Here is a 112214-nt window from a genome sequence, read left to right on the forward strand (position 1 = left end):
GGTTCTGAAGCCAGATGTTGTTCAACTTGGAAGGCCAAGGCTTCCTGAGGCTTAGGTACTTGAACGCGCTACGCTTTTTCACCAGCGCCCGTCTTTCCAGCCACTCTCCGAAGGCGGGGAGGGGGCACATGGTGCACCAGATCCGGGAGAGGAGGGGAACCATGAGGACGATGAGGGCGAACCACCAGAGGATCCAGACGAAGACGATGGAGATGTTCCTGTTCCCCACGGGGGAACCGAAGAATCCTGAAAGGATGATAACCCAGAAAACGAAAAGGTTAACCATCATGGCAGCGTACTGGAAGGCTCTGTGCTTCAGCAGCCTGTTGATGATGCCTATTTGGAGAAGGTCAAACTTGCCTCTGTGGAGGATGAGGCTGGAGAAGAAATCTCTAACATGCCACCGAGTTGCCGCCAATCTCAGTCGCCCCTACGCCAAACGTAGGCCGTCGCAGCTAGAACAACCCCCACCAAGCCGAAGGCCGCTCCTAGGAAGGCGATGTTCACTCCGCTGCGCAACACTATGAACTCACCTACCATGAAAGGGTGGAGGGCCCCGCAAGTTTCGCTGCACCTGATCTTGAACTTTCCAGGGGTATCAGCCACAACAGTCACAGTCTGAGTCTCCCCCGGAATTATCCGCACATCCACATCGTAGCCGTCGATGTAGAAACCGTGAGTCACATCCACGGTTTCAAGCACAAAGACCACCGTGTCGCCCTGGTTTACCACCACCCTACCGGGCTCGTAGGCAAACTGGCGGGCGGTGATGTGAACGGTTACTACTTCCCCTCCTGAAGCCGAAGGCGCGTAGAATAAGGCGGCGAAAACGATGAGTAGAGTGAACCATGCTCCGGCGAGAAGCTGGCGTTTCAACAAGGGAACCTCCCGACATAGACTGACTGCAGGTCTTTTTACGGTGGGAGATTTATAACAATTGTGATATAAATAATTTACGATGTATATAGACAGATTTACACCCAATTCATAACAGCAACATCCAACAATCCTTTCGAAAAAAAGCCAAGAATTATATAGCAAAACCATAACAATAGTGATGTTGATCAACCCCAGCCGGTTAAAACGGTGGGAAAAACATGATTCCCGTCTGCGAACTTTCCATGAGATACGTCATCCCTACCATAAGGGCAGCTCTCACGGGAAGACTGAGGGAGAAATACCGTCTGAAGCAGGAGGACATATCTAGGCTACTGCGAATAAGACAATCGGCGGTAAGCCAGTATCTCACTGGAAAAAGAGGCGTTCGGCTGAGGATCCAACGCGACCGGGAGGTCCAAGTCCTCCTAGACAGCATAGCCGGGAGGCTGAAGAGGAGAAATCTCAGTAGCTCTGAGCTGATGAGAGAGCTCTGCCGAGCTTGCACGCTCATCCGTTCGAAAAAAATGGTATGCGGGCTACATAAAAGCCTAGATGAAGATGTCCCACCTGACTGCGCTCTTTGCCTAAGCGGCAAGAGCCTTTGCAACGTGAAAATCTAAAAGGGCGCCATTTTCTCGGGGAAAGGGAGAGAAGATTACTCTGGTTGTTGATAAGCCATCAGGGCTGAGGGTTTGGGATTCTTCGAAAGTGCGGGGGGAGGGATTTGAACCCTCGAACCCCTTCGGGACAGGATCCTGAATCCTGCGCCTTTGACCATGCTTGGCGACCCCCGCGACTGTTTTAGGCGGATCAAAAATGTCTTTGAAGGTATTTAGTCCTATTCCCAGAGGTCTTCGGGGACTCCGGTTTTTTCGTTCCAGACCTTCCTTTCCTTCTCCTCCTTTTCTGCCTCCACCATCAGAAATTTTTTCTCCCCTTTGAGGGGGATGATGAAGTATTCTCGGAGGGTTCCATGTTCGTCCATCAGGCTGAGCTTCTTTTTCCGGTCGGCTGGCTTCAAGGTTTTCGGATCTAAGTATTTGCAGAGGATGTATCTTCCCTTGGAGTCTAGGCTTCGGACCTCCAGCTTCCCCGTTCGGCTTCGGGTTAGAACCGAGGGGGGAAACTCTGACCCAGGTTCCTCAGGCAAAAAAGCCACCTTCTGTCTCTCTAGAAGAGAGGACAGGGGATAAGACTAATAATCTTTCGGGCTGTGGGTGAGTGTTTTTCGGGGAGACCGGAAAAGCCTCTTCACCTTATTTAGGGTTGCTTTCCCCGTTTTCTCCGGGTTTTCAGGGTTCCACAGCTCCACGATCACCTGCCCGCTGTAGCCTATTGCCTTCAAGGCTTGGATGATGGGCTGGAAGTTTATGCTACCCTGCCCCGGAGGCTTGTGGCTGTCCCGAAGGCCGTCGTTGTCGTGGAGGTGAACATGGGCCACCAGTCCTTTCAGGTAGGCTTCAATCTGCTGGGAGATGGTTTCCTCAGGTCTGTCGTCCCCTAGGCTTCGCTGAAAGAGGTAGGCGTGGCCTATGTCCAAGGTTATCTTCATCTCTTCCACCTCCTCCACCAGATGGGCTGCGTTGGGTAGGCTGTGGAAAAAGAAGTAGCGTACGTGAAGGTTCTCCAAGCATAGGGTTACACCTCTATCTCCAGTGTAGCGGCAGCATTTCTTCAGGTCTTCCACAAACCGGGCCTCAGCCCTTTTCATGCTGGCCTCCATCTCCGGGACGGGGAAGTATCCGGGGTGCACCGTCAACACCGAGGAGCCGAGGCCTTCGCATATAGATGCGCATTTCTTCACCAGTTTCAGGGTCAGCCTTCTCAGCTCTTCGTGGCTGCTCCCCATGTTAAGCCCGTAAAAACTGGAATGAACAGAAAGGGCCGGGAAAGAGCTGAGTGTCCTCTTCAGCTGGGGAAGACTGATCTTCCGCAGGCTTTCGGGGTTGAAATGGGGAGTGTCCAGCACAAGCTCCATACACTCAGGCTTGACCTCTGCCAAAAGGCGGAGGGATTCCTCCAGTCTTTCTCTGAGAAACATGTTGGAAGGCAGCCCTATTCGAACGGGCGAAGGCCACGGCTTCCCGCAGCGCCTCTGAGCAGGGATTGACACCGCTAATTCCACACCATGAAGGTTAGTTCTTTTTTCTCCCCCAGAGGATAGGGGTCATCCCAGCTTGACCAGACGAAGGCTTGGACAGTGTAGGTTCCCGGCTTCTCAGGGGTCCATGAGGCTGTGAAGACGCCGGTTTCTCCCGGGGGCAGAAACCCTGCAACCGAGTTGAGGTGCACAACTCTTCCCCGAGCATCTTTAACCTGAACGATGTAGGTTAACGGCAGACCTCCTGGGGCTAGATTCTTCAATTCTAGGGAGAGGACCACCTCGCCGCCCGTCTTTCCGTAGGCTGCCGGAATGCCTTGGGCGGTGGAGGACGTGAAACCTAACGTCTCCGCATGCGGGATTCCCGCTGCTCTGTAAATTTCCTTAAGCTCCCCGAAGCTGGGAGCGTTGACTATGGTAACCGCTGAACCCTCCCGGAAAATTTTAACATAGTCTCCTCCCTCCACCCGCCATAAACCCTCGGACAGTTCTGAGGCTTCCATCAAGCTCAGCATCGTCCGGTAGCCTGCCTGGAACTCTACGGCGTCCTCCTCCGTGTCCCAGAGGAGTTTCCAAACATAGCCGTAGCGGTCGCCTTTCTTGTAGACCGCCATCCAGTCTCCACCCCAACCTTCAGAGTATTTTGAAGAATAGGTTACGCTGCCTCCTTTCTCACCCAGCCTCACCAATCCAACGTTCCAGAACATGACGAAGATAACCGCTTCCCCCAGCTCGTCTTCCCCCAGCAGAACCCACTCCCCATAACCCTCACCCAAGCCGCCTACTGGAAGAGGCTCCTCCCCGGCTGAGAACTTTTCCGGATGGATCACCTGCTCAGTGGAGGAGGGAGGCCTCTCATAGGCCCGGTTAACCGCCTCCCAACCTCCCTCCTCTAGGAGGGCTGCGACGAAGTTTATTCCTTCCCAGTAGGGGAAGATTTGGATGAGGATGAAACCCCAAGGCACCCCCGCGCTTCCTCCTCCACTGGACCCGCCAACGTAGAGGCGGCACTCGCCGTAGAGGCCTTCCTCGCATCTTCTTCCATACTCTGCTTCCACGTATTCCGCATCACCCTCGATGAGGGCGCTGAGGGCTAGGTTGTCGTCGGTGAGGTTGAATTGAAGCTCAAAAATCTCAGGGAAATACTGGTCGACCAGGCCGTGGGTTAGTTCGTGGGCTAACAGCGCCTCCCCAACCTCTGCCCCTGAGTCCACGATGACTATTTCGTCTTTTTCCACATCGTAGAAGCCTAGGACGGCTGAAGTGTAGAAGGAATGGTAGATTTCCCCCGCGTCCGCTGTCTCGTCCAAGATGTAGAGGGCCACCAACTCTTGGTGAGCCAGCTCTAGGTCTTCTCCGGCTGAAAAGTTGCCCAAATACTCTTCAGCCAACTGCGCCCGGTCGATGGTCTTCAAGGGGAGCGCCTGTTTAAACTCAAGTTCTCTGATGTCCTCAACCCGGCTCATAACCTTCTCCACCAACTCCTCCAGCTCAGGCTTTGAAGCCTCTGAGGCAGGGCTGCTTTTCCCAGCAGTAGTCTCAGGGGTGGATGCGGACAGATAGCCGTGAGGCGGGGAAAAAGGAAGCCCTGGGGAGACGAGGAGAAAGGAGATGAATAAAAGGGGGAGGAAAGAAAACCTTCTAACGGTGTCTCCACCGGCCATTTTAAACTTACTCTTTCCTAGGGCCAGCTGGGCTTTCAGGGGCCACTTCGTCGAAGGTAAGCAGCCTCACATGGCTGGGCTTCTTAACCAACTCCGAAATTCGGTCCCCTATGAGGCAGGTTACTCCCTTCTCAGCAGCCACGTCGACCAGTCGCTGGGTTATGATGCCGTCGAAGACCACCGTGGTCACGCCGTCGGTTTGAGGAAGCCTCTCCGCCAGTTCGCTGACGGGCATCTGAGCTACGACCTCCAAGTTTCCGTTGAAAAGACTTGCCTCCAGCGTGCCTTTGAGGTTGTTGATGGCCTCGATGAGCTTCGGGGAAACGGAAACCCGAGCGTGCTTCAATCTAACCTCTGAAGCCGGAACCTTCTCCTTCAAGGCGGCCAAGATATCTCTGCAGGTAAGCTCTTCCACCTCCTTTCCCGGGGGGGCTCTGGCCACGTATTTGACGTGGATGGTTTCCAAAAGCTCGCGGAGGATGAGGTCTCCAGCCCTATCCCCGTCGAGGAAGAGGGTGATTTCCTTTTCGCGGCCGAGCTTGAGGATGGTTTCCGAAACTCTTGCACCCTGAATGGCTACAACGTTCTTTATTCCGCATCTCAGGAGATTGTGGACGTCGGCTCTTCCCTCCACGAGGATGATGGACGGAGACTTGTCGATGTCAGGCCCCGCGGGCAGCTGCTCAGGCCCGTAGGTTGTGATCTCCGAAGGCTTCATGGCTTCGCCTATTTCCTTCATCAGTTCCTCGGTTTCAGGCATGGCTTCAAAGGCCCATTTTTTCAGCAGGTCTTTGGCCCTTTTTATGATCCGCTTCCTTTTGAGCTCCCTGACGTCCTCGATTTTCTCAATCCAAACTTTAGCTTCCCGGGGGCCGATCCTGTCCACGCTTTCAATCACAGCTGCCAAGAGGGAGGTGGAGGCCATGCTGAGGCTGGAGCTCACGGTGATCACGCCGTGGGTTTTGTTGTGCTCGGTCTTCATCTCCACTTCAATCCTTCCAATTCGATTGTTTTTCTGAAGCTCCCGAAGGTCCAGCTCAGGGCCGAAAAGCCCCTCTGTTTGGCCGAATAGAGCTCCTATGACGTCAGGTTTCTCCACAAGGCCGTTGACTTCAAACCTCGCGGTGATGACGTATTTTGCTGTGGGTGCGGCTGACTGACTGGTCATAAACATTCATCTCCTATCCCTATTAGGCTGGTTTTCCACCCGCATCGCGTAGACCAAGGAAAAAGTCTATTTCAGCATTTTTAAGGTCGAGTCGGTTGTCTTCATCGATTTTTCCACATCCGCCGACTTCAAAGCCGCTCTGATGGCGTCGATGTTCTCCGGTATTACGTCGGCCTCTTGGTGGACGGCTTGAAGATAGTGAACTTCGCCGTCGACCACCATTACAGACTCTCTCCAAACGCAGATTTCATAGATGTCCTGCCTAGGCCGGCCTAGGTCTCTGGCGAAATCGAAGAGGTGGGCGGTGGATATGAGACCCTCGTCCTTGCCTACGAGGAGAACGCGGGGAGCCCTTTGAAAGGCTTCGATCACGTCTTCACTTTTGACCGGCTGACGGAGGTCTGCGGAAACAGAGTGAACATGCATGTAGGTGTTGGGCACTTTCAAGGCGACTGTGGTGATGGGCAAGGTGGGCAGAACCGTGTTCACGTCAGGGCCGTGGTGGGAAGGCAGGGTTGTGGGGTCGGGGACGATGGCGTCTATGGGCCCCCTTTTTATGTCCTCAGGGTCAGCGGCTCTCCGTATGAGGGTTGCCCTGGCTTTCTTAACTCCGAAAACACTGTCCAGAGTATGGAGGGTTCTGCAGAGTCCTGTGGTGTTGCAGGATACAACCCTGATGGTGTCAGCTCCGTAGGCTTTGTCGTAGTTGCATTGAGCTACAAAGGAGACAGCGGCCACCCGGGCTTTCTCCCCTCCTTCAAAGACAGCCTTCACCCTCGCCTTCTCGTAGGCAGGCTTGTTTTTCTCGCCAACTCCTCCAGGTGTCGCGTCTACGATGATGTCCACTGTCTTCAGAAGGTCCTCCACCGTGCCTTCCACCTTGAGGCCGGCTTTTTCAAACTCGCCCACCCCCGCCTCACCCGAGGCATAGAGCGGGTAGCCTTTCTTCAAGGCCAGCTGGGCTTTGTAGTCGGGTTTGGTTTTGGCAACGCCGACGAGTTTCATATCCGGCTGGAGGGCTACGGCGTCGGCTACCCTCCGCCCTATGGTTCCGAATCCGTTAACTCCAACTTTTATAACCATGAAACATTCAACCTCCTAAATTCTTACTATATATTTACAGTCGCCCTTTTAATGTTTTCAACGTAGGCAGCCAGACCTTCTACGTCCTTGACATCCCCTGAAAGGAGGCCTTTCAGCTTCAGCCAAAAGGTGAGGTTGGGGGCTTTACCGTGATGTTCAAGGTAGTGGGTCATTTTCCCAGCCAGCTGAGTGCCTCTCCTGTCGAAGTCGGTGAGGATGATGAGCTCCCTTTCCATCTTCAAAAGTTCATGGAACACGTCGTAGAGGGGGATCCTCCGGGTTTTCACGGAGAAGATCTCCCCCTTCACCCCCAAACTTCGGAGGGCATGGACGTCCTTGGAGCCCTCAACCACGATGACGGCTCCCTCCCGGCTTTTATCCACTATTTTCTCCACTAAGACGGCTAATTTTTCGGCTTTTTCCTGAAGGGAGCTGCTTAAAGGCCTTTTTCCACTGTTTTTCCTGTCCAAGAGAACCAACCTAGGCGGACGGGTGGGAGGATAGTCCCTCCCCTTGCTGTTATCTGAAGGCTTTCTCCAACTCCACCATTCTTTGAAGGAGGTCCTCCTTTCCTTTAAAATGTCTTCTGACAGGCTCTAGGATTTTGATGAGGGCTTCTGCAACCCCGTTCTTGAGGTCAAGGGGGTGAATCTTTCCCGCGGCGTAGAGGGCCTCCAGCTGAGGGTAGCCTTCCACGTCCACGGGGCCTCCGAATTTTTCCTTCCTTTCTAGGCGAAGAACCTTCTGCTTGGCAAAGACCACATACCGGGCTATTTCCATGACAGGGTTACCGGCAGCCTGCTTGGGGGGGCAGTAGGCTTCCATGAGCTTGGCCCTTATGTCCTCCGGGGAGTCGTGGATGTAGATGCAGCTTCTGGGGATGCTTTTCGACATCTTGGAGCTGATCTGGAGGTTTAACGCCTCATCCTCATCGTACACGCCGCCCATTCTGCTGGAGGGCCCGGCTAAGCTGGGAAGCAGATGGGTGTGAAGGCACACAGGCTTTTTCAAGTGCAGCTTCTCAGCCACATCCCTCGCCAGCATGTGGGCTTTCCGCTGGTCCAGTCCAGCGCAGGCGCAGTCCACACCTAGCTCGAAGATGTCAGCCACCTGCATGGAAGGATAGATCAAAGAAGCCGCGTCCACGTCCGCAGGGTTCAACGCTCTGCCCATGATGGGAAGACAGCGGATCACCCTAGAAAGAGTGGCTTTCTTGGCTACGCGGAGAACGTTCTCCCAGTAGCGTTCCCTAGCCACCAGCTCTGAAGCCCAGAGGAACCTAACCCGGCTGGGAGTTAGCCCCAAGGCTGCGAATCCTTCTTTCAAGTAGGCGCCGCAGAGGCGGATGTTCTCCATGACCCCTCCGAGTTTGTTGTTGATCCAAGCATGCCAGTCGGCTAGGAAGATGGTGAAGTCGAAGCCGGCCTCCACCATGTCCGCTATCTTCGCCCCGCAGAGGAAGCCTGTGCCCAAATGCATTAATCCGGGCGGGGCTGTCGCAGCCGCCGCTGTCCGGAAGGCTCGAACCCCCAGTAGGCTTTGGGATGCTTTTCAGCCTCCAGCAACTGGCGGAGTTCGCTGCGGGTGACGATTTCCTCGAGGTCCTTTTCCACAAGCATCAGCTTTTCTTCAATATCCACGGATCTCTCTCCCGGGTTCCTCTCATCTCCATACTTCATGAAGAAGCCTAAAAATTAAGTTTATGGAGCCGCCGATAGGGATAGGCTTTAGATGAGGAAAACATTTCCGGTGGAAGTGCCGCGAACGAGAATGATTGGAGAGCGATTGTGGGTAAGGTTAATAGGATCATGAGAAGATTTATGATGAAACACACTGGAGTTGAGAGCTATTGAAAGCTCAAGTCGCAATAGTAGGAGCCGGCATGACCCAGTTCGGTAAATTGAAGGGAGAGATGAGGGAAATCCACGCGGAAGCGGTTAGGCTTACCTTAGAGGATACAAGCATATCAGCCAAGGACATAGACGCCATGTACGTGGGAACATGGACCCCTGACTTGTTTCTAAACCAGCTTTTCCCCGCACCGATGCTGGCGGACTCCTTAGGGCTGAACAACATACCGGTGAGCCGAGTGGAGGATGCATGCGCAACCGGCAGCGTAGCTTTCCGGCAGGCTGCGATGGCAGTGATGTCCGGTCTCCACCGCCTAGTGCTGGTAACCGGGGTTGAAGTCATGACCCAGCGTCCCACCCGGGAATGCGTCAAAACAATAGCCTACGCCTCCGACCGCCTCTGGGAGCAGCCTTTCGGGATAACTTTCCCCAGCAGCTACGCCCTCCTAGCTTCTAGGCATATGCACAAGTACGGCACAACCCCCGAGCAGCTGGCCGCTGTGTCGGTTAAAAACCATCGATACTCTGCGAAGAATCCCAAAGCCCAGTATGGAGAGGTTACCTTAGAGCAGGTTCTCAGCTCCAAGATGGTAAGCTGGCCCCTCCGCCTTCTGGACTGCTGCCCCATCTCCGACGGCGCCGCCGCCTTGGTGATAGCTAGGGCTGAGGAAGCGAAAAAGTATACAGACACGCCGGTGTATGTGCTGGGGAGCGGCCAGGCGAGGGCTTCGCTTTCCCTCCATGACAGGCCCAGCCTTACGTCGATACCCAGCACCAAGCAGGCTGCCGAAACAGCCTACCGCATGGCCGGAGTGGAAGCCGGGGATGTGGATGTGGCGGAAGTTCACGACTGCTTCACCATAGCGGAAATTCTGGCTGTGGAAGATTTGGGGTTCTTCAAGAAGGGCGAAGGGGGAAAGGCTGTGGAAGAAGGCTCAACGGAGATAGGGGGGAAGATACCTGTCAACGTGAGCGGAGGCCTCCTGGGCAAGGGCCACCCCATCGGCGCCACGGGGGTCGCTCAGATGGTGGAAATATTCGAACAGTTGAGGGGGGAAAGCGGAAGCAGACAGGTCCCCGGCGCGGAGATAGGGCTGACCCACAACGTGGGAGGAACAGGGGGGGTGGTGACGGTTCACATCTTCAGCGTCAAGGGAGGCTAGAACCATGGGGGCGGTATCAGAGTTTTGGGATAAGTTGAAAGGGGAGAAAAAACTTTTCGCTTTGAAATGCAGATGCGGGGCCGTGGTGTTCCCTCCTCAGCCCTCCTGCCCCACCTGTAACGGGTGGGAGATGGAATGGGTTGAGCTCAGCGGTAGGGGCGAAATATATGCCTACACGGTTTCAAACATCGCCCCTCCCTCGTTCACAGGCAAGCTTCCCTTCTGCGTGTCCATCATCAAGCTGGAGGAAGGCCCTATGGTGATGTCCATCGTTGAAACGGACCGGCCTGAGATTGGGATGAAAGTCCAGATGGTTCTAGAAGAAAAGAGAAACCTTGACATACCCGACGAAAACTGGAGGGAAAGACCTCTCTACAAATTTAAGCCCATACCCGCAGGCGATTCAGCCTAACCCTCGAATACCCTCTCTCCCCAAGGTTGGATTTCGCTGAAAAATTTAAGCTCCATGCCATTGAAGAATTTAAATAGCCTTTTTTCTTTAATAACTTGTATGGGAGGAAATTTAAAGGAAGAACTGAGAAAAGAGGCTTTTAACCAAGAGTTCAGCTTCTTCGGTGTGCCGAAATTAGAGGAACTGGAGAAAGTGCCCTTCCCCCCTCACAGGGGGCTTTCGAAACCCTCCGAGGTTATGCCTGAAGTAAAGTCCGTCGCGGTACTCGGCTTCCATGCTTGGGATATAGCCATGAACACGGTGGTAGCTTCAGCCATACCACCGGATAAAATTCCCTTCGACATCGTGGAGGGAGCCGTATATTACAACATGTACTACGAGATAGTGGAGGCCAGAGCGTGGAGGGTGTGCAAGTTTCTCTGGGACAGGGGATACAAGGCGATTCCCAGCCAGGGAATCCACCTCAAGGCCGCAGCCGCCCTGGCGGGTTTGGGCTTCATCGGTAAAATGACGCTGGTGCTAACCCCCCAATACGGGCCGCGGCAGCGCTGGGTGGGCATCCTCACGGACGCTGAGCTGGAGCCGGACGAGCCTTGGAGGTTCGTCCCCGGGGGAGAAGGCGACCTGTGCAAGGACTGCGAAATCTGCATAAAAACATGCCCGGTGCAGGCTATAATACCGGGGTATTCTCAGGGAGTCGAGCCGGGAAAGAAGGTGGACATGAACAGGTGCATCATCCCCCAAGAGCTGTTCGACAAACCTTCTCCCGAGGCCAAGGCTTACTTCAAGATACTGAGCCCTCGAGGCCTCTTCGAGTGCACCATATGCCACGACTCCTGCCCTGTGGGGAGGGAGAACAGCATGAAAAAGGCCGCTGAATGGAGGCCGACGCCCTTCACCGAAACCTAAGGAAGTCCCAGCGTTTTCAGAAATGAAACCTACCTGAACTTCCGCGGAAAAGCGAGCATCTTCAGAAGGATGGTGGACCGGCCGGGATTTGAACCCGGGACCTCCGCCTTGCGAAGGCGTCGTTCATGCCAGGCTGAACTACCGGCCCCTTTACGAGTCTTGTAGAAGAGAACTCTAAATTAAGCTTTCATGAAACCCCGAAAAACAGTATGCAAAAGTAGGAGGATAGCACACTAGGCATATTGAAGCGGTGCATCCTCTTCCTCAAAAAACCGCACTATATGCCACATTTGCTACAGCTTTTCAAGCTGCCCCAGCTGAGATTTTAAGCCGCCCCTTCCCCGGTGCAGCGTCAACGCTCTTTTAAGGCATGTTTCGCTGTGAAAACCGGGGGCTTTTGCCCCTTTTTGCCTTTTGCAGAGGTTTCCTGAAAATAGAGGGGAAGTTAGGGTTTTTGGATGTAGCCTATGATGTAGCCTATTCCACCCAGCAGGACGCCTAGCCCGCCTAGGATGATGAAGTATCCTATGGGTTCAACGTATCCGCCGATGAGTTGATGAACCTCCCCGGGGCTTAATCCCCCGCCGCCTACCGCCGTGGGCAGCAAAGCCGTTCCACCTATGTAGCCTGCCACCATGAGCAGCCATGTAGCTCCCGCGGCTCCCACGTTCATGAGGATGAAGTGCAACCAAGCTAGAACGTTCCTGAAACCTGAATAGGTCCTCCGCAGGTGAACTTCGAGATGCTGGTAGAAAAGGGCGGTTACAGCCACAGCGATGACTCCGACTATGATATAGGAAATGTAGCCGACGAAAAACCATGTTCCCGCGCTGCCTGAAGCTATCACCCTCGAGGGGCTGGGAGTCAGAAAAGGCAACACGATCAACATGGTAATGACAAAGGCGATGCCGCCTTGAATTATCGCCGCCCAAATAAACCTGTTCGCCCATTTGCTGGTTAATATCGTTTCCACCATAGTTTTCACCGTTTATCTATAAGGGAAAAGTTATATATAAATTTATCATTAATATTATATTAATTATATTGAAATCTAAAAATAAATATTATTTATACCAATCCAAGCTTCCAACCACAAACTTGATCAAACCCTGAAGAGAAGCCTTCGCCTCCTCACTCATCGCCGTTGCGCGAATCAACCTGACAGCCTCTCGAGCATAACTTCTCGCCGTCTGCTTAGCCTTGTCAAGGGCGCCGCTTCTTCGGATTATTTCTTTTATGCGCATCACATCCCCTTGGTCTAAACTCCCCCCTCGAAGTAAGCTCTTTAAAAGACTTAGCCGCCGGCCTCGGAGCATCTGGTAGGCGTAAACCATGTGCAGCGGCTTCTTTCGAAGCATGATATCTCCTCCGGTAGGACGTCCATACTGGTCTTCCGTGGCGAAGGTGCCTATAATGTCGTCTTGGATGTCGAAGGAGTAGCCCATGCAGGTGCCCGCCTGCTCTAGGATTCGAAGGTCGGAGGACGGGGCGCCGCCTAGGATAGCACCTATGCCCAGAGTCGCTCTGAAAAGGGAAGCCGCCCTCTTTGAAGCCATGACCTTCCATTCCTCTACATCAGGCTCCTTGTGCTCAAAGAGGAGATCCAGTATCTGGCTTTCGTTCACCGCGCAGTAATCTTTGATGAGGAGTTTAACTGCTTCTTGGAGAGTCCTCCTATCGAAGCCTGCGTTGAGCAGGGTTGTCAAAGCTAAGGCTAGGAGGATGTTTCCGGTGAAAACAGCTAAACCCTCTCCAAACCTGTCATTGAACTCTGCAAAAAGCTTGTGGAAAGATTTTCCACCCCTCCTCATCTCATCGCGGTCGATAAGGTCGTCGTGGACGAGGATGGAATGTCTGTAAAACTCCACAGCCACGCAGACTGTGAGGATTTCCTCGTTCACCATACCCTTGTAGCCTTTGTAGGTCAAGAGGGTGCTGTAGGAGGCTATTCTTTTCCCCTTCCGGAGGAGAAACTCCGCTGCGTGGGCGTAGACCCTTCCTATGAAGGAATGGTATTTCTCAGCATCCCAAACCAATTCCCTGAAACAGGCTTCCAGCCGGCTGTCTACGAGGTTCCCGTAGTTGGAAAGCGCCTCCTCAAACCTCATACTCTTCCACCATCCAAGCCCTTTTAGGGGTTGCTTTTCCCTTTACCTTTAAAGTTGATATATCTTCAACTCTTAGGGTTTCAAAAATTGATAGGGGGCTGAAAACTGAAGGCAATGGTTCAGGTCAACCGGGTTATTAGGTTCATTCTTCCCCTATAATTTTTATCTATCAGGTCGGTAACAGTATTTAACAGGAGACCCCTCCTTTGAGCGGAAAATCTTTTGTGGAGAAAGAGCTCTCCGCCCCCTCCGTCTTCAAGGATGAAAGTAAACTCTCCCCCGACTACGTTCCCCCAAGCCTTCTCCATAGGGAGGAGGAGCTCAGAATTTTGGCGAGGACTTTCCGCTCACTGGCAGAAGCTCCGGGAGAAGCCTCCTACCGCCTAATCCTCCGCGGCCCAATTGGCAGCGGTAAAACCGCCTTAGCTAAACGTTTTGGAAGCGACTTCGAAGCCTATGTTAGGAAGAAGAAAATTAACTTCAAATACGTCCATGTGAACTGCAGGGAAGAGGGCAGCTTCTACGGCGTCCTGAAAAACATCATCCGGAGAAATTTTGAAAGAGGCTTTCCAAGCCGAGGCTATTCTTCCCAAGAACTCCTCAGTATCTTCATTGAAATTTTGGACAAAAACAACCTCCACGTTCTCTTAGCCTTAGACGAGCTGGAAGCCCTCATCAGGAAGGAGGGGGGAGACCCCCTTTTCAGCCTAACCCGCCTCTATGAAGGCAGGCCTCCCGGCTCCCCCCAGAGGCTTTCCCTCATCTGCATTTTCCGGGAGCCAGAATGCGAAGAAGCCTTCAAACTGTTGGACGCCAGCACCCTCAGCACGCTGGGCCACAACACCGTGAAACTGGAGGGGTATACCTCCGGCCAGTTGAAGGAGATCCTAGAATACCGAGTCCACGAAGCCTTTCAAGAAAACGCTGTAGAGCCGGAAGCCTTGGAGTTGGCTGCGGACCTAGCGGGAGAAACAGGGGACGCCCGGTTTGCCATTGAACTTCTCTGGCTGGGCGGTAAATTTGCCGATACAGCCAGATCTCCCAGACTGCTTCCCGAACACATCAGGGCGGCCCAAATGAACATTCATCCCTCCCTTCGAAGGGAGGACCTCAAACTGCTGAGCCTCCATGAAAAACTGCTTTTGCTGGCTGTGGCAAGAGCCCTCAGACTCAGCCAAACAGCCTACTTGCCCATAGGCGATGTGGAAAAAGAATACAGTGCAGTGTGCGAGGAATACAGAGAAAAGCCTCGGGCTCACACTCAGACTTGGAAATACGTGAAGACCCTGGGCATGTCAGGGATGATGTCCACCAAAATTTCCGGAAAAGGCCAGCGGGGGAAAACAACTCTCCTCGGCCTCTACGTTTCCTCAGAAAGACTGGAAGAGGAACTTCGCAGAATGCTGGAGTCCAAGAAACATGGGTGAATTTTTCTGCTGGAAAACATCTTAGCTTCCAAGGGAAGACTGAAGATACTGAGGCTACTCCTCCAGTTTAAGGAGATGAACATATCGGAGATCGCCAGAAGAACAGGGCTCTCCTACACCTCAACCAGACGCCACCTACAAATGTTAGAGCAGTCAAGGCTTGTTGAGGAAAAAAACTATGGGCGGATAAGAATTTTCAGCGTGAGAGAAGGAGACGAGAAATGCCAAGCGGTGGCAAGACTTTTCGAAGCCTGGCCTCCTGACAAGCCTAGGAGAAAATGAAGCCTAACTTCCAAATCTTCTCTGACGGTTCTGATAGACGCTTATAGCCCTGTAAAGGTCGAGTTTTCTGAAATTAGGCCAGTAGACGTCGAGGAAGCAAAGCTCACTGTAGGCGCCTTGCCAAAGGAGAAAATTGCTCAACCTTTCCTCTCCCGAGGTGCGGATGATGAGGTCCGGATGGGGGTTGGGGAGAAAATGGGTGTAGAGGTTTTTTTCAAAAATCTCCTCAGTAAGGTCGCTGGGAGAGAGAACACCCTCCTTCACATCGAGGGCTATCCTTTTCACAGCGTCAAGGATTTCCATTCTTCCACCGTAGGCTATGGCTAGGTTGAGATAGTATCTATCATAGTCTTCAGTCGCCTTTTCAAGCCTTCCAATGCTCTCTTGAATTTTCGGCGGAAGCATCTCTCTTCTCCCAAGAACCTTCACCCTAACCTCGTTTTCATGTATACGATCATCTCGGGCGAGACGATTCAGATAGTCGTTTATCAAGCCCATAAGCTCCTCCACCTCCTGCCTAGGCCGACGGAAGTTTTCTGTGGAAAAAATGAAGAGGGTTGTAGTTTTGATCTTGCCGGTTTCCCAGCACCACTCCACGAAGTTTTCAGCCTTCTTCGCTCCTTCTAGGTGGCCGTTGAGAGGCCACATCCTCCTGCTTTGAGCCCATCTCCTGTTACCGTCTAGGATCACAGCCACATGCTCAGGGAACTTTCCGTTTTTTAGTTTATTCCACAAAAACCATTCGTAGATCTCCACGGTGAAACGGTTTGTTACTACTCCCCAAAACAATTTTTGAAAGACGTAGATTATTTTTTCTTTCAGAGACATAGCCAGCGCCCTTGAAAAGAAAGACCTAGAATTAAAAGATAGGTCGATCCTTTAATTCTTTTACTCTCTTTTTGGAAGTTCTCATCCCCGAAACTAACCATTTGGGAAGAGCTGAGTTAGCCTAGGGAGAAGCGTCCTTCTGGTTCAGATTTCCTTTCGACAAGAGAATTTGGAACTCTTCGAAGGTGATTTTTTCTCCTCGCTTCAGCTTTTCCTCTGCCAGCCGCCCTTTATCCTCCCTTGCTTCTAAAGCCTTTTTCAGCCTCTGAGCTGAATAGTTCTCGTTAAGCCGCCTCAGATTGTTTTCCAACTCTTTCCTCTTAGCCAAGACTTCAAGAAGCCTACCGTGGAGTTCGTCTGCTTTCCCTTTGGCTTCTAAGAATTTCTGCTGCGCCTCCGACGCCTTCTCCACGAGTTCATCGACAGCCTTGAGGGCTTTCATCATTTTCTCATGGTGAACTTGGCTTTCTCTTGCTTTTTCGACGAGTTCAGTTCTAATCCGTTTACCTTCACATTTCAGGTCTTCGGCTTTCCTCAATATTTCTTTAAGCCTTTTGACCTTTTCTCCCCTTCGATTATGGACGGCGATCTGAGCTTCTAGCTCCCTGATTTTCTCCACCAGCATCTTTTCTTCTTCATGGCTGAAGGGAGTTGTTTGAATTTTCCATTCCAAATCCTCGAAAACTTTTCTGGCCTTCCTCTCCGAAGTGGGAACCGTTAACCTAAGCTTCTCAGCTTCTTGTTTGATTTCTGCATAAAGCTTCCACTCTTTCGCAGCTTCAGCCCTCAAGCCTTCAAGTTTCTGCTTCAGCTCTTTTACCAACCTGTTAACTTCATCCCTGCAGCCTCTATGACTTTGGGCTTCCCGCCTTAACTCTCCTATCTGCCGCAGAAGCTCTCTCTTCTTCTCCAGCCAACGTTTAGCCTTTTGGTTGAGAGAATCTCTTTCCTCCCGCAGAGAGTTTATCTCTGAAGTGAGTGTGCTGATTTCTTCAACCAAACTTTCAGTATCCGAAGCTGAGGCCTCCGTTAGGCTGTTTAACCACCGACGCCTTCCAGCCTTAAAACCCTATGTCCAAATTTTTCTGATAAAGGTTTCTTTATTCTTTTTCACCGCGGGTTAGGGTTCTTTCTATCGCCGCGACTAGGTTGACGAAATTGGTGAAGTATCGAGCTGAGGAGGCTATCATGGAAAAGTCAAATCGAAGACGGGAGATGGCGGCTAGAAGGTCTCGGGCCAGAAGAGGAACGCTGCCGCCGGCCTGCGATAAAAGAGTGGCCTCCAGCATACCTGGAACTGTTGACCACTGGAGAATGGTCTTGATTGTCTGCTCGGAGAGGAGGTCCATCTTGGTGAGGACGTTTACTTGGGGAAGTGTGAACCTCAGATGCACGGCGACGGAGAGGAAGAGGTTTGAAACATAGTTGAAGGGGTCTGAGCAGAAGGGAGCGTCGAACAGGTACAGTACCATTTTCTGGTCGAGGCTTAGTTCCCTCGCCAAGTAGGGGCCGCTGACCCTGAAGGCGAACAGCTCCATCTGGCCGGGGGTGTCGATGATGGCGTATTCAGGGTTTAAGGCTGCTATTTCCTCACTTAGCCTAGGAGCCTGATCCGCCAAGAGGTCTGCGGCCATTATCAGAGCTCCGTTGGGTCCGAGGCCGTATTTCTCCATAAGCTCCTGGAGGGATATGTACTTTCTAACATCCACTTGAGGGAAATAAGGCAGTCGGAGGGCTCCGGGATCTAGGTTGACGATGACCACTGATTTACTTTCTCTGCCAAGCCACTCTGCCAGGGAGGAGGCGAGAAGGGACTTACCGCACCCCGCAGTGCCTAAGATGAAAATCCCATACACATCCACTACCCTCCACTTGTGAAGGCTGAGGAAACACGGCACAGGAAAGCTGCTGAGACTTCGAAAGGGCAGCCATGAAAACTACATTTCAGAGGAGACCATTCGTATCTCCTCAGCCTTCACTACGCTGGATCTCGCCGCCTGATTTTTTAACCAACTCCGTAACCATCTCTTCAGCCTTGCGAATACGCTCCAAGGCTTCGCCGCCGGTTTTGGCGGAAGTTGAGAAGTGAAGTTCAATGTGGTAATGCCCCTCCTCCCCATAGGGATGAGATTTAATGTAAACTTGCGGGTAAACTCGCATGACTTCGTCTATGATGGGGGAAAGCTCAGGCTCCAGCACTTTCTTAACTATGAGGCTTTCCTCCCTAAACTGGACTTGAGCTTTTTCTGTGATCAATCCAGCTACAGCCTCGTCGAAGATGGCCTTCATTTCGCTGGGCACACCCGGCAGGCAGAGAATGAGAGTGTTTTCCTCCCTGAGCATCACGCCGGGAGCCGTGCCTACGGGGTTGGACAGAGGCTCTGCTCCTTGAGGCAGCCGTGCCATCTTCTCTCTTTCTGATGTCAACTCCCTTTGGAGGGTTAGGCCTTTTTCCAGCAGTTCACGATGCTTTTCTCTGACCATTTCCAAGGCTTGGGAATTCACCTTCAAAGGCCGGGACAGAGCCTCAGCTACGCCTTGGAGGGTTTTGTCGTCGTGGGTAGGCCCTAAGCCGCCTACCATCATCAGCAGCCACGGCTTTCTTCGCAAAGCCTCTCTGATGGAGGAGGCTATTTCTTCCACGTCGTCGGGGACGGTGGTTATCCTACGGAGGCTTCCGCCTAGGGCGGTTACCCGCTTGGCAATCCAGTGAGCGTTGGTGTTTAGAGTCTTTCCGATGAGTAATTCATTACCTACGGTGATCAGCTCAACAGCAGCCTGCACTTAAACCGCCTCATTCCGTTTTTCCAGTGGAGGATGGCCCTCTATCCGAGGTCATTTTTCCTTCTTAGAAAGCCACCATTTTAAGTATTCTCGGCGTTCCTGCCTTTTTTCCTCTTCTTCTCGAGGAGGTATGTTCCTCCTTTTAGCTTCTAGGATTTCGTGGTACTTCAATGTTAGCCCGCAGCTTCGACAGGAGTAGAGTTTCATGTTGAGGTCGTAGGCCATTTCTCCTCCACATTCAGGGCAATACTCCATATTCGCTCACTCAACCAATATTCAAACTCCGTTATTAGGGTTTAAGACCCCCGGCGGCATGCCGTGCTGTTTAAGGGTCGGAACCCCTATTTATTATATGAAAAGAAAACCTAGCCGCCGAAGAGGGAGAAAGGCTGCCGGTGGAAGCAAGGCTTTACCAGAAAATTCGGGAAGACGGCCTTGTAAAGTGCATCGTCTGCGGTCGAAGATGCTACATTGCAGATGGGAAAAGGGGCTTCTGCAGGGTCAGGGAAAATCGGGGGGGAACCCTCTACGTCCTCAACTACGCCAAACTCACTGCCATGAACGTGGACCCCATTGAGAAAAAGCCCCTCTTCAACTTTTGGCCGGGAAGTCTCTCCTTTTCCATCTCCTCCATCTCCTGCTCCCTCACCTGCGAATGGTGTCAGAATTATTCTCTCTCGCAGGTGGAGCCCGGGGAGATACCTGTTCGGGAGGTCTCTCCGGAAGAGGTGGTGGAGATGGCTAAGAGATATGGCTGCAAAACCATAGCTTACACCTACAATGAACCTATCATCTGGTTGGAGTACGTCGTGGACACGGCTAAGGCGGCTAGGAAACAGAATATACTGAATGTTCTAGTGACAAACGGCTACGCCACCGAAGAGTCCATTCGAGAGTTCTCCCCCTATATCGACGCAGCCAACGTGGACATCAAAGCCTTCCATCCTGAATTCTACAGCAAACACTGCCAAGGGAGGCTGGAAGACGTCCTCAACAGCGTCAAGCTGATGGTGAAGGAGGGCTGGCATGTAGAAACCACCTACCTCCTTATCCCCGGGTTAAACGACCGCGTGGATGAAATTAGAAAAATGAGCCGGTGGGTGGTGGAGGAATTGGGCGCTGATACCCCTCTTCATTTCAGCCAATTTTATCCCATGTACAAGATGACTCACCTGCCGCCTACCCCCGTGGGCACCCTCGTCAAGGCTAGAGAAATCGCCTTGAAGGAAGGCCTCCACTACGTTTACGTAGGCAATGTCCCCGGTCATGAGGGGGAAAACACCTACTGCCCCGGCTGCGGCTCAGTCCTAGTTCAACGGTGGGGATTCGACGTGCAGAAATGGAGACTCACGGAAAAGATGACATGTTCCTACTGCGGTACCAGAATAGCCATAAAAGGAAAATTTGAACCCAGAAAGAAAAGGTTCCTCTAGACCACGCACGCGGCGACAATATTCGCAGCGTCTGTGGAGGTCTAGGGGGCTATAAAACCGCTTTACATGCTTCGCTCAATTGCCAAGAAACCGCCGGGGGAGAGACATTTTGCCGCTGGACTTAAACCGAAGTATATAATTCTTTGATGATTAAACAGAGATGTATCCGCCGCGAAGCTGGAGTGGAATGCCTATTGTCCGTGCCTCATGGGGGAAGACTCGTAGACCGAGTGTTGAAGGGGAAGCCGAGGGAAAAAGCCCAAAAGGATGCCGCGCTTATGCCGGCTGTAAGTTTAGATGAAGAAGTGGCAAAGGACGCTCAAAACATTGCTCAAGGAATCTACAGTCCCCTGGAAGGTTTTCTTCTCCAAGAGGACTACGAGCGTGTGCTTCATGAGAGACGACTCTCATTCAAGGACGTTTACTGGACGATTCCCATCGTTCTCGACGTTACGAAAGACAGGGCGGCTCAGCTGAAAGAGGGGGAGGATATAGCTTTAACCTGCAACAATAGAACGGTTGCTGTGCTTCACCTAGAAGAGAAGTACCCTTATGACAAGAAAGAGTTTGCTCGGAGGGTCTTTAAAACCGTTGACCCATCCCACCCGGGAGTAGCTTCCCTCTACAGTAAAAAGGAAATCCTCCTCGGGGGGAAAATTGACCTACTGGAGGAGGTTGAAAGCGCCTATAAAAGATACGCATTGACTCCCAGACAGACTAGGGCCATCTTCAAGGAAAGAGGATGGAAAACAGTAGTCGGTTTTCAGACGCGGAACGTACCTCATCTCAACCACGAATTCCTTCAAAAAACCGCCCTCTCTTTTCTAGATGGACTCTTCATCAATCCCGTCATCGGTAAAAAGAAGAAAGGCGACTTCAGAGACGAGATTATCTTGGAGTCATACAGGGTGCTGATAGACAGATACTATCCCAAAGAGAGCGTGGTCTTGGCCATCCTGCCTTGGGAAATGAGGTACGCCGGCCCTATGGAGGCAATACACCACGCAATAATACGGAAGAATTTCGGCTGCACACATCACATCTTCGGAAGAGACCACGCAGGAGTCGGCAGCTTTTACCGCCCCTATGAGGCTCAAGAAGTTTTCGACCAGTTCCCGGACTTGGGCATCACCCCTATCTTCTTCCGAGAATTCTTCTACTGCAAAAAATGTCAAGGCGTAATGAATGAAAAAATATGCCCCCATGGAGCGCAGGACAGAATTGTCTTCAGCGGAACAAAGGTGAGAAGCATCTTTACCCGCGGAGAAACTCCTCCAAAAGAATTAATGAGGCCTGAGGTTGTTGAGGTCATAAAAAAATACCCGAATCCCTTCGTGGAATAGCTTAAGAATGTTTTATCGTGAGGTATTTGTTATGTTTTGGAAAGGGATCTCAATCTGTGTTGGTACTTTTCCTTATAGGAGGCTCGACAGGTTTTGCAGCAGAAGGAGTGTTCTCGGTCTCCTATTTTATGGGTTTCAGGTTTACCTTTTATCTCTCTGCCGCAGAAATTGCATGTCAACCGTAATCCCAGTCCAGGTCTGAGAATAATCCCCGGTTGCTCTTTGACTATCTTGGCGATTATGTTGCTGGAGACCACTGTAACTCCTTCAAGTTTCGCTATGGTTTTCGCCAAGAAATCTTGGAGAGCTTTCAGGTCTTGGGCGAACACTTTGATGAGAAGGTTGCCTTAGCCCGCTGTCAAGTAGATAGACCTGACCTCCTCGATTTTGTCCAAGACATTGAGGGTTTCTTCAAGCTTGGAGAAGTCAACTTTCAACATGACGTTTGAAACTACTCCCTGCTCTATTTTATCCGTGTCCAGCAGAGGGATTATCTTTTTTATGAGCCCTGAATCAAACATCCTCCGCATGCAACTTTCCACAGTTGGCGTGCTGACCAAGGCTTGCTTGGCTATTTGGCGCAGGGGCTTTCTTCCATCCTCCAGCAGAGCTCGGAGTATGGCTATATCTGTTTCATCCAACTTGATGGACAAGGGGTCTCAACGGGAAACCTCCTCCGCGATTAATTAACGTTTACAATTGAAAAATGAGCGACTCATTCTCTTCGCCTTTTTAAAGGTATACGCTTTAATACCCTCCGGGACCAAGTCTAGATAGGGGAGTAGAAGCGTGAACGGGGAGAAGCCAACCGCAGCCTTCGTTTTATCCCTCGTCGCAGGGGTTTTAATAGCGCTGGGCGGAGCTGTGAGCTCCGTTTTCATGGGAATGATGGGTCTGTACAGCGGCGGCTGGCGTGGGATGATGGGCGGATACGGCATGATGGGTTGGCCTGTTTGGGGCTTCGGTGTAGCCTTCGGCATAACAGGCCTAGTCGTAGGTGTCATCGTGATCATCGGCGCGATAATGCTGGATTCAAGACCTCAGGAACATAGGACATGGGGCGTTATAATACTGGTCTTCTCAATCCTGAGCATCCTAGGCGGAATGGGCGGCTTCGGCCTAGGGTTGATTCTAGGAATAATCGGAGGAGCATTAGCCATAGGCTGGACACCGCCGGCGCAGGCGACAGAACGTGTAAAATAGCCCACTAAAACCTGTGTCCACTGCGGTCGGGCGATTGTTTCAAACGCCAAGTATTGCCCTCAATGCGGAAAAGAGCAGCCTGAATAGAGACGGTGCGGCGACATGTCTTATAACTGGAAGGTAAGCGCGCTGGTAATAGCTACAGCTTTGGCTGTGGCAGTAGTTGCGTTGTTTTTCTATTCTTACACCTACGTTCCCGGCATGAGGCCTCAACCTCTGGCGCCAACTCCGTCCACTGCCATGCCTCCCAGCATGATGGGCGAAGGACCAAGTGTAGGAGAGCCTTCTGCGGCTCAGGAGTTGCTGACGATGGAAGGGGCGCTGGCGGCCTCCCAAGATTACCTCCGAAAAGTAGGCGATCTGGATCTGGCTGTGGCTGAGATAATGGAGTTCAGCAACCATTATTATGTGGATGTTTATGAGCAGAGCACAGGTATTCACGCCTTCGAGCTTATCATAGAAAGGGATGGAGACATCTACCCGGAGCATGGACCGAACATGATGTGGAACACCAAGTACGGTCACCATGGAGGCGGAATGATGGGTGTGGGAGGAATGATGGGGGCTTACTCCATGTCGGCAGAAATGCCCATCGACGAGCGGGAGGCATTGGTCTATGCTCAAAATTATCTGAATACATACATGCCGGGAGCCGTTGCTGTGGAGCCCCATAGATTCTACGGATACTATACGCTTCACGTGGAAATAGACGGCGGCATCGTCGGCATGCTCAGCGTAAACGGCTACAGTGGAGATGTCTGGTATCACAACTGGCATGGGGAATTCATCCGAATCATGGAGCTGCAAGAGCACCATGAACATGAGGATTGAAAACGCCTCCTAGGGGGAGCCTCCATGACGTGGGAGTTCTGGAATAGGTGGGACCTAGTCTTGGCGAATGTGGCATTGTTCTCCCTATTCCTCCTCCTCATGCCCTTCAAAAGGCGAAGCGCATGGGGTTCCCGCGGGGCCTTCATAGGTTTCTTGGTAGCCTTATTCACCGAAATGTACGGCCTACCTTTGACGGTTTACGTCATCGCTCCTTTTCTTCTACCGTTTTCCGGCTCCAGCCAGTGGCTGTGGAGTGGACACCTATTCGGATGGGTGGGCATAGCCGTTGGAACACCCATCCTCATCCTAGGCGGAGCCTTAATCGTGGCCGGATGGAGGGCGGTTCATAGAGCGGTGTCAAGCGATGGGGGACTTGTGACTGATGGAGTCTATCGTTTTGTACGGCATCCTCAATACCTAGGACTGATGCTTCTCACCTTAGGCTGGTTGGTACATTGGCCGACCATCATAGGCGCGGCGATGTGGCCTTTTCTGGTTCTTCTATACTATCGGCTGGCGAGAAGAGAGGAAAAAGATCTGGAAATGAAGTTTGGAGAAAGATTTCACAAATACAGGAATACTGTTCCTATGCTTCTGCCAAAATCGAAGTTTAAATTACTCGTTATAGGGAATAATAAAAAAATGAGGGAATCACATGGCTAAAGACCCGATTTGCGGCATGTATGTGGACGAAAACAAGAAAGAAGTCATCAAACGAGAGGTTAGAGGGCGAACATACTATTTCTGCAGTGAAAACTGTGCCGAGACGTTCATGAGGCCTGAGGTTGAATTGCGAAATCTTAAACGACTCGTAATATTCAGTTGGATCTTAGGAATTTTGACGTTTACCTTCACCTACATAAAGGTCTTGCCGGCTTTACCTAACAATGTTTGGCTCTTTATTTTCGCCACACCGGTTCAATTTGTAGCCGGGTATAGATTCTATCGAGGTACCTGGGACGCTTTGAAGAGTAGAAACGCCAACATGCACACGTTGATAGCCATAGGTACTTCTGCAGCATGGCTCTACAGCACTATCGTTACCTTTTTTCCTAACTTCTTTCCTAGAGCGGAAGTATACTTCGACACGGCCACCTTAATTATTGCGCTGATACTTACGGGAAGACTATTCGAGGATATTGCCAAGGGTAAAGCCTCGGATGCGGTCAGAAAACTGATGGATCTTCAACCAAAATTAGCCCGATTGATAAAAGATGGAAAAGAAATTGAAGTTCCCGTCGAAAAAATTCAGTTGGGCGACATCTTAATCGTCAGGTCTGGAGAGAAAATTCCTACCGATGGTATAGTGATTGAGGGCCACTCCTCTGTTGACGAGAAGATGATCACTGGCGAAAGCATGCCGGTTGGAAAAAAAGTGGGTGACGAAGTTATCGGCGCCACTATCAATAAAGTTGGGATGCTGAAGATAAAGGCAACAAAAGTCGGTGCGGACACAACTCTATCCCAGATAATAAAGTTGGTTGAGGAGGCTCAAATATCACGGGCCCCTATACAACGGCTGGCTGATGTGGTATCGTCCTACTTCGTCCCCATAGTCATCTTGGTAGCAGGTATTGCGTTCTTTGTATGGTATCTGATAGGTTTGCAGAGCTTCCAGTTCTCCCTCACCGTAGCCATAGCTGTCCTCATCATCGCTTGTCCTTGCGCCTTAGGAATAGCGACACCTATGGCCATCATGGTTGGAACGGGAAAAGGGGCTGAAAACGGCATTCTCATCAAAGGAGGAGAATACCTTGAGAAAGCCCACAAGCTTCAAGCCATGGTCTTTGACAAGACGGGAACCTTGACCAAGGGAGAACCCTCCTTAACTGACATCATTCCACTCAGTGGGCTGAATGAAGAGGAAGTATTAAAGCTGGCCGCCATCGCCGAGAAAGGCTCAGAGCATCCTCTAGGAGAAGCCATCATTCGGGGCGCTAAGGATAAAGGAATAGATATCCCTGACCCTGCAAAGTTCGACGTTGTTCCAGGGCATGGAGTGAAAGCGGAATACAATGGTAAAAAAATATTGCTCGGAAATAGGAAGCTCATGAAAGATAACAAGATAGACATAGAAAAACTTGAAGACAAAATTAGCGCACTCGAAGAAGAAGGTAAGACGGCGATGGTGCTTGCTTTGGACGGGAAGGTGATTGGGATAGTTGCTGTGGCAGACACATTGAAGGATTATTCAAAAGAGGCAATAGAAGCCTTGCAGAGCATGGGAATTGATGTCATTATTCTCACCGGAGACAATAAGAGAACCGCAGACGCCATCGCCAGAAAACTTGGGATCAAACGGGTTTTGGCAGAGGTGTTACCGAAGGATAAAGTCAACGAAATTAAACGTCTTCAACAAGAAGGCAGAATTGTAGGGATGGTGGGGGATGGAATAAACGATGCACCTGCATTGGCTCAAGCAGACATAGGCATTGCCATTGGAAGCGGAACCGATGTGGCCAAAGAAACTGGCGGCATTCTGCTGATCAAGGAAGACTTGAGAGACGTTGTAACTGCGATAAAACTGAGCAGAAAAACTGTTAGAAAGATCAAACAGAATCTCTTCTGGGCGTTCGCCTACAACACTGCCTTAATCCCTGTGGCAGCGGGAATACTATACCCTTCCTTCAACATACTACTTCATCCTATTTTTGCGGCTGCAGCTATGGGGCTCAGCTCCTTGACTGTGGTCGGAAACTCGATGCTCCTCAGGAGATTTAAACCTGAAAGGAGGTGATATCTTGGCGAAAGATCCTATATGTGGAATGGATGTGGACGAAGAGAAAATCCAATACAAGTCTGAACATGCGGGAAAAACTTATTATTTTTGCAGCCCAACTTGTAAGTCTGAATTTGACAGAAACCCTGAAAAACACGCAAGATAGGAGAAAACCGAACCGATGGAAGAGAAACACATCCGCAAGATTTTACCTGTAAGGGGTATGCCATGCGCTTCCTGCACCCTGACGATAGAGAAGGAACTGAAGAAACTGGAAGGTGTAAAGGATGCACAGGTGAGCTACTTGATGGAGAAGGTTGCTGTAACCTACGACCCTGAAAAAGTCGGAATCCCTGACATAGAGGGCAGAATCGAAAAGCTTGGCTACAAGCTTGCCTACAAGAAATATAAAAGCTTCTTCAGCAGAATACTCAGAACTTGAGTTTAAAAAACCCTCTGTCGGAGGAGCCTCATTTTCTTTTTTAGAAGAAACGGGAAAGTTTCGACTGGGTTATTTTTTCCAGAATTTCTCGCCTTGTTTCCCATTCCAACCTGACGATTTCCGGAAACTTCTTGTGCTTTCTAAAATATTTTTCCAGAAAACTGATCGTAACCTCATCTGAAGGATACCCCGAACCCATAGGCCCGTACTTTTTACAGTATTCTTCCATGATCATGTCTCTTCTCACCTTTGCAAGTATTGAGGCTGCGCTCACAATGGGGTATTTCTTGTCAGCGAAATTTTCAGCTATAATTTTACCTCGATGTGTTTTCAGAAAATTTTTGAGGACGTTGAGAAAATTTTCAGGAGCAGAAGCAGGCGCATCTATGTACGTGACATCAGGGTTGAACCTTTCCATTATCTCCGCCATTTTCCGAGCTTCAAGCACGTTCAATTTCCCCCGCCTGACCGCCTCGTCTATCTCCCTTGGGTAGACCTCCACCATGTGAAAGCCTTGAATTGTCTTCATTATCTTACTTTTCAACTCGACTCTTTTTTGACGGGTCAATTCCTTGGAGTCCTTCACACCCAATTCTTCGAGACGCCGGATGGATTCCTCCGTGGCTACGACCCCGCAGACTATCATGGGGCCGATGACAGGTCCTCTTCCCGCCTCGTCGACGCCTAGGATCTTTTCCGTAGGTGTATCCCCGCCTGAAACCATGTGAATTGGCTGCTGTGCATTCCACCTTTTCCCAAGTTTGGGGCAAGTGAAAGTAGGTTAAGCTCTAGTTTTCAATGCTTCCAGTCTGGTCTTGTGTTTTTCCAGCGCCTTCATAAACGCATCGGAGGCATCCTTCCCAAGCCAGTTTAGGTAGGCTAGGCTGCAGACAATCAAGTCCGCTATGTCAACTTCGATTTCAGGCGCCTCCCGGCCTTTGTGCATGTACTTCTCAGAAACTTGACCTAACTGCTCGGTGAGAAGTGTTATAAAGAAGGCGGAGGTGTAAGCTTTTTTCTCGTCATATTCCTTCGATATTTCCTGCACAGCTTTCTGCGCTTCCCTTAAATGATGCATAGGAATCCCTCCCTTGAATAGTAAACAATGCCTTTAAAGAAAAAAGTTAGGTTAAGCGCCTAAACCCGAAGCCTGTCTTCGAAGTACAAAGCACGACTCAGACACGGTTTTTCGGCTTAAATTACTCCATGGTTGTAGCGAAGCTTAAATGTGTTAGAGGTTTACATTAAACCAAAATCGTCGGAGTTTGAAACTTGAAACACCATAGAGTTAAGGACCTATCCTTAGCCGAAGACGGCCGGAAGACTGTGGAGTGGGCTGAAAGCAAGATGCCTGTCTTGCTGAAGGTGAGGGAGGACTTTAAAAAACGCAGGCCCCTAGAGGGCTTGAGAATAGGAGCCTGCCTCCACGTCACCAAGGAAACAGCAGTCTTGGTTAGGACTTTGAAGGCAGGAGGGGCCGAGGTGGCCCTCTGCGCCTCAAACCCCCTTTCCACCCAGGACACTGTGGCGGCCGCCTTGGCTGAGGAGGGGGTGAAGGTCTACGCTTGGAGAGGACAATCCAGCGAGGAATATTATCAGTGCATTCAAGATGTCCTGCAACATAGGCCGGAGGTCACTGTGGACGACGGAGCCGACCTCATCACCACCATCCACAGCAAACGCCAAGACCTCTTAGGCGAGATACGGGGAGGCACCGAAGAAACAACCACGGGAGTTGTGAGGCTGAGGGCCATGGCCCGAGACGGCAACCTCCGCTATCCTGTGATAGCCGTCAACGACGCCTACACCAAATATCTTTTCGACAACCGATATGGAACAGGCCAAAGCACCATCGACGGCATCCTCAGAGCTACAAGCATGCTGCTGGCTGGGAAAAACTTCGTGGTGGTCGGCTACGGCTGGTGCGGCCGAGGCATAGCCCTCAGAGCTCGAGGAATGGGAGCTCAGGTCATAATATCCGAAGTAGAACCCTTGAAGGCCTTGGAAGCCTTGATGGATGGTTTCCAAGTTATGCCCCTCTCCAAGGCTGCGGAGATTGGCGACATTTTCGTCACCGCCACGGGGAACATCAACGTCATCCGCGGGGAGCACTTCGCCAAAATGAAAGATGGCACTGTTTTGGCGAATTCAGGGCATTTCAACGTAGAATTGGCCCTCCCTCAACTGGAGGAGATGACTGTCTCCAAGAGGACTATCAGGCCCAACGTGGAGGAGTTCCACCTCAAAAATGGAAGAAAGCTTTACCTCTTAGCCGAGGGCAGACTGGTGAATTTGGCAGCGGCAGAGGGTCATCCTCCCGAAGTGATGATGATGTCCTTCGCCAACCAGGCTTTATGCATAGAATACCTGAAAAACAAAGGCAGAGAATTGAAGCCCCAAGTTTACAAGGTCCCGGAAAACATTGACAGAAGAGTCGCAACCTTGGCTTTGAAAGCCCACGGCATAAAGCTGGATGAACTCACGGAGGAGCAGAGAGATTATCTTCAAAGCTGGGAGTTGGGAACGGTTTAAAAGGAAAACCGTCTGATAATCTATTGTGGGAAAGACACTTGGTTGACGTCACTGAATACGAAAAACAGTTAGACCGCCTCTACGCAAAGCTACCTAAGACCTTGAGTGTAAAGGAAAGGTTCGAGGTTCCTGAACCTCAAACACTCATCTTCGGAAATCGAACTTTCATAAAGAATTTTAAAGCGATAAGCGACAGCCTTAACAGAAGCGAGCAGCATCTTTTAAGGTTTTTAGCCAAAGAACTGGCAACCGCAGGTAGCTTAGAGGGAGGTCAAGGAGTATTCCAAGGGAAGTTTAACTTCACGGTAATAAAGCAGTTGATTGAAAACTACATCAAAGAATACGTTACATGCCCTGTTTGCCGAAGCCCAGATACAAGGCTTGTTAAAGAGGAAAGATTCCGCTTTCTAATCTGCGAAGCATGTGGAGCCAAATCCTCCGTAAGAGGCTAAAGATGGTTGAAAAAACAATCCTCACAACATCAAGTCTACGTGAAGATGGTGAAGGTCAGAAATGATACCGTGGTCGCTGTATGTGACGAGGAATTGTTGGGGAAAAAATTTGAGGATAAAAAGCGAGGTCTAAAACTGGAAGTAAAGGAGACTTTCTACAAAGGCTCAAAGATGGGGCTGGAAAACTGCATAGAGTATGTTAAGGCGGGCTCTATCGTCAATCTTGTCGGCTCGAGAATCGTTAGAAAAGCAGCCGAATGCGGGCTGATAAATCCCATCGCAGTGATAGTGATAGCCGGGGTTCCCCATGCCCAGCTGATAAAGATGTAAAAAAATAAAAGTAAACTAGTGCACGCTGCTTATGAGAAAGGTTATATTTTGCCTGTTTATCAATAGAAAATAGTTTGTTGGTGAAAATTTGAAGAGGAAGGTTCTGAGCGAAGAAGAGCTGAAAGAATTAATCCTTCCGGGAGAAGGCCAAGTTCTAGGCATAGTTGTGAAGATGCTGGGATTTGACAGAGTTGTGGTCAGGTGCACCGATGGGAAAGAAAGGTTCTGCAGAATAAGGGGGAAGATGAAAAGGCGAGTGTGGATCAGGGAAGGTGATGTGGTGCTTGTCTCTCCGTGGGAATTTCAAAGCGACAGTAAAGGCGACATAGAGTGGAGATACACAAAAAATCAAGCTGACTGGTTAAGGAAAAACCATTATTTGAATATGTGATTTGCCAGCCTTTCATTCCCTGCAATTATTAGACGGGGAAAACCGAAAACCTTGCCTAAAAATAAAATCGAAAAAAAACTCTTCATCCGGGAACGATACTACGACAAAGCGCAACGTATGAAGATAAAACGTTCAGAAGAATACGAAGTTCTCGAAGAAGTCTTCGACAAACCTACCCTTATGACAATTTACCACTTGATGAATCAGAAGGTCATAGACAAACTTCATGGGGCTGTGAAAAGCGGGAAAGAGTCTAAAATTTTCTGGGCCATCGCTCCCTCAGGAGCGGAACTTGCGGTGAAAATATATCTCACTGTTTCCGCAGAGTTTAGGAAAGGAATGCTCCCTTACCTTGCAGGCGACCCGCGTTTCAAACGCGTGAAGAGCGGTAAACCTCTTATCTATACTTGGGCTGAAAAAGAATTTAAGAACCTTAAAATCGCCCTCAAAGCAGGCGTTCGAGTTCCCACACCCTACGCTGTGAGAAACAATGTTTTAGTCATGGAATTTATAGGGGAAAAAGGGGTTCCTTCTCCTCTTTTAAAGGATCTACCTCCTCCCAGCCCTCAAGAAAGTTATTTAAAGCTGCTGGAGTACGTAAAACTGTTGTACAGCAAAGGCAACCTAGTTCACGGGGACTTGAGCGAATATAATGTGATGATACACCGCGGAGAACCAGTTCTGTTCGATGTGTCCCAAGCCGTCCTCTTGAGTCATCCTCTCGCCGACCAACTTCTCCGCCGCGACATACGTAATTTAAACCAGTTTTTCAGAAAACTCGGCGTAAAAATTCAGGATGAAGAAAAAATATATGAGTGGGTGGTGGGAAATGGCTCAAGTGCTTAAGGTGCGCATTCCCATCGAACGAGTCGGAGTACTCATAGGCCCTAAGGGGACTGTAAAAGAGCGAATAGAAAAAGCTTGCAACGTAGACTTGATCGTAAACGGCGAGACAGGGGAAGTGGAAATTTCATGCAAGGATACCTCTGGCGATCCGTCCTCCATCCTGAAGGCTCAGAGCATAGTTTCAGCCATAGGCCGCGGTTTTTCTCCGAAAAAGTCTTTCCGCCTCATGGACGAGGAGGTGATGCTGGACATCTTAAACTTAAGGGATATAATTGGCAGGTCTAAGGCGGATATGGCCAGGATAAAAGGAAGACTTATCGGGAAGAAAGGCAAAACTAGAAAGATAATAGAGGAAACTTCAGGCGCTGACGTTTCCATCTACGGTCATACCGTGGCTCTCCTAGGGAGATTGGAGGAATTGGAGGCAGCTAGAGAAGCGGTGCGAATGCTGATTGCGGGAAGCCAGCATGCCACCGTCTATCGTTTCCTAGGCAGAAAGAGGCAGGAGATAAAGAGAGAAAAGTTGAAGCTTTGGGAGGAGTGAAAAGAGACGAGTTCTAGGGAAAATTTCTACGAGATCAGTCCTGCTGATTTCTTCTATCGAAACAAGGACATAGCCGGCTTCAGCAATCCTGCCAGAGCTATATATTCCGCTGTGAGGGAGCTTGTGGAAAACTCCTTAGATGCAGGGGAATTTTACAGGTATCCCCCAGACATCTACCTGAGGATAAGCTCCGAAGACGGAAAAGAAACTGAAGGGGCGACTGTTCATACCATAAGGGTTGAAGATAATGGCTCAGGTGTCCCAGCCCGCCACATCCCCTCGGCCTTCGGTCAGGTTTTCTACGGCTCTAAATATAAGCTCCGCCAGTCTAGGGGAACCTTTGGGCTTGGAGGCACCATGGCCATCCTCTACGGTCAGATAACCACCAGCAAGCCTGTTAAGGTGATTTCCTCCACCGCGGGGAAGTGCATCCATGAATATGATGTACTCATCGACATCCGCCGCAACCGCCCTATGGTTTTGAGGCATAAAACCTACAATAACCCCGACCGATGGCACGGCACTGTCATCGAAATCAAGATGGAAGGGGACTACAGCAGAGCCAGCGCAAAAGTCCTAGAGTACCTCAAGCAGACCGCCATCGTGGTTCCCTATGCCAACCTTTCCTTTGTAGACCCTAAAGGCCGGCTTTACCGGTTTGAGAGAGCTACAAAAGAAATGCCCAAGCCGCCCACGGAGACAAAGCTTCATCCTTACGGCTCGGATGTGGAGACTCTTAAACGAATGGTTTCGACGACTTCCTGCAAGAACATGGTCAGTTTCATGATGGAGCACTTCCACAAGGTGGGGAGGAAAATGGCTTTAAACTTTCTGGAATACGCCAAGATACCTCCCAAAAAGCGGCCTCACAGACTTAAGACTGAAGACCTTGTGAAACTGGCTAAAGCCATGAAAGAGTTCCCGCACTTCCGCGCCCCTTCCGCCGACTGTCTTTCCCCTCTGGGAGAAGACTTGCTCAGAACCGGGATTCAAAAGGAGTTGAAGCCTGAATTTGTGGCGGTTAGGCAGCGTAGTCCCTCCGTCTATTCCGGTTACCCTTTCATCGTGGAGGTGGCAGTAGCCTACGGGGGCGAGATTCCTAAAACGGGGTCTATCCTCCTTTACAGATTCGCCAACAGGATACCTCTCCTCTACGACGAAGCCAGCGATGTGGCTTGGAAGGTGGTGAACGAGGAGGTGAACTGGAAATATTACAACGTAAACCCGGCAGAAGCCCCCTTAGCCGTCTTCGTCCACATATGCTCCACCAAGATACCCTACAGAAGCGTGGGCAAAGAGTTCGTTGCCGAGGTTCCGGAAATCGAGAGGGAGATTCTCAACGGAGTGAGGGAGGCCGCTCGGGAACTCTCCCTCTTTCTATCCCGCAGAAAAAGCGTGGAGCGGGAGAAACGCCGGTTAGACATTTTTGAAAGATTCCTTCCCAAGATCGCACGTTTCTCTTCCGAGTTAGCTGGGAAGGATAAAGTTCCTGAAGTTAAACCTTTGTTGAAGAGTGTGGCTAAGTATGGTGCGGAAGAAGACTGAGTCCATGAAGGATAGGAAAAAACAGGTACTGGAGAGGTTGAAAGAGTTAGGGGAGAACATCTGCGGCCAGATTGAGAAAGGCATTTTCCCCTGGCTGGAGATGCCCAGCCGTTCAACTTCAAACATCCAGTACGATAAAAAAATCCGCCAATATGTGCTGGGAGATAAAACAATAAAGCGGGTCACCCGCAATGTCCGCCACATCCGCCCTTTCACCCAGCTGGTTTGGCTGGGGGACATGGTGAACATGCTCATCCGCCAAGGCAAAACCAGCACCCTGAGGGATATGTTCTACATGTCCCAAGCCTATGAGGTGGATTTCACCGACCAAGCAGAGTCAGACGACATCGTCACAGACTTGGAGAGTCTGATTAAATTCGCCCGAGAGGACTTCAACGTCTTCCCCGAAGAGAGGTCGGCCATCTACGCCAATCTGACCATCGAATACACGGTGCCGAGATATGAGGGAAAACGGCTGAACCTCACCGTTCACCCCGACGGCGTTATCATCGGCCCGGCTTTGGCCAGCGCTGAGTTTATAGACACTGACGCTGAGATGGTTCTCTGCATCGAGAAAGGCGCTATGTTTACGAGATTTCTGGAGGAAGAAGTTCATAAAAAGTTTAAGGCGGTGCTCATCCACACAGCCGGGCAGGCTCCTAGAGCTACAAGGCACATCATCCACAGGCTTAACCGGGAGCTGAATCTCCCCGTCTACATCTTCTGCGACGCCGACCCTTGGGGAATGCACATCGCCCAAGTCATCATCAGCGGCTCAGCCAACGCAGCCCACCTGAGGGAGCTGACCACTCCCGACGCCAAATGGGCTGGAGTCTGGGCTTCCGACATCGTCAAATATCAGCTGCCCTCGGAGAGACTGAAGGAACTGGATTTGAAGAGGCTGAAGGAACTGGAGCGGGACCCCCGCTACAGGGAGGAGTTGTGGCAGAGGGAAATTCAAGTTTTCTACGACATCAAGAAGAAAGCTGAGCAAGAGGCCTTCAGTCGTTATGGTTTGACTAAAATTGTGGAGGACTATCTGCCTAAACGAATGGAAGAGATTAAAAGCTATTAACAAGTTGAAAACCTAGAGTCGCATGGTAGCTTAACAGTTTTTTAGCGGTTGGACGCTGGAGGCGGAATAAGGTTAATATCTTTATGCCGTTATGTTTATAAGAATATTTCGATAAAACTTTTGTCAAACACCGCCAAGCCAGCGTATTATCTCGCTTAAAGGCGATGGAGGAATTCATTAACCCAACTTTAAGTTGATAGACTATGGTCTGGGAGGCTGTGGAGGGCGCTCAAAAGGCTTTAGAGCTCATAATGTCCGGAGACCCCATGGTGATAGAAATCACCCTGAGGTCGGTCTACGTTTCAGGCTTAGCCACTCTTTTAGCTTCTTCATGGAGCTTGCCTCTGGGAGCAGCGATAGCTCTGAAAAATTTTAGAGGAAAACGGCCGGTTAAGGGCTTATTCAACACGCTTTTGGGCATGCCTACGGTGGCTTTAGGGCTTCTTCTCTATCTTGCCCTTTCAAGAAGCGGGCCGTTGGGATTTCTCCAACTCTTGTATACCCCTATGGCGATAGCCTTGGGGCAAGCCATCTTGGTGACTCCCATCATCGTCAGCTTCACCGTCAGCGCCATCGAATCCGTGGACCCTGAAATTCGGGATTTGGCCAGGACTTTGGGGGCTTCGGAACTCCAAGCAGGCTTGGCTGTTCTAGGGGAAGCAGCGGGAGGTGTTGTCTTAGCGGTTACAGCAAGCTTCAACAGGGCCATAGCCGAACTGGGTGTGGCTTTGATGGTGGGAGGCAACATTCGAGGGGCCACCAGAGTTTTGACAACGACCATCGCCCTTGAAACGACCCGTGGGGAGATAGTGTTAGGAATAGCTTTAACCATCATCCTGTTGCTTGTGGTTTTCTCCTTGAGCCTTGCTGTAAACCTAGCTGGGAGGAGGACGACTTGGAGGTTTTGATGGAGCTCAAGGACATCGTTAAAACCTACGGGAGGATAACCGCCCTAGACCACGTGAGCTTGAAAGTTAGAAGAGGAGAGACCCTCGCCCTCCTCGGCTCCAACGGAGCCGGAAAGACGACGATGCTGAAGATCATGGGAGGAATCCTCAAACAGGACAGCGGAAATATCTACTACGGCAGGGAGAAGATCGATGACCGTAACCTGAAGCTTCTCCGAAGAAACAGCACCATGGTTTTCCAGAAAACGGTGCTCTTTAACTCCGATGTATATGGGAACGTAGCCTACGGGCTTGAGCTGAGACGCATCCCTGAAGCAGATTTAGAACATCGAGTCCGGGAAGCCTTGAGCCAAGTGGGACTGGAGGGCTATGAAAAGAGACCTGTGAAAACTCTCTCGGGAGGAGAACAGCAGAGAGTGTCTCTCGCCAGAGCTCTTGCCTTAAAGCCTGAGCTTTTGCTCCTCGACGAGCCTACAGCAAACCTAGACCCTGAGAACGCGGCTGCGGTTGAGAAAATCATAAAGGAGTTCAAAGGCGCCACCACCGTCATCCTAGCTACCCATAATCTTTTTCAGGCGAAAAGACTGTCGGACAGAATTGCATACATGGCAAGGGGAGTTTTGGTTGAAGAAGGTTCTCCGGAAGAAATCTTTCAAAGACCTAGGGATGAAAGGACAGCGAGATTCGTCCGAGGCTTCGCCTTTTGAAAAGTTTTCTGGAAATGCGCTGCTGAGTCTAACGATTACGCTCCTAATCTGTTTATTAGGCTTGATTTTTCGCGGTTCACAGTTTCTCTGACCAGAGCGGCTATCGCCCTGTGGTCTCTAGGATTGAATCCCGCTGTCTCCAGCTTCTTTAAGCTTTCCATCATGCCTTTGAGGTGGGGTTCTGGCAGTTTTTCGAGGAGGAAAAGATTCTCCTTCAGATAGCTTCCAACGTCTCGAAGGCTTATCTGCCTGATTTTTTTCTCCTCACAGAGAACAGCTATGACCACAGGGTTGGTTTCTTTGTTCGCAACGTCTTCCTCCAGCTTTCTGAAGTCATTGGCTGCCATCTGCATCAAAACCGCGGAGCAAAGCCAGAATTCAGAAAGATAGTCTTGGATTTCTTCGCTCTCTCCTCCGCTCTCCATGTAGACAATTCTAGCTATATACGCACCCATCAAGCCGAGTTTTTTCTCTAAAAGTTTAACTGCGCTTTCCCAGCTTGGAAATTTCTCCCTTAACCAGTCGACATCATCTTGCAAAAGGTGGAGGCGGACTGCCTTGTCTTCTTCTTGACCTGCCTCCAGCCGGGTTCTGCCTTCCTGGTATAGGTTTAACGATGAAGAGTGATACTGCCTGAACCTTTCATAGACAAGGCTTTTTAAACGCTGAGAGACCTTTGCTAAAAAATTGTAAGTTCTCCGCCTAGCTTCAAATTCCTCAGCATAAAGCTTATGTTTCAAGCTGAGAACTTCTGGGCGAAACTCGTCGTCCATGGTGTCCAGCACATCCGACTCGAAGGCTGTGAGTCGGAGGGATGCTGCCAACCGAAGGGACGGCTTCCGGAACGCTGCGTCAACGTATCCTCTGTTTCCTTTCCACACCACAAATGATTGGATAGTTGCCGCCTTCGACAGTCTGGTATGATAGTTTAGTAGAAAGCTGAGTTCTTCCGGGAAATTTTTAAAATGTTCCTTCAAAGTCTTTTTCATCATGAAGCTGGCAAGCTGGTCTGAAAAGGAGTAAAGCAAACCCAGATACGCCTTAGGCATCATCGGTGAACAACTTAGCCTCCGCTACCGGCTTAGAATTCATAGATTTCCGGCCCAAAGATCCCTGCGATTATAACTCTCTTTCTGAGGATATGAGGCGTTGGAGGGGGGGCGGTAATTTTACCCTCTGGTGTGAAAACTCTAAATGAAAGAGACCCAAGTTTTTCGTGAACGAAATACATTTCAGCCTCCCTCTTCGACCGAACAAGAGCCCTTTCGCCGGAGCTGTATTTTTTAAGGTACTGGGTTGCCTCGTTGAGCATCATGCTTCTCAGCGCCAAGGCTACTAGGTAGATGAGTTGAGGGTCAGTCCAAGTTCGGCTGGAGGAGCCCTGTTGCACGTAGACAAAGCTGCTGTAGTCGGATTTCGAGGGGGGAAGCATCATGCCTGTGGGACATTGAAGTTTGGTATGCCTCACTGTCACGTTTACATCTGGAAGAAGTTGGAAGAGGGCTTCGTTTTTGACAGCCCAGTCTAGGGAGTAATTGATGAGGAAATGGGCAGTGAAAGTTGAATTGTTTTTCGTTTTCTCCTCCAACTTCTTGAGGTCTTGGGCGAAATGACCTGAAACTCCCTCAGGCTCTATACTGGAGTCTAGGTCTCCTAAAAACCTAAGCCTCACATTGAATTTGGCTGCGTAGTCGTCGTAGATTACGTAAAGCCGTTTGAGGGCGTCGTAGATCTGGGGATAATTCTCCCTCAACCTATGTCTTTCCTCGATCACATTGATGTAACAGGCGGGACTGCCGAGGATTCTGAGAATGTGAAACAATCTTAAGGAGAAAATCCCCCCATCCACATAGGCTTCCGAACCCTCTAGGTCCGTGGAAGTCCTCATGCCGTCGGTCATCTCGTAAATGACCATCTTCCTGACCTTCTCCAAGGGATGCTCTATTCTGAGAGCCTCGCAGGCAGCGAGAAAAGTGTCGAGTACCTCTTCGCCTTCGGGAAGTTTAAACAACCTTATCTACAGCTCCAAGATAGGGTTGCTAAAAGTTTAAGCTAACCTTTTTGTCTTAAGCTTTTCTCCGACTCGAAAACGTGAACGAGGGTCTCAGGGAAATTCGCAGCTATGGGTGTATGGCCACCTTGATGGCCTTGCCTTGAGCCATGGATTTTAAGCCTTCTTCCACCCGGCTGAGCGGCATCTCCTGGGTGATAAATTCCTTTGCTTTGATGGCGCCGGAAGATATCAGACTTAAAGCTTTTTCGACACAGTGAGGTGTATGGTGGAAGACGCCCTTTATTGTAAGCTCCCCGTAGTGAACAGTCCCCGCGTCGAATGGTACAGTGCTTCCAGAAGGGCAGCCTCCGAAGAGGATGATTCGGCCTCCTTTCCCAGTCATCTGCACGGCTTTTCTCCATGTTTCCGGAGAGCCCACGGCTTCGATGACAACTTCCGCTCCTCTTCCGCCCGTAAGTTTTCTCACTTCTTCCACCTGATCCACTTTCGACGCGTCGACTAAGCAGTCGGCTCCCAGTTTACGGGCGTTCTCAAGCCTTAAATTCGACAGGTCTGAAACTATAACCTCCCTCGCACCTTTTATCTTCGCCAGTTGCAGGTGCAGGAGGCCTATGGGCCCCGCCCCTATGATGGCCACCCGCTCGCCTAGGCCGATGTCGGCAAGTTCCACACCGTGGACTACGCAGGCTAAGGGCTCCAGCAAGGCGGCTTCCTCAAAGGAAACATGGCGGGGCACTTCGTACATGTTTTGCTGAACTATTCTGGCTGGGATTTTGATGTACTCCGCGTAGGCTCCTGGAATGGAGAAGCCGATTACATTTTCACTTAGGTTTTCGCAGAGGTTAGGTTTTCCCCTTTTACAGTAGTAGCAAGTGTTGCAGGGGGCTGTGTTGGCAGCGACGACCCTCATCCCCTTCCTGAAGCCTACAACTTCCCCGCCTATCTTGACTATGCGGCCGGAAAATTCATGTCCAATTATCATGGGAGGCTTAGTCAGGGGATGGCCAACCTTGTACATTTTCAGGTCGGTGCCGCAGGTTAAGACGACTTCAACCTTAACTAGAACATCCCGTGGGCCGATTTTAGGTATGTCCACTGTTTCCAGCTTTATGTCGCCTGGCTTATGGTATACCGCTGCTTTCATCCTACCATCCATTTTCATCACTCCACTCGCTGGTGCCGGGTCCTCCTTTAAGGGGTGATGATTATTTTCAGCGATTCTTTTCCTTCAGCAGCCAACTTTAAAGCATCAGCAACCTGGTCCAGCTTAAAAGAGTGGGTTATCAGTCCGCTCAACTCAAGCCGTTTGGTTTCCATCAGCCTTAAAGCCATATTTGTTTCCAGCTCCGTCGTCGAGTAGCTGGGAATGAGGGATATTTCCTGGATGAAAATTTTGCTAACATCATAGGAGAACACGGCTCCCTTCAGGGGAGCTCCGAAAAGAACCACGGTTCCACCTTTCCTCACCGAATCCAAACCCTGCCTGATCGCTTCAATGCTTCCAGTAGCAACTATGACAGCGTCCACGCCTAAGCCGTGGGTGAGATTCTTCACAGCGAGAACAGGGTCTTCGCGCAGAGAGTTGAAGACAGCTTCAGCCCCAAATTTCTCAGCCGCCGCTAACCTAAAATCGACGAGGTCGCTGACGAAAATTCTACCTACTCCTAACAACTTCAGAAGCTTGGCGAAGATCAGCCCTGCAGGTCCGGCGCCGATGATCATCACGTCATCACCGGGTTGAAGACTTAGTTTCTTCGCACCTCTTATGCAACAGCCTACAGGCTCTATGAGGGTGGCTTCTTGGAAAGAGATACCCCGCGGAATTTTAAGGACGGCGCCTCTCTTCACATTGGCGGCGGGGACTTTGAAATACTCTGCAAATCCTCCGGGGTCTAAGTTTGTGCGCGGAAATTCTTCGCACATCGTGTAGTCTCCATGCCTACAATAGTGGCATTTGTAGCAAGGGACATGATGATGAGTGAAAACTCTGTCGCCCACTCTCAGTCCCTCTACCCCTTCACCAACTTCCACAACTTCGCCCACTACTTCATGGCCTAAAACAGGGGGGGTGAGAAAGTAACCAGCAGTTTTCTCCACATCCGTTCCACAGACCCCACAAGCTTTCATCTTCACCAGCACTTCTCCACGCCCTATCTTGGGGATGGGGACATCCTCAACTCTTACGTCGCTGGGACCCCTCAGAAAAGCGGCTTTCATCTTCACCTACCTAATTGATTTAAGATTTCAATCAATTAATGAGGCTTTAAAGCCCGCTGAAAGTTTAAAAACTTTCCATTCCTCTAACGCTGCAAGTTGCACTTTTTCCTCCGTTGCGATCGTAATGTTATTTAGGCATCAGTGTCAAGATCTTTTTTGAAAAATGGCTGATTTTAACCTAAGGGAAGGACCTTCAAGCTTGACTGGGAAAATAGGTTTGCTTATTCTTTTGTCAACGTATTTTGAATATTGAGGTGTTGAAAATCACGGACGTTGTCCTTATCTATCCATACTTCGCCCCTAAGATGGATAGGTCCATTTTTAGAGTTCCTCCCCTCGGTCTGGGCTACATTGCCTCCTACATAAGGCGCAACGGTTTTTCTGTAAAAATCGTAGATTGCACATTTCTGAGCTGGAAAAAAGCTGTTGACTCGGTGAGGCGGCTGAAACCATCCATCATCGGGATTTACTCCATGTTTTCCATGGCGGAGCCTGCGACTCGGTTTGCTCAAGTCCTGAGGGGTGATTGCGCGCTTCTGGTCGCAGGGGGGCCTCTACCAAGCGTGAGGCCGGAGATTTTTTTGGAGAATTTTGACTTAGCAGTCAAAGGGGAAGGGGAGCAAACGTTTCTGGATATCGTGAAATGTTTTACGGAAGGAGGAGACCTTTCACGTATCCCTGGCATTTTCCACAGCAAGAGTGAAGAAATAGCATTCACGGGGAACAGAAAGCCCTTTAAAAACTTGGACACCCTTCCCTTTCCGGCGCGAGACCTCTTTCCCAACAGGGATTACATCCTTTATTGGCGGAAGCGAGGTCACCCTCCTAAAACATCGATAATTACAACCCGGGGTTGCCCTTTCAGCTGCGATTTTTGCAGCAACGCTGTCTTCGGTGTATCCTACCGGGAGAGAACAGCGAAGAATGTAGTCGAAGAAGTGGAAGATGCTTTGAAATTTGGATATGATGGCATATTTTTTGTCGACGATTGTTTTACTCTCAACAGGAAGAGGGTGGTGGAGATTTGCGATGAGATCCTAGCTAGAGACCTCGACTTTGAATGGGAATGCCTCTCTAGGGTTGATAACATAGACCGCGAGCTGGCGGGAAAGATGAAGCGGGCAGGATGCCGCAGGATTTTCTTCGGTATAGAGTCGGGAAATGAGAGAACCCTGAGAATCATGGCGAAACACTTCTCCTTGGAGGAGGCTAGGAGAACCGTGGAGAACGTGGCTTCAGCCGGAATAAAGGCAGGAGCATTCTTCATCATCGGCTACCCTGGGGAGACGGATGAAAGCATCCTAGATACCATCAATTTTTCAACCTCACTCCCTCTGGAATATCTTTCTTTCACACTGCCCTATCCTATTCCCGGCACAGGGTTGTATGAAAAAGTCAAGGATAGAATGACCCTCACAGACTGGGTCAGGCCGAAACTGGGATTGATCGACCATTCGCTGATCTACAAGTCGCATTTCTCCAGCGCTAAACTGAAATTTGCCATCCTAAAAGGCACTGTTCAATTTCAAATCAAGAAGCGGCTGGGTAGGTTCTCATGGCCCGTTGAGAAGCCCTTTAAAAAAATAACCAACTATGTTTTCAAAAAGTTGGTGTAAAATCTTTAAAATAAATGGAAAACCGCAAAATTGTTTTGCATTCTTCATCGCCCTTCCGCAATCCGGCCTTCAACGGCATATCCAGTTTATCTTGGGGTCGCTTTTAACGGCCGGATGGTGCGGATCCACCAAGATGACTTCAAACCATTTGTATTTTCCATCTTTCCAAAGCCAGTAGCTGTTGAGGACTTTGAGGTTGGGGTACTTCTTAGCTACCCTCTCCTCGGCTATCTGCTTCAAGCTTTTGGCTCCCTTGATTTTCAGGACGCCCATTTTCTTGGGTCTTCTCCCTCCCTTAGGCCTCAGCCGCTGGAATCCCCCGCGGCCAACCCGCACTCTGACCACCACGTAGCCTGGTTTAGCGCGGTAGCCTAGGCTTCTAGCTCTATTTAGCCTAGTGGGTGTTTCCACTCTGACTATGGTGGGTCCCCGACGCCAACGGATAGCTCGGTCTCGTATGACTTGTTTGAGACTTGACTTCTCAGGGGATTTCCACATCTCCGCTAGCTGTCTATACACGTTCAGTCCCATTCCTTCCCTTTTCACGGATCTCCGAGATCGGCTAGACAGTTAGTTCTATTGGGAGTTCCCTAAAAACGTTGCTCCCAGCTAGAGGGAAACTGTTAATAGGTTAAAAATTATCTTTTTTAAAAAGAACAAACTCGGCTTGTTAGGAGTTGAAAAAGCAGAAAGGTGACAGCCAACCATGGTTGCCTATGATACAGTCCTTCAAGCTTTGCCTACTGAAGTTAAGGCCAAACACCGGCCTAAATCCTTCGGAAATCTTCTTACAGAGGTTGTGAAAAAGAACTTATGCGATAGCTGCGCAGCCTGCGCTGCTTCCTGCCCTGTGGACGTCATCGCCTTCAAGGGCGACTCGGAGTTTCCTACTTTGGCAGGGAAATGTATCCTCTGCGAATACTGCTACTACAACTGTCCTAGGACAGGGACCTCAAGGCGGGAGCTGGAAGAAGCCGCCTTCGGACGAACTAGGACTTCGGAGGAAGAAGTTGGTGTGCTCTTGGAAGCTCACACTGCCAGAGCTCTAAAAGATGAAATTTTGAAAAGAGCTTCGGATGGAGGCGTGGTCACAGCCATTCTGGCCTACGCTCTCGAGAAAGGGATCATTGACTCCGCCGTGGTTTCAGGTTTGAAGCCGGGAGAGCAGTGGAGGCCTATCCCCCGAGTGGTTGACACCTACGAGGACTTGCTGAAAGCCATGGGAACCCGCTATTCCACTAGTCCTACTCTTTTGGGTCTCCGTTCCGCCGTGGAAGAATGGGACAAGGAGAGAGTAGCCGTGGTGGGTGTTCCCTGTCAAATTAAGGCGATAAGGCGGATGGAAACTTCCCCTTATGGAATTCGAAAGTTGACGGAGAGAACAGTTCTCAAGATAGCCCTCTTCTGCTATGAAAGCCTCTACCATCAAGCCTTGATGACCTACCTTGAAAGTAAAGGTGTAGACCTGAACAGGATCACTAAGTTCTCCATTCGAGAGGGTAAGTTTAGAGTTCGGGCGAACGGGGAGGAAGTCCTCAACGTTCCCATCAAAGAGCTGAAAGACCAATTCCGGCCTAACTGTCTCCAGTGCATTGACTTTACAGGGGAATATTCCGACATCTCCGTGGGCTCGGTAGGCTCTCCAGAAGGTTGGTCCACAGTTCTCATTCGAACGGAGCAGGGGAAGAAAATCTTCCAGGGAGCTGCGGAAGCAGGGTTTATAGAATTCAAACCTGTGGAAAACATGAAGGCGGTGGAAAAGCTAAGCGCTGTTAAAAAGAAGAGAACAGACCCTGCCCACCGAGATTAACCTCGCAGAGGCACAGCCCCTTCAGCTGCGGAACCTACCATTTTAGAGTACCTCAGAAGATAACCCCCTGCCACTTTAGGTTTAGGAGGCTTCCAAGCCTTCAGTCGCCTCTTCAGCTCTCCCGCCTTCAACCTCACCTCGAGTCTTCGGCGGGGTATGTCGATGATGATGAGGTCTCCGTCATGAATTACAGCAATAGGCCCGCCTTGAGCGGCTTCCGGGCTGATGTGGCCTATACAGGGGCCGGTGGTGGCTCCTGAAAATCTGCCGTCGGTGAGAAGAGCCACAGAGCTTTGGAGGCCCATTCCTTTGATGGCGGTGGTGGCTGCCAGCATTTCCCTCATACCCGGCCCGCCTTTTGGGCCCTCGTACCTGATGACCACAGCGGAGCTGGGAGGTATCCGACCGGTTAGAATGGCTGTAAGAGCGTCTTCTTCGCTGTCATAGACTTTAGCTCTTCCTTTCCATCTGAGCATTTCCGCTACCACCGCCGACTGTTTAACCACAGCGCCTTCGGGAGCTAGGTTTCCTTTTAGAATGGCAATGCCGCCCTCCCTGTGCACAGGGCGGTTGAGCGGCCGGATGACGTCTCTCCTCCTTGTTCGGGCTTTCTTCAGGTTTTCTTTCACCGTTCGCCCTGTCACCGTCAGACAGTCTAGGTGAAGGAGAGGCGCCAGTTCCTTCATCACCGCGGGGATACCGCCCGCTTCATGAAGGTCCTTTACGTAGTAGGGCCCCGCGGGGTTAAGGTCGCAGAGGTGAGGAGTCTTCCGGCTCAGCCGGTCGAACGTGTCCAAGGCTAAAGGTAAGCCAGCTTCTCTGGCGACGGCCATGAGATGGAGGACGGTGTTGGTGGAGCCTCCTAGAGCCATGTCCACCATGATGGCGTTTTCCAGCGATTTCCTCGTCACGATCTTTCTGGGAACTATGTCTTTCTGCAAAAGCATCATCACCTGACGGCCTGCTTCTTCAGCTATTCTATACCTTTCAGCCGAAACAGCCAGAGCAGTACCCCCATAGGGCAGAGTTAAACCCAAAGCCTCAGTCAGACATTGCATGGTATTAGCAGTGTACATTCCCGCGCAGGAACCTGGGCCTGGGCAGGCGCAAGCTTCCATCTCCCTGAGAATCTTTTCTGAGATAGCTCCCGCCTTGGCAGCGGAGACACTCTCAAACATTTCAGAGTAACTGAGAGAACGCCCCTCATACCAGCCGGGTAACATGGCCCCCCCGGAGACGAAGATAGCCGGCAGGTTCAGCCTGCACATGGCCATCAGCATACCGGGAACTATCTTGTCGCAGGAAGATATGCAAACCAAGGCGTCGAAGCCGTGAGCGTTGACGGCCAGCTCCAAGGAGTCGGCGATAATTTCTCGGCTGGGAAGAGAGTTTCTCATACCCTCATGCCCCATGGCGATGCCGTCGCAGATGGCTATGGTGTTAAACTCCAGTGGGGTTCCCCCTGCGGCCACCACTCCCTTTTTAACAGCCTCCGCCAAGCCTTTCAAATGCTGATGCCCTGGAACAACTTCCGTCCAAGAATTGGCTATGGCGACCAGAGGCTTTTCGAGGTCTTCATCCATCAGACCTACGGCTTTAAACAAAGCCCGGTGGGCTGCCCGCTCTATTCCTTCTACAACTTTTCGACTTCTAAGCTTCATAGCTGAAAAACCTCCTTATTCTAAGTTAAACTTTTCCGCCGATCTCCACCTAGACAGCCACGAACGCCTTATCGCCACTCAGTTCAGCTTTCATGGTTTTTGGAGGCCTAGGTTTTCGAGTTCTTTCCACACTTTCTGGTAGATGGCCTGCCACTCCGGGGTGGGTTGGAGGGTTTTGAGGTCGGTGCACTGGGGGAAGCTGAGCCCTTTTGGGGGGCGGCGGAGGCGGTCCTCGTAGCGGGGCAGCAGCGCCTTCACCAGCTCGCAGGCCTCCCCCCGCCTGAGGCCCGCCGAGGCCTTGACCACCTCCGCGCAGAACCTGTTCTCCAACCCGCTGGCATAATCAGGAAACCTACAACCCGTAGGACGAGTGCCGAAGCCTGAAGCGCAGCCTGAAGCAGCATCACAAATTTCGAAGGCAGCTGTCTCGTAGAGAAGCATGTCCGTGCAGGGGCCGGCTGTTTGAGTGACAACCCCGGTGATGATCGCGTGCGTGTTCAGAGTTTGAGCTTGCCGGCTGATGCTTTGCGCCCAGAGGGCTTCCCTTCCACAGTTGCCCAAGTATCTTAAGTCCAAAGTTGCAACATCACCGTAGGTTCCCATGTGTGTCGCCATGTGCAAAATGAAGGCAGCTATCGCCTCCAAGGCGGCGCCTTCCGGTGAACCTGCATAGCCTCCGATCATAGAGTGGTATCCAGGCTTGATCATGGCTCCGCAGGTGAGAGCATGAGCTGTCTTATGTAGCAGTTGGTAGCTTGTCACCAGAGGGTTCACAAGAAGGGGAATAGCGACGGTTAACGTCGGGTTAAACCCCTCAGGCATTCCCAGCCCGCCGAGCTGCCCGTACTCGGTGGGACTGGCTTCGGGTCCTTGAACAGGCATTCCCACCCTGTTCGCCCTCCTTAAGGCTTCCTTTATCAAGGCAGCTTCATAGGCTCCTAGCAGAGTTTCATAGGGGGTTCGGGCTCTGGGGCGGCGGCCCAGTATCGTGGCGGGGACTCCTCCGGCTATGATGTCGATCACCCGATATTGGGCGATGCTCTGCATGAGGGGGATGTACAGCTCCTCTGAAATCTCCAGCCCAAGGGGCGCCATTATTGCCCTCGGCCTAGTCTTGTCCTCTGGCTTTCGGGCTTTCATCGTCACCCTGTTTGCACCCGCCCCCAACTGTAGTTCGCTGGGCGCCTCGGCTAACACCGTCTTCAGCTCATCTTCTGTGAAATTGATGACCCGTTTGGTGTCGGAGCAGTACATTCCGGTTTCCACGGCCAGCTCAAAGCCGGCTTTCCAAAAATCGTTGGCCAAACCGTCATCGGTGTTTACCGGGTTTTCCGGGTCGCAAACACCCTTAAGCCCGTATTTCTCCAGTTTCTCCCTAATCTTTCCCGGAAAGATCTTCAACTCCCAGTTTTTCTTATCAACCACAGGGCCTGTGTGGGCTCTATCCAGAACATCTAGGAACGTGACTTTCACGCAAACCACCTTTTAAGGAAGATAAGGGCGAGCGGAGATATTATAGATTTTTATGTTTCTGCGCAAGCTCAGCGTACATTTCAACGCCTTTCCTTATTCTGCCCATATGCTGATCGGTGATCTTTTTTACAACTTTAGCCGGAATACCTAAAGCCAACGATCCAACCGGAATCCTTGTCTTCTCGGTCACCACGGAGCCAGCTGCTACAACACATGATTCACCTATCTCAACGCCGTTAAGGACCACAGCGCCTATGCCGATGAGGACGTTGTTCCCTATCTTGCATCCGTGGAGAACTACGCGATGCCCGATTATGGCATTATCGCCCACATAGGTTGGGTAACCTTCATCCACGTGTAAAACAGAGTTGTCTTGGATGCAGGTTTTCTTGCCGATGACGATTTCGTCCAAATCTGCCCGTATTACTGTGTTATACCATATGCTGGAGTGTTCACTCACAGTCACGCTGCCGATTAGGGTGGCATTGGGAGCTATGAAGCATGTTTTGTGAACCTTAGGCTTCCTTCCGTAAAAATCTAAGAGTGTCAATCTTCACACCCAGTCTTCTCTCATGGTTAAGCTTATTAGATAAGGGGTATACGTTTCAGTTTTTCGTCTCTAGCCAATTTTTACAATCAGCCTACCCGGATTGTTCGCCGAAAATATGAAGTGGAAAATCACCTGATGGAAATCTGGAAAAAAGGCGTTGCTCAGCCTTTAAGGCTGGGAGATGCTCGACTTATCTTTCAGTTTGTCCTTTGTATCCAGCAAGTAGTTTGGTATGCGGAGCTGAGCCACTAGGCTGCCTTTTTTGGTTATGCGGAAAACGGCGTGGTTTTTTGTTTTTCCGCGGCATTGGATGGTTAAGGTTTTACATGCTGACTTTGACTTTTCGTTTTCTCTCGCTTCAACAATTTTTTGGAGGAACTTGTCGAGGCTGATGCCATGTTTTTGGGAGATCCGGGTGACATAGGTGAAAAGTCTCTTATCATAGTAGGAATGCCATGGGCTGGGAGGTCGGCCTCTTTCTCCATCCGTTATTTTACTCCACACAATCCGCATGACGTTTACCGGCATGTTTTAAGTTACACGCTTAACGTGATCTCGATGGTTGAAATGTTCCTCGTTCCACCTTCACGAAGCTGCACAGTGTCGGTTCCTAGGTTTATTCTGCTTACTTTCAAGTCTTTCATGAACCTGCTTCTGGTTATTTCCGCCACATCCACGGCCGTGGTTATGGCTTGTCCTCTCGCCTTCAACGTAACTTCCTTAGTGTCAGGTGTGTTGAAGCAGGTTATGACGGTGAGGACGTAGTTCATAGGCGGCTTTCTTCCAATGAAGATGGTGTTTTGCTCCTTAGACACTTTTCCGGTTCCTCCTCCACCATGGCCCTCGATGAACGTAGTTTAGGGCCTTAAAGTATATAAGGAAATGCTAAAAGAACCAGTTAAACGTTGAGAAACCATAACGAGAGCCGCCTAGGTGAGCCTATGGGAGCTGAATTTTTCAAGCTCTACCTTTGGAAGACACTATCTTGATTACGTCTCTATGCTTGATCCGGTAGTCTTCGCCAACCCGCCTCTTGCTCTTAGCTTCCACAGCGTAGATGAAAGTTTCAGCCAGTTCGCTGTGAATCATGCCAGCCAAATCCCTCGCTCCCGTGTCTGGAGGCACCAAATAACAGTCAGGGAGGACTCTTCCTTCGTGGTCTGTGAGTTTCTCCACATCTTCCACGGGAAAAATGGCGACCATTCCTAGGAGGCGGAAGAGAGCAAAGTCTAGGGCTTCCTGAACTCCCGTGGAGCCGAACTTCTTCAACACTTTCTCTTCCACAGCGCGGAGAGCGGAAGTTTGTTCAACTGTAAGCTTCTGAGGTTGGAGGATTTTAAACTCCTTGTCCCCCGGCTTGTATTCTATCATTCCCTTCTCATCCGCTCTCCGAAGGACCAGTTCCGCCTCAGCGCTACAAGGCACCACAGCGTAGCCAGCCTCCCTCAGCCTAGCCACATTTTCTTCAGCCGGCTCAAGGTCTATCTTGTTAGCAACGATCAGGAGAGGTTTGGCGAGTTTCCGAAGCCTCTTAGCTAGGTTTTGAAGCTCCCCCTCGGTCCACCGGGTGGGCTTCTTAGCTTGAAGACCCAACTCGTCGACAGCCCTGAACACGTCCTGTCTTCGAATCTGAAGGCCGGCTAGCTTTTCTGAGAGAACTCCTACGATGTTCTCCCCCAACGTCTCGGCTTTCCTAGCGATTCTATCCCAGTCTTTTTTGAGAATCTGGAAAATCCACATGTCAAACTCCTTCTCGAGGAAGGCTACATCTTGAAGGGGGTCGTTAAGCCCGGGTTTGCAGGGTTTTCCATCCATGTCCGTGGACCCAGCAGCATCCACCACCAGCAGAAGCACGTCCGCCTTCCTAACCTCGTCGAGAAACTGGTTTCCCAAACCTCTCCCTTCCCAAGCTCCGGGAACCAGCCCCGGGCAGTCAACCATTTTGACTGGGATGAAGCGGCGTCCTCCAATGCAGGCGGAGTTCACCGGGTTGTCTTGGACGCCGAACTCACGGCACACGCAGTCCACGGCCACGTAGGTAATGCCCACATTGGCCTTGACGGTGGTGAAGGGGTAGTTGGCTATAGGCACGGAGGCTAGAGTGGCGGCGGAAAAGAAAGTACTCTTGCCCACATTGGGCTTTCCAGCCAAACCGATGAGAGGATTTCGCAAAACCGTCTTCCCCGTCTTCCTGAAGAGGCTGCTTCACCTTAACCTAATTACTTTTCTACACTTAAAACAAGCGACGGGAGGGGTCTGTTCTCGCCTTTCAAGCCGACTTGGCGGGGAAAATGTCGGCTATGGTTTGGTCGCAGAGAGAGCTGAGGTCGTTGAACACTTGTTCAATCTGGTCGATGGAGAGGTGGCGGGTTGTGAACAAAGGTGTGACAAAGTCGTATCTGTCAGTGTCCTCCGACAGGATGGATATTCCCAGCTCATTGGCGTAGGTGCGAAGGTAGGTTCCCGGGAAAGGTGTGGTCATGGAAAGAACTAAGTGGGCGCCCATTCCCTTCAACTCCTTCATCAATTTTTCAGTTTCCTTCAACGTCTCCAAAGTGTCCTCTGGGAAAGGCATCATAAAGTTACAGAACGTGGATATCCCCGCCTCCACCGACCGTCTCACCGCCCTCTTAACCTGCTCCACCGTTATGCCTTTCCGAATGTGGTTCAGGATCCTCTGAGACCCAGACTCAACTCCGTATTGAATGCAAACACATCCGGAGCGAGCCATTTCCTGAACCACATCCCTGCTCACCGTGTTCACTCTAGCCTCACATGACCATCCGACTTTCACACCCAGCTCCCATATGCCGCGGCATATTTTTTCAGTCCTATCTCTGAACACGGTGAAGGTATCGTCGGCAATGAAGAAATAGTCGACACCAAACCTGTTGATAAGCTGCCTCATCTCAGCCACCACATCCTCGTGGCTTCGAACACGATACCTGCCTCCGGACAATGTCCCCGCTGAGCAAAAGATGCAGTTGTAAGGACAACCCCTACTCGTCACCAGGGTGCCAGGTATCTTGTAGAGCCTCATGGAAAACAGATGCCGCGCTGGGTAGGGAAGACCGTCGAGATTCTGGATCAATGGTCGGTCTGGGTTGTTTACCACCTTTCCGTCCTTTTTGTAGCTGATGCCTTGAACTTCATGCAGCCGCCTATCTCCCTTCAGCAGTCGGCTTGCAAGCTCCAGCATCGTGGCTTCTCCCTCCCGGCGGACGACAATATCAACCTGCGGATTTGCAAGGGTTTCCTCGGCTGTAAAAGTGACATGCGGACCTCCTAGGATGGTACAGATCTCCGTGTTCAGTTCCTTAGCGGCTTTCGCGATCTTCAAAGCGTTTTTGTAGGTGAGAGTGTTCGCTGTTATCCCGACGAGTTTAGGCTGGTGACGACTGACTTCGGATTTGAACGCGTCCTCTTCCATTTTCACTATCGCCATGTCGACGACATGGGTGTCGAAACCGTGAAAGAGAAGGTTTGAGGCGATGTAGCCGAGACCTAAAGGCGGGCAGAAAACAGCTTCCTCCACGTAGTCCGCCATGGTTTTAGGCAAAGGCGGCTGCACCAAGAGGACATCAGCCATCTATCACATCCCTCAAAGGAAGAGAAGACTTTTCATGGAAAACGCGGAACGGATAATTAAACACGTCTTTTTTCAAACCAGTCCTAGGATAGGTGATCAAAGAAGCCACGGCTTTCTACTCCGCTTAAACCTTCCTTTCTAAGAGCTTTGCTTAGCCGTGAAGAAACTGTTAGGAGGAAGGTCGGAGTAAACAGTGAGGCCTGGAGCTATTCGAGTGTAAGGGCCCACTTGAACGCCGGGCATGAGGCTGACATTGACTCCTGTCTGAACGTGGTCTCCCAAGATTGCTCCCAGCTTTCTCAAGCCGCTGTCCACTTTCACCCCTTTCACCGTGATTTTCACAGTTTCGCCGTCAAGCCTCACGTTCCCCACCACCGTCCCAGCCCCGAGGTTGCAGTTTTCCCCGAGGATGCTGTCGCCCACGTAGGAGAGATGGGGAACGCGGGCGCCATCCATGAGGATACTATTCTTAACCTCACACCCCTGCCCCACAAAGGCATTTCTGCCGATGACAGTGAAAGAGCGTATGTAGGCGTTAGGACCGACGGTGCTGCCCTCCCCAAAGAAAGCAGGGCCTTCTACGTAGGTTCCAGCCCTCAAACAGGCTCCAGCTTCAACCCTCACAGGCCCCTTAATCCTAACTCCTCTATCAACTCGACCTTTCCTCAAAGGTTTAAGCTTCTTCAGAGCCCTTTTATTGGCTTCCAAAAGGTCCCAAGGTCTGCCTATGTCCAGCCATTCTTCGCTGCTGAATTTTACTGCATAGAAAGGCTCAGACTCCTCTTGGATCATCCTGTTAACGGCGTCCGTTAGTTCGATTTCCCCCCGAGACGACCTCCGAACATCTCTCAACGCCTTGAAAATTTTTTGGGTGAAAACATAGACCCCCGCGTTGGCGAGGTTGGAAAGCGGCCTCTTCGGCTTCTCCACGATGTTAAGGACGTTTCCCTGAGAGCCGAGTTTGACGACGCCATATTGTTGGGGGTTCTCAACTTCAACCACCCCCATGAGGCCTGAAAGTTTTTCCCCGTCCTTCTTCCATACGTTCCTCAGTCTCTCCAAGGCTTGAGGTTTGAGGTAAAGGTCTCCGTATACGGTGAGAAATTCCTCGGCTTCGAGGAAACGTTCAACGGAGTTTAGGGCGTTTCCCGTTCCTTTCTCCTTTTTTTGAGAAACATGGTGAACCGTTAAACTCGGATGTGATGTTTCACTCAAGGTTTCTCTAATTTTTTCTCCGAGGTAGCCTACCACCAGAAAGACCTCATCCACACCTACATGCTTCACGGCTTTTAGGAGGTGAAGGAGAAGGGGGACACCGGCTACAGGGAGCAGGGATTTCGGTTTAGTCCAAGTGAGAGGCCTAAGCCGAACGCCTTCTCCCGCTGCCAAGATGACTGCTTTCAACTTTTCCATCCATCAAACTTAGGTTTGTTGAAAAATTAAAATATGCTGACAACGTTAAGCAGCCACAAGCTTCGGTTCTTCATACGTAGAAGGCATGGCTAAAAGCTTACTCTTTCTGACACCAACATGTCTTAGCGGGAGAATTTTAGTGGATTTGTTGTATATTTCTGAAGCAACCTTACCTAAGACCAGCTCTTGGACCAGTTGATCGAAATTCAAAGTTTTACTTTTCTCTTGGATGACTTCTTGAGCTATTGTCCTTATGGCTGTCTCTTGGGATGGATTAGCCCTTCTCTTTGTGAAGGCTGTTGCCAGAATCCTAAGCTTAAACCCGTCCTTGGTGGTGGTGTCCACTACCGCGTCCACCTTGGAGCTCCAACGGCGGACGAGACTTCGCAGGTACTCCCGAGCATACTCATGGCCTTTGAACACGGTTTCCGCCTTAGCGCCTTCCACCTTCACGACTTGGAAGAAAATCTTGATGCTCATGTGGGAAACATTCTGCTTGGTTAAATCATAGAGAGTTGTTTCCACAACTCTCCCCATCAAATGCTGACTGTCAGAGGCAGGGAGGAGGGCGATTTCATGGCCTCCGAAATAGGGGGGTGCATAGGCTGTGAACCATGTTTTTAAACGCCACTTATCTCGGATTTTCCCCCTTTTCTGAGACGACAAGCTTCACCACCAAAGCTCAATGAATATCGAAGTAGAAGTTTATAAGACTATAGGGAAGACTTTCTCAGAAAACTGTTAGGTGGAGGTTTTCTTAGGCCAGAGGAGGGTCTTAGGCAGCTTGTAGGCTCCAAACCTTTTCCTGACTGTTTCAGGCCAATTCTCAGGGTTGAAGCCGTAAGATGCCAGAAAAGCAGCAGTCCAGCGGGAGATCCCCAACCCAGTGCAACCGGTCCAGAGAGGGCGGTTTTTAGCCTCGTGGAGGCTGAAGCTTTTGACAAACTTATCCTTGTGAACAAAGCAGCCTGCGATCTCCAGCCATTCAGCTTTTTTCCTTTCCCCTCGGTAGGGGAGGTAGACCTCCACATCGAAGGCGGCGACATTACGGCTGTCCTGGATGTCTCCGATTTCTCCCTCCTTCATGTAGAAGGGGGCGGCTGCCACAATCCGCCAATCCAGCTCCAGCAGTTTGTCAACCACGTCTACCACGCTGTCTCTTACTGCATCCCTGATCTCCACCACTTGTTCCGGGGAGCCGAGGTAAACCAGCTCTATTCTCCTGAACTCTTGGATTCGAACCAGCCCCTCTACGCCTCCCCCTTCCCACCGGTAGGTCCACCCTGACCTGTCGTAAAGCTTGATAGGAAGATCCTCAAGCCTCAGGGTTTCATGGCTGAAAAACTGCCAAAAGGGCTCACACTGAGCAGGTGCAAGGACATATTCAGGTTCTTTCAGGATGCGTTTTAACAGCTCCTTGGGGATCCTCTTGGTCACTTTCACCGTCTCTTTAAACTCGGTGAAGGCCTCGGGGTCTCGGGGCGGAGGGCATACGTAGTACATGCCCTCAGGGATGCCCTCCAAGTAGCCGGGCATCCGCTTCATAACCGCCAAAGGAATAAGCTTCGGGAGCATGAAAGGTTGAAACCCCAGTTTCTTCACGACATTTTCCATGAGAAGCTGCTCTATGACCTCGGAAAGCATGGCATAGGGTGTAGTGTAAATCCACTGGCCTCTCCCCGGAAACTCCTTAAACCAGCCCAGCTCAACTCCAAGCTCGACAGGGTCTCCTCGGAAGGCCAGTCGACGGGGAACCCCCTGCCTAACCACTGGATGAACTTCTTCCAGCCTAGCTTCAACCTTTTCTTCCGCCAGCCTCCTCGCAAGGCTGACAACCCTATCAGGGAGGTTATCCTTCAACTCCGTTTCAGTGAGAGTCTTAAACCGCAGAATCAGTTTTCCATCTTTCCCATAAGCATCCTTGATGTGAGGAAGCCCACGAATTTTTTCCAGGCTTTGTTGAGAAACTTCTGCGGAAACTTCTACAACCAGATCCGAGACCTCTAAGCCCCGGATGCCAACTTTAAGCTTGGAGCCCAACTCTTGAGCTAGAGCTTTTCTAAACCTTATCACCGCTGAGGGAGCTCTGACATGGGAGCCAGACCTCACCTGAATAGACAGGGTTCTGCCTTTAACTGTCCAGCTGACTATTTGAGCCGCCTCCTCTGATCGGCCTGGAGGCGCCCCTTTCAGTAGAAGTTCACGGTTGGCTTTGTCCACCAGTCTTTTGATCACCGCCTCAGCCTCAGCGCCTTCGGCTTCCCGGCTTAGGGTTAAATGGCAAGTGAGCTGCATCATTAAGGATGGGAGAGTCATGTCAGAGCACCTTCAAAGTCTTTTCAGCCGCCTGCAAGCATGAAAGCAAATCGTCTAAGGTGGCTAAAAAGGTTTCAAAGTTTTTGTCGCATTCTACGGTTGAGAAGAAGGTTTTATTCTTGAACCAAGATTTTACAGAAAGCTGAGGTGGCGTCTGAAGATTATCCGCTTTCACGCTTTTCGCCAGAGCTTCGGCTTTTCTTCTCCTCTCCATCTTAATCCTCAGCTCAGCCTTAAACTTCGCCAACTAAACCGTAACCTCCTCTGAGAATCATCTGGTCAACTGGCCCTAATACGTTTTCCATCATCAGAGAGATAGAGGCTTCACTTCAACTGATCGGTATAAATTTTGGAAAATAACTTGATAGGCCCCGGATACTTGCCAGCCCTTATTTCGTCAAGTCCCATAGCCGCAAACTTTAAAGCCTCTCTGGCTTTTTGAGCAAGCCCTACCCCCACCTTGAACTTGACTCCGGTTTCCTCATACACGGCGGTTATAATTTCGTGCAGCTCAGAAGTAGACAAACCATTACATGGTGAGATAAAGTTGTCTCCTCCGCAGAAAAAGAGGAGAGCCTCTTTTTCTTTAAGGAGGAAAGCTAAAGTTTGAAATGAACGGTCTATCGCCAATGCCGCATCATACGCCGATCTAGTGTCGAGGAAAAGTTTGGTTGAATCATCTACGTCAAAGTGGGCTATTTGAACCAAGCCTCCACCTTCATCCACGATTTTTTCGGAATTTATGAGAATCATTCTTTGACTATGTACGGGGGATGTATTGCGTTTGATAAGTTCCTCCGACGCCCATCTTTGAGCCTTGTAGGCGGTAGAACTTACACCGACGCTCATGCTTACCGATATGGGGTAGCGGCTACAAATTTCAGATTGAATACGCCTATGGGATCCTTCATCTATTCCGTTAGTTACCGCCATCATGGTATCAAAGCTGTGGAAGAATGCTATTCCGCCAAGCGAAGAAAAAAATCTTTGAACATCAGTGTAGAGACTGGCCTGCAATATTTGCAGTTTATCTTCACGGTCATATCCCAAAGAAGAAGTCCAGCGGCCATAATTATCGATCTGGATGAGGGTTATCTGTATTAGGCCGTTGGAAAACATCTGCCACGTCCTCTAAGAGATTGTTATCGGATAGCTCTCGGCGGAAGCTACTTTTACCAACCTGACACGTTTAACCATCTTGACGGCTGCTTCTACTGCCCTCTTCGCATACTCATCTATTCTTTCTGTACCTTGCAGCCTCGTCATTCCCGGACCTGACATACCCAAGCTGACAGGTTTTCTATACTCGACTGAAAGGTCGGCGATTTTTCTGGAAGCATGCTGGGCTACAAGTTCGTCGTGTTTAGTGTCTCCTTCCACAACGGCGCCTAGGGTTACCACGGCGTCAACTTCCTCCATTTCTAAGAGCTGTTTTATTGCGAGGGGCATATCAAAGGCTCCCGGAACTTTGTATATGTGGGTGACCTCTGTCTCTAAGAACTTTGCATGGTCTAATGCTCTCTGTAGCATTAGGTAGGTTATGTCGTAATTAAACTCGGAAACTACTATTCCTAGGCGAATTTTTTCTTCCATTCTCACTCCTCCCTAAATCCGTAAAGGCCCGACATCAGGGAAACCCTGCCTTTTCCCCATTCCAGCCTCCTTTAGGAGGGCTTCAGGCTTGAACAATAGTTTGATTACATTTTGAGCGTGTTTCCTAGCTCTTTCTTCGCATATCTCGAGCAGTTCCTTCACTCTTTCGGCTTCATCTTCGTACACGAAGACTTCAACAACATGCTTGTTCGTCATCAATTGAACCCAGATGAGGCCAAGGGAGGCTTCATGGGCGCATTGCTTGTCTATCGGTTTTGGGCCGGGCATTCCGAAGGCCATGGCGATATCGCAGCCCTTCTCCAACAGCCTTTTGACGGCGACAGGTAGGTCCTTTATACCTGGCACAGTGAACCTGATGATGTCAACGTTGGAAACTCTTTGCTTGAGTTCCTCGATTGCAAATTTTGCCATGTCGACTCTAGCGAAGCTCGTATCTACTATCCCTATCTTTGCCGTCACCCGGGCTATCCTCCTTTGAAATCCTTGTAGGCGTTCAGGATCTCCTCCCCGTCCAGAAACGGCATTCCATACTCTCTAGCGCGTTTCCACGCCTTCTCTCTATCCAAGGCTTTTCCACTTTGGCCGTCTAACATTTCGCAAATCACCATAGCAGGCGTGATACCGGCCATTTCCGCCAGAGCTAGGGAAAGTTCAGTGTGCCCCCTTCTTTCGGTGAAGAAATTTTCCTCCGCTATGAGGAGGTGAAGATGACCTGGGGATACAAAATTTTCCCACAGCCTCTTCCGAAGCATTGACCTAGACGCGTTTTTATCTAAGGCTTCCCTCACCAGCTTAGCAAATTCAACAATGGTTAAGACGCGGTCAGCGTCGGTTATGCCGGTGTAGGTCTTCCTATGGTTGATGGTTATAGAGAAAGCCGGCCTGTCTCCATAAAGGGTTTTCGTAGAAACGATCCTATGGAGTCCCGGAAATCTGACGGCTGCCTCTTTCAGTATGTCGACCATAAACGGCAAACCCAGCAGGCGGGCTGCATTGAAAGGAAAAGCTAAACAGATAAGGCCGCCGGCTTGGCTTCGTAGTTCAAAAATTTTTTCTGAGGTGATGTATTCTGCGGCGTAGACGAGGTCGGTCTCACCTTCCCGGTTGTTACAGTCGAATATCTGCACACCTCCACCGTTCTTGAGAATATGCAGAGCATCAGTTAGGCTGGACATCCTCTGACCTTCGTTGGTAGAAATAAGTTTGAATACAATAAATAAGTTTCTACTCAAAAAAGAGTATAAGAAGCTGGAAATCTGCGGTACTTTTATAGGCTTCGGAACGAAATCAGTAAATCAACCGCAGGCAAGCAGATGATAAGCTTAGTGCTTACAGCCTCAGCGGAAACCTTGTTGCGGGTTGAAGGGATGGCAATGAAAAGCAGGGAATTATCTCTAGTCGCTGTTTTTGCGGCGCTTTACGCCGGTTTGGTGACGGCTTTTGCACCCTTGAGCTTTCTCATGGTTCAGGTGCGTATCGCAAATGCCTTGATAGGACTTGTTCCTTTAGTGGGCATGCCTGCCGTGTATGGCATCGCCTTAGGGGTTCTTTTGGGAAATTTAACCAGCCCTTTGGGTGCGATAGACTTGGTCAGCGCCGGGCCCTCTTTCCTTGGCTTGCTCGCCGTGTATAAGCTGAGAAAAACCAGTGTCACCGCCGGCCTTTTCCTATACACGTTGACGTTGTCGTTGTGGGTTGCCTTCATGTTATACTATGTTTTAGGTCTCCCCTACGGCTTAACTTTCATCTACGTCTTTGTGGGGATAGCCATAGCGACCGTCGGTTTGGGGTATGCCCTCTACAAGGGTGTACACAAGGTCATGAGCTTCAGGGAAATTGAGGTGAAGCTAAAATGAAGGAAAAAGCCGTCGTTATAATGTCAGGCGGGGTTGACAGCTCAACCCTAGCGTATTGGGCGAAAAAGAGATACGGGGTTTATGGTTTAACTTTCAACTACGGGCAGCTGGCGGCTAAGGAAACACTTCACGCAAAGCTTGTGGCGGAAACTCTGGGAATCTCCCTGAAGAAAATAGACCTTTCACAGTTGGAGACAGTGTTTAGGGGTGTTTCTCCACTGTGCGACAGAAACATGGAGATGCCTCCATCGTTCCGTTCAACCCTCATCGTTCCCTTTAGAAACGCTATCTTCCTCGCGGTTGCGGTTGCCTATGCTGTATCCATCGGAGCTAAGGCTGTTTTCTACGGAGCCCACAGGTCAGATGCGCCCTTCTATCCAGATTGCAGAAAAGAATTCTTCGAAGCATTTCAAGAAGCTGCGCGAAGCGGAACCGCCACGGGAATCGTCGTCGACGCACCATTCCACAACATGGCTAAATCTGAAATAGTTAAGCTGGGTAAAGAGCTAAACGTACCCTTCGAGTTAACTTGGAGCTGTTATCTGGACGGAGATAAACACTGCGGAAAATGTGAGTCCTGTGTAAACAGAAAAACCGCCTTTAAGGAAGCAGCTGTGGAAGACCCGACTTCCTACCAAGCATAGCAGAGGCTTAACTTCGCCACCTAAGTTAAGCTCTCTCCAACCATCTGTTCGACGAGTTGAACGAAGCTTTCTTCCCCTTCTGGAGGGATGGTGGCCCCTGCGGCTACATTGTGGCCGCCTCCCTTTCCCCCTACTTTTTCAGCCGCTGCCTGCATGATGACCCCCAAGTTTAGGCTTCGATCCACCAAGGTTTGGCTGGCTCTGATGGACGCCTTCACCTCTCCTGTCCTGGTGTTCGTTAAGGCTAAGAGGGGCTTGGAGGGGGGAAAACTCCCTGAGCCTGAAAGGATGGTGGCTATGGGGCTGATGAGGTTCTCATCCACCAAGCCGTGGCCTCGGATGAGGGTGAGCTTCAAAAGCGTTTTTACGCGGTCCTTGTCCTCCATCAGGCTGGTTACGGTTCTTCCCAAGGTTCGCCTGTAATCGTTGAGGACGGCTTGGGCTTCCTCCAGGGCTTTTCCCCTTTCCCCTAGGCAGAGGGCTACTCCAAGTCCTGTTTTTTCCATCTTGGCGCAGGCATTAAGGAGGGCGGCGTACTCCCGGCCGTCCCGCAGCGGAGTCCATTTGTCTTCCTTCTTGAAAGTGTAAACACCGCCCAGCAGGCTTAGGATTGTGTTCTGAGCAAAACCCTTGGAAGATAAGTAGATGGTGATTTCGGAGAAGATTTTCTGCTTCTCATCAGGGGTGAGGTCTGAAATCGTCCTCCACCGTTCTCCAGCTTTCAAAGGTATGTCCAGCTGGGAAAGAAAACCTAGGCAGCGATCCTCTTCCCCACTCAAGCCGGGGATGAAGGGGTTCAGGGTGGTGGCCAAGGCTTGGGGCAGAGGCCTAGTTTCCCTTCCATAGAAGAGAAGGTCTGTGGAGACCTCTAGGAGGCCGTTTGCCTCAGCGTCCTTCACAGCTTCCAAGTTCAGCCCCTGCAGCGTCCTAGCCTCGTTTTTGTCCTGAAGGTCTCCCAGGGCTCCTACCACTGCGAGAGGAGCTAAGTCCACGTTCTCCCGGCTGAGCTCTCTAACTACTAGATAACACATCCCAGCGCCGCTTATGTCTCGGGCTCCATCGAAGCCGTAGGGGTGAGGGTTCACATGAATGAGGCTGGGAAAGTCCAGCGGGAGAGGCTTATGATGGTCTATCACCAACACTGCCTCTGAGGAAAGCTTTCCCAGCATGTCCAAATAGCCGCTTCCTATCTCTGTGAAGACGCAGAACTTGAAGCCGGCTTTTTCATGCCGGTCTAGGAAGCGGTCGTCGATGCGGGGTATAATTCTTAAGAGAAATTTACCTCCCAGCCTATGCACAGCTTTAGCCACAATAGAGCCAGCAGCCAAGCCGTCAGCGTCGTTGTGGGAAAAAATGGGGATAAAAGCTTCTTTTTCCACCCATTCTCGGAGAATTCGCGCCGCTTCTCCGCACTGCCGAGTTAAGTCTTGGATAGATGAGCACATGTCTTTTAGCCTAAGCCTACATGAAGGAGCCTACGATGGGCTTATATTTCCAGTCAGCCGGAAGCTTGCCTCTTCTCTTGTAATATTCGACAAGCCGATGGATTCGTGACTCCAGAAGATAGAGGCTGTGGACGTTTTTATGGTCGCCTCGGTTCTTTTCCAAGTGCCTAGCTAGCTGGCTGCTTCTCTTCAGCAGAGCCGCCAAGTCCTCGGGAATCTTCGGAGCCAAACCGGCTTGGGAGAGAATCTGAGTGATCTTTTTGTTAGTAATAGACCTAGTCAGCGGAATACCGTACTGATCTCGAAGGATCATTCCTATCTTGTCAGGGGGATTCCCTTCTTTGGCTAGTTTGATTATCTGAGATTCCACTTCCTCCGGCCTGTAGGTACACCAAGAGGGGGGCCTTTTGGTCACAGGCCTAGTGGAGTGGGACTGCCCCCTTCTATGAGCGTGAACCCTCGCCAACTTCGATCACCCGACGAATATGCGCTCCGTAAAATAGAAGCATATCCTCTATAAGAATTTAGCCTTAGCCAACCAGCATGCCAGTTTCCGGAAGGCTTGGGCCCTGTGGGAAAACTGGTTTTTCACAGCCAAAGACATCTCCGCAAACGTCTGGGAGCATCCGTGAGGCTGAAACAGGGGGTCGAAGCCGAAGCCTCCCTTCCCACGGCTTTCTTCCACGATCAGCCCTTCTACTTTTCCGGTGAACAGTTGAGGCTTCGCCTTTGGGGAGCCGTAGGCTATGACTGAAAGAAAGTAGGCTTTCCGCCGGTTTTGCCCTTTCATCAGCCTTAGGACACCTTCCACACCCAAGGTCCGGTAAACGTAGGAGGAGTAGGGGCCGGGGAAGCCTCGGAGGCTCTGGATGAATAAGCCGGCGTCTTCCACCATTACTGGGAGGTGATGTTTTTCCAGCACTTGAGTTAGGCTGTTTCGGGCTATGGATGCCAGGTCTTCGGATTGAATTTCCACAGGCTTAAAAGCCAGCCTTCTTACGGTGAGGCCGTAGCCGGCGGCTAAGGTTTTTATTTCTTTGAACTTGTGGAGGTTTGAGGTGGCGAAGAAGACTTCTCTCCGTTTCTTGGACGAGGGGTTAGAGGAGAAGAACAGTTCAGCTTCCCTTCTTCATCTGGGAGAGTTTTTTCCTGATGAGAGCGTTGGTCAACTCTGGGTCCGCTTTGCCCCCCGTGGCTTCCATGGTCTTGCCGATCAGATAGTGGATTGTTTTTTCGTCGACCAAGGCATCTTCCACGGCTTTGGGATACTCTTTGAAAACTTGGGCTATGTAGCCTTCTAGGGTTTGGAGGTCGGTGATGCGCCACCAGTCCTTTTCCCTGACGACGGTGGAGGGGCTTTTTCCGTGTTTCATCACCTCCCAAAGGACTTTCTTGGCTATTTTGATGCTTATGTCCCCTCGGTCCATCAGCTTCAGCATTTCCGCTAGATATTGAGGAGCCAGCTTAGCTTGGTCTATGTCCACCTCGAGGCTGTGGAGGCATTGGAGCACATCCCCCATCAGCCAGTTGGCAACAGCCTTGGGTTTATCGTAGAGTTTAGCGCATTCCTCGAAGAAATCCGCCATAGCCCGGTCGCTCGTCAGAACCTCCGCGTCATATTCCGGAAGACCGTAGGCTTTTAGGAAGCGTTCTTTCCGGGCGTCTGGAAGCTCCGGCATCCGGCTGCGGAGGAGCTCTACCATCTCTTGGGATATCCGAACAGGCGTTAAGTCGGGTTCCAGGAAGTACCGGTAGTCTTGTTCCTCCTCCTTCACCCTGAGGCTGAGGGTCGTTCTTCTCACATCGTCCCAGTGGCGGGTTTCCGTTTGAATCTTTACTCCTTTTTTTAATAGATCCCGCTGCCGGACTATTTCGAAAGTCAAGGCCCTCTCCACATCCTTGAAGGAGGAAATATTCTTCACCTCAACTCGGCCTCCGCCTTCGATGGATATGTTCGCATCGCACCTCATCGCTCCCTCCAGCCCGCCGTCGGAAACACCCAAGTGTTCAAGGATAGAACGGAGCTTTTGGAGGAAAGCTCGGGCCTCCGCGGGAGCCTCCAACTCCGGCTCGGTGACGATTTCGAGGAGAGCAATTCCAGCCCGGTTGTAGTCCACCAAGGTGTAGGGGGAAGTGTCGATGGTGCCGTGGTAGAAAAGTTTCCCAGGATCCTCCTCCAGATGGATCCTCCTAAGCCTCACTGTCTTCCGGGTTTTTCCCACTAGAAAGCCCACCCAGCCTCCGGAGGCTATGGCTATGCTTCCCCCTACATCATACTGAGAGATCTGGAAGTTCTTAGGCATGTCAGGGTAAAAGTAGTTCTTGCGGACGAAGAAAGTTTGAGGCGCCACCTCACAGTTTAGGGCCAAAGCCACCATGACGGCCAACTCTACCGCTTTCTCGTTAAGCACAGGCAGCGAACCTGGAAGACCCAAGCATACAGGGCAGACGAAAGTGTTAGGGGTCTTCCCTCTGTAATCCGAGGAGCAGCCGCAGAAAAGCTTAGTCTTGAGACTGGTCAGCTGGCAGTGGATTTCCAGCCCTATCTTCACTTTCTCCAAGGCCCTTCACCAGCTCAGAGCGTGGGAGTTCTTCCCTTAAAGGCCGCAGCCTGCTCGTAGGCGAAGGAAACCTGCAGAGCTAGGTCTTCCCTGAAGGGAGGAGCTATCACCTGGGCTCCGATGGGAAGCCCTTGGTGGAAACCACAGGGGAAAGACACAGCCGGCAGGCCGGCGAGGTTGACAGGCACGGTGTCCACATCGCACATGTATAGAGCCAAGGGGTTGTCTATTTTTTCTCCAAGCCTGAAGGGAAGCAAGGGCATGGTGGGCGCTAGGAGGACATCGACCTGCTGGAAGGCTTTTTCGAAGCTTCTCTTTATCAAGGTGGCGACCTTAAGGGACTTGAGGAAAAACCTGTCATAGTAGCCGGCTGAGAGGGCGTAGGTGCCTAGAATGATCCTCCGTTTCACCTCGGCTCCGAAGCCCTCCCGGCGGCTTTTGGAGAAAACCTGGTTCCAATCCAAGTCGACTTCAGTCCTATAGCCGTACCTTACACCATCGTAGCGGGCTAGGTTGGAGCTGGCCTCCGACATGGCGATGAGGTAGTAGGCTGGGAGAGCGTAGCTAAGGACGGGTAAGGAGATCTCTTGGCAGAGGGCTCCCATCTCCTCCAGCTTGGAGGCGCATTCCAGCACAGCCTTCACCACCGCTTCATCCGTCCCCAGCCCTATCAACTCTCGTAGGACGCCTACCTTTAAGCCTCGGAGGTCCTTCCCCAAGCTTCGCGTATAATCTCGCGGAGCTCTGTTCACCGACGTGGAATCCCTTTCATCGTACCCCCCTATCACGGACAGCAGCAAAGCGCAGTCGTACGTGCCCCTAGCCAGCGGACCTATCTGCTCCAAGCTGTTGGCGTAGGCGATAAGTCCGTAACGGCTGACCAGCCCGTAGGTGGGCTTGAGTCCCACCACACCGCAGAAGCTAGCCGGACATCGGATGGAGCCCCCTGTGTCGCTTCCTAAGGCCAGCGGAGCCTCTTGGGCTGAGACTGCGGCGGCGCTGCCTCCTGAGGAGCCTCCTGGAACCCGGCTGAGGTCCCAGGGGTTTCTCGTGGGGCCAAAGTAGCTGGTTTCCGTGGAGCTGCCCATAGCGAACTCGTCCATGTTAGTCTTTCCGATGACGATACCGTCCTCCGCCTCAATCCTCTCCACTACAGTGGCATCGTAGGGGGGAACAAAGTTTTCCAGAATCTTAGAGGCGCAGGTGGTCTTCACCCCTTTGGTGCAGATGTTGTCCTTCACAGCTACGGCTACACCTGCCAGCATCCCCACCCGCTCGCCCCGTTTCACCTTTTTATCTATTTTTTCAGCCTTCTTGAGGACTGCTTCTCGGAGGACAGAAACGTAAGCTTTGACTTTAGGCTCAAGACTGTCTATCCTACTGAGGAAGGAGACAATACACTCCCGGGCAGTCAATTCCCGGTTTCTGATTTTCTGGGATATTTCCCAAGCTCCGAGCTTGTAAGGTTCCATGGCCTGCTTCCCTCAGAGGATCCGGGGAGCTTCGAAGAAGCGGCCCCTTTTCCTTGGGGCGTTGGCCAAAGCTTCCTCGGGGGGGAGAGAAGGCTTCACTTCATCTTTCCTGAAAACATTAACCAACTCTAAGACGTGGAGAGTGGGCGGAACTCCCTCCGTGTCCAGCTCATTCAGCTTTTGGAAGTAGTCTAGGATGTCATTGAACTGCTGGGTGTAGAGTTCTTTTTCCTCCTCTGAAAGCTCCAGCCTCGCCAACCAAGCGACATGCTCCACCTCTTCCTTCGAAATATGCCTTTTCGAAAGGGCCATCCTCAACTTCACCTTAGAAATGGCGACAGAGCAGATGAACTGCTAAACCTCAAATGACTATCTGCAACAACTATAATAACCGTTCGCTGAAGAGATGTAAAAATTTCGATCCTGAAGCTGATGGAAACTGGTTTTAATCCTTTCACCCTAGCTCTTCAGCCTTCCCAATCCAGCTTAGGATCTGCCTGCTTAGGGATGGATGCTTCCTTCTCCTAGGCCTCGAGACCGATGGGCAACCGCCTAGGAGCCGGTAGGCGCGTAGGGCCAACGGGTCAGCTTCACCGACCCTGTAACTTCGCCAACCTTCATAGTGCTTGAAGCTTTCCACGCAGGCCTCTTCTGGGGAGAAATCTTCCAGCTTCTCGGGGTCGATGAACACAGCGACCTTGTCCAGTTCCCTGTGCAGTGAGAGAGGGCAGACGAAAAGCCTTTGGAGGTCCATTTCATTGTCAACCCTTAACCCCGCCGACCCCAGCCTCAGGGCGGCTTCTTCCACCTTGGGGTGAACTTTCACCCTCACATACTCGACGGTGGCGTAGGCGAGGTCCAAGGGGTTAACCTTCGCCCTTAGCTCCGGGGAGAAGGCTGAGGGATGTATGTGGACATGGGCTCCTCGACCGCTGAACTTAACGGCCACAGACTCAGAGACTCCATAGGTTTCTAGGCATCGGAGTATCTCCTTCACCGCCTCCACCGTGGCCCTCCATCCTTCCAGCCGGTTGTCTACATCCCATGTGGCCATGCAGGCTTGGATGTTGGCGGGGTCGTAGATGTTTTCCTCTCGCTCCAGCTGCCGGTAAAGGTTGGCTGTGGCATGAATGGTTCGCGGCTGAAGCCTTCGGTAGGCTTTAAACAGGTAGTCTAGGTCTGAGGTCTTCCCGACCCTCAAGGGACGATGCCCCGGTTTTTGATAGCGAACTAATATTCTCCGGCCTCGCTCGTCTTTTTGTTCGCAGTGAATTCCAACCCACCTGTCCCTGCAAAATTCAACGATCTCCCTCTGAACCTCAGGCTTGCTGTAATGGTGGAGGATTTGCTCGTAGGCTAAGGGCATAGCTTCACCTCGAAGTTGGTAAGGAAGGCGAAGCAGGCAGACTCACGGAGGCATTTCCTTTTCTCTTTCCTCAGCCGCCTTGATGACCTTCTCCGAAACCTTGGAAGGCACAGCTACATCTTCCCTTCTTTGCTTGGCGGAGCCTAGGAGGGTGAGGCCTCGGCCGTCCAGCACCGTGACCTCCTGCATAACCAAAGAGTGGGGAGTCTGCCTCATCTTCTCCACTAGAAGGTATCTTCTCAGAACCCCTCCGCGGACAAACCTTCGAAACCTGATGATGCCGTCGGCTATATGCTCCACCCCGAAGCCGAAGGCGTCGGAGGTGGTGATGGCGTACTGGGAGACGGCTAGGACGGTGAAGTCCCATTTAGTCAGGACTTTTTTGACGGTATAAGAGTACCGCCGGGCCATAGCCGGCTTATCCAACCAGAAGGCAGAGAGGCTGTCGATGACCAATCTAGCCCGGCCGTAGCCTAAGGTCTTCTTAGCCTCGATGACCTTGTTCAGCAACTCGTCGATTTCAAGGCTTTTCAGAGACCAAGGATCTTCCAAGCCCATGAGGGCGTCGACGATTATCAGTCTCCCACCCTCCACAGCCCGGCGGAAGTCGATGCCGAACTGAGCTGACTGCTGGATGATGGAGTCCCTAGACTCCTCGGTGGTGACGTAGATGCAACGGTCTCCCTCCTTTATCCCTTCCGCTATGAAGTGTATGGAGAACACAGTCTTACCTGTTCCCGGCTCCCCTGTCACCGCCACCAGAAAACTTCGGGGGATACCTCCCCCAACCAGCCTGTCGAACTCAGGTATACCTGTGGACAGCCTTTCACTCAAGAACCGGAGCAGCCCCCCTTACAGCTTCCCGAGGTGAAGCTGTTTGAGAGTTTCTAAACCTGCAGCCTTAGCGCCCAGTTCAGCAGCCTTCTCCCTATCGGCGCTCCCGATGATGATGACGTCACCTTCCTTGGGGTGAAGACCATCCTCCAACCTTCGGCGGATTTCAGGGAAACCCTCCAAACAGTTTTCTTCCCCACCCCCAGGCATGATGTAGACGCCCTTCCGGTAGATGAGAGTTGTCGCCCCTAAGGCTCCAGCTTTCAAAGCGGCATCCCGCTGCTCGAGGCCGTACCTCACGGCCCCCGCCGCCTTTTTCACCAAAACACCCGCATTATATTTTCCGAGAAAGAGGGGGCTCTTGGGCACCTCCACCGGGCCGGCTGTCCAAGTTTTGATGAAATCGTAAAGTTCTTTCCCCCGGTCAGTAAGGCTGTTTCCTCTTCGAGTTCTTTTGATGAGGCCCAGGTTTTTCATATGCCTTAGGAGGGTTCGAACGGCTCCTTCCCCGATTTTAAGCTCCCCGGCCAGTCGGATCCGTCCCACAGTTTTTTCGTCCCCAATAAGCTCTAGAGCTTTCATGACGTGAGCCTCGAGGAAGGTTAACCCCGGCCCGGGCGCAGCCTTCTCCATGATTTTAGCCAGCATCCTGAGAGGGTGCAATTTGAAGGCCCACTAGTACAATCGCCCAAGACGGTTATAAAACTATCAGCCTAGGCTGTCAGTCGCCCTTTTGAGGGCTGAGACTTACCTTTTCCTCCTTCAGCTTAGCCTGAGCAGCTGCCAGCCGGGCTACTGGCACCCTGAAGGGAGAACAACTCACGTAGTCGAGGCCTAGGCTGTGGCAGAATTCGATGGAGCTGGGTTCCCCGCCGTGTTCTCCGCATATGCCGACTTTAAGGTCTTTCCTCGTACTCTTACCTAGCTCCACGGCTATCTTCATGAGCTTCCCCACCCCTTGGCGGTCTAGGACCTCGAAGGGGTTAACCTCCAGAATCTTCCGATCCAAGTATTCATGGATGAACTTGGCCTCAGCGTCATCGCGGCTGAAGCCGAAGGTCGTCTGAGTTAGGTCGTTGGTTCCGAAGGAGAAAAACTCCGCGTGCTTGGCGATCTCGTCAGCAGTGAGGGCCGCCCGGGGCACCTCCACCATGGTTCCAATGGAATAGTTCACCTTGATGCCTCTCTGCTCCATGACCTCCTGGGCCTTCTGCTCTACCAGACGGCGGAGCTGGGCTATTTCCTCCGCTATTCCGACCAAGGGAAGCATGATTTCTAGGTCAACTGTCACACCTTCTTTGGCCAGCTCCGTAGCCGCTTCGAAGATAGCCCGAGTTTGCATTTCGTAGATTTCCGGGTACCTGATGCTCAGCCGGCATCCCCTATGCCCCAGCATGGGGTTATGCTCCGCCAATTCTTGGGCTTTCTTCAAGATTTTCTCCTTAACCTTCAAGGCTTCAAGGTCCTTACCTGTCAGCCTTAGGGTGGCGACTTCCTCGATGAGTTCGTCGATCCGGGGGAGAAACTCGTGGAGAGGCAAGTCCAGAAGCCTTATGGTGACGGGAAGTCCTTTCATTTCCCTGAAAATCTGCTTAAAGTCCTCTTTCTGCATGGGCATAAGCTTCTCCAAGGCTCTTTTCCGGTCCTCATCCGTAGGGGAGAGAATCATCTCCTGAACGATGGGCAGCCGGTCTTGAGCATTGAACATTCTCTCCGTCCGGCATAAGCCGATGCCTTCCGCCCCGAAAGACCTCGCCTTAGCCGCGGCGACGGGAGTGTCCGCGTTAGCTCTGACCTTCAAAGTCCGAGCCTCGTCAGCCCAAGCCAAAAGTTGGCCTAGCTCTTTGCCGATTTCCGGCTCAACCATGGGCGCTTTTCCCAAGATCACCGAGCCTGAGGCCCCGTCGATGGTGATGATGTCGTCCTTGTTTACCTCCACGTCTCCTGCGTAGAATTTTTCCTTTTGGAGGTCGATTTTTATCTCCTCGCATCCCACTACGGCAGGCTTACCCATCCCTCTGGCTACGACGGCAGCGTGGCAAGTCATGCCTCCTCGGCTTGTGAGAACTCCCTTAGCGGCCACCATGCCGTGGATGTCTTCCGGGGTGGTTTCAGGCCTTACAAGGATTACGGCTTCCCCTTGGCTGCCTCTTCTGTCGGCTTCATCCACATCGAAGACAACCCTGCCCACAGCGGCCCCTGGGGAGGCGGGGAGGCCTTTGGCTATGGGCTTAACATCAGCCTTAGGGTCGATGTGGGAGTGGAGAAGCTGAACCAGTTGGTTAGGCTGAACCCTCAAGAGGGCTTCCTGAATGTCTATCAGCCCTTCCTGAACCATGCTTACGGCGATGGTGAGAGCCGCTTGAGCCGTTCGCTTACCTGCCCTAGTCTGAAGCATGTAGAGTTTACCTTTCTCCACGGTGAACTCCATGTCCTGCATGTCTTTGTAGTGTCTTTCAACCCGCTCGCAGATCTGAGCCAGCTGCTCGTAGAGAGCAGGAGCCTCTTCCTTGAGGCTTTCCACAGGTTTAGGGGTCCGTATGCCCGCTACTACATCTTCACCTTGAGCGAAACTCAGATACTCACCGTAGAGCTTCTTCTCCCCTGTGGAGGGGTTTCTAGTGAAGACAACTCCTGTCCCGGAGTCAGGGCTTAGGTTTCCAAAGACCATGGTCTGAACGTTTACAGCCGTGTAGAGGTCGTCGGGAATCTGGTTAACCCTCCGATAGACGATGGCTCGAGGGGTATACCAAGACTTGAACACGGCTGTGACGGCCATGAAAATTTGCTCCCAAGGGTCTTGGGGGAAGTCCCGGCCTGTCTCCTCCTTTATGAGTCTTTTGTATTCTTCCACGACCTCAGCTAGGGCTTCAGCGTCCAGTTCTAAGTCTAGTTTAACGCCTCTCTTCTCCTTAGCTGAGTTGAAAATCTTCTCAAACTTCTCCCCGTTGATCCCGAGGACAATCCTCCCGAACATTTGGAGGAGTCTGCGGTAGCAGTCCAAGGCGAACCTCCGGCTTCCACTCAGTCTTTCCAAACCCTCCACGGTGCGGTCGTTAAGGCCTATGTTCAACACCGTGTCCATCATGCCCGGCATGGAAATAGGGGCTCCTGAGCGGACTGAGAGAAGAAGAGGATTAGAAGGGTCGCCTAACTTTTTCCCTGTCTTAGCTTCTATGGTTCGGAGTTTTTCTCGAAGTTCATCCTCTAATCCCGGGGGAAATTTTTGCCCATGGGTGAAAAACTCTCTGCAGGCTTCTGTGGTGACGGTTAAACCTGGGGGGACAGGGAGGCCCAGCTGAGTCATCTCCGCTAGGTCTGCGCCTTTACCTCCCAAGATTTTTCTCAGATGTTTTCCTCCTTCTTCGAAAAGGTAAACCCACATCTAGACCACCACGGTTAAGGCGACTATAACTACAAAACTCATGTAGGTTATATACATTTCTTACCTTCGAACAGCCTACGAAGCTGGAGCCCATTGCTTTTATACCGCCAACATCCAAGACAGTTACGGGAAGGCAGATGGAAGTCTTAGAAGCCATCCGAACTAGGAGAAGCATTCGAAGCTACAAAAAAGAAGAAGTGAAAGATGAAGATCTGAACAGGCTCTTGGAAGCAGGCCGCTGGGCGCCTTCAGCCGGCAACGTTCAACCTTGGGAGTTCATCGTTGTCAAGAGGGGAGAAGCTAAGGCCAAACTGGCTCAAGCCGCCCTAAACCAGAGGTTCATAGCCGAAGCTCCCGTGGTCATTGTAGTTTGCGCCGACTTGCAGAGGGCTTCGTGGGCCTATGGGGAACGAGGGGAGACTCTCTATTGCCTTCAAGACACAGCTGCTGCTGTCCAAAACATGCTACTCGCTGCTCATGCCCTAGGTTTGGGAACATGCTGGGTGGGAGCCTTCCACGAAGAAGCCGTGAGACGCTCGCTAGACATCCCCCCACGGGTCAGACCTGTAGCTCTTCTACCCATCGGCAAGCCCGCGGGGAGACCTCCTTCCATGTCTAAAAGGCCCTTGGGCGAGATCCTTCATTTCGAAAGATTCTAAAGAGACTCTTCAACCATTAAAAGCAGAGTTCCCGGAGCCCGAAAGACTTGGGCAAAGAAGACATGAACTATTCCCTCCTCGTGGAGATGTATGAGAGAATAGAGGCGACGACCAAACGCTTAGAGATCACCGACTACCTAGTAGATCTTTTCAAGAAGACACCGAAGAAGCTCATCGACAAAGTCGTATATATGACCCAAGGAAAGCTTCACCCCGATTATATGGGGATAGAGCTGGGAATAGCGGAAAAACTGGCCATCAAAGCCATCTCCCTCTCCTCCGGAGCTGGAGAAGTCGAAGTGGACAAGGCGCTGAAAAAAATAGGGGACATTGGGGAGGCGGCTGCGAAATTTCTGGGAAAAAAAACTCAGGTTACTCTCTTCCACGAGCCCCTCACCGTTAGCAGGGTGTATGAAACTATGGACAGGATAGCCTTGTCCACAGGGGAAGGTGCCCAAGAAGCCAAGATCAAGCTTTTGGCCAGCCTCCTTTCCGACGCTGAGCCTGAAGAAGCCAAGTACATCGTCAGAACGGTGACCGGGAAGCTTCGGCTTGGGGTAGCGGACATGACTATTCTAGACGCCTTGGCTGTTGCTTTCTGCGGCTCCAAAGAAAACAGACCTCCATTGGAAAGGGCCTACAACCTCTCCTCAGACCTAGGAGGCCTAGCCGCGGCGGTGGCGGAGAGGGGTTTGGAGGGCGTCAAAAAATTTAAAATAACCGTAGGGAAACCCATCAGGCCCATGTTGGCTGAACGGCTGGCATCCCCTCAGGAAATCCTTGAAAAGATGGGAGGCCGGTGTGCCGTAGAATACAAGTACGATGGAGAGCGACTTCAGATTCACAAGGAGAAAGACAAAGCCACAATTTTTTCCAGGAGGCTGGAGAACATCACCCACCATTACCCGGATGCTTGCCAGCTGGTAGTGAACCATGTTCAAGCCTCAGCGGCCATCGTGGAATGTGAAGCCGTGGCTATAAACCCTGACACAGGGGAAATGATGCCCTTCCAAGAGCTGATGCATAGAAGGCGGAAATATGGCATCCAAGAGGCGATGAAGCTTTATCCTGTTTCCCTTTTCCTCTTCGACCTCCTTTATGCGGACGGGGAAGACCTCACCCTTAAACCCTATCCTGAAAGACGGAGGGTTCTGGAGAGCTTGGTGGAGGAGGGGGAGAGCATCAAGCTTGCCAAAGCTTTGGTCGTTGACAACGCGGAGGCCTTGGAGAAGTTTTTCGAGGAAGCCGTCGCGGAGGGATGCGAAGGCATCTTAGCTAAAGCCGTCTATCCTGAGTCCGTCTACCGGGCTGGAGCTAGGGAGTGGCTTTGGATAAAATATAAACGGGACTACCAGGCTCTTTTAACAGATACCGTGGACTTGGTGGTCGTCGGAGCCTTCCACGGCCGAGGGCGGAGGGCTGGAACCTACGGCGCTCTGCTCCTCGCAGCATACAATGAAAAGGAGGACGTCTTCCCCACTGTGTGCAAGATCGGCTCAGGCTTCACCGACGAGGACTTGGAGAAACTTCCCAGGATGCTGAAAGACTATATCATACCTCACAAGCATGCTAGGGTTGTAACTCAGATGAAGGCGGATGTCTGGTTTACCCCCAGCCTAGTCCTCGAAGTTTTAGGAGCTGAAATAACCCTGAGCCCTGTTCACCCTTGCGGGATAAACCGTATAAGAAAAGGAAGCGGCTTGGCCATTAGGTTTCCTAGATTTACAGGCCGATACCGGGAGGACAAAAGCCCGGAAGACGCCACCACTGAGGATGAGATCGTCGAGCTTTACCTTAAACGGCTGAAGAAGGTTGAAGCATGAAGCTTGGCGAAATGAAAAGTCAGCGAGCTGCGTTTCTTCAACCTTCCTGTTGACGTAAGCGGTGGAAACGGTGTCCAGAAACATACCTTCCTACTTGGCTTACATCATTCTCGCAATAGGCTTAACTTTGTTCATTCCAGCTCTTTTAGGTCTTTTTTACGGGGAATTTCGCGAAAGCATGGTCTTCACCACCATAGCAGGGTTATCATGCACCGCAAGTTTGCTAACACTGTGGAGGACTACTCCTGGAGAAATTTCATACCTAGAAGCTATGGTGATAGCGGCTCTGGGGTGGTTACTGGTTTCGTTTTTAGGCGCCATTCCCTTCATACTAATAGCCCAGATGACGCCTTTAGATGCTTATTTTGAGGCTATGTCCGGCTTCACCACCACGGGAATGACCTTGCTAGACGTGGAACATATTCCTTTCAGCCTACTTTTCTGGCGGGCCCTCACCCAGTGGATCGGAGGCGTGGGTATCGTCCTCCTTTTCATTCTCTTCGCTTCCCCTGCGGGAATCGGCATTTGGAGGCTTTATAGAGCGGAAGCACGAGAGGAACGGTTGGCGGCTAAGGCTAGGGACACCGTGAAGATGATATGGGTAACCTACGTCGGCTACACGGCGGCATGCGCCCTTCTCCTGTGGATAGTGGGGTTTAGTCCTTTCGACGCTCTTACTCATTCTTTTACAACTTTATCCACGGGCGGTTTCTCGACCCGTAACCTGAGCATCGGGGCCTTTGGCAACCCCTTTGCGGAAGTCATAATAATGATCTTCATGTTTTTGGGAGGAACAAGCTTCCTCACCCACATGAGAGTCTTTACTAAGACTCCCAAAGCCTTCTTCAGAAGCATTGAGGTTCAAATCTGCTTACTCATCATCGCCGTCTCCACCTTCCTTGTCACAGCCGACTTGCTCACCCATCAAGTATACCAAGGAATTGAGACCCTCAGAGCCGCTGCTTTTCAGGTGACATCCATCTTAACGACCACGGGATACACCACGGTGGACATAAACAGTTTTCCAAACCTCTCCAAAAGCATCTTCACTGTTTTGATGACAATAGGTGGAGGGGTAGGCTCTACCGGGGGAGCTATGAAAATTCTCAGAATCGTCATCTTATTCAAGCTTGTAGCCTACACTATAACAAAAGCCATTCTTCCCCCGGGAACCGTTAGACCCATGAAGCTGGGCGGACATGCGCTTCGGGAGGAGGAAATCCTCAGAGTAGCCGGCTTCTTCGCCGCCTACATTTTTCTTCTCACAGTCCAATCTCTAATTCTGGCGTTTTCTGGCTACGATATCGTAGGTTCTGTATCTGCAGCCTTCTCAGCTCAAGGAAACATAGGTCCAAGCTTTCTATCCATCAGCAGCAACATGCCAGTCCTACCCAAGCTCACCCTTATTTTCGGCATGTGGGCTGGCCGGCTGGAAATTCTCCCTATATTAATTCTACTTTCCCCGGCCACTTGGCGGGAGTTCTCAAGACTTGGAGAAAGGTAACAACCTAATGGGTTTCTAGTTTTCCAGTGAACATTTCCACTATTTTTTTGATGCCGTCAAGTTTGTTGGCATGGATGAGAACTTCGTCGTCAGGCTGTATGGAAAGGTCTTTACTGAGAGGAGACAGCTTGCCTTTCCGGAAGATTCCTAGAATAGTGTAACCATTGGGGAGGTGAAGTTCGCTTGCCGGCTTGTTAACTACTTTTGAATTTTTTTCAACCTTTAAAGTGAAGATTTCAGCTTCTTTATCCCCTAAGAGGAGGAAATCTCTAATTCTGAATAGGGACTGATAAAGGTGCTCAGCCACGATCTCGTCCGGGGTGATCGTTGTTCCGATTTTGCTGAAAAGCTGAATGTGCTCGGGATCTCTGACAACCGATATGAGGTGGGGGATTTTGAACTCCTTACCCAGAGAGCCCACCATTAAGTTCACTGAATCATCCCCGGTGGCTACAACCAGCGCGTCTGCCTTATCGGCTCCTGCGTTGTCAAGGTTCTCCTTGTCTCCAGCATCTCCGCAGATTACCAAGGCGTCGACTTCAGAGGCGAAAGTGTTGCATCTGTCTTCATTTTTGTCGATAATAGCCACGGTGTGCCCCCGGTTTATGAGGGTTCGGGCGAGACTTTCTCCGACTCCGCTCAGTCCTACGATTATCACGTACAAAGGAAAATCTTCCCCATCCATCCCCTTGTATGCTGAACTACACGCAAGGTGGGGAGTATGAAAACTAGGTCTGAAATATTTGGAAGAGGACCTGGGAATCCTTCTTTCAGAGACAGGGTCACCTTATGTCAATGGGGATTTCTATCCCTTAGGTATAAAAAGATTGAGGTAGACGCCTCCTTATACGGCTTTCGCCTGCACTTTTACAACTTTCAAATTCAAGTTAATGTGGAAGTTTTCTCTCTTAAGAGGCTATTCTCCTCAATACTCCTATTATAATGACTCCTACACCTAAGATAACCCAGAACGGAAGAATTTTCATGAAATACTCACTTTCTGATGTCGATTCCCCCAGATCTTCCACAGAAATAGAGGTGTCTACCGGTTTTGATGCTGGCGTAGGCGTGGGGGTGGGGGTAGGAGTGGGAGTAGGAGTGGGGGTTATTTCAGGCGGAGATTTAGAAGCGGGAGTGGGAGTAGGAGTGGGTATGGGCGTAGGGGTAGGAGTGGGAGTAGACGAAGAGATGTCTTCCAGACTTGCTGTTTTCGAAGCCAGTTTTTTGCCTGTAATGGCGAAGACGGATAGCCCTGGGGTTTCAGCCTCAAAATATGTATTGTCAACATCTTCACCAATCTTAGTCGTGGGCATGATGTTCCACCTATCCTCAGAGTATCTTTGTAGCGAAATTGTCAACTCGTCGATATTGCTTTCCACAATCCATCGATTCTCCACTTTAAAGGAAATCTTCACCGCCAAGATGTCCGCATCCTCCAAGTTGAATTTTTCAATCACTATGTAAGCATATGCTTCCCCGGTAGCAACCTCTTCAACAGAGGCAGGGACAGACTCGACTCTTGTTAAGAAAATTTTCACATCGTCAACGTCGGTTTTAGCTTTGATCTTCAACTCTATGATAGGTAATCCTCCAGCTTCCTCAAGGGTAACGTTCACCCATCGCCCTTCTTGGAGGGAGGGTATTGTGAGAGCAACTCCTCTGGGTATAGTAGAAATTGTTAGGGCTGCCTCACCGTTGGAAAAAGCATAGGTGGGAGATTGGAAAAGCCAATCTGACGGCGAGTCTGTATCTTCTCCATTGGGAAACCTCTGCCAGCTTCGAAAGTCGTCAAAGAGGTCGCTCAAGATAGGCGTTCTGTCTACCTCGTTTCCAAAGCTGTCGCTCAGGATGAGAGATTCTTCTTCATCGCTTAGCCACTGAGAGGATAAACGGATAATGTAATAGGAGCCGGCGGGTATCACGGTGTTTGGTCCTATTATGTAGCTTGTTACTCTTCCATGAGTAGTAGTGATAGTCCAGCCGCTTATGTCCACTTCCTTATCCGAAGGATTGTACAGTTCAATCCATTCTTTCCCCACATCCGCTCCCGGAGGGTTCTGTTCAAACTCGTTGATTACGATAGGATAGGCGGGAGCGGAGGTTAATGGAGGATAAACAGCAAGATAACTAATGAAAAGCAGGGATAGCAAGACCGATGCGTTTAAAAAAATTGTTTTGCTCACTGATCTCTAATAGACTCATCGTTGAGAGAACATAAAAACGTAGTGCTTGTTTTTCCTTGTAAGGGGAAAATAGGCGCCCAGAAGCCGGCTATATGCCCCCTTTTACGGCAAGCTAGAGGGGATACTATTTATATTCGTCGAAAACGATGGAAGTGCTGGTCTCTAATATCTCCCTGTTTTCCCTTCGGATTTCTCCTGTTAATCGGTCAAGAAGCTGGGGGCTGCGGATTCCTCGAACATCCAAAATGAAATCCCAGTCTCCAGACACGTCCCTAATCCTTACGGGAAGAGAATTTTCCAAGAATTTTTTCCTGATTCTTTTAACCAAACTTAACTCGTCGCAGGCAGGTTTGACTTTGAGGAAAATTAAGGCGTCAAGTTCAGTTTCGCCCGTGCCGGCTTGGTCGGAGGGTGGGGTTCCCAGTTTTTCTTCAATGATCCTCCAAACTTCAGGTCGACGGAGGGGGCGTCCCTTAGCCATGGAAATGTCCCGGATGTTGTCAATGATGGCGGCTTTGACCTCCTTAGGAACTTCACAGCCTTCTAAGAGCTTCTCCACCAGTTCTTTAGACTGCATGGCTCCAAACTCGAACTCTCTTTTTAACCCGTATTTCTCCCAGTTGATGGTCTCGTAAGTTTCAGGACAGCGTAACACTCCTTTCTGGTGGGAGCCGGCCTTATGGACCCGAGCAAAGTAGCCTAGGATGGGAAAAGTAGGCGGGATAGGTATTCCGGAAGCCGCTGACACATAACGGTAAAGGGGAGGAATCTCCTTAAAATTGACGCCCGTGTCCACTCCGTAGAAGGTTTCTAGGTTATCCATCAAAGTGGCTAGGTCGGCTATTCCGCATCTTTCTCCCAACCCCATGACGGCTACATGGACGCCGGTTGCTCCTCCCATGAGACCGGCCACGGAATTAGCCACCGCTAAGCCGCGGTCATTGTGGCAGTGAACATCCACTGGAACCCTAACGTTTTTCACCAAGGTTTCGATGATGCTTCGGAAGCGGCTGGGCTCAACCTGACCCTTGGTATCAGGGATCCTCAGAACGTCGACTCCCGCCTCCTCAGCTACATGGGAGACCTGGATGAGGGTTTCCAGGGGGACGCTGGTAGCGTCTTCCATAGTGTATTGGACTACCTTAAAGCCTAGATCTTTTTTGGCAAACTCTATTATCTCGCCTATTCTCTGGAGAGCCTTCTCCAAAGGGAGACCGTCAAGTTTATACATGAGATGCTTCTCCGAGGGGGCTAAGACCACCACTACACCGTCGGTTTCGCATTCCTGAGCCACTTCTACATCTGCCTTGAGAGTTCTGCAGTGGCTGAGTAGTACGGCATCTCTGTAGCCTTTCTCTTTGAAGAGTTTAACAACCGCCTCAACCCCCTCCCGATATTTGGGGCTGTAGGGTTGCCCTATTTCTAGGACTGTTTTCTTCGCCAAAACCCTGTAAAGCATCTCAGCTATAGCACATTTTTCCTCGGGTTTGAAATAAACCCCGGGAGTCTGCTCTCCCTCTCGCAAGGTTGTATCCAGAATCCTCTGTAAGGCTATCTTCGCCTCAGCCACAGGTGTTCCCTTCAACTTTTCAAGATCGATACTTTGAGGATTAATAAACCCTCTTTTGACTTTCGGTTAGAAGCCTAGGGCCGCTACGGGTAACTGCCACAAGGTCTTCAATCCTTACTCCGAAACTTCGAGGAAGATAAACCCCCGGTTCCACGGTTACCACGTTTCCATGCTGGAGGACATCTTGGCTACGGGCAGAGAGCCTAGGGGCCTCATGTACATCAACCCCAACCCCATGCCCGAGACTGTGGATAAAATAAGCGTCGAAGCCTTCTTCGCTGAGAACCTTCCGTGCCATGGCATCCACTTCCCAGCCTTTCAGTCCCGGGAAAAGCCTTTTCAACACCTCAGACTGAGCTTTGCAAACCGCCCGGTAGACTTTAATCTGTCTTGGAGACGGCTTACCTACGAAGACCGTTCTCGTCAAGTCTGAGTGGTAGCCGGCGAACCTAGCTCCGATGTCTATGACCACCGTGTCACCCTCTCGGAGCCTTCTATCAGTACATCCGCCATGGGGGAAACTGGACCTCAGCCCCGAGGCTACTGTGGTGTCAAAGGCACATCCTTCAGCACCCTTCTTCCTCATGGCATACTCGCCTTCAGCAGCCACCTCATATTCCTTAACTCCGGCTTTGACGGCTTCCACAGCTGCTTCCAAACCTGCATCAGCAATCTTGGCCGCTGCCTTCAGTATTTCCAGTTCAGCCTCGTCCTTAACCTGCCTCATGCGAGAAAGAATTTCAGGACGATGTTCGAATTTCCTCTTGGAGAGTTTTTTTCTAAAAAATTGAAACCTAGGGAAAGACAATTCGTCGAAGCCTATTTTCTCCGCAGGAAAGTCTTGGAGCCTTTCAGCCACACTCTCATCTGGGTTTTCACTCGTCCTTAAAATTTCCAAATCCATATCTTTAACTTCATTCTTAACCAAAGCACTGTCCATGAGGGAGGTGAACAGAATCGGCCTAGCTTCGGGGGTTACCAGCATCGCGTGAGCGGCCCTGCGTAAGGGAGAACTGGCGGTTAGATACTGAATATTAGAGGGGGATGCACAGAGATAAGCGTGAAATCCGAGTTTGGTCAATTCAATGTTTAAATCTGCAACACGACGGCGAGACTTATTCCTGAGGGAGCGCATCTCTTTCGCCTTTGGAGGATACTTTTTAAATCTTTTAGGCATATTTTCGACCGACATTTCTTGGGAGGGGGTCTCCGTATCAGATCATTTTATACAAATGTATCTAAATAGATCTGCTTAAGATAGAAAGCTTTTTAAAAGTTTTAAGATAAAAATACAGCAAGTTGAACGAGAACTGCCCCTTCTTCAGCCTATTTTATCCTGTTCTGGTGAAAAAAAGATTTTTACCGTTATTTGGACAGGATATATTAGGTTTTGATATGCCCCGACGTTTCGCTTTTCTTATCTTTAGAGGGAACTCTCAAAAAACAGTAAAATCAGCAATAAGGGAATAGGAGGAGCCCATTGGTAACCATAAAAAAATTGGAGATGGTGGGTTTCAAAACCTTCGCCAGGAAAACTTCGATTACCTTTGATAAAGGCCTCAATGTCATCGTAGGGCCCAATGGAAGTGGAAAAAGCAACATCGTGGACGCCATCCAGTTTGTCCTCGGAGAGCTAAGTTGGAGGGCTTTGAGAGCGACCAGCAACTTTTCCTCTCTCCTGTTTCACGGCAACGGGGAAGTACCTAGGGCTAGGTATGCCACCGTCACCCTTCATCTGAACAACCAAGACAGGAAAATTCCAGTGGACACAGATGTGGTCACAATTTCAAGGCATATTGGAAGCGACGGAACGAGCATTTACAAGGTTAATGGGAAAAAATACTCCCGAAGCACATTACTGGATCTTTTGGGTGTAGCTTCTCTTACAGGAAGCATGAACATCATCTTCCAAGGAACAACTATGAAAATAGCGGACTATTCTCCGGAAGAACGTAGAGAGAACATAGAGAACATTATCGGGATATCGGAGTACGACAAGAAAAAGCAGGAGGCACGGGAGCAACTTAGGGAGGCTGAAACCAACATCAAAGTTGCCCAAGGAAAATATGAGGAAATAAAGAAAAGAGTTATCGAATTGGAAAGAGAAAGAAACGACCTTCTTCGATATAATTACGTGAAAAATCAGTTGGCGACGTTGAAAGCAAATCGTCTTTCAGTCCGCATCCAGAAACTAGACGAAGAGCTGGAAAGGCTGAAAAAAGAGGTGGAAGATAGGTCAAGGCAGCTGAGCGATTACCGGCTTCAGAAGGAAAGACTGGAAGCTGAACGCCACGCCAGGCAAAAGGATATGCATGAATACACTGTTAGAGTGGTAGATAAAGGTGGAGATCAGCTGGTTTCCATCCAAAGCCAGATCGGCGACATCAACTCCGAGATCGCGGGCCTTAAGACCACCATATCTTCGGCTCAGACAAATCTCAAAACCCTAGAAGTTATGCGCTTAGAAAAAATGGAGGCGTTGAAGAAACTACGCGAAGATGCAGTCGCTGTTCGGAGAGAACGGGCGAGGCTTATAAGAGCTAGAAATCAGATTCAGGCTCTTCTATCCCAAAAAGAAAAAGCTGCAGAGCAGATTAAAGGCAAAATATGGGAGATAAAAAATTCTCTGGACGAAAACGCTGCTAAACTTTCCAGCTTAGAAGAGGAAACGAGGAAACTGGAATCCGAGCTGGCTCGTCTACACGTGAAAATCAAGGCTGAAAAAGAAAGCGTTAATGTGTTAACAGATCAGCTTCAAGTTTTAAACTCTCGAAAGGCAACCTTCGAAAACCTGCATGAGAGTTTCTCCAGCCGCCTGAAGGAAGTTAATGGACTTAAGCAGAAGGAACAGAAAGGCTACCAAGAAGTATTGGCGGCCATAGAGAGAATTAAAACTCAGAGGGAAATTGCTGAAGCTGAAATCTCCAAGGCTGACAAGATTGCGAAGCGGGCGAGAGTTAATGTGGCTGAGTTTGAATCTCGAAGAAATTTAGCCGACTCAGTACTTTCTGAGGAGAAGGCATTGGCGCACATAGAAGGCCTCGCTGAGTTGAAAGCTCTCTCGGGCGTTCACGGCAGACTGGCTGGGAAAATAAGGATTGCAGCCGGGTACAGAAAAGCGGTGGAAGCCGCTGCGGAAGGCTGGCTTCAAGCCTTGATAGTTGAGAACTTGGAAGTGGTCAGAAGATGCGCGGACAGTTTGAAGAGGGCTAAAATAGGCAGGGTTAAGCTTCTTCCCTTAGCGAGTTTAGAAAAAGTTCGGTCCGTAGGGAAACCGCCTATTGAAGGCATATTGGGCTCAGCGGCTTCTTTTGTGGAATGCGCCAACAAGTTTAGACCTGCTGTCAACTTTGTTCTAGGAGACACTCTTGTGGCGGTGGACGGGGAAACAGCCCTCCAAGCTTCGGCGAAAGGCTACAGGGTTGTAACGGTGGAGGGGGAAGTCTACGAGCCAGGCATACGGCTGGAGGTAGGCTTCTACAGGGAGCCCATAGACCTTTCAGACGTTATCCCCAGCGGGGAAACCGTTAAAATGCTGAATGAAACTGTAGCCTCTTTTGAACGCCTCCTCAGCAGGAGACAGGCTGACTTGAAGCATCTGAGCGAAGAACTAATCAGGCTGGAGGGTGAGAAGGTGCTTCGGGAGGATACGATAAAGTTTCTTGAACGGGAGGCCGCGGGCTTAACCCAAAACATGGAAAGAGCTCACAAAAGCATTGTTGAATTGAATAGGAGAATCAGAAGTTTCACCCATCGACGCGATAAACTTCAAGCTGAAATCGAAGGAGCAGAGGCTAGAGTAGCTCAGATTGAACAGAGGCTGCATAAGCTACGGGTTGAGGCAGCGAACATAAGGAAAAAGTTGAAGCCGGAAACCATGACCAAGTTGGAAGGTGAGAACGCTGAGTTGGAGAGTGAAATCAGTGAATATCACCGTCGACTCAACGAGATTAACAGTCAACTGTCCTCCAACGAGTCCAACCTAGAACACGTATATCTGCCTTCTCTGAAAACAGGGAAGAGAGAACTCTCTGGAATAGAGAAAAACATCAGAAAACGAAGAGAGGAAATAGAGGTAGCTAAAAGGAGAATGGAGGAAGCTGAGTCTAAGCTTAAAAGTTTACAGCGGGAGAAAGAAAACTTTTCAGCAATGATGACTACGAAGAAGGAGGAATACAGGAAATTCGAGGAAGAAATCGAGAATATCAACAAGGAGCTCCAGAGGATTGAAAAACGATGCGAGCCCCTCAACGAAGAAATCAACGGACTAAACCAGAGAATTCTCAGACATCAATTGGAACGAGAGCAGATCATCAACGAACTTAAGAGCCTAGGATACGAGCAGCCCCGGGAAGTAAGTGTAGAGGAAGAGAGAGTTTCTGAAGGGCTGTTTGAAAGTTTTCAAAGGGAACATGATCGCCTCTATGGAAGGTTAAACATGAACGCTGCAGCCCTCTATCCAACTCACATGAAAACCTACAAGGAACTTTCCACGAAGATAAACCAGCTGGAGGAGGAAAAGAGAGAAATATTAACGTTCATGGAGAACGTGGAGAGAGAAAAGAGAGATGCCTTCTTCTCAGCTTTGGAGAAACTTAACCAGAAGTTCTCCGAAACTTTCAGCGCCATAACAAACGGCAAGGGGTGGATTCAATTGCAGAACCCCGATGAGCCTTTCTCGGAAGGCTTGGACATCATCGTGGAGTTTCCAGGAAAACCTCCTATGCCTGTGGCTGCGGCCAGCGGCGGGGAGAAATCCGTGGTAGCTGTATGCTACATCTTCGCCCTCCAAAGCCTCACCAAGACTTCTCCCTTCTACATCCTCGACGAGATAGACGCTCATCTTGATTCCGTGAATGCTTCAAGGCTGGCCGAACTGCTGGCCAGAGAATCGAAGGAGTCGCAGATGATAGTTATTTCGTTCAAAGACACTGTGGCTGCTAAGGCGGACAAGATTTTCGGAGTCTACGTGAAAAACGGAATATCATACCTCCACTCTCTCCCTCTGCAAGTGATGGAGGCTGCTTCATGAGTTCACGGCCTAGAGAAAAACCTTTCTGGCTCAGGCCGCCTTGGCAGATTCTCTTCGACTTGGCGAAGCTTTACAAGGTTCGCCCATGGGATTTAAACATAGCTCGCTTGCTGTCCACCTTTCTGAATGAAATGAGGAAGACAGGGTACATCGACTTCGCTGCTTCAGGCACGGCTTTACTGTCCTCCAGCACTATTCTCCGTCTTCAGTCGGAAACGATAATGAAGCCTGAAGAGCCTCCTGAAACCCCTGAAGCCAAGCCAATGGAGCCTATTCCTCCTGCGCTTCAGCTGCCTTTTCGATACGAGTTTACTTCAACAACTTTGGACAATCTTTTAGCGGCTTTGGAGGAAATTTTAAAAATTGAAACCGTAAGAAAAACCATTAAAGTTTCGCCGATCACTCCTCCTGTGGCTGAGTTTTTCCGAGAATATGAACAGTTTACCATTCAAGAAGATGAGCTGGAAGATTTTTATGTTCAACTTCAGCAAAAGCTCAAAGGTAAAGCCACTTTACCTTTATCCCAGTTGGTCAAGGGAAAAAACAGGCTTGAAACAGTGCGAATTTTCATGATCCTTCTGTTTCTAGCTTCCCAAGGCCGGATTGAACTTATTCAGGAAGAGGAATTTGGGGAAATTGAAATAGCCTTAAACTCGGAGCTCAGTGAAGTTGACAGAATCCTCACAACTTAAAGAACTGGATAAACATCCAGAGAAACTCCTCCTAGAGCCCACGGGGGAGGCTGAGGAGCTTCAAGCCAAAAAAAGGTTGATAGAGGCAGCCCTTTACGTTGCCGGTTATCCCTTGGAACTTAAAACCCTCTGCTCTGTAGCTCAGATATACTCAAAGAGAAAAGTTCAGGAGCTGGCCCGCAGCCTAGCTGAAGAATACAAAGCACGGAACGGTTGCTTGGAAATTTTAGAGCTGGAAGACGGAAGATTTGTGATGCAGCTGAAAACCGAGTATGTTCCCCGGGTTAGAAGGCTTTCAATAAAGCCGCTGTTAACCGAGGGTCCCTTGAGGACCTTGTCTTACATTGCCTATAAGCAGCCTGTGCCCCAAGCTAAGGTTATCGATGTGAGGGGTCCGCAGGCCTATGAACACATCCATAGACTGCAGGAGATGGGTCTCATCGGCCGGGAAAAGTTTGGAAAGTCCCATTTGCTGAGAACAACCTCGGTCTTCTCCGACTATTTCGGTCTGAGTAAAGAGCTGAAGTTGATGAAAAAGCAGCTGGAAGCCATGTTCACCCAAGCTGAAAAGGAGGCGACCAAACGGCGGGAAGAGAAAACCCCCGCTTCTCAAGGCTAAAAATTTTTCACTACGGCTTTTTAGCTTTCAATCTGTTAAAGAAAAAAGATATTACTGCGAATAGCTAAAAAAAAAGTTGTATTTCCATTGTTCTTTCAGGCGGCGGACTTCATGGTAACCGACAGCTACGGAAGGCCGATGACCAACCTGAGAATAGCAGTGACCCAGCGGTGCAACTTCAAGTGCATCTACTGCCATGAGGAGGGAGATCCTAGAAGAGGTGAAGCAGAACTGACTCCTGAAGAGATCAGGAGGATAGTTGAAACGGCCAGCGAACTGGGGGTGAAGAAAGTTAAGATAACGGGAGGAGAGCCGCTTCTCAGAAAAGACCTCTGCGAAATTGTTTCCGGAATCAGGGAGGTACATGGAATAGAGGAGGTTTCGATGTCCACCAACGGTTCCCTTCTTCTCGACTACGCCCATGCTCTCAAGGACGCAGGTCTGAAAAGGGTAAACGTTAACCTTCCCTCCATAAAGCGAGAAGTCTACCAGAAGGTCACCGGTTTCTCCCAACTGGACAAGGTTAAAAAAGGCCTTTTCGTCGCGGAGAAAGTAGGGCTGACGCCTGTTAAAATAAACATGGTAGTCCTTAGGTCGGTTAACGAAGGAGAGATATGGGATCTGGTGAACTTCATTGAGGGAAGAAACTTCGTCCTCCAGCTTATCGAGCTTGAAAGACTGGGGAATGGAGTTGCTTTTTATGAAAAATACTACGCAGATCTCCAAAGCATCCAAGAGCAACTGGAAGCCAGAGCTGCAGAGGTTACAGTTAAAAGTCTCCACAACCGTCGAGTTTACCGGCTGAAGGGTGGCGGGGCTCAGGTGGAATTGGTTAGGCCTTTTCACAACTCAGACTTCTGCATGAACTGCACTCGCATGAGGGTAACGGCCGGTGGGGAGCTGAAACCCTGCCTGATGAGGTGTGACAACTACGTGAATATCGCTTCCCCTCTGCGGAGAGCAACTTCAAAGGAGGAGTTAAAACGGATTTTCTTGGAGGCTGTAAAAAGACGGGAACCCTACTTTGGGGATGGAGGCTGCCGAAAAGTCTCATAGAGTTCAACCTCCGCAAGCCGCAAAACTTTAATTGGGGAATGAAACCTGAAGATGAAGAAAACCTCCATGGTGGATGTTACCCCTAAACCTGTGGTTTTCAGAGAGGCCTCCGCGGAAGGTCTCCTAAGGTTGAGACCGTCCACGGTGAGGAGGATCAGGAGAGGAGAGGTGGAGAAGGGAGACCCCTTGGAGGTGGCGAGGTTAGCCGGGATTCTAGCGGCGAAAAATACCAGTCAGTTTGTGGCCTTATGTCATCCTCTTCCCCTTACCCACGTGGATGTGGCGGTGGACATCGCTGACGGTCGAACTGTCAGGGTGGTTTCCACGGTGAGAGCTGAGGCTAAGACGGGGGTGGAAATGGAAGCCTTGGTGGCAGCCGCTACGGCCCTTCTAAACGTTTGGGATATGGTTAAAAAATACGAGAAAGACCGCGGGGGACAGTATCCCACCGCGGAGATTTTAAGTCTGCGGGTGAAAAAGAAGTTTAAGGGCGAACCTTGAGCAAGTCTTCTGTAAGGCATAAAAAAGAGGCGCCTTCCACCCTCCGTTTTGCTGTAGTCACCATCAGCACTTCTAAATACCAGCAGCGAAAAACTGGGAAGAATGTGGAGGATGAATCTGGGAAACTAATCGTCGACCTCCTCCAGCAGGCCGGCCATCGAGTTGTCTTTAGGGAGCTTATCCCTGACAGCCTCAGGAAAATTCGAAATATCCTCCGAAGGGCTTTAAGAAGACAGGACGTAGACGCCGTGGTCACAACGGGAGGTACAGGGGTAACTCCTAAGGACGTAACCATTGAAGCCGTAAAGGGTCTTCTGGAAAAGGAGCTTCCGGGCTTCGGGGAGCTTCTCAGAAAAATAAGCTATGAAAAAATAGGCTCCGCCGCCTTGATGACTAGGGCCGTGGCTGGGGTTTCCGGAGGGAAAGCAGTCTTCTGCCTGCCAGGGTCGCCTCACGCCGTGGAGGTGGGGGTTAAGCATCTCATAATCCCCGAGGCCCCTCATGTGGTTAAGCATGCCAAGGAGTAACCTTACCCTTGCCCCGTTACGCTGTCAGACTTTACTATGAGGGAGATGGATACCACGGTTTTCAACCTCAGAGGGAAAAGAGAACCGTAGGCGGGGAAGTCATTTCAGCCCTCCTGAGGTCAGGCCTCGTAAGCAGCCGGGTCTCCGCTCACTTTCAAGCAGCCTCTCGAACCGACCGGGGGGTCAACGCCCTCAATCAAACCGTCGCCTTTCACGCTGACCAGCCTCTCAACCTTCGAAGGCTTAACGCCTTCCTCCCCTGCGACATCAGAGCCTGGGCTTGGGCGGAGGTTCCTGCTCAGTTTAACCCGAGAAAAGAGGCTGTGGAGAGGCAGTATCTATATTTGGCTCCCTACCAAGGAGAGGACATGGAAAAAATGAGAGAAGCCGCACGGATTCTCTTGCAGCATACCTCTTCCCAAGCTGAGCATAGGAAGCGTGCAGACTGGCTTACACCCTTGAAAAAGCTTAAGGTTAAGCTGTGGCGAGGTTTACTTTTGTTCGAGTTTTCTTCCAAAGGCTTTGTGAAGGGGGCGGTAAGGAAGGCGTCGGGGCTTATTCTGAAAGTCGGCAGAGGAGAAATCCGGCTGGAGGATATAGGGCCTATGCTCCAAGAGAAGGAAAGCTGTTTGAGTATACCTCCGGCCCCTCCGGAGAATCTACTACTTGCAGACATAAAATATGAGAAGATAAAGTTCAAGGTGGACGGGGGGGCTGTGAGGGAAATCATGGGAAGGCTGCGGAAAACTGTCCACCGAGGGGAGTTTGCGAGGCTCTGCCTCGCCAAGCTACCCAGAAACGTTAATTTCTAGGCTTGCTAAGGTTATCTCTGAACCTAAGCATCTTCAGCGTAGGGCTACTGACGGGGTAAAAATGGGCGAAAGGCTTCCGGAAAGCCTTCCAAAAGGGGTTGACCTATCCCAGCCCAGAAGGAAGGTGTTCGTCAAAGAGATCGTCTTAGAGAACTTCATGTCCTACGAGTACGCCAAAATACCCCTGAAAGTTGGCCTCAACGTGGTCTGCGGCCCCAACGGCGCAGGGAAGTCTTCCATCCTCCTCGCCCTCTCCGTGGCGTTGGGCCAAGCCTATACAGAGCGGTCGAAGCGGCTCAGCGACCTGATAAGGAGGGGAAAGGAAAACGCCCGAGTGACCCTTCTTTTCGACAACTCCCCCGGGAAAGATGGGAGGAGACCCATTCCCAGCAGCGACTCCGATCTCTTCAGGCTTTCCCGCTATCTTAGGAAAAACGGGGAATACTGGTTTGAAGCGGACTATCGCGGGATTTCCAAAGGAGAACTTTCTCGGCTGTTGGACTCCTTCGGCATCAACCCCGACAACATGCTCATCATCATGCACCAGAACATGGTGGAGGAGTTCAGCGTTGTCTCCCCCCAGCAGAAACTCCTCATGGTGGAGGAAGCCGTAGGCTTCCAGCCCTACCGGCAGAGGATCATGGAAGCCCAGCAAAGGCTTATGGGACTTCTCAGCGAAGAAACCTCCATCGCCAGCCTCCTAGGTAGCGCTGAGCAGACTCTAGCTTACTGGAAAGAGCAATACGACCGGTACCTCCGAAAGAAGGAGCTACTTCAGAAGAAAAGCCAGTTGGAACGGGAACTGGCTTGGGCGCAAGTGGTTAAGTTGGAGAAATCCCTAGAGGCGGTGATGGAGGAGGAAGAAAGAAAAAGACGTAGGCTCATCCGAATTCGAGAAAACGCTGAAAAGACGAAGAAAGAGGGGAAAGAGCTCCAGCATGACATCGGTAAACTTCGGTTTGAACGCAACCAAAGCCTCTTCACTCTCATAGGCTGCGAAAAGGAAAAGGCTGGAAACGAGATCTACACTAAGCTTTCAGGCGAGTTTTCAGAGAGGATGGAAAGTCTTCAAGCCATGCTGGACAGGTTGGAAAACTCATCGGGAAGGAGCGAGGGAGACGGCTATAGGGCTGTTAGGGAAAAGATGGAGGAGATACAAAGTTGGCTTGAGGAAATTCAAAGCCATTCCCGAGCTTCCATGGTGAAAATGAAGGAATTGAATTCGAAAATCTCACTCCTCCAAAAAAGTCTGAGTTCCCTAGAACAGGAGTTAGACAGTCTTCAGGAAATGTACGTGGAGAAAAGGGTTAGGGAGGCTTTGCTGAATTATCAGGGGGAGGAATTAGAAGACCAGCTCCGGCAGTTGGGAAGAGAAGAGGACAGGCTTAAAGAGGAACTGGAGACTTTAGCCTCCCAAGCTAGGGAAATCGGGCCTAGGGTGGAAACCCACCGGCTTCCCCAAGAAATCAGCGACGAAATCAAAACTCTAACAGCCCACTTGGTCTCCTTGGCGGATGTTAATCCGGAGACTGAAAAAATCTACCGCAAATATCAGCGGGTATACGAAGAGCTGAAGCAGAAATCTGAAGTATTAGCGGAAAACAGGGCTAAGATGCTGGAGGAAGTGGATGTCCGGAAAAAGGCTTGGAGAAAAGTTTTGGAAAACTTCCTCGCCGAGCTTAACCAAACCTACAGGCAGTTCCTCTCCACCATAGGCGCCCTTGGAAACGTGAAACTGGTCAACGCAGAGGATGTGGAAACCGCAGGCCTAGAGCTCTACGTAGGCTTCCACGGCACAGCTCCTACCCCCTTAGACGCCTACACCCAGAGCGGAGGAGAACGGACAACAGCCATCATGGCCTTTCTGCTCGCCCTCCAAAGATACGTGAAGTCTCCTATTAGGGCGGTGGATGAGTTTGATATACACATGGACCCTAGAAATAGGGAGACAGTATCGAAGCTGATAGCGCAGACCGTCGGCGAACAAGAGCAAGCGCAGTATATAATTATAACGCCCTGGCATCTTCCAATCTTTGACCAAGAAGCTCACCTCATCATCGTTCAGAATGTGGCAGGAAGGTCTGAAGTTAAAACGGTGAACAGCTCTGAAGCCGGCTCGAAGGTCCAAGGATAACTTAGAACACCTCCTCAGGGTGATTTCCCTCTGTGAAACGGTAGAGCGGAGGGGGATCAACCCTTTTGAGGTTGAGGTTAAAGAAGCCCTGAACTCCCTCCGACGGCTTCTCGCAAGTTGGAAGTCCTTCGAAGAGCTCTGCCTAGACGCCCAAGCCATCAACAACCTCTCCAAGGTCGTTAGGCTTCAAGGGGACTGGATTAAACGCCGATCAGCCCTCCACGGAGTGGACCCTGAGACCGTTGAAGCCCGGATAGCGAAGCTGAAGCCCGAAGAGCTAGCCGGAGTCTTCTTAGGAGCATGGCGTCCGCTTGTTAGGCTGGAAAAGCTTTCCTTAGAAAGGTTGAAGGAAGCCTTCTGCTACTGGAAGGGGCTTCCTCCTCGAGGAGAACGTGGAGAAGATTTTCTCCTCCCTTCCTTGGAGGTTTCTACTTCCATGGATGAGGTTCTGAAAATGGTTTGGGAAGGGGAAGACTTTGATCAAACTCTTAGGAACTTCTGGGAGGAACTTCGCCTCAAGGCAAAGGAGGGGGGAGGTAAAATCTCCTACTGGAAGTTTGTGGCGGATGAAAGCTTCGCAAAGCTGGTGGTGAGAGCCTACCTGACCAGCTTTCTGCTCACCTACGGCTACGCCCGGCTGGAGGTGGAACCCTTAGAGGGGGACATAACCCTTATCCCTAACCCCGAACCGGTCACTAAGAAAAACGTCGGCTCATCGGTGGCCATATCTCTAGACCGTTTTCTCTGGGAAAAACTGCGGGAGGAAAAGACATCGTGACTGAGGAAGAAACCGCCGCGGCCTACGCCAGGAAGCTGAAAAGAGCAGCTCAAATGCTGTTTTTCCAGAGACACCGTGTTCCGGGCCTCCGAGGCTGGGAGCTGAGGAAATCCCTAGGCAAAGATTACATGAAAGTGGTGGAGCTTCTCAACTTCGAACTAGGGAAACTGGGCCTTCAGGTTAAAGTCATCCCGGAAACCAGTGAAACCGAGCGTCCGGAGAGGCTTACCGATGAGGAACTGGATAGGGCGAGGTTTTACATCACGCTGGGAGGCTCGCCTACGGCTACGGAAACCCAGCTGGCAGGATGGAGGATCGATGACCTAGCGGTGCTCGCGGCCTCCTTGGCCTACATCTTGGCAAGACAGGGGAAGGCTCCGAAAAGCGAGGTGGAGAAGCTTTTGAAGGAGAAGCTTCCCGAATGGAGGGTTAACCTCAGCCTCGACCGCTTCATCAAGATGAAATACTTGTCGTTGGATGAGAATGGGGTTCTCCGCTTAGACTGGAGGACGAGGGCGGAGGTGGATTTGAAAACATTGTTGGAGTTGCTTCTTACAGAGGAAACAACCTCGGCCTCCTCGGAGGGAAAAAGCCCTTCAACATCCTAAGATTTCAGAGACTTCTCAGCGGCGATCATGGTTAACGTGGACTTGACCTCAGGCATCCTTCGGAGCTTGCTTTCAACGAGAGCCTTAATTTCGTTTAGGTTTTCCACTTCCACCCGGAGAATGAGGTCGTAGATGCCGTAGATGCGGCTGACCTCCTTCACCGAGGGTGTACCTCGGATTTTCTCGGCTACTTCCTCGTCTGTTCCAGACTGCACATTGAGTAGCACAAAAGCCAAGGGCATTTCAAACACGTCTGCCTTGGGGAAATTAAATTTTTATGAATTCAACATTCAACGGTTAAAAGACTTTCGGTATCCCCCAAAAAATTTTCCTAACATGAAACCTAGTTTCCTCTCCGCCAGTCAGCGGAGCTAGTCCGTCTCAGAATGGCTATGGGGCAATGTTCTGTTTCTTTGAGCATCTTCCACGTCACTTCCGTCATGGCCACGTTGAACTTTTCCGCCACATCCCACATGGTTTTACCTGCCCCATAGCCGAGGATGTGATGGGAGGCTTCGGCCAAGTTCAAGGCTTCTTCCACTGTTAAAGCCTCCGGAGGATACACGGCTTTAGGAGTTGAACGGGGTTTAAGCTTAAACATCCTTCCAAAAAGGTAGTAGAGGAAGCCTCCTCCAGAACGAATGCCACTCACACCAGTAGGTGAAGGGGATAAGTGAAGCCTTCGAAAAGAATAGGTTTTATCCGAATCCACGATGAGAACGATGACGGATTTTTTCAGCCTCTGCTGGAAGGCAGCATAAATTTTTTCTGCCACATCCCCAGGTCTGGGGAGAGGAAGGCTGACGTAGGAATAGGGAAGGTTGGTGGCGTCGACGCCTCCCTCTGAGCTGAATCTTAAAGCTTGAAGCAAGCCGGTTTTCTCCAACACTAGCTGCTTATGCCTAGCTCCTTCAACTTGGGGGTAGTCTCTCAGCCGGAGCATAGTCAGAGGCTTCAGCCGGCATAGGAAACCCAGCAGATATCCCCAGCAAAGCCTCATCCACACTCGGACGAGAAACTGAGAGGCGAAGCCGGGTTCAACTTTGCTTTCGTCGACAATGTTCCCTTGGGCGATGGAGAGAGCTTTCTCTGAAACAGCTAAAATGTCCCCGTTTCTAACCAGCTTCCCCGCGGTTCGAAGAATTTCTTCCAAGTAGTTGGTTCCCGGAAGCCAGTAAGCTGTTCTAATTCTCTTAACCTTCAGCCCGGGAATTTTCGGAGGAGACATCCAAGGTTAACCGGCATGGATGACCAAAAAAACTTTCCGCAACCTGAGGCAATTAATAATAAGGGCTTTTCGAATACCTTTCCGTAGGAGTTAAGCCCATGGAAGACATCCTTCTTTACGCTGTTCACGTGGGAGAAAAACTCGGCGCCGACTTCGTGGAGGTCCGAGGCCAAGAACTCCATAAGACATCGGTAACCACTAAAGACGGAAAACCGGAGCATATCAGAGAAGGCTTCGAAGAAGGCTTAGGCATAAGAGTGCTAGCCCGTGGGGCTTGGGGTTTCCTATCCCTAAGAAAAACAGACCGGGAATCAATAAGGGAAGCGGCGGAGAAAGCCTACAAGTTGGCCCTGACCTCCAGCCGGGAGATTAAAGAGCCTGTGAAGTTGGCGGAGGTCAAGCCTGTGCGGGATAGGGTGGTTAAGAAGCCTAAACTTTCCCCCACCGATGTCTCCTTGGAGCAAAAGGCGGAACTGGCTCTAAGCATCGACAGGGACATTTTCAGCCTAGTTCCTCAGGTGAAAAGCTGCACTGTTAATTACCTCGACGTGGTGGGCGTGAACTACTATTTTTCCAGTGAAGGAGCCCGCATCCAACAGGACAGCCTCCACGTTTGGCTGAGAGTTTACGCCACGGCGTCTGAGGGGGAGGTATTCGCCTCCGCCAGTGAGGAGGTGGGTTCCACCAAGGGTTTTGAAACCTTTGAAAGACAGGTCCTAGAAAAAGTGAGCAGCAGGGTCTCCCGGCGGATCAGGGAGCAGTTGAAGGCGGAACTGCCCAAAGGCGGAGTCTACCCGGCTGTCTTAGGCTCCAACGTGGTAGGGGTCTTCATCCACGAAGCCTTCGGCCACCTAGCGGAAGCAGACCTAGCGTTAGCCGGCTCGGTGACATTAGACAAAATGGGAAAGAGAATAGCCTCGGAGGCAACGAGCATCTTCGACGATGGAACGCTGCCTGGAGCCTTCGGTAGCTTCCGCTACGACGACGAAGGTGTTCCAGCTCAGCGAACCCCGTTGGTGGAGAAAGGCGTGGTAGTGGGGCTGATGCATTCCCGGGAAACAGCAGGCCGGCTGGGTGTTCAGCCTACTGGAAACGCTAGAGCGGAAAGTTTCAGGTTTACACCAATAATCCGTATGAGAAACACCTATTTGGCTCCAGGAGATCAGAGCTTAGAAGAGCTTCTAGAGCCCATTCGTTTCGGCTACTATCTGAAAACCCTCAGAGGAGGACAAGCCAACTTAGACGGCACTTTTCAGGTGGGCATTCAGGAAGGCTACAAGGTTATCAGGGGAGAAGTCTGCGAGCCGGTGAGAAATCTTTCCATGAGCGGGCACACTCTTCAGACACTCCTGAAGATAGAAGCTGTAGGGAAGGATTTCCAACTCTGGCCGGGACGGTGTGGAAAAGGCCAGACTGCCTTCATCTGCGACGGAGGCCCTTCCATCAGAGTAGGGGAGGCTCAGCTGGGAGGGAGAGGATAAGCCGTGAACCTTCTAGCCTACGGGGAGAAAGCTGTTCGCAGAGCTCTAGCCTCAGGGGCTCAGGAAACGGAAGCCTTTCTGGCTAAGGGTCGGTGTTTCGTGGTGGAAATAGAGCGAGGTCAGATCGCTAGGAGCTCCAGTATGGTGGATGAAGGCCTAGGTGTGAGGGCGGTAATAGGTAAAGCTTGGGGTTTCGCCTACACCAACAAGCTGACCGACGAGGAGGTGGAAAAAGCCGCCTTAGCGGCCCTGAGAGCGGCGAGGGCAGGAAAACCTGATGAGGCATGGAAAGGGTTCCCGGCTTCCCGAAAACTTCCAAAAGCGAAGGGCACCTATGACGAGGAAGTAGCCGGCCTCCCCGCGGAAGAAGCAGTGAACCTGGCTTCTAAAATGTTGAGGACGGCTCAAAGCTTTGACGGCAGAGTCTTGGCTGTCGAGGGATCGGTAGGCGTCTCCCTGGTGGAGAAGGCGGTGGTAAACTCGTTGGGGGTTCATGCCTGCGACAGAGGAACCCGGACTGAATGCTTTCTGGGGGCCATAGCCAAAGAGGTGGGGGAAACTACTCCCCTATGCTTCGAATTCGACGCTCACTGTTCTCTTCGAATCAACCCGGAAAAGGTGGGAGAAGAGGCAGCGAGGTTGGCTGTTTCCGCCCTCGGAGCGGAAGACCTTGAAACCGGCAGCTACACCGTGGTCCTCGGCCAGTCTGCCTTGCTGGGGATTTTTTACCACAGTCTTATCCCCTCCCTTAAGGCTGACAACGTTCAGCGGGGTAAATCCAAGCTGAAAGGGAAAATCGGAGTGAACATCGCCTCGGAGCTTCTAACCATTCACGACGACGGCCTCCGGGAAGGGGGCCTTCACACTTGGAGTTTCGACGACGAAGGTCACCCAAGCCAGAGGACGACTCTCATAGAAAAGGGCGTGTTGAAAGGCTACCTCTACGACAGCTACACGGCTGGCAAGGAGGGTGTGGAGAGCACGGGTAACGCCTGGCGGAGCCATCCGGCCCCCTACGCTTGGACTCCCATCATCGAGGCCACAAACTTCACCGTCACCCCGTCCACCATTTCGCCTGAGAGGCTTTTGTCCGAGGTGAAGAAGGGAGTTTTCATTCCCTATGTTCAAGGCGCCCACAGCAGCAATCCTGAGAGCGGAGAGTTCTCGGTGGTGGCTGCACCTGCGTGGAAGATTGAAGAAGGCCAAGTAGGCCGACCGTTGAAGGGAGTGATGCTGACTGGAACCATTTATGAACTTCTCAGAAATATTTCAGGGTTGGCGAGCAACCTCAGACAGCTGGCCCTCTTGGTGGCGCCATGGATTAGAATCGAAGATGCGAGGCTGGTGGGCCGGAGGGGAGAGGAAGGTTAAAGCCTCCGCCTCAGCCTGAAAAGAGAGGCTGGAACACCGAGGATAACCGCGGCTAGGATGAAAGACTGCCAAGATGCTAGGGAGTAAAAGGCTAAGACTAGGGAGAAGTAGATGGTTAAGATAAGGGTTAACATACCGTAGAGAGCAAACTGGTGGCTTCTGAAATAAAGCTTCCTCTTCTCCTCTTGGGTGATGGGGAAACTGCGGGAGTGATGGTAGACGGGAGGTAGGAGGAAAATCAGGACAGAGATGGCGGCAAAGGAGAGGGCTAAGATGGTTAAAAACACCTGCACTGAGGCTTCTTCTCCCCCTTTGAAAACGGCTACGTTGAGGAGAAATCCGAAGAGAATCCCCGACACAGCCACCAGAAGGCGGAATTCCCCGAGGATGTCCCCTACATCTATGGCGTAGTCGCTCAAAGAGTATCCCCCTAGACTAAGCGTCGGCGGTCTTTAAAACTTTACAGACTCTGGTCTAAGGAGACTGGACCTCAAAAAAATGGAGGGTTTTGTTACTTTACGGGGATTTTTCTTCCGCGAAGAGGCTGCTTCAACGGCACTGTAATCTTGAGAAGCCCACTTTCATAGGTGGCTTCAGCTTTATCCACATCTACGGGATGAGCGAGATAGTAGCATCCGGAATATTCTAGGTCCTCTCTGACAGCTCTGACGCAGAAAGTTTGTTCTCCAAGCTCCAATTCAATATCTTTCTTCTCAACCCCAGGGAATTCCACTTCCACGTAGTATCTTTCCCGGTCATGGTCAACACATGTAGAAGGAGCCACGGTAACCTTGGTTTTTTCTACCATAAAAATTTCCTCCACTATGAAGAAAGAGACCGCTGAAAAATAAGCGTTTCGTGTTGCAAATGTAAAGTCACCGGTGTAACCTAGGCTTCAACCGCCTTCCTAAAAAGCCGATGTAAACTATGGAAAAACCAACAAAGAGGACTACGGCCACTTTCAAAGCCAGAGAGACAGCGGTCAAGGAAAGCAATGCCACTGCCACACCTTCTAAGAAGCCTGTGGAAACTCTCCATCGGTTGGTTCCTTTCCTGAAACCCCAAGTTTGGGTTAACCAGTCGAAAGCAGCTGGGAAAAGAAGTAAGATGCAGAAGAAGACTTGATAAGGAAAAGAGAGGCCGTGGAATAGTGGAACTTCATAGAGAGCCGTCGCAGCAATTAAAGAGGAAAAGCCCATATAGACCCCCAAGCAGCGAGCGCAGATATGGATGTCCTTGCCTCCCAGCCTTAGGGTCACCCAGTGTCTGTGGGATAACAAGCTTTCCCAGTTCAAAACCTTCACCCACAAGCTTCCGTTTGGCTTTTTCCGCAATAGGGGCACAGCTGATAGTCAGTCATGATAGGTTTACCGCAGGAGGAACACGGTTTCCCAACCGCGGGCACTTGGATGGGAAAGTTTGCCTTGAAATTACGCATGAGAGCCGCAACGCCGGAGCTGTAGGTGGTCTTTACCGAGGCGCCGCCCCCTTTCACTTCCGTTAGCTCGAAGGTAGCCTCCCCTTGACCGCCCACTCTAACCTTATAAAGTCTTGGGGGAATGGATTCCAAGACTTCGAATTTCGGCGAGGCCTTTCCTCCTAAGAAGAAACTGCGAGTGCTGGGCTGCGCTCCTTGGATTTCCCATTCCCTTGTTTTCTTGACGATGGCATCGTAGGCTTCTTGCAAAGTATAAGGAGTAAACCACACGTCGGTTATTTGAGGCCCTCTCTGAGCGGCTCCTCGAGACTGCATCAGCATCATCATAACGCAGCATAGAAGTAATGGTAGAAACAGGAGAAAACTGGAATACTCTGCCAAAGGTATAACCTTCATAAAGTAGTCCACCCTAAGCTTAAATAAGTTTCTGATCAGAAAGAGAAGCTTAACCTAGCTATCCTTTATCTTCCCTTAAAAAAAGGTCTACTCAGCCGTTTCACGCAAACTCAAATACGTCCTAGTCCTAAAACTCTATTAGGAAATCCCGCTCAGACCCGCTGGTGCATCATGGTGAAGTTGAAGCCTGAAGAGGAAAGAAGACGGCTGGTAGAAGCACTCCAAGCCTATGGAGCCCTTCGCAGCCCTAAGGTTATCAGAGCTATGCTCAAGGTTCCGAGAGAGATGTTCGTTTTGGAAAGCATGAAAGACAGAGCCTACGATGATACACCCCTGCCCATCCTATCAGGCCAGACCATATCAGCCCCCCACATGGTGGCCATGATGAGTGAACTTCTGGAATTGGAGGCGGGCCACAGAGTTTTAGAGGTGGGAGCGGGAAGCGGATACCACGCTGCCGTAGTAGCTGAGATTATAGCCCCGGAGGAAGCTGAAAACAAAGGCCACGTCTACACCGTGGAGATCCTTCCTGAACTGGTTAGGTTTGCGTCGGAAAACTTGGAGAAAACTTCCTACGCTAAGGTTGTAACGGTTATCCAAGGCGATGGCTCCCGCGGATTACCCAGTCACGCTCCCTTCGACCGCATCTTCGTCACAGCCTCAGCGCCCTCTGTGCCCCCGCCCTTGGTGGAGCAACTTAAACCAGGAGGCATTCTTGTGATCCCAGTGGGCGGCGCCTATATATCTCAAACCCTCCGAACGGTGAAGAAAAGGCAGGATGGACAGGTTGAATCTTCCGACCTGATGGGTGTGGCCTTCGTTCCTTTGAGGGGTGAGTACGGATGGAAAAGCTAAAGCTCAAAGAGGCGGTTGGAGATGTCTGAAGACAAGTTGGTGGGTATTGAAGCTTTCGAAGGCGGTTGGGCTCACAAAAAATTTCTGGACCGCGCCCTAAAGGAAAGAGCTAAAATTCTCGCTCGCATCAGCCGGGAGGAGGCAGGCAAGTTAGCGGAGGCTGTGGGAGGGAGGCTTACGGAGCTCCTGGAGGAGGCTGCGGAGTGGGTTATAGTCGTCAGCCCTCTGCCGAAACTGGAGGTTTATTATGTCCTCAAACGTTACGCTCCCGAGTTTGAGGATGTGCTTCAGGCTTTTTATAGGAGAAAAGACTTGGAGCTGAGCCTTCCGGCTGAAGATATATCCGAGTTCACCGTTCTCTACGCCAATGCTCTGATCTACGCTGCTAGGCAAATTTTGGGGAAAGATGATCTGCCCCATCTTTCACGGTACCTTTAAACTATGAAAACCATGTGTCTAAGGTTTTCTTTCCTTTGAGTTCCGTGAAGCCTGCTTCCAGTTTTCCTAGGGCAGTTCTGACTCTTTCTTCGGAGAAGTCTCTTTCCCCGCAGAGAAATCTGACCGCTCCTTCCACGTCGGGGGGCTTCCATTCGATTTTAAAGTCGTCGGTAACTTCGGGTTGGAGAAATATGGCGGCGATCTCCTCCCAATTCTCCGGTAGAGCGAGGTTTCTTTCTTGGAAGTAGGAGACCGCTCTCCCCAGTTCCCCGTATTCCTTTATCAGCTTTAAGGCTGTCTTAGGGCCGATGCCCTTCACGCCTTCAGGGTTGAAGTCGGTGCCGATTAAAATTCCTATGTCCACCAGCTGCCGGCGTGTAATCCCAAGCTCGGCCAGCAGCTGGCCTAATTCGATAACCTCCGGATTTACCTCCACGTAAGTTTTCTTCCGAGGAAGTTTTCTGCGGCCTGTGATAGCTAAGTTACGGACCAGCCTAGGAGCCCCGAAAAGCAGAGAGTCGTAGTCTTGGCTTGCGGTCGCCCACACATGGCCTTTCAGGGCGAGGTAGGCAGCTTGAGCTTCTCCCTCCGAGGGAGCTTGAACCCACGGCACTCCCATGAGGGTGAGAAGAGCCTTAGCGTCCTCCACCATGTAGTCCTTAAGCTGGGAAGTCATCTGAGCGTAAATCCGCGCCTCCTCCAGCTCCCCTTTTTTCAAGGCTTCCTCATATTTTTCTTCAGCCTGAACCTTCACCAAAGCCCGCCGCTGGATTTCCCTACTCTTCAAAGAAGGGGGTGTCCCATCGAAGACATAAACCAACTTCAGCCCTTTCTCCGCCAAGTTCGAGCTTCGATACAAGATTCCGCTGAGGTGACTGGTCACATGGCCCCGTCGGTCCGTTAAAAGCTCACCTGTGGATTGGCGGATGATGGACAGAAACTGGTATAGGGCATTGTAAGCGTCCACAGCCACACTTTTTCCGCTCAACTCCTCGAGGCTGAGGACTTTGCGGGGAACTAGGTCCTTCAAGTCTACTCCCAAGTTTTCCTCCCCTAAGTTGCCCGCTTTAGCTACGTTTTTCGTAGTTCGATTTTTTTCCTGCCTCTGGGAGCTGTGGAAACGTGGATGAGGCCCCGTATTTCCAGCTGAAAGAGCGCCTTGTTAAGTGTGGAAGCTGAAAGGGTGTCGTCTCCGTCTTTTCTCAGGTTTCTTAAGAGCTCCTCATCGGTGCAGGGACCGGAGACCTTTAGGCTTTCGATCACCCGCGCGTGGAGAGGGAGGGACCGCCAAATCTTGCTCATCTGAGACATCTCTGAAGATGAGGGTTAAATTTGAAGGGTGGTGAAGCTGCTGGTTTAAGTTATTGGGGAAGGCGTCAGAGGCTTTTCGACTTTCTTGAAGGTTGCAGCGAAGCTTTCGTAGAATTTCTCCATTTCAGGAGTGATGCTGGGCCCTACCTTGTTGAAGGCTTCCCGGAAGTCTTCCATCTTAACCTCCTTAGTGGCGAGGTTTTTCCTGAGGGCGTTCAAGCCGGCTTCCCGGCATACAGCTTCGATGTCAGCTCCGCTGTAGCCTTTGGCCATGGAGGCCAGTTCCTCTAGGCTTACTTGTTTGCTTAAAGGCATCTTAGCGGTGTAGATACGGAAGATTTGAAGCCTAGCTTTCTCGTCGGGGGCGGGGACGTAGATGAGCCTGTCAAACCGGCCGGGTCTGAGGACAGCGGGGTCTAGGATGTCAGGTCTGTTGGAGGCAGCCAGCACGATGATGTTTTCTAAACCGGCTACTCCGTCCATCTCCGTCAACAGCTGGCTTATCACCCGCTCGGAGACCCCTTGATCAGCGTAGCCCATACCCCTTCGCGGAACGATGGCGTCGAATTCGTCGAAGAAGACTACAGCCGGAGAGGCCATCTTTGCCTTCCGGAAAACTTCCCGAATGGCCTTCTCAGACTCTCCAACCCACTTGCTGAAGATTTCAGGCCCCTTGATGGAAATGAAGTTAGCTTCACTCTCCGTGGCCACAGCCTTGGCCAGCAGCGTCTTACCGCAACCCGGAGGCCCGTGGAGAAGGATACCTTTGGTAGGCTTGATTCCGATTTTTTCGAAAGCTTGCGGATATTTAATAGGCCACTCCACGGCCTCCCTCAACTCTGCTTTAACCTTCTCTAAGCCCCCTATGTCCTCCCAGCGGATGTTGGGAATCTCCACGTAGACCTCTCTCATTGCCGTAGGAGTGATCTCCCGGTAGGCAGCGAGGAAATCGTCCATCTTGATTTCCATGGATTGAAGAATATGAGGCGGAATGTGCTCCTCTTCCACGTTGATATCCGGCAGGTAGCGGCGGAGAGCTTTCATGGCGGCTTCCCGGCAAAGCGCAGCGATGTCCGCTCCCGTGTAGCCGTGACTCATATCGGCCAGCTTCTTAAGGTCCACATCTTGGGCTAGAGGCATTCCCCTCGTGTGGATGAGAAGGATCTCATACCGCCCATCCTTGTCGGGAACACCTATTTCGATCTCCCTGTCAAACCGGCCGGGTCTCCGAAGAGCAGGGTCTACGATGTTGGGAACGTTGGTGGCACCGATGACGATGACGTTACCCCGAGCTTGGAGGCCGTCGAGGAGGGCGAGCAACTGGGCTACAACTCTTTTTTCCACTTCGCCTACTACCTCCTCCCGTTTGGGGGCGATGGCGTCGATTTCGTCGATGAAAATGATGGAGGGCACGTTCTCCTGGGCTTTCTGGAAGATTTCCCTCAGCCTAGCCTCAGACTCCCCGTAAAACTTGCTCATGATCTCCGGGCCGTTGATGTTGATAAAGTAGGCGTGGGCTTCGTTGGCCACAGCCTTGGCCAGCAGCGTCTTACCGCAACCCGGAGGCCCGTGGAGAAGAACCCCTTTAGGCGGGTCGATGCCCAGTCTCTGGAAAAGCTCCGGATGTCTGAGGGGCAGCTCTACCATCTCCCTGATCCTTTGGACTTCTTCGTGAAGGCCTCCGATGTCTTCGTAGGTCACTCTGGGGATTCCTTTCTTCTCAGGGCTGGGTTCGCTGAGGACTTGGAAGTTGGAGGAGGCTGAAACCCTGACGATGCCGCTGGGCCGTGTTCTAACCACGGTGAAGGGCATGGCGTTCCCGAAAACCGAGAGAAGGACTATGTCCCCCTCCACCAGAGGCATCTCCAGCAGCCTCGACCTGACGAAGTTGGTAAAGTCAGAGTCAAACTCAATTCTCACGTCCACCGGAGCTAAGGTTACGGTGTGAGCGTTTTGAACATGGGCTTTCCTGACGGTTAGGTAATCGTTGAGGGACACGCTGGCATTCCTTCGGATGAGACCGTCGATGCGGATGATGTCCAAGCCTTGATCTTCAGGGTAAGCCGGCCAAGCTATGGCGGCGGTGGTTTTCTTACCGCGGATTTCCAAGATGTCCCCTGCCATGACATTAAGCTGGTCCATGGTTTTCTGGCTTATCCGAGCTTTACCCCTTCCTACATCCCTTTGCTTAGCTTCCGCAACCTTCAACTGAACCTCAGCCGGCATTTTCCTCCTTCACCAGCCTCCATTTATCGGAGCTTATAGGCATATTTCAACTGCTGAGTGATTCAATTAACCACCTATACTATAAACTTTTATGAAAACATGGGCTAAACCCTTTCTATTGCCAGCTTTTCCGCCTTCTTCCCCATCAGAAGTGCGCGAAACACCTCTCCCCCGTGAAGACCATGGCGATGCCATATTGATCGCATGCATCAACCACCTCTTGATCCCTAACCGAACCCCCCGGCTGTATGACGGCTGAAACATCGTACTTGGCAATGAGGTCTATGGAGTCCCTGAAGGGGAGAAAACCGTCAGAGGCGAGAACAGACCCTCTGAGACTTTCCGCATGCCATTTTAAAGCCTTATCGACGGCTATCTTGACGGCGGTAACCCTATCTTGCTGGCCGGCTCCCACCGAGACTGTACATCCGTCTTTAGCGAGGACGATGCCGTTTGACCTCACATTGGCGCAAACATACCAAGCGAAAAGCATGTCCTCAAACTCCCGTTCAGTAGGCGTTCTCCTTGTTACAGGTTGTAAGTCGTCTTTTCTCCTTATTTTTGTGGTGTAGGGATCTGAAACTACAATCGACCCGTCGCCTAAAACGGAAAGACACAGATAGCCTGTTTCTCCACCTGCAAACTTCGGCAAGCAGTCTAGGTTCGCAATTTGAACTACCCTCATGTTCCTTTTTTCTCCAAACTTCTCCACAGCTCCCTGTTCATATCTAGGGGCAACTACTCCTTCAACAAAAGTGCTTACAATTTCTCCCGCAGTATCCCCGTCAACCGGACAGTTGAAGCCTACGATGCTGCCGAAGGCTGCTTGGCTGTCGCTGTCTCTCGCTCGGAGGTAAACTTCTCGCAAGGTGTCGTTTTTCCTGGCCACCGCCACCCCGGTGGGGTTCAAATGCTTCATGACAGCGCAGGCGGGAGCGTCAAAGTATTTCAGTATGTTTAAAGCCCTGTCCATATCTTCTACATTAGTCTGGCTGAGGCCTTGTTTTCCTGTTTTCAGTTCTTTCAGGTTTCCCATAACCGCCTTTTTCCCAGCGGGACTGTAGAGAGCTGCCTGCTGATGAGGGTTAACTCCGTATCGGAGGCTTTGGCGTTTTTCGTAAACCAACTCCTTGTCGCCTAGGAAAATTCTGAACTGCTGAGGAAGCTTCTCAGGCAAAGCCGTGTGATATATATCCCTCAACTTTGACATGTCAACCACCTTTCCAGATAGTTTTTTATCGCAACCTCATAGTGGGCTGTTTTTACAAAGGCTTTCACAGCCATTTTTCTTTTGGTTTCAAGGCTAATGCTGCCGCCTGTTTTTTCCATCTCCTCCGCAATCTCCCCGTACTGTTCAGGTTCAACAACAACAGTAACCGTACCGTGTAAAAGAGAAGCTTTGGCCGCAGCCCTTATCATCGCAGGTCCACCGATGTCGATGTTTTCCACCACCTCCCGGAAAAGCGCTGTCTTTTCAGCTGCAGTTTTTTCAAAGGGATATAGGTTTACAACAAGCAGATCGATAGGTTGAATTCCTTGTGCGGCCATGTATTCGCGGTGTTGTGATCGACTCGGGTCCAGCAACAGGCCGCCGTGGATTTTAGGGTGCAGCGTTTTCAGCAAGCCATCGGGGCTCTCAGGATAGCCTGTATACGTGGAGATTTCTGCGGCTTCATAGCCGAGTTCCCTGATTTTCCTCGCGGTTCCGCCTGAGGAGATTATTTCGAAACCATGTTTGGCCAAGGTTTCCAAAAGCATTTTCAGCCCAGTCTTGTTTGAGACACTTATCAAAGCTCGCCTTGCCAACGAATACTCACCAGAACAGCTCCCTGTCTCATTTATTCATCCTAATTCATAAATACTTCTCAGCTGAGAGAGATCGTTTACGGAAAGCCTGCATCATAGCTTAGGTTTGGTGAAAGATGGTTAAGGCTAGGGTTGTTTCCTTCGACGTGGAAGGTACAATAGTGACACCGAGCTTCAGCGACTACGTTTGGCTGGAAGCGATACCTCGTCTCTACGCTCGAAACCGCGGTATCAGTTTTCAAGAAGCCAAAGCGTTCATCACCAAAGAATATGAAAAAGTGGGAATGGATAAGCCGGAATGGTATGATATTGCTTACTGGTTTAAGCGTTTCAATCTAGAAAACTTCCAATCCATCTTGGAAGACTCCTTTCACCGCTTGGCCTATTATCCGGAGGTGAAAGAGGTTTTGGAAGGTCTCCGCGGAGACGGATACAGGCTCATAATTATATCTAATTCCTCTAGGGAATTTCTACGCTTTCAGATAAAGGAGCTAGAAGACTATTTCGACCAAGTGTTTTCAACGACTTCCGATTTTGCTCAGACAAAACACCATGCAGAGCTCTACTCCAGAATCTACAGCCTGACAGGAGTGACTCCTCAGCAAGCGGTGCATGTGGGGGACCGTTTGGACTCTGATTTTCACCCACCTAGAAAAGCCGGCGCCATAGCCTACCACTTGGACAGAAGCGGCAGAAACCGGGGAGAATACGTGGTGCGGGATCTGGTGGAGTTTAGGGAAAAACTCAACCGGTTTGACGGTTGTAGATAAATTAGATTCGCCTCACCAAGAAAACTTCAGCCTCCCCCACGCCCTCTGTCTTTTTCACGGCCTCCTCCACTTTTTCCATTTCGCCGGCTTCGTCTTCTGGGAAGACGACGTGGGCTATGAGGGAAACGAGGCCGAAGGCAATGGGCTCCTCCTCAAATCTGTGAACGTAGGCTTCTTTGGGGAGATTACTCTTGATAGCCTCCTTTAAATCGGCTAGGTTCACATCAGCGTCGGCTGGAAAAATTTTAAAAGAAGCCACAACCTTGCTCATGGGAACCTTTCACCCTCCTATGGTCCTACGAAGCCGCATTTAGGGCATTTGTAGGGTCTGCCGAATTTTCTGCATCTTTCACAGCGGGTGATGGTTACTCCCCCGCAGTTGGGACATGGAAATTTGACGAAATATTCAGTGGGAATGATGGTCTTACCGCACCAGATGCAGGTGGGAACTTTCAGTTCGCTCATGACCGTTCACGGCTCTCCATCACTCTGACGAACATGGAATGAAGGAGGAAAAGAACCGACCCCCTATATATAGTTGCCTTAACGCGAAGGAAAGACTAAAAACCCAAGATAGGCTGAGAAGATACCACCGTCTTGGAGGGTCAGCTGTGAGCGAGCAGCCAAGGGAGTTCAGCTACACTCAGAACATCGTTATCCGAGCAGACCTTAAAATATCCAAGGGAAAGCTCTGCGGTCAAGCAGCCCACGCAGCGGTCTCCGCGTCGGAGGAAGCCAAGAAACATCATGGCGAATGGTGGAAGGCTTGGATGAAAGAAGGGCAGAGGAAAGTCATTCTGAAGGTTGACTCCTTGGAGGAACTCTACCGGTTGAAGGAAAAGGCAGCCCAGCTGGGTTTACCTTGGGCGCTGGTGGAGGACCGAGGGCTCACGGAGGTTCCGCCAGGCACTGTGACCTGCCTAGGAATAGGCCCTGCTCCTGTAAGCCTAGTAGACAAGGTAACACGAGAGTTAGCGCTCCTCTGAGGGGGGAGGGTCGAGTTTAAGGCTAGGCTTGAAGCCGGGCTTCTGGAGGGACATATCGCCCTCTAGCTTCGATTTCCTTCATCTTCCTCCAAACTTTTTGAGCTTCAGCTTCCCCCACCGTGTTCCTGTAGCCTTCGAAAACAGCTTCGACGCATTTCTTAGCCCATCTCAGGTGATGGCTTTCAAAAACTTGTTTGAGGAGGTGGAGATCAACCCCTCGGTCTTCCACGCTCTCTGAATGAAAACCCAGCCCGAAGTCTACGAAAACCAAACGGCCTTCTGGGGGAAGAATGATATTGGAGGTAGTAAGGTCGCCGTGGATGAGGCCATGACTGTGAAGACGGCCTATATAGATTCCCAACTGGAAGCATTTTCTCTCAACCTCCTCCGCGCCCATGTTTCTTTCCAGGAAATCCTTTAACCTCAATCCTTCCACATACTGCAGAACAAGCTCCGTCCTTTGATGGTCGACAAAATAGACGAGGGGAGTAGGCACTCCTGCAACCTTGGCTTCGTGGAGAAGCTTGGCTTCATGAACAGTCCTAGATTCTCTGATCTTCCAGTCCAACTCCTTGACCCTATAGGGTTTTCTTATCCTCCGCTTGAAGACAGCCGGGGAACCCATGAACTCCCCCAAGTAAAGATTAGCCTCAGCGCCCTTCTTCAAGAGCTTCAAAGCCAGTTTCGCCCCCACCAAACTCCTTGAAGCCAAGGATTTCCCTCTCTCCTAGAGCATCTCCGACAGTCTCCATGAAGATGCTGGAACACATAAGGCCTCGGTTAAAATCTGTTCTGCAACTGGAGTTATAGGTTTTATTGATCACCATTCATTTTTAATCGCTAGGCTACGTAAGAAGCAGCCTTGCAGGGATAAAGGCGATGTTCTTTCTAAAAAGTCGGAAAACCGGCTTCCAACTTTCTTAATTCGCTGAGAATGCTTCTTCCAATGTTTTAATAAATTTAATAAAGCATAAATCCTCCCAAGACTCATAAAGAGTCAATTTCACGGGGAGCTATCTTTCCAGTTACTTGTCCTTATCCTAAGAGGGCTAACATGATGACGTTTAAAAATTATGATGATGCAAGCAGTGAAATTCTCATGCAATGCATTCATCGAGCCCTCTCAGACCTTCTGGGAAACAGCGGCGCTAAGGCTATTTTTTACCATTTAGATATAGATGAAAAAATGGTTAATTTGAACACTTTCACGGAGAAGCTGAGGCAGATTTTCGGCATAGGAGCACGCATACTGGAAGAGCGCATTGTAAGCACCCTCAGCCATGAACTTGGAGTTCGACCTCCTAGGCGGGATCTTGAATTTGGAGAGAAAGTTCAGAAAGTTTTAGACGCGGGGCTTAAGAAAAAGAAGAAAAGAAAATCATAAAATGCAAATTTATTTAGTTTAATTCATCAAGCCGTAAACTTTTGTTCAAAAACATTTTAACGCATTACTAAATTTTTGGATATAAAAAATCGGTGGGAAAATTTATCTTTCTAGATCAAGGCTCTTGCTTATTTTTTCTTTCCTTTTTTCCCTTTCTTCCCGCTTTTCTTTTTTGCCATTATTTCTAACCTCGCCGTTAGATTTTTGAGTCTTCTTCTTTAAAAATTTTGCGATACAGACGTGTTCAAATTTCCAGCCGAGTTGTTTTCGGCCTTTCCCGGGGTTTAAGGAATTCGGATCCCTTTTCGGTTATCTCCACATCGTATTCCAAAAAGGTTTTGGCCTGGGTTCGAATTTTCTCGTTCATTTCTTTCAACTCTTCGAGGGAGAATTTAGCCATGATCTCCGGGTTTGAAACCCACTGCAACCATCCTGCAAGGCTTCGCTGCATCACTTGAAGAGAAAAGTAAAGGCTTCTTACCAGTTCAAGGCGATCCAATTCACCGGAGGCCTTAAGCTCGTCCATCAGCTTCAAAAGCCTTCTGGTTTCCCGAGTCCATCTATCTTCACTCAGCCCTCCTCACCTGTCAGAATCTCTCCCCGCCCAGCTTTTAACCTTGCGTCCTGAAGACCTGAAGCGTTGTAGCTGTCAAAGGAAGAACGCGACTAGATATCCAACTCCCAGCAAGGCCTGTGTTCCCAACACCACCAGCACGTTCGCTGCTAAAGCGGGGACCACCTTTTCTTTCTCTAGGAGGCCTTTCCAAGCTTCTCGGACGGCTTTCATCCCCCAAGGAAACGTCAGCAGCCCCAGCAAGGCTGGGATGGGCATGAACCCGGCGGCCGTACTTCCTATTATCCACAGGTACATGCCGAGACTCAGCGCCACATAGAGCCGCCCTGCCTTCCGCTTGCCCAAGGAGAGCACTAGGTTTCTTCTCCTTCCTGCCCTATCAGGTTCCACGTCGGGGAACTCGTTGAGAAACAGGAGGTTGTGGGTGAGTATCAAGGCGGGAACAGAGGCCACCGCCGCATCCCAACTATAGAAGCCGGTTTGGACGAAGTAGGCTCCTAGGACAGGTAGGGCTCCCAGCCCTAACCCTGCGCTTAGTTCTCCCACCAGCCAGCGGGCGAAATGGGTTGTGTAGAAGTAGACGAAGAGAGCTCCCAAAACCAGGATGGGAACCAGCAGCACACCTTTAACGGCTACGAAGTAGGCTGCTATGGGAACCGCTAAAAGTAGGCAGCCGACGCCAAACCGGTAGACGGAGACAGGTCTGAGAAGCCCCGCTGGGAGGAGGCCGCTTCCTCCGCTGAAGGGAGTCCTCTCAGCCATCAAATCTATCCCCGTCTTATAGTCCCAATAATCGTTCAGGACGTTAACGCTTGCGTGCACCAGTAGTAACCCAGCTAGGGCCATGAGGAAATGGAGAGGATTAAAAAAACCGTGGTAGACGGCTACAGAGGTTCCGAGGAAAACCAAGACCACGGACAGGAGGAGAAAATGAGGCCTTGTTTCCATAAACCACAATCGGGCGTCCATAAAATGGAAACAGAGGCGGATCTACATAAGTTTTTAACCGTCTTCCATCTTTTCTCCAGCCGGCTGGCTTGGATGAATATGTTTATATGCTCAAAAGCAAAGACTCTAAATACCCTCCTGTTCCATTCGACCTAAAGGAACTAGGGAGTTCCAATGCTGATAGAGACGCCAAGGTATACTGAAAGATTCGGCTCCGTCCGAATCCACGGAACCCAAAGAGTTTTGGAGTTGGACAGTGGAGACGAAGAAGAGGCCCTCCTAGAGCCGGCTGTTCGAAAGATATCTAGACAGGCCATAGCGCAGATAGAGAAGAGAATGGCCATTGTTATTCCGATAAAGGGGGAGGAACTCAAACTGTTTGAAGGAGTTCTCAGCGGGATTCCCCACAACTGCCTCATCATCGTCGTCTCCAACAGCCAGCGGGAGCCTGTGGATCGCTACAGGATGGAGAGGGATGCGTTAGAGCACTTCTGCAAGTTTACCAAGCGCCCAGCCGTCATCATCCATCAGAAGGACAGAGTTATCGCTGAAGCTTTGAAAAAAGCCGGATACAGAAGCATCCTAGGCGAAGACGGCTTGGTCAAAGACGGAAAAGCTGAAGGCATGATCCTCGGCATCCTCTTGGCTAAGCTGGCTGGGAAGGACTACGTGGGCTTTGTGGACGCTGACAACTACATGCCGGGAGCTGTCCATGAGTACGTGGAAAACTTCGCCGCCGGCTTTACCATACCTGAATCCCCCTTCGTCATGGTGAGGAACGCGTGGCTGTTCAAACCGAAGATTCTGGGAACGGATGTCTATTTTAAAAAATGGGGGAGAGTCTCAGAGCTCACAAACCAGCATGTGAACTCCATCATTTCAGCGCACACCCATTTCGAGACCGAGGTGATAAAAACCGCCAACGCCGGGGAGCATGCCCTCAGCATGCCTTTGGCTTCCATCCTCCCTTTCGCCTCAGGCTTCGCCGTGGAGCCTTACGAATTGATGTTCATTTTCGAGCAGTTTGGCGGGATAAAACCCACCGCCTATAAGGAGGTAGTGGAGAAAGGCATTGACATCTACCAAATAGAAACGAGAAACCCCCACTTCCACAAGGAGAAAGGCGACAAACATGTGGCGGAAATGCTTCTAGCCTCCCTCGCCGCCGTATACTACAGCAGCATTTGCGACGAGGAAACAAAGAAAGCCATCAGAAACGACCTAGCAAGGCATAAAGTTTCTCCAGCAAACAGAGAGCCTCCAAAACCAGTGATTTATCCCCCCATCAAAAACGTCAACATAGACGCTTTTAGAGAGGCAGTGAAAGAAATAATACCGGCAGTTGAAACCATGTTTAAGAACAGCTTAACTGCAAAACGGAAATAGAACTCTTCCCTTCCTCCGACGTGGAAACTGAAATCCCCTAAATCCACCTTAAAGCTTGCAGTGAAATCTTTCCAAAAAGTGAAAAGGGGTAAAATTGGACAAGTTACACCGAAACATTTCAGAAGCATTCAACCTTCGCAGCGGGGAAATAGTTACATTGGTGGGGGCGGGAGGGAAGACGACCTTCATGTTCACATTAGCCCAAGAACTGGCTTCTCAAGGTAAAAAAGTCATCACAACCACCACCACAAAAATCTGGGTACCTGCCAACGGAGAAACTGAGCGCTTCATCGTAGATGTTGAAGGAAACCTTCCCTCCAACGTTTTCGAAAGACATCATCACGCAACCTGCGTAACACGAGTTTTTAGGGAAAACCTACGTGACAAAGCTGAGGGAGTTAACCCTCAAAAGATAGGGGAATGGCTGTCAGCCCTCAAACCACACTGCATCATCGTGGAGGCTGACGGAGCAAGAGGCAAACCCTTCAAAGCCCCCGCAAGCTATGAGCCGGTGATACCTCCGGATACAACCCTCTACATACCCATGGTAAGCGTAGAGGTTTTGGGGAAAAAACTGACCGCTGAGGCTGCTCACCGACCTGAAATCGTCGCCAAGCTGACAGGCATAAACCACGGGGATAAGATCACCGCTTCCACCGTGGCGAAGGTGTTGAAGCATTATCTGCAGATGACCCCGTCCCAAGCCCGCTCCATAGTTTTTGTGAACAAGCTCCTTTCTGAAGAAGACGTTAAAAAAGTCATGCCCTTGGCAGAGCATCTGAAAGGGGAAAAAATAGTCTTCGGCGACGTTCACTCCAAAAAATTCTGGAAGATAACCTGAACTTGTCCACTGCTTTTCTCTTCGAACGAGAAGCTTAGCCGGACGCCTATTCCTTAAGCCTATGCCTGTCAAGTATGGGAAGCAGCTTATCTATCTCTATTTCTCCAACACCCACCGCCGAGTCCGCAGCGCCGTAGGTGACCAGCAGCCTATTGGCTGCCTTTTGAATGCCGCAGGGGAAAACCGTGTAGGGCCTTTCTCCGTAGAGTTCATAGCTCATCTTAGGCTCCATGATATAGTGGGGAGTAACCGCCGTCAACCTAACCTCTTCCTCGCAGCTCAGTAGGACGGCGAAAACCCGGTAGCCTTCAAAGCGTCTGTCCACCCCATGGACTAGTAGCAGGTATTCTCCGCCTCCAACCTCCACAGGAGGTGTCGCCCAGCCGAGTTTCGCCTCAAAGCTCGCTGGGTTCATGAGCACCGTGGTTTCTGTAACCACCACTTCTGACAGCCCGCTGTCGGTCTTTTCCAAAATATCTATTGGCACCTTGCTCACCGCTAAGTAGAAGTTTTCATCGGTGAGATGCGGCCTGTGGAATAGGAAGAGTTCTCTTTTCTTAGTCTTAAGCAGAAAGGCGTCTTTGTCGCTGACGACTTGTTTTCTTATTTCTTTAGTCAGCCGGAAAACGTAGTTTTTTCTCCAATTTTTTAGATCCTTTGAAACAGCTGTAATTGGAAGGGTTCTTTCAACTCTGATTGCCGGGTTGAAGTAGTTCACCGTCCTCCCGCAGTAGGTCATCATCAACTTATCGTCTATGCGGTAGACGCGGGGGTCTTCGATTCCCCAAAAGTCGTATTCGCTGTCGGGGCAGAGGATGAGCTCCACAGGGTAATGGCTGACGCTTAGATATCCTTCGTATATGTCTGATAAACCGGCTTCCAGCATAGCCACAGCGCTGGTGTAGGTGAAATAGCCCAGCACGATGCGGAGGTAGATCCTGATGGTTTCGTTTTCAACGCTTAGGGAAGGGTTAAAAATAGTTGTAGGGTTCTCTACCGGGTAATTTTTCAAATGAACCCTGTTGGCAGTTATCACACCGAGTCTTTTAACAAGGTCTAAGGTTTTAAACTCCCTCAGATTCCCAGCCTTCGCCGCTTCTCTTGAAACCTTGAACATAACCGCGCCAACAACTCCCCGGCTGGTTGCCTTAAAATAAATTTTAGGCGATGCTCTGCCCTTTTAGTTTTTATGCACCAAATCCTAGCATAATAGAAACAGACGGAATAGAAACGGCCATTCTACGGTGAAGCTTTTGCTGTCATCTCTTACTTCTCCCCGGGAAGTTTGAGCTGGGCTTCTTTGCGGGTTTTAAGAACGGTTATGACTTTTGTGTCTGTGATGTTGGGGGAAGAGCGTATTTTCCCCACTACGATGTTTCTCAAGTCTTCGTTGGTTTTCACCCGTACTTTGGCGATGATGTCGTATTCCCCGTGAGTTTCATGGATCTCCAGTACTTCATCCATGCTTTCAAGACTTTTAACCACCTCTTCGATGGTGTTGGGTTTCACGTTGATCTCGATGAAGGCAGCTACAGCTTTCTCCACCCGGGTGGGCGCCAACACGGTGGTGAATTTTTCGATGACGCCAGTTTCCTGAAGTTTCTTAACCCTCGCGTGGACGGTGGGGTCGGAAACACCCAGCTCTTTGGCTATTTCTACGAAAGGCTTTCTGGAGTCTTCTTGGAGCATTCGGATGATTTTTTTGTCAAGGTCGTCTATTTCTGTATCTTGACTCATCGTTCCCAAACTTCAGTTACTAGGTTTCGCATATATATAAATTTTATTAGATAATTTTGTTAAAAGGTTGTCTAAAATTAGAAAGACTAATTATTAAGGTAAGTTTATTTAGAAGTTCTAACTTAAAGCTACTGGAAAAACTGCGAGGGAAGGCTGAGAGGTGTTCTCAGATGAGCGTCGACGTTGTAATGGTGGTGAAAAACGGAAGTCCCCATCTGAGAGAATGCCTCAACAGCCTCTACGCCAACGTACCCGTAAACAAGCTTATCGTGGTGGACGGAGGCTCCGAGGATGGCACCCTTTCTATTGTTAGGAGATATTCTCGCACCTTGATACTCAACGACGACGGTGGCACTAGAGCTACGGCTAGGCAGAAAGGGATAGAGTCTGTGGAAACCGACTGGTTCATGTTTCTTGACAGCGATGTCATCCTTTCCCCCAACTGGTTCGCGAGGGTTTCACCTTACATGTCCATCCCCAGCATCGGTGCTGTGCAGGGAGTGGACTTGCCGCTTTGCGATGAGGTTCAAATATTCAACAGGTCGGTGAGCCGCATCTGGAAGAACACTCAACCTTTCAACCTAGGCCTTCCCGTGGTGAAGGGTATCTTTACAGGCGACACCCTCATTCGAAGGGAAGCCGTGGCTGGGATACGGATTCCTCCATACCTTCACGTGTATGAGGACCGCTATATTCGAAGCTACATAGAGAAAAGAGGATACAAGTGGGTCGTCGCTCCCGAGGC

At 50.7% G+C, this 112214-nt stretch carries 125 protein-coding genes, 2 tRNA genes and 2 pseudogenes (2 of these 129 cut by a window edge); 53 read left to right on the forward strand and 76 right to left on the reverse strand.

The window, feature by feature from the left end:
• Nucleotides 1-418: the beginning of a 4Fe-4S binding protein gene (locus tag BWM17_RS00995; protein ID WP_309492018.1), read on the reverse strand. Its footprint begins 1043 nt before the window's first position; the window shows 418 of its 1461 coding nt (coding positions 1-418); the start codon lies at nucleotides 416-418; the stop codon falls past the left edge of the window.
• Between the two features lie 2 nt (nucleotides 419-420).
• On the reverse strand, nucleotides 421-876 hold the full coding sequence (locus BWM17_RS01000; protein ID WP_309492019.1) for a cupredoxin domain-containing protein: 456 nt from the start codon (nucleotides 874-876) through the stop codon (nucleotides 421-423).
• A gap of 221 nt (nucleotides 877-1097) precedes the next feature.
• On the opposite strand from BWM17_RS01000, the gene BWM17_RS01005 reads away from it, so the two are divergent.
• Nucleotides 1098-1499, forward strand: coding sequence for a hypothetical protein (locus tag BWM17_RS01005; RefSeq protein WP_309492020.1), 402 nt, complete (start codon nucleotides 1098-1100; stop codon nucleotides 1497-1499).
• Nucleotides 1500-1588: 89 nt separating this feature from the next.
• Here the strand turns inward: BWM17_RS01005 and BWM17_RS01010 are convergent.
• From BWM17_RS01010 to BWM17_RS01050, 9 genes are all read right to left on the reverse strand, one after another.
• Nucleotides 1589-1673: transfer RNA gene (locus BWM17_RS01010), tRNA-Leu, on the reverse strand.
• A gap of 44 nt (nucleotides 1674-1717) precedes the next feature.
• Nucleotides 1718-2029, reverse strand: coding sequence for a hypothetical protein (locus BWM17_RS01015; RefSeq protein WP_309492021.1), 312 nt, complete (start codon nucleotides 2027-2029; stop codon nucleotides 1718-1720).
• Nucleotides 2030-2074: 45 nt separating this feature from the next.
• Nucleotides 2075-2992, reverse strand: a complete 918-nt coding sequence (locus BWM17_RS01020) for a sugar phosphate isomerase/epimerase family protein (protein ID WP_309492022.1) — start codon at nucleotides 2990-2992, stop codon at nucleotides 2075-2077.
• Nucleotides 2993-2994: 2 nt separating this feature from the next.
• A complete protein-coding gene (locus BWM17_RS01025) occupies nucleotides 2995-4644 on the reverse strand; it encodes an Hvo_1808 family surface protein (RefSeq protein ID WP_309492023.1) in 1650 nt (549 codons plus the stop codon).
• A gap of 7 nt (nucleotides 4645-4651) precedes the next feature.
• Nucleotides 4652-5812, reverse strand: coding sequence for a DNA primase DnaG (gene dnaG, locus BWM17_RS01030; RefSeq protein WP_309492024.1), 1161 nt, complete (start codon nucleotides 5810-5812; stop codon nucleotides 4652-4654).
• A 66-nt stretch (nucleotides 5813-5878) separates the two neighbouring features.
• Nucleotides 5879-6895 carry a type II glyceraldehyde-3-phosphate dehydrogenase gene (locus BWM17_RS01035; protein WP_309492025.1) on the reverse strand — a complete coding sequence of 339 codons (1017 nt, stop codon included), beginning with the start codon at nucleotides 6893-6895 and terminating at the stop codon, nucleotides 5879-5881.
• A gap of 26 nt (nucleotides 6896-6921) precedes the next feature.
• Nucleotides 6922-7365: a toprim domain-containing protein gene (locus tag BWM17_RS01040; RefSeq protein ID WP_309492026.1), complete on the reverse strand. Its 444-nt coding sequence runs from the start codon at nucleotides 7363-7365 to the stop codon at nucleotides 6922-6924.
• A gap of 49 nt (nucleotides 7366-7414) precedes the next feature.
• Nucleotides 7415-8368, reverse strand: a complete 954-nt coding sequence (locus tag BWM17_RS01045) for a tyrosine--tRNA ligase (protein WP_309492027.1) — start codon at nucleotides 8366-8368, stop codon at nucleotides 7415-7417.
• 5 nt (nucleotides 8369-8373) lie between these two features.
• A complete protein-coding gene (locus BWM17_RS01050) occupies nucleotides 8374-8574 on the reverse strand; it encodes a hypothetical protein (RefSeq protein ID WP_309492028.1) in 201 nt (66 codons plus the stop codon).
• A gap of 170 nt (nucleotides 8575-8744) precedes the next feature.
• On the opposite strand from BWM17_RS01050, the gene BWM17_RS01055 reads away from it, so the two are divergent.
• From BWM17_RS01055 to BWM17_RS01065, 3 genes are all read left to right on the forward strand, one after another.
• Complete coding sequence (locus BWM17_RS01055; RefSeq protein WP_309492029.1) at nucleotides 8745-9908, forward strand: thiolase domain-containing protein; 1164 nt, start codon at nucleotides 8745-8747, stop codon at nucleotides 9906-9908.
• A gap of 4 nt (nucleotides 9909-9912) precedes the next feature.
• On the forward strand, nucleotides 9913-10320 hold the full coding sequence (locus BWM17_RS01060) for a Zn-ribbon domain-containing OB-fold protein (protein WP_309492030.1): 408 nt from the start codon (nucleotides 9913-9915) through the stop codon (nucleotides 10318-10320).
• 99 nt (nucleotides 10321-10419) lie between these two features.
• Nucleotides 10420-11229, forward strand: coding sequence for a 4Fe-4S double cluster binding domain-containing protein (locus tag BWM17_RS01065; protein ID WP_309492031.1), 810 nt, complete (start codon nucleotides 10420-10422; stop codon nucleotides 11227-11229).
• A 70-nt stretch (nucleotides 11230-11299) separates the two neighbouring features.
• Here BWM17_RS01065 and BWM17_RS01070 read toward each other — a convergent pair.
• The 4 genes from BWM17_RS01070 to BWM17_RS01085 all read right to left on the reverse strand — a co-directional run bounded on the left by BWM17_RS01070 (nucleotide 11300) and on the right by BWM17_RS01085 (nucleotide 13452).
• A tRNA-Ala gene (locus BWM17_RS01070) sits at nucleotides 11300-11377 on the reverse strand.
• A gap of 297 nt (nucleotides 11378-11674) precedes the next feature.
• Nucleotides 11675-12205 carry a hypothetical protein gene (locus BWM17_RS01075; protein ID WP_309492032.1) on the reverse strand — a complete coding sequence of 177 codons (531 nt, stop codon included), beginning with the start codon at nucleotides 12203-12205 and terminating at the stop codon, nucleotides 11675-11677.
• A gap of 88 nt (nucleotides 12206-12293) precedes the next feature.
• Nucleotides 12294-13337, reverse strand: coding sequence for a polyprenyl synthetase family protein (locus tag BWM17_RS01080; RefSeq protein ID WP_309492033.1), 1044 nt, complete (start codon nucleotides 13335-13337; stop codon nucleotides 12294-12296).
• Nucleotides 13327-13452, reverse strand: coding sequence for a hypothetical protein (locus tag BWM17_RS01085; protein ID WP_309492034.1), 126 nt, complete (start codon nucleotides 13450-13452; stop codon nucleotides 13327-13329). The genes BWM17_RS01080 and BWM17_RS01085 overlap by 11 nt, the downstream gene beginning before the upstream one ends.
• Before the next feature lie 91 nt (nucleotides 13453-13543).
• Here BWM17_RS01085 and BWM17_RS01090 point away from each other — a divergent pair, with 91 nt between their 5' ends.
• A complete protein-coding gene (locus tag BWM17_RS01090; RefSeq protein WP_309492035.1) occupies nucleotides 13544-14764 on the forward strand; it encodes an ORC1-type DNA replication protein in 1221 nt (406 codons plus the stop codon).
• Nucleotides 14765-14782: 18 nt separating this feature from the next.
• The gene (locus tag BWM17_RS01095; protein WP_309492372.1) at nucleotides 14783-15046 is read left to right on the forward strand and encodes a winged helix-turn-helix domain-containing protein; all 264 of its coding nucleotides are present in this window, start codon (nucleotides 14783-14785) and stop codon (nucleotides 15044-15046) included.
• A 3-nt stretch (nucleotides 15047-15049) separates the two neighbouring features.
• Here the strand turns inward: BWM17_RS01095 and uppS are convergent, their stop codons facing one another.
• The 5 genes from uppS to BWM17_RS01120 all read right to left on the reverse strand — a co-directional run bounded on the left by uppS (nucleotide 15050) and on the right by BWM17_RS01120 (nucleotide 18913).
• Entirely contained in the window at nucleotides 15050-15874 is an 825-nt protein-coding gene (uppS, locus tag BWM17_RS01100; RefSeq protein ID WP_309492036.1) for a polyprenyl diphosphate synthase, read from the reverse strand.
• A 121-nt stretch (nucleotides 15875-15995) separates the two neighbouring features.
• Nucleotides 15996-16874 carry a coiled-coil protein gene (locus BWM17_RS01105; RefSeq protein WP_309492037.1) on the reverse strand — a complete coding sequence of 293 codons (879 nt, stop codon included), beginning with the start codon at nucleotides 16872-16874 and terminating at the stop codon, nucleotides 15996-15998.
• A 100-nt stretch (nucleotides 16875-16974) separates the two neighbouring features.
• A complete protein-coding gene (locus tag BWM17_RS01110; RefSeq protein ID WP_309492038.1) occupies nucleotides 16975-17772 on the reverse strand; it encodes an ATP/GTP-binding protein in 798 nt (265 codons plus the stop codon).
• A gap of 70 nt (nucleotides 17773-17842) precedes the next feature.
• On the reverse strand, nucleotides 17843-18658 hold the full coding sequence (locus BWM17_RS01115) for a nicotinamide mononucleotide deamidase-related protein (RefSeq protein ID WP_309492039.1): 816 nt from the start codon (nucleotides 18656-18658) through the stop codon (nucleotides 17843-17845).
• 51 nt (nucleotides 18659-18709) lie between these two features.
• Entirely contained in the window at nucleotides 18710-18913 is a 204-nt protein-coding gene (locus tag BWM17_RS01120) for a hypothetical protein (RefSeq protein WP_309492040.1), read from the reverse strand.
• Between the two features lie 140 nt (nucleotides 18914-19053).
• Between BWM17_RS01120 and amrS the strand changes: the two genes are divergently transcribed.
• Both amrS and sat read left to right on the forward strand, forming a co-directional pair.
• Complete coding sequence (gene amrS / locus BWM17_RS01125; RefSeq protein WP_309492041.1) at nucleotides 19054-20091, forward strand: AmmeMemoRadiSam system radical SAM enzyme; 1038 nt, start codon at nucleotides 19054-19056, stop codon at nucleotides 20089-20091.
• A gap of 146 nt (nucleotides 20092-20237) precedes the next feature.
• Complete coding sequence (gene sat, locus BWM17_RS01130; protein ID WP_309492042.1) at nucleotides 20238-21434, forward strand: sulfate adenylyltransferase; 1197 nt, start codon at nucleotides 20238-20240, stop codon at nucleotides 21432-21434.
• A 29-nt stretch (nucleotides 21435-21463) separates the two neighbouring features.
• Here the strand turns inward: sat and BWM17_RS01135 are convergent, their stop codons facing one another.
• Both BWM17_RS01135 and BWM17_RS01140 read right to left on the reverse strand, forming a co-directional pair.
• Nucleotides 21464-21763 (reverse strand): TRASH domain-containing protein, encoded by a 300-nt coding sequence (locus tag BWM17_RS01135; RefSeq protein ID WP_414641297.1) that lies wholly within the window; start codon nucleotides 21761-21763, stop codon nucleotides 21464-21466.
• Between the two features lie 18 nt (nucleotides 21764-21781).
• Nucleotides 21782-22075, reverse strand: coding sequence for an Lrp/AsnC family transcriptional regulator (locus tag BWM17_RS01140; protein WP_309492043.1), 294 nt, complete (start codon nucleotides 22073-22075; stop codon nucleotides 21782-21784).
• Between the two features lie 148 nt (nucleotides 22076-22223).
• Between BWM17_RS01140 and BWM17_RS01145 the strand changes: the two genes are divergently transcribed.
• From BWM17_RS01145 to BWM17_RS01170, 7 genes and pseudogenes are all read left to right on the forward strand, one after another.
• Nucleotides 22224-22637 (forward strand): DUF6114 domain-containing protein, encoded by a 414-nt coding sequence (locus BWM17_RS01145; RefSeq protein ID WP_309492044.1) that lies wholly within the window; start codon nucleotides 22224-22226, stop codon nucleotides 22635-22637.
• Nucleotides 22638-22652: 15 nt separating this feature from the next.
• Nucleotides 22653-22724 (forward strand): annotated as a pseudogene (locus BWM17_RS09665) (zinc-ribbon domain-containing protein); the annotation flags it as partial.
• A gap of 15 nt (nucleotides 22725-22739) precedes the next feature.
• Complete coding sequence (locus BWM17_RS01150; protein WP_309492045.1) at nucleotides 22740-23468, forward strand: hypothetical protein; 729 nt, start codon at nucleotides 22740-22742, stop codon at nucleotides 23466-23468.
• Between the two features lie 24 nt (nucleotides 23469-23492).
• A complete protein-coding gene (locus BWM17_RS01155) occupies nucleotides 23493-24131 on the forward strand; it encodes an isoprenylcysteine carboxylmethyltransferase family protein (protein ID WP_309492046.1) in 639 nt (212 codons plus the stop codon).
• The gene (locus BWM17_RS01160) at nucleotides 24124-26205 is read left to right on the forward strand and encodes a heavy metal translocating P-type ATPase (protein ID WP_309492047.1); all 2082 of its coding nucleotides are present in this window, start codon (nucleotides 24124-24126) and stop codon (nucleotides 26203-26205) included. The genes BWM17_RS01155 and BWM17_RS01160 overlap by 8 nt, the downstream gene beginning before the upstream one ends.
• 4 nt (nucleotides 26206-26209) lie before the next feature.
• Entirely contained in the window at nucleotides 26210-26353 is a 144-nt protein-coding gene (locus BWM17_RS01165) for a YHS domain-containing protein (protein WP_309492048.1), read from the forward strand.
• Nucleotides 26354-26368: 15 nt separating this feature from the next.
• The gene (locus tag BWM17_RS01170; protein ID WP_309492049.1) at nucleotides 26369-26629 is read left to right on the forward strand and encodes a heavy metal-associated domain-containing protein; all 261 of its coding nucleotides are present in this window, start codon (nucleotides 26369-26371) and stop codon (nucleotides 26627-26629) included.
• A gap of 40 nt (nucleotides 26630-26669) precedes the next feature.
• Here the strand turns inward: BWM17_RS01170 and rnhB are convergent, their stop codons facing one another.
• Entirely contained in the window at nucleotides 26670-27353 is a 684-nt protein-coding gene (rnhB, locus tag BWM17_RS01175; RefSeq protein ID WP_309492050.1) for a ribonuclease HII, read from the reverse strand.
• Between the two features lie 57 nt (nucleotides 27354-27410).
• Entirely contained in the window at nucleotides 27411-27707 is a 297-nt protein-coding gene (locus tag BWM17_RS01180; RefSeq protein WP_309492051.1) for a hypothetical protein, read from the reverse strand.
• A 194-nt stretch (nucleotides 27708-27901) separates the two neighbouring features.
• Between BWM17_RS01180 and BWM17_RS01185 the strand changes: the two genes are divergently transcribed.
• From BWM17_RS01185 to BWM17_RS01230, 10 genes and pseudogenes are all read left to right on the forward strand, one after another.
• Nucleotides 27902-29161, forward strand: coding sequence for an adenosylhomocysteinase (locus BWM17_RS01185; protein ID WP_309492052.1), 1260 nt, complete (start codon nucleotides 27902-27904; stop codon nucleotides 29159-29161).
• Nucleotides 29162-29199: 38 nt separating this feature from the next.
• Nucleotides 29200-29613 (forward strand): translation initiation factor IF-2 subunit beta, encoded by a 414-nt coding sequence (locus tag BWM17_RS01190; RefSeq protein WP_309492053.1) that lies wholly within the window; start codon nucleotides 29200-29202, stop codon nucleotides 29611-29613.
• Nucleotides 29614-29619: 6 nt separating this feature from the next.
• Nucleotides 29620-29943, forward strand: coding sequence for a DUF424 domain-containing protein (locus tag BWM17_RS01195; protein WP_309492054.1), 324 nt, complete (start codon nucleotides 29620-29622; stop codon nucleotides 29941-29943).
• 88 nt (nucleotides 29944-30031) lie between these two features.
• A complete protein-coding gene (gene eif1A, locus BWM17_RS01200; protein WP_309492055.1) occupies nucleotides 30032-30334 on the forward strand; it encodes a translation initiation factor eIF-1A in 303 nt (100 codons plus the stop codon).
• Nucleotides 30335-30385: 51 nt separating this feature from the next.
• Nucleotides 30386-31180: a serine protein kinase RIO gene (locus BWM17_RS01205; protein ID WP_309492057.1), complete on the forward strand. Its 795-nt coding sequence runs from the start codon at nucleotides 30386-30388 to the stop codon at nucleotides 31178-31180.
• Entirely contained in the window at nucleotides 31164-31724 is a 561-nt protein-coding gene (locus tag BWM17_RS01210; protein ID WP_309492058.1) for a KH domain-containing protein, read from the forward strand. Before BWM17_RS01205 ends, BWM17_RS01210 begins: the two co-directional genes overlap by 17 nt.
• A 30-nt stretch (nucleotides 31725-31754) precedes the next feature.
• A pseudogene (locus tag BWM17_RS01215) lies at nucleotides 31755-33269 on the forward strand (DNA topoisomerase VI subunit B); the annotation flags it as partial.
• On the forward strand, nucleotides 33250-34344 hold the full coding sequence (locus BWM17_RS01220; RefSeq protein ID WP_309492059.1) for a DNA topoisomerase IV subunit A: 1095 nt from the start codon (nucleotides 33250-33252) through the stop codon (nucleotides 34342-34344). The pseudogene BWM17_RS01215 and the gene BWM17_RS01220, both read left to right, overlap by 20 nt.
• A gap of 203 nt (nucleotides 34345-34547) precedes the next feature.
• The gene (locus tag BWM17_RS01225; protein ID WP_309492060.1) at nucleotides 34548-35252 is read left to right on the forward strand and encodes an ABC transporter permease; all 705 of its coding nucleotides are present in this window, start codon (nucleotides 34548-34550) and stop codon (nucleotides 35250-35252) included.
• A complete protein-coding gene (locus tag BWM17_RS01230; RefSeq protein ID WP_309492061.1) occupies nucleotides 35240-35959 on the forward strand; it encodes an ABC transporter ATP-binding protein in 720 nt (239 codons plus the stop codon). Before BWM17_RS01225 ends, BWM17_RS01230 begins: the two co-directional genes overlap by 13 nt.
• Nucleotides 35960-35994: 35 nt before the next feature.
• On the opposite strand, the gene BWM17_RS01235 is transcribed toward BWM17_RS01230, so the two are convergent.
• From BWM17_RS01235 to BWM17_RS01250, 4 genes are all read right to left on the reverse strand, one after another.
• The gene (locus tag BWM17_RS01235; RefSeq protein WP_309492062.1) at nucleotides 35995-37011 is read right to left on the reverse strand and encodes a hypothetical protein; all 1017 of its coding nucleotides are present in this window, start codon (nucleotides 37009-37011) and stop codon (nucleotides 35995-35997) included.
• A 29-nt stretch (nucleotides 37012-37040) separates the two neighbouring features.
• Nucleotides 37041-37970: a hypothetical protein gene (locus tag BWM17_RS01240; RefSeq protein ID WP_309492063.1), complete on the reverse strand. Its 930-nt coding sequence runs from the start codon at nucleotides 37968-37970 to the stop codon at nucleotides 37041-37043.
• Nucleotides 37971-38079: 109 nt separating this feature from the next.
• Nucleotides 38080-39117, reverse strand: a complete 1038-nt coding sequence (locus BWM17_RS01245; protein ID WP_309492064.1) for a zinc-dependent alcohol dehydrogenase — start codon at nucleotides 39115-39117, stop codon at nucleotides 38080-38082.
• 47 nt (nucleotides 39118-39164) lie between these two features.
• Nucleotides 39165-40190, reverse strand: a complete 1026-nt coding sequence (locus BWM17_RS01250; RefSeq protein WP_309492065.1) for a zinc-dependent dehydrogenase — start codon at nucleotides 40188-40190, stop codon at nucleotides 39165-39167.
• A gap of 257 nt (nucleotides 40191-40447) precedes the next feature.
• Here BWM17_RS01250 and BWM17_RS01255 point away from each other — a divergent pair, with 257 nt between their 5' ends.
• On the forward strand, nucleotides 40448-41806 hold the full coding sequence (locus BWM17_RS01255; RefSeq protein ID WP_309492066.1) for a B12-binding domain-containing radical SAM protein: 1359 nt from the start codon (nucleotides 40448-40450) through the stop codon (nucleotides 41804-41806).
• 69 nt (nucleotides 41807-41875) lie between these two features.
• Here the strand turns inward: BWM17_RS01255 and BWM17_RS01260 are convergent, their stop codons facing one another.
• Entirely contained in the window at nucleotides 41876-42331 is a 456-nt protein-coding gene (locus tag BWM17_RS01260) for a 50S ribosomal protein L15e (RefSeq protein WP_342766485.1), read from the reverse strand.
• A 181-nt stretch (nucleotides 42332-42512) separates the two neighbouring features.
• Here BWM17_RS01260 and BWM17_RS01265 point away from each other — a divergent pair, with 181 nt between their 5' ends.
• Complete coding sequence (locus BWM17_RS01265) at nucleotides 42513-43616, forward strand: Coenzyme F420 hydrogenase/dehydrogenase, beta subunit C-terminal domain (RefSeq protein ID WP_309492068.1); 1104 nt, start codon at nucleotides 42513-42515, stop codon at nucleotides 43614-43616.
• Here BWM17_RS01265 and ilvD read toward each other — a convergent pair.
• From ilvD to ribB, 15 genes are all read right to left on the reverse strand, one after another.
• Nucleotides 43613-45277 (reverse strand): dihydroxy-acid dehydratase, encoded by a 1665-nt coding sequence (gene ilvD, locus BWM17_RS01270; RefSeq protein WP_309492069.1) that lies wholly within the window; start codon nucleotides 45275-45277, stop codon nucleotides 43613-43615. The two genes, BWM17_RS01265 and ilvD, sit on opposite strands and share 4 nt — an antisense overlap.
• 90 nt (nucleotides 45278-45367) lie before the next feature.
• Nucleotides 45368-46750 (reverse strand): monomethylamine:corrinoid methyltransferase, encoded by a 1383-nt coding sequence (locus BWM17_RS01275; RefSeq protein ID WP_309492070.1) that lies wholly within the window; start codon nucleotides 46748-46750, stop codon nucleotides 45368-45370.
• 40 nt (nucleotides 46751-46790) lie between these two features.
• Complete coding sequence (locus tag BWM17_RS01280) at nucleotides 46791-47300, reverse strand: gamma carbonic anhydrase family protein (RefSeq protein WP_309492071.1); 510 nt, start codon at nucleotides 47298-47300, stop codon at nucleotides 46791-46793.
• A 168-nt stretch (nucleotides 47301-47468) separates the two neighbouring features.
• A complete protein-coding gene (locus tag BWM17_RS01285) occupies nucleotides 47469-47828 on the reverse strand; it encodes a hypothetical protein (protein WP_309492072.1) in 360 nt (119 codons plus the stop codon).
• An 8-nt stretch (nucleotides 47829-47836) separates the two neighbouring features.
• Nucleotides 47837-48115 (reverse strand): DNA-binding protein Alba, encoded by a 279-nt coding sequence (albA, locus tag BWM17_RS01290; RefSeq protein ID WP_309492073.1) that lies wholly within the window; start codon nucleotides 48113-48115, stop codon nucleotides 47837-47839.
• A gap of 142 nt (nucleotides 48116-48257) precedes the next feature.
• Nucleotides 48258-49451, reverse strand: a complete 1194-nt coding sequence (locus BWM17_RS01295; RefSeq protein ID WP_309492074.1) for a redox-regulated ATPase YchF — start codon at nucleotides 49449-49451, stop codon at nucleotides 48258-48260.
• Nucleotides 49452-49569: 118 nt separating this feature from the next.
• Complete coding sequence (locus tag BWM17_RS01300; protein WP_309492075.1) at nucleotides 49570-50889, reverse strand: B12-binding domain-containing radical SAM protein; 1320 nt, start codon at nucleotides 50887-50889, stop codon at nucleotides 49570-49572.
• Between the two features lie 138 nt (nucleotides 50890-51027).
• Complete coding sequence (gene glmU / locus BWM17_RS01305; RefSeq protein ID WP_309492076.1) at nucleotides 51028-52302, reverse strand: bifunctional sugar-1-phosphate nucleotidylyltransferase/acetyltransferase; 1275 nt, start codon at nucleotides 52300-52302, stop codon at nucleotides 51028-51030.
• A 45-nt stretch (nucleotides 52303-52347) separates the two neighbouring features.
• On the reverse strand, nucleotides 52348-52968 hold the full coding sequence (locus tag BWM17_RS01310) for a 30S ribosomal protein S3ae (protein ID WP_309492077.1): 621 nt from the start codon (nucleotides 52966-52968) through the stop codon (nucleotides 52348-52350).
• A 75-nt stretch (nucleotides 52969-53043) separates the two neighbouring features.
• A complete protein-coding gene (gene serS / locus BWM17_RS01315) occupies nucleotides 53044-54618 on the reverse strand; it encodes a serine--tRNA ligase (protein WP_309492078.1) in 1575 nt (524 codons plus the stop codon).
• Between the two features lies 1 nt (nucleotide 54619).
• The gene (locus tag BWM17_RS01320) at nucleotides 54620-54865 is read right to left on the reverse strand and encodes a KEOPS complex subunit Pcc1 (RefSeq protein WP_309492079.1); all 246 of its coding nucleotides are present in this window, start codon (nucleotides 54863-54865) and stop codon (nucleotides 54620-54622) included.
• 77 nt (nucleotides 54866-54942) lie between these two features.
• Entirely contained in the window at nucleotides 54943-55737 is a 795-nt protein-coding gene (locus tag BWM17_RS01325; protein ID WP_309492080.1) for a GTP cyclohydrolase IIa, read from the reverse strand.
• 12 nt (nucleotides 55738-55749) lie between these two features.
• Nucleotides 55750-56211 (reverse strand): 6,7-dimethyl-8-ribityllumazine synthase, encoded by a 462-nt coding sequence (gene ribH / locus BWM17_RS01330; protein ID WP_309492081.1) that lies wholly within the window; start codon nucleotides 56209-56211, stop codon nucleotides 55750-55752.
• Between the two features lie 12 nt (nucleotides 56212-56223).
• Nucleotides 56224-56691: a riboflavin synthase gene (gene ribC, locus BWM17_RS01335; RefSeq protein WP_309492082.1), complete on the reverse strand. Its 468-nt coding sequence runs from the start codon at nucleotides 56689-56691 to the stop codon at nucleotides 56224-56226.
• Nucleotides 56692-56696: 5 nt separating this feature from the next.
• Nucleotides 56697-57407, reverse strand: coding sequence for a 3,4-dihydroxy-2-butanone-4-phosphate synthase (gene ribB, locus BWM17_RS01340; protein WP_309492083.1), 711 nt, complete (start codon nucleotides 57405-57407; stop codon nucleotides 56697-56699).
• Between the two features lie 192 nt (nucleotides 57408-57599).
• Between ribB and BWM17_RS01345 the strand changes: the two genes are divergently transcribed.
• Complete coding sequence (locus BWM17_RS01345; RefSeq protein WP_309492084.1) at nucleotides 57600-58088, forward strand: QueT transporter family protein; 489 nt, start codon at nucleotides 57600-57602, stop codon at nucleotides 58086-58088.
• Entirely contained in the window at nucleotides 58085-58732 is a 648-nt protein-coding gene (queC, locus tag BWM17_RS01350; protein ID WP_309492086.1) for a 7-cyano-7-deazaguanine synthase QueC, read from the forward strand. Before BWM17_RS01345 ends, queC begins: the two co-directional genes overlap by 4 nt.
• 20 nt (nucleotides 58733-58752) lie before the next feature.
• On the opposite strand, the gene BWM17_RS01355 is transcribed toward queC, so the two are convergent.
• The 10 genes from BWM17_RS01355 to ppdK all read right to left on the reverse strand — a co-directional run bounded on the left by BWM17_RS01355 (nucleotide 58753) and on the right by ppdK (nucleotide 69795).
• A complete protein-coding gene (locus tag BWM17_RS01355; RefSeq protein WP_309492087.1) occupies nucleotides 58753-60177 on the reverse strand; it encodes a DHH family phosphoesterase in 1425 nt (474 codons plus the stop codon).
• Nucleotides 60178-60193: 16 nt separating this feature from the next.
• On the reverse strand, nucleotides 60194-60643 hold the full coding sequence (locus BWM17_RS01360; protein WP_309492088.1) for a 30S ribosomal protein S15: 450 nt from the start codon (nucleotides 60641-60643) through the stop codon (nucleotides 60194-60196).
• A gap of 48 nt (nucleotides 60644-60691) precedes the next feature.
• The gene (locus BWM17_RS01365; protein ID WP_309492374.1) at nucleotides 60692-61291 is read right to left on the reverse strand and encodes an XTP/dITP diphosphatase; all 600 of its coding nucleotides are present in this window, start codon (nucleotides 61289-61291) and stop codon (nucleotides 60692-60694) included.
• 1 nt (nucleotide 61292) lies between these two features.
• Entirely contained in the window at nucleotides 61293-62738 is a 1446-nt protein-coding gene (gene gatB / locus BWM17_RS01370) for an Asp-tRNA(Asn)/Glu-tRNA(Gln) amidotransferase subunit GatB (RefSeq protein WP_342766480.1), read from the reverse strand.
• Between the two features lie 14 nt (nucleotides 62739-62752).
• On the reverse strand, nucleotides 62753-64210 hold the full coding sequence (gatA, locus tag BWM17_RS01375) for an Asp-tRNA(Asn)/Glu-tRNA(Gln) amidotransferase subunit GatA (protein ID WP_309492090.1): 1458 nt from the start codon (nucleotides 64208-64210) through the stop codon (nucleotides 62753-62755).
• A 12-nt stretch (nucleotides 64211-64222) separates the two neighbouring features.
• A complete protein-coding gene (gene gatC / locus BWM17_RS01380) occupies nucleotides 64223-64522 on the reverse strand; it encodes an Asp-tRNA(Asn)/Glu-tRNA(Gln) amidotransferase subunit GatC (protein ID WP_309492091.1) in 300 nt (99 codons plus the stop codon).
• 142 nt (nucleotides 64523-64664) lie between these two features.
• A complete protein-coding gene (locus BWM17_RS01385) occupies nucleotides 64665-65576 on the reverse strand; it encodes a hypothetical protein (protein ID WP_309492092.1) in 912 nt (303 codons plus the stop codon).
• Between the two features lie 42 nt (nucleotides 65577-65618).
• Nucleotides 65619-66410, reverse strand: a complete 792-nt coding sequence (locus BWM17_RS01390) for a KaiC domain-containing protein (protein ID WP_309492093.1) — start codon at nucleotides 66408-66410, stop codon at nucleotides 65619-65621.
• Between the two features lie 18 nt (nucleotides 66411-66428).
• The gene (locus BWM17_RS01395; RefSeq protein ID WP_309492094.1) at nucleotides 66429-67073 is read right to left on the reverse strand and encodes a DUF4443 domain-containing protein; all 645 of its coding nucleotides are present in this window, start codon (nucleotides 67071-67073) and stop codon (nucleotides 66429-66431) included.
• 58 nt (nucleotides 67074-67131) lie between these two features.
• A complete protein-coding gene (gene ppdK / locus BWM17_RS01400; RefSeq protein ID WP_309492095.1) occupies nucleotides 67132-69795 on the reverse strand; it encodes a pyruvate, phosphate dikinase in 2664 nt (887 codons plus the stop codon).
• A gap of 137 nt (nucleotides 69796-69932) precedes the next feature.
• On the opposite strand from ppdK, the gene BWM17_RS01405 reads away from it, so the two are divergent.
• The 3 genes from BWM17_RS01405 (at nucleotide 69933) to BWM17_RS01415 (ending at nucleotide 73781) form a co-directional block, all read left to right on the forward strand.
• Nucleotides 69933-70454: a nitroreductase family protein gene (locus tag BWM17_RS01405; RefSeq protein WP_309492096.1), complete on the forward strand. Its 522-nt coding sequence runs from the start codon at nucleotides 69933-69935 to the stop codon at nucleotides 70452-70454.
• A 62-nt stretch (nucleotides 70455-70516) separates the two neighbouring features.
• Nucleotides 70517-72277 carry an ATP-dependent DNA ligase gene (locus BWM17_RS01410; protein WP_342766486.1) on the forward strand — a complete coding sequence of 587 codons (1761 nt, stop codon included), beginning with the start codon at nucleotides 70517-70519 and terminating at the stop codon, nucleotides 72275-72277.
• A 70-nt stretch (nucleotides 72278-72347) separates the two neighbouring features.
• Nucleotides 72348-73781 (forward strand): TrkH family potassium uptake protein, encoded by a 1434-nt coding sequence (locus BWM17_RS01415; RefSeq protein WP_309492098.1) that lies wholly within the window; start codon nucleotides 72348-72350, stop codon nucleotides 73779-73781.
• A 4-nt stretch (nucleotides 73782-73785) separates the two neighbouring features.
• Here BWM17_RS01415 and BWM17_RS01420 read toward each other — a convergent pair whose 3' ends face one another.
• The 4 genes from BWM17_RS01420 to BWM17_RS01435 all read right to left on the reverse strand — a co-directional run bounded on the left by BWM17_RS01420 (nucleotide 73786) and on the right by BWM17_RS01435 (nucleotide 78726).
• The gene (locus tag BWM17_RS01420) at nucleotides 73786-74466 is read right to left on the reverse strand and encodes a TrkA family potassium uptake protein (protein ID WP_309492099.1); all 681 of its coding nucleotides are present in this window, start codon (nucleotides 74464-74466) and stop codon (nucleotides 73786-73788) included.
• Between the two features lie 223 nt (nucleotides 74467-74689).
• Nucleotides 74690-75964, reverse strand: a complete 1275-nt coding sequence (locus tag BWM17_RS01425) for a PGF-pre-PGF domain-containing protein (RefSeq protein WP_309492100.1) — start codon at nucleotides 75962-75964, stop codon at nucleotides 74690-74692.
• A 124-nt stretch (nucleotides 75965-76088) separates the two neighbouring features.
• Nucleotides 76089-77549 carry a homocitrate synthase/isopropylmalate synthase family protein gene (locus BWM17_RS01430; RefSeq protein ID WP_309492102.1) on the reverse strand — a complete coding sequence of 487 codons (1461 nt, stop codon included), beginning with the start codon at nucleotides 77547-77549 and terminating at the stop codon, nucleotides 76089-76091.
• A gap of 25 nt (nucleotides 77550-77574) precedes the next feature.
• Nucleotides 77575-78726, reverse strand: a complete 1152-nt coding sequence (locus BWM17_RS01435; RefSeq protein ID WP_309492103.1) for a Xaa-Pro peptidase family protein — start codon at nucleotides 78724-78726, stop codon at nucleotides 77575-77577.
• Nucleotides 78727-78833: 107 nt separating this feature from the next.
• Between BWM17_RS01435 and BWM17_RS01440 the strand changes: the two genes are divergently transcribed.
• From BWM17_RS01440 to BWM17_RS01490, 11 genes are all read left to right on the forward strand, one after another.
• A complete protein-coding gene (locus BWM17_RS01440; protein ID WP_309492104.1) occupies nucleotides 78834-79004 on the forward strand; it encodes a hypothetical protein in 171 nt (56 codons plus the stop codon).
• A gap of 10 nt (nucleotides 79005-79014) precedes the next feature.
• A complete protein-coding gene (locus BWM17_RS01445; protein ID WP_309492105.1) occupies nucleotides 79015-82566 on the forward strand; it encodes an AAA family ATPase in 3552 nt (1183 codons plus the stop codon).
• Entirely contained in the window at nucleotides 82563-83258 is a 696-nt protein-coding gene (locus tag BWM17_RS01450) for a hypothetical protein (RefSeq protein ID WP_309492106.1), read from the forward strand. Before BWM17_RS01445 ends, BWM17_RS01450 begins: the two co-directional genes overlap by 4 nt.
• Nucleotides 83236-83877 carry an SMC-Scp complex subunit ScpB gene (gene scpB, locus BWM17_RS01455; RefSeq protein WP_309492107.1) on the forward strand — a complete coding sequence of 214 codons (642 nt, stop codon included), beginning with the start codon at nucleotides 83236-83238 and terminating at the stop codon, nucleotides 83875-83877. The genes BWM17_RS01450 and scpB overlap by 23 nt, the downstream gene beginning before the upstream one ends.
• Before the next feature lie 87 nt (nucleotides 83878-83964).
• Complete coding sequence (gene moaA / locus BWM17_RS01460) at nucleotides 83965-84933, forward strand: GTP 3',8-cyclase MoaA (protein ID WP_309492108.1); 969 nt, start codon at nucleotides 83965-83967, stop codon at nucleotides 84931-84933.
• 51 nt (nucleotides 84934-84984) lie between these two features.
• Nucleotides 84985-85434 carry a cyclic pyranopterin monophosphate synthase MoaC gene (gene moaC / locus BWM17_RS01465; protein ID WP_309492109.1) on the forward strand — a complete coding sequence of 150 codons (450 nt, stop codon included), beginning with the start codon at nucleotides 84985-84987 and terminating at the stop codon, nucleotides 85432-85434.
• Nucleotides 85431-85961 carry a molybdenum cofactor biosynthesis protein B gene (locus BWM17_RS01470; protein WP_309492110.1) on the forward strand — a complete coding sequence of 177 codons (531 nt, stop codon included), beginning with the start codon at nucleotides 85431-85433 and terminating at the stop codon, nucleotides 85959-85961. Before moaC ends, BWM17_RS01470 begins: the two co-directional genes overlap by 4 nt.
• 8 nt (nucleotides 85962-85969) lie before the next feature.
• Nucleotides 85970-86773 carry a tRNA pseudouridine synthase A gene (locus BWM17_RS01475; RefSeq protein WP_309492111.1) on the forward strand — a complete coding sequence of 268 codons (804 nt, stop codon included), beginning with the start codon at nucleotides 85970-85972 and terminating at the stop codon, nucleotides 86771-86773.
• 61 nt (nucleotides 86774-86834) lie between these two features.
• A complete protein-coding gene (locus BWM17_RS01480; protein WP_309492112.1) occupies nucleotides 86835-88907 on the forward strand; it encodes an AAA family ATPase in 2073 nt (690 codons plus the stop codon).
• A 19-nt stretch (nucleotides 88908-88926) separates the two neighbouring features.
• Nucleotides 88927-89685 (forward strand): hypothetical protein, encoded by a 759-nt coding sequence (locus tag BWM17_RS01485; protein WP_309492113.1) that lies wholly within the window; start codon nucleotides 88927-88929, stop codon nucleotides 89683-89685.
• Nucleotides 89682-90293, forward strand: a complete 612-nt coding sequence (locus BWM17_RS01490; RefSeq protein WP_309492114.1) for a hypothetical protein — start codon at nucleotides 89682-89684, stop codon at nucleotides 90291-90293. Before BWM17_RS01485 ends, BWM17_RS01490 begins: the two co-directional genes overlap by 4 nt.
• Here the strand turns inward: BWM17_RS01490 and BWM17_RS01495 are convergent.
• Together BWM17_RS01495 and BWM17_RS01500 are read right to left on the reverse strand one after the other, a co-directional pair.
• Nucleotides 90290-90535 carry an Lrp/AsnC ligand binding domain-containing protein gene (locus BWM17_RS01495; RefSeq protein WP_309492115.1) on the reverse strand — a complete coding sequence of 82 codons (246 nt, stop codon included), beginning with the start codon at nucleotides 90533-90535 and terminating at the stop codon, nucleotides 90290-90292. The genes BWM17_RS01490 and BWM17_RS01495 overlap by 4 nt on opposite strands.
• A gap of 101 nt (nucleotides 90536-90636) precedes the next feature.
• On the reverse strand, nucleotides 90637-91521 hold the full coding sequence (locus BWM17_RS01500) for a coenzyme F420-0:L-glutamate ligase (RefSeq protein WP_309492116.1): 885 nt from the start codon (nucleotides 91519-91521) through the stop codon (nucleotides 90637-90639).
• Between the two features lie 98 nt (nucleotides 91522-91619).
• Here BWM17_RS01500 and BWM17_RS01505 point away from each other — a divergent pair, with 98 nt between their 5' ends.
• Both BWM17_RS01505 and BWM17_RS01510 read left to right on the forward strand, forming a co-directional pair.
• Nucleotides 91620-93002 carry a TldD/PmbA family protein gene (locus tag BWM17_RS01505; protein ID WP_309492117.1) on the forward strand — a complete coding sequence of 461 codons (1383 nt, stop codon included), beginning with the start codon at nucleotides 91620-91622 and terminating at the stop codon, nucleotides 93000-93002.
• 3 nt (nucleotides 93003-93005) lie between these two features.
• Nucleotides 93006-94373, forward strand: a complete 1368-nt coding sequence (locus BWM17_RS01510; RefSeq protein WP_309492118.1) for a TldD/PmbA family protein — start codon at nucleotides 93006-93008, stop codon at nucleotides 94371-94373.
• Here BWM17_RS01510 and BWM17_RS01515 read toward each other — a convergent pair.
• The 4 genes from BWM17_RS01515 to BWM17_RS01530 all read right to left on the reverse strand — a co-directional run bounded on the left by BWM17_RS01515 (nucleotide 94370) and on the right by BWM17_RS01530 (nucleotide 96207).
• Nucleotides 94370-94792, reverse strand: coding sequence for a DUF6328 family protein (locus BWM17_RS01515; protein WP_309492119.1), 423 nt, complete (start codon nucleotides 94790-94792; stop codon nucleotides 94370-94372). The genes BWM17_RS01510 and BWM17_RS01515 overlap by 4 nt on opposite strands.
• A 92-nt stretch (nucleotides 94793-94884) precedes the next feature.
• The gene (locus BWM17_RS01520) at nucleotides 94885-95181 is read right to left on the reverse strand and encodes an Hsp20/alpha crystallin family protein (RefSeq protein ID WP_309492120.1); all 297 of its coding nucleotides are present in this window, start codon (nucleotides 95179-95181) and stop codon (nucleotides 94885-94887) included.
• Nucleotides 95182-95248: 67 nt separating this feature from the next.
• Entirely contained in the window at nucleotides 95249-95707 is a 459-nt protein-coding gene (locus tag BWM17_RS01525; protein WP_309492122.1) for a DUF2085 domain-containing protein, read from the reverse strand.
• Nucleotides 95674-96207, reverse strand: coding sequence for a hypothetical protein (locus BWM17_RS01530; RefSeq protein ID WP_309492123.1), 534 nt, complete (start codon nucleotides 96205-96207; stop codon nucleotides 95674-95676). Before BWM17_RS01530 ends, BWM17_RS01525 begins: the two co-directional genes overlap by 34 nt.
• A gap of 171 nt (nucleotides 96208-96378) precedes the next feature.
• Between BWM17_RS01530 and BWM17_RS01535 the strand changes: the two genes are divergently transcribed.
• Entirely contained in the window at nucleotides 96379-97062 is a 684-nt protein-coding gene (locus BWM17_RS01535) for a protein-L-isoaspartate(D-aspartate) O-methyltransferase (RefSeq protein ID WP_309492124.1), read from the forward strand.
• A 21-nt stretch (nucleotides 97063-97083) separates the two neighbouring features.
• On the forward strand, nucleotides 97084-97500 hold the full coding sequence (locus tag BWM17_RS01540; protein WP_309492125.1) for a hypothetical protein: 417 nt from the start codon (nucleotides 97084-97086) through the stop codon (nucleotides 97498-97500).
• A gap of 1 nt (nucleotide 97501) precedes the next feature.
• On the opposite strand, the gene fen is transcribed toward BWM17_RS01540, so the two are convergent.
• The 5 genes from fen to BWM17_RS01565 form a co-directional block, all read right to left on the reverse strand.
• Nucleotides 97502-98542, reverse strand: coding sequence for a flap endonuclease-1 (gene fen / locus BWM17_RS01545; protein ID WP_309492126.1), 1041 nt, complete (start codon nucleotides 98540-98542; stop codon nucleotides 97502-97504).
• Between the two features lie 29 nt (nucleotides 98543-98571).
• Nucleotides 98572-98802, reverse strand: a complete 231-nt coding sequence (locus tag BWM17_RS01550; RefSeq protein WP_309492127.1) for a hypothetical protein — start codon at nucleotides 98800-98802, stop codon at nucleotides 98572-98574.
• Nucleotides 98803-98856: 54 nt separating this feature from the next.
• The gene (locus BWM17_RS01555; protein WP_309492128.1) at nucleotides 98857-101037 is read right to left on the reverse strand and encodes a CDC48 family AAA ATPase; all 2181 of its coding nucleotides are present in this window, start codon (nucleotides 101035-101037) and stop codon (nucleotides 98857-98859) included.
• A gap of 145 nt (nucleotides 101038-101182) precedes the next feature.
• A complete protein-coding gene (locus BWM17_RS01560; protein WP_309492129.1) occupies nucleotides 101183-102247 on the reverse strand; it encodes a hypothetical protein in 1065 nt (354 codons plus the stop codon).
• The gene (locus BWM17_RS01565; protein ID WP_309492130.1) at nucleotides 102235-102843 is read right to left on the reverse strand and encodes a hypothetical protein; all 609 of its coding nucleotides are present in this window, start codon (nucleotides 102841-102843) and stop codon (nucleotides 102235-102237) included. The genes BWM17_RS01560 and BWM17_RS01565 overlap by 13 nt, the downstream gene beginning before the upstream one ends.
• A 116-nt stretch (nucleotides 102844-102959) precedes the next feature.
• On the opposite strand from BWM17_RS01565, the gene BWM17_RS01570 reads away from it, so the two are divergent.
• On the forward strand, nucleotides 102960-103613 hold the full coding sequence (locus BWM17_RS01570; RefSeq protein WP_309492131.1) for an HAD family hydrolase: 654 nt from the start codon (nucleotides 102960-102962) through the stop codon (nucleotides 103611-103613).
• Between the two features lies 1 nt (nucleotide 103614).
• Here BWM17_RS01570 and BWM17_RS01575 read toward each other — a convergent pair whose 3' ends face one another.
• Both BWM17_RS01575 and BWM17_RS01580 read right to left on the reverse strand, forming a co-directional pair.
• Complete coding sequence (locus tag BWM17_RS01575) at nucleotides 103615-103884, reverse strand: elongation factor 1-beta (RefSeq protein ID WP_309492132.1); 270 nt, start codon at nucleotides 103882-103884, stop codon at nucleotides 103615-103617.
• 17 nt (nucleotides 103885-103901) lie between these two features.
• Complete coding sequence (locus BWM17_RS01580; protein WP_309492133.1) at nucleotides 103902-104078, reverse strand: zinc finger domain-containing protein; 177 nt, start codon at nucleotides 104076-104078, stop codon at nucleotides 103902-103904.
• A gap of 146 nt (nucleotides 104079-104224) precedes the next feature.
• Here BWM17_RS01580 and pth2 point away from each other — a divergent pair, with 146 nt between their 5' ends.
• Nucleotides 104225-104599 carry a peptidyl-tRNA hydrolase Pth2 gene (gene pth2 / locus BWM17_RS01585; protein ID WP_309492134.1) on the forward strand — a complete coding sequence of 125 codons (375 nt, stop codon included), beginning with the start codon at nucleotides 104225-104227 and terminating at the stop codon, nucleotides 104597-104599.
• A gap of 22 nt (nucleotides 104600-104621) precedes the next feature.
• Here pth2 and BWM17_RS01590 read toward each other — a convergent pair whose 3' ends face one another.
• The gene (locus BWM17_RS01590) at nucleotides 104622-105311 is read right to left on the reverse strand and encodes a KEOPS complex kinase/ATPase Bud32 (RefSeq protein WP_309492135.1); all 690 of its coding nucleotides are present in this window, start codon (nucleotides 105309-105311) and stop codon (nucleotides 104622-104624) included.
• A 345-nt stretch (nucleotides 105312-105656) separates the two neighbouring features.
• Here BWM17_RS01590 and BWM17_RS01595 point away from each other — a divergent pair, with 345 nt between their 5' ends.
• Nucleotides 105657-105983 carry a hypothetical protein gene (locus BWM17_RS01595; protein WP_309492136.1) on the forward strand — a complete coding sequence of 109 codons (327 nt, stop codon included), beginning with the start codon at nucleotides 105657-105659 and terminating at the stop codon, nucleotides 105981-105983.
• A gap of 244 nt (nucleotides 105984-106227) precedes the next feature.
• On the opposite strand, the gene BWM17_RS01600 is transcribed toward BWM17_RS01595, so the two are convergent.
• Both BWM17_RS01600 and BWM17_RS01605 read right to left on the reverse strand, forming a co-directional pair.
• Complete coding sequence (locus BWM17_RS01600; protein WP_309492376.1) at nucleotides 106228-106557, reverse strand: DUF2153 family protein; 330 nt, start codon at nucleotides 106555-106557, stop codon at nucleotides 106228-106230.
• A 75-nt stretch (nucleotides 106558-106632) separates the two neighbouring features.
• Complete coding sequence (locus BWM17_RS01605; RefSeq protein WP_309492137.1) at nucleotides 106633-107526, reverse strand: prenyltransferase; 894 nt, start codon at nucleotides 107524-107526, stop codon at nucleotides 106633-106635.
• A 153-nt stretch (nucleotides 107527-107679) separates the two neighbouring features.
• On the opposite strand from BWM17_RS01605, the gene mpgS reads away from it, so the two are divergent.
• Nucleotides 107680-108891, forward strand: coding sequence for a mannosyl-3-phosphoglycerate synthase (gene mpgS, locus BWM17_RS01610; RefSeq protein WP_309492138.1), 1212 nt, complete (start codon nucleotides 107680-107682; stop codon nucleotides 108889-108891).
• Nucleotides 108892-108985: 94 nt separating this feature from the next.
• Nucleotides 108986-109732, forward strand: a complete 747-nt coding sequence (gene yqeC, locus BWM17_RS01615) for a selenium cofactor biosynthesis protein YqeC (protein ID WP_309492140.1) — start codon at nucleotides 108986-108988, stop codon at nucleotides 109730-109732.
• Between the two features lie 46 nt (nucleotides 109733-109778).
• Here the strand turns inward: yqeC and BWM17_RS01620 are convergent, their stop codons facing one another.
• Both BWM17_RS01620 and BWM17_RS01625 read right to left on the reverse strand, forming a co-directional pair.
• Nucleotides 109779-110849 (reverse strand): hypothetical protein, encoded by a 1071-nt coding sequence (locus tag BWM17_RS01620; RefSeq protein WP_309492141.1) that lies wholly within the window; start codon nucleotides 110847-110849, stop codon nucleotides 109779-109781.
• 149 nt (nucleotides 110850-110998) lie between these two features.
• Nucleotides 110999-111469 carry an Lrp/AsnC family transcriptional regulator gene (locus tag BWM17_RS01625; RefSeq protein ID WP_309492377.1) on the reverse strand — a complete coding sequence of 157 codons (471 nt, stop codon included), beginning with the start codon at nucleotides 111467-111469 and terminating at the stop codon, nucleotides 110999-111001.
• Between the two features lie 170 nt (nucleotides 111470-111639).
• Here BWM17_RS01625 and BWM17_RS01630 point away from each other — a divergent pair, with 170 nt between their 5' ends.
• A protein-coding gene (locus BWM17_RS01630) for a glycosyltransferase family 2 protein (protein ID WP_309492142.1) crosses the window boundary here: on the forward strand, nucleotides 111640-112214 show its 5' portion. The gene runs 268 nt beyond the window's last position; the window shows 575 of its 843 coding nt (coding positions 1-575); it begins with the start codon at nucleotides 111640-111642; its stop codon lies off the right edge, out of view.

The sequence above is a fragment of the Candidatus Hecatella orcuttiae genome, assembly GCF_002009985.1.
GTDB lineage: Archaea > Thermoproteota > Bathyarchaeia > Hecatellales > Hecatellaceae > Hecatella > Hecatella orcuttiae.

Bases quoted from the DNA above. Each gene is read 5' to 3' on its own strand.
- BWM17_RS01005 (WP_309492020.1), top strand. From the start codon at position 1,098: ATGATTCCCGTCTGCGAACTTTCCATGAGATACGTCATCCCTACCATA.
- BWM17_RS01025 (WP_309492023.1), bottom strand. From the start codon at position 4,644: ATGGCCGGTGGAGACACCGTTAGAAGGTTTTCTTTCCTCCCCCTTTTA.
- dnaG (WP_309492024.1), bottom strand. From the start codon at position 5,812: ATGACCAGTCAGTCAGCCGCACCCACAGCAAAATACGTCATCACCGCG.
- BWM17_RS01035 (WP_309492025.1), bottom strand. From the start codon at position 6,895: ATGGTTATAAAAGTTGGAGTTAACGGATTCGGAACCATAGGGCGGAGG.
- BWM17_RS01050 (WP_309492028.1), bottom strand. From the start codon at position 8,574: ATGAAGTATGGAGATGAGAGGAACCCGGGAGAGAGATCCGTGGATATT.
- BWM17_RS01060 (WP_309492030.1), top strand. From the start codon at position 9,913: ATGGGGGCGGTATCAGAGTTTTGGGATAAGTTGAAAGGGGAGAAAAAA.
- BWM17_RS01065 (WP_309492031.1), top strand. From the start codon at position 10,420: ATGGGAGGAAATTTAAAGGAAGAACTGAGAAAAGAGGCTTTTAACCAA.
- BWM17_RS01075 (WP_309492032.1), bottom strand. From the start codon at position 12,205: ATGGTGGAAACGATATTAACCAGCAAATGGGCGAACAGGTTTATTTGG.
- BWM17_RS01080 (WP_309492033.1), bottom strand. From the start codon at position 13,337: ATGAGGTTTGAGGAGGCGCTTTCCAACTACGGGAACCTCGTAGACAGC.
- uppS (WP_309492036.1), bottom strand. From the start codon at position 15,874: ATGTCTCTGAAAGAAAAAATAATCTACGTCTTTCAAAAATTGTTTTGG.
- BWM17_RS01120 (WP_309492040.1), bottom strand. From the start codon at position 18,913: ATGGAGTATTGCCCTGAATGTGGAGGAGAAATGGCCTACGACCTCAAC.
- sat (WP_309492042.1), top strand. From the start codon at position 20,238: ATGATTAAACAGAGATGTATCCGCCGCGAAGCTGGAGTGGAATGCCTA.
- BWM17_RS01150 (WP_309492045.1), top strand. From the start codon at position 22,740: ATGTCTTATAACTGGAAGGTAAGCGCGCTGGTAATAGCTACAGCTTTG.
- BWM17_RS01155 (WP_309492046.1), top strand. From the start codon at position 23,493: ATGACGTGGGAGTTCTGGAATAGGTGGGACCTAGTCTTGGCGAATGTG.
- BWM17_RS01160 (WP_309492047.1), top strand. From the start codon at position 24,124: ATGGCTAAAGACCCGATTTGCGGCATGTATGTGGACGAAAACAAGAAA.
- BWM17_RS01170 (WP_309492049.1), top strand. From the start codon at position 26,369: ATGGAAGAGAAACACATCCGCAAGATTTTACCTGTAAGGGGTATGCCA.
- rnhB (WP_309492050.1), bottom strand. From the start codon at position 27,353: ATGGTTTCAGGCGGGGATACACCTACGGAAAAGATCCTAGGCGTCGAC.
- BWM17_RS01180 (WP_309492051.1), bottom strand. From the start codon at position 27,707: ATGCATCATTTAAGGGAAGCGCAGAAAGCTGTGCAGGAAATATCGAAG.
- BWM17_RS01210 (WP_309492058.1), top strand. From the start codon at position 31,164: ATGGCTCAAGTGCTTAAGGTGCGCATTCCCATCGAACGAGTCGGAGTA.
- BWM17_RS01220 (WP_309492059.1), top strand. From the start codon at position 33,250: ATGGTGCGGAAGAAGACTGAGTCCATGAAGGATAGGAAAAAACAGGTA.
- BWM17_RS01225 (WP_309492060.1), top strand. From the start codon at position 34,548: ATGGTCTGGGAGGCTGTGGAGGGCGCTCAAAAGGCTTTAGAGCTCATA.
- BWM17_RS01235 (WP_309492062.1), bottom strand. From the start codon at position 37,011: ATGATGCCTAAGGCGTATCTGGGTTTGCTTTACTCCTTTTCAGACCAG.
- BWM17_RS01245 (WP_309492064.1), bottom strand. From the start codon at position 39,117: ATGAAAGCAGCGGTATACCATAAGCCAGGCGACATAAAGCTGGAAACA.
- BWM17_RS01250 (WP_309492065.1), bottom strand. From the start codon at position 40,190: ATGAAAGCCGCTTTTCTGAGGGGTCCCAGCGACGTAAGAGTTGAGGAT.
- BWM17_RS01265 (WP_309492068.1), top strand. From the start codon at position 42,513: ATGGTTGCCTATGATACAGTCCTTCAAGCTTTGCCTACTGAAGTTAAG.
- ilvD (WP_309492069.1), bottom strand. From the start codon at position 45,277: ATGAAGCTTAGAAGTCGAAAAGTTGTAGAAGGAATAGAGCGGGCAGCC.
- BWM17_RS01285 (WP_309492072.1), bottom strand. From the start codon at position 47,828: ATGCCGGTAAACGTCATGCGGATTGTGTGGAGTAAAATAACGGATGGA.
- BWM17_RS01300 (WP_309492075.1), bottom strand. From the start codon at position 50,889: ATGGCTGATGTCCTCTTGGTGCAGCCGCCTTTGCCTAAAACCATGGCG.
- glmU (WP_309492076.1), bottom strand. From the start codon at position 52,302: ATGGAAAAGTTGAAAGCAGTCATCTTGGCAGCGGGAGAAGGCGTTCGG.
- serS (WP_309492078.1), bottom strand. From the start codon at position 54,618: ATGACTCTCCCATCCTTAATGATGCAGCTCACTTGCCATTTAACCCTA.
- BWM17_RS01325 (WP_309492080.1), bottom strand. From the start codon at position 55,737: ATGTTTTCCAACGGCCTAATACAGATAACCCTCATCCAGATCGATAAT.
- ribH (WP_309492081.1), bottom strand. From the start codon at position 56,211: ATGGAAGAAAAAATTCGCCTAGGAATAGTAGTTTCCGAGTTTAATTAC.
- ribB (WP_309492083.1), bottom strand. From the start codon at position 57,407: ATGTCCAGCCTAACTGATGCTCTGCATATTCTCAAGAACGGTGGAGGT.
- BWM17_RS01345 (WP_309492084.1), top strand. From the start codon at position 57,600: ATGGCAATGAAAAGCAGGGAATTATCTCTAGTCGCTGTTTTTGCGGCG.
- queC (WP_309492086.1), top strand. From the start codon at position 58,085: ATGAAGGAAAAAGCCGTCGTTATAATGTCAGGCGGGGTTGACAGCTCA.
- BWM17_RS01355 (WP_309492087.1), bottom strand. From the start codon at position 60,177: ATGTGCTCATCTATCCAAGACTTAACTCGGCAGTGCGGAGAAGCGGCG.
- gatA (WP_309492090.1), bottom strand. From the start codon at position 64,210: ATGGAACCTTACAAGCTCGGAGCTTGGGAAATATCCCAGAAAATCAGA.
- gatC (WP_309492091.1), bottom strand. From the start codon at position 64,522: ATGGCCCTTTCGAAAAGGCATATTTCGAAGGAAGAGGTGGAGCATGTC.
- BWM17_RS01385 (WP_309492092.1), bottom strand. From the start codon at position 65,576: ATGCCCTTAGCCTACGAGCAAATCCTCCACCATTACAGCAAGCCTGAG.
- ppdK (WP_309492095.1), bottom strand. From the start codon at position 69,795: ATGTGGGTTTACCTTTTCGAAGAAGGAGGAAAACATCTGAGAAAAATC.
- BWM17_RS01405 (WP_309492096.1), top strand. From the start codon at position 69,933: ATGGAAGTCTTAGAAGCCATCCGAACTAGGAGAAGCATTCGAAGCTAC.
- BWM17_RS01410 (WP_342766486.1), top strand. From the start codon at position 70,517: ATGAACTATTCCCTCCTCGTGGAGATGTATGAGAGAATAGAGGCGACG.
- BWM17_RS01420 (WP_309492099.1), bottom strand. From the start codon at position 74,466: ATGGATGGGGAAGATTTTCCTTTGTACGTGATAATCGTAGGACTGAGC.
- BWM17_RS01435 (WP_309492103.1), bottom strand. From the start codon at position 78,726: ATGTCGGTCGAAAATATGCCTAAAAGATTTAAAAAGTATCCTCCAAAG.
- BWM17_RS01450 (WP_309492106.1), top strand. From the start codon at position 82,563: ATGAGTTCACGGCCTAGAGAAAAACCTTTCTGGCTCAGGCCGCCTTGG.
- moaC (WP_309492109.1), top strand. From the start codon at position 84,985: ATGAAGAAAACCTCCATGGTGGATGTTACCCCTAAACCTGTGGTTTTC.
- BWM17_RS01480 (WP_309492112.1), top strand. From the start codon at position 86,835: ATGGGCGAAAGGCTTCCGGAAAGCCTTCCAAAAGGGGTTGACCTATCC.
- BWM17_RS01495 (WP_309492115.1), bottom strand. From the start codon at position 90,535: ATGCCCTTGGCTTTTGTGCTACTCAATGTGCAGTCTGGAACAGACGAG.
- BWM17_RS01500 (WP_309492116.1), bottom strand. From the start codon at position 91,521: ATGTCTCCTCCGAAAATTCCCGGGCTGAAGGTTAAGAGAATTAGAACA.
- BWM17_RS01505 (WP_309492117.1), top strand. From the start codon at position 91,620: ATGGAAGACATCCTTCTTTACGCTGTTCACGTGGGAGAAAAACTCGGC.
- BWM17_RS01520 (WP_309492120.1), bottom strand. From the start codon at position 95,181: ATGGTAGAAAAAACCAAGGTTACCGTGGCTCCTTCTACATGTGTTGAC.
- BWM17_RS01530 (WP_309492123.1), bottom strand. From the start codon at position 96,207: ATGAAGGTTATACCTTTGGCAGAGTATTCCAGTTTTCTCCTGTTTCTA.
- BWM17_RS01535 (WP_309492124.1), top strand. From the start codon at position 96,379: ATGGTGAAGTTGAAGCCTGAAGAGGAAAGAAGACGGCTGGTAGAAGCA.
- BWM17_RS01540 (WP_309492125.1), top strand. From the start codon at position 97,084: ATGTCTGAAGACAAGTTGGTGGGTATTGAAGCTTTCGAAGGCGGTTGG.
- BWM17_RS01550 (WP_309492127.1), bottom strand. From the start codon at position 98,802: ATGAGCAAGATTTGGCGGTCCCTCCCTCTCCACGCGCGGGTGATCGAA.
- BWM17_RS01555 (WP_309492128.1), bottom strand. From the start codon at position 101,037: ATGCCGGCTGAGGTTCAGTTGAAGGTTGCGGAAGCTAAGCAAAGGGAT.
- BWM17_RS01560 (WP_309492129.1), bottom strand. From the start codon at position 102,247: ATGTCAAAGTTGAGGGATATATATCACACGGCTTTGCCTGAGAAGCTT.
- BWM17_RS01570 (WP_309492131.1), top strand. From the start codon at position 102,960: ATGGTTAAGGCTAGGGTTGTTTCCTTCGACGTGGAAGGTACAATAGTG.
- BWM17_RS01575 (WP_309492132.1), bottom strand. From the start codon at position 103,884: ATGAGCAAGGTTGTGGCTTCTTTTAAAATTTTTCCAGCCGACGCTGAT.
- BWM17_RS01580 (WP_309492133.1), bottom strand. From the start codon at position 104,078: ATGAGCGAACTGAAAGTTCCCACCTGCATCTGGTGCGGTAAGACCATC.
- BWM17_RS01595 (WP_309492136.1), top strand. From the start codon at position 105,657: ATGACGTTTAAAAATTATGATGATGCAAGCAGTGAAATTCTCATGCAA.
- BWM17_RS01605 (WP_309492137.1), bottom strand. From the start codon at position 107,526: ATGGACGCCCGATTGTGGTTTATGGAAACAAGGCCTCATTTTCTCCTC.
- mpgS (WP_309492138.1), top strand. From the start codon at position 107,680: ATGCTGATAGAGACGCCAAGGTATACTGAAAGATTCGGCTCCGTCCGA.
- BWM17_RS01620 (WP_309492141.1), bottom strand. From the start codon at position 110,849: ATGTTCAAGGTTTCAAGAGAAGCGGCGAAGGCTGGGAATCTGAGGGAG.
- BWM17_RS01625 (WP_309492377.1), bottom strand. From the start codon at position 111,469: ATGAGTCAAGATACAGAAATAGACGACCTTGACAAAAAAATCATCCGA.